Here is a 111,077-nt window from a genome sequence, read left to right on the forward strand (position 1 = left end):
GCGCCCGTTCGTCGAGGCCAACCAGGAGATCGGCCGGTTGCACGCGCTCAGCCGCGACGGCGTCGAGCTGGATCCCGAAGGGCTCCCCGAGCTCGTCGAGCGCGCGCTCAACGGCGTCGAACTCTCCGACTACGCCGGGGTGCCGGACTCGGGAGCGTCGGTCAAGGGGTAGCCGACGTCCCGGGAACGTCCCATCGCACCGGCGTTTCCGCTGGTCCGCGGGGTGGAATCGTCCCGGCGTCCCAGATCCGGCGGCGGACGGCGACCGGCGGGACCGCCGCTGCCAGCCTTCACCGCATGCAGAGACTCGCTCTGGCCGTCGCGGTGCTGCTGGTGGTCCCCGCCGCCGCCGCTCCCGCGCTCGCGGCCGAACCCGTTGCGGTGTGCGGGCACACCAGTGCCCAGCCCACCCTGAAACAAGGCGCGTCCGGTGCCTCGGTCACCGAGGCGCAGTGCGAACTGAACCTGGCGACCAAGGCGAGCCGGTACTCGCCGATCGGCGCCGACGGCTCCTTCGGGCCGGCGACCGACGCCCGCGTGCGCGTGTTCCAGAACTGCGCCGCGCTGAGCGTGGACGGCGAGCTCGGGCCGAACACCTGGGCCGCGCTGAACTCGTGGGCCGCGCGGCCGCGCAAGTGCGCCACCCCGGGCACGGCGGGCACCGCGCAGAGCGTCGTGTGCGGCCACTCCACCGCGCGCCCCACCCTGCAGAGCGGGTCCACCGGCCCGGACGTCGAAGAACTCCAGTGCCGGCTGAACCTCGCCATGGAACCGGGCCACTACCCGCCGCTGACGATCGACGGCCGGTTCGGCGCCGGCACCCGCACCCGCGTGATCGAGTTCCAGCACTGCGTCAACGCCGGTGCCGACGGTGTGGCCGGGCCCACCACCTGGGCGAAGGTGACCGACTGGTCGAGCCGCAACACCTACTGCACACCGCCGAAACCCGCCGGGCACCCGATCGACGGCGTCGACACGGCGAAGTACCAGCACCCCGGCGGCGCGGCGATCAACTGGGGCGCGGTGAAGGCGTCCGGTGTCGAGTTCGCGACCGTCAAGGCGACCCGCGGCCTCAACGTCACCGACGAGTACCTGGCCACCGACCTGCCCGCGGCCCGTGCCGCCGGCCTGGCCGTGGGCCCGTACCACTTCTACACGGGCACGGCGGCGAACACCGGCGGGGCGCAGGCCGACCGGTTCGTCGCCGCGGTCAAGGCCACCGGGTACACCGGCAAGCGCGCCGGTGACCTGCCGCCCGTGTTCGACCTGGAGTGGAAGGACGACGGCTCCGGCGGCTGCCCGCCGTACGTCACCGTCGCCGACGCCAAGGCGTGGCTGGACAAGGTCCAGGCCGCGTTCGGCCGGACGCCGATCATCTACACCCAGAAGTCGTTCCTGGACGCCTGCCTCGGCGGCACCACGGCGCTGTCGGGCTATCCGATGCAGCTCGCCGACTACCGGCAGTCCGTCACGCAGCCGGCGCTGCCCGCCGGGTCGAAGACCTGGCTGATGTGGCAGTACACCGACGCGGCCATCCCCGACGGCATCCCCGCGCCGGCCACCGGCGACGTCTTCAACGGCACCCAGGCCGACCTCGACCAGCTCGCCAACCGGTGAACCCCCGCAACGAAAGGACGAGAATGACCCCCTCCATGAGCCGCCGCACGGTGCTGCGCGGCGCGGTCGTGCTCGGCGCGGCCGCGGCGGTCAGCCCGCTGCTGCTGACCGGCACCGCCGAGGCCTACCCCTGGTCCCGCACCCTCGTGCAGGGCAACACGGGCGCCGACGTCACCGAACTGCAGATCCGCGTCGCGGGCTGGGCGGCCGATCACGCCAGCCAGAGCCGGGTCTCGATCGACGGCGAGTTCGGCCCCGGCACGGCGGCGGCCGTCCGCCGGTTCCAGACGGCCTACGGGCTCGGCGCGGACGCCCAGGTCGGCCCGGCCACCCAAGCCGCCCTCAACGCGCTGGAGCAGAGCGACGGCTCGACCGTGCACTTCAACTTCAGCGAGTTCACCGACCGCGACAGCGGCACGTTCAACGGCGGCAAGGTCGGCGCGGCCACCGCGAAGGAGAACGCCCGCCGCTGCATGTACAAGCTGGAGGCGCTGCGCAAGAAGCTCGGGAACAAGCCGATCACGGTGAACTCCGGGTTCCGCAGCATCGCGCACAACGCCGAGATCGGCGGGGCCAGCGACAGCATGCACCTCTACGGCACCGCGGCCGACCTGAACGTGCCGGGCGTGGCCAACAAGACCGTCTACCAGAAGGCCGAGACCTGCGGGTTCTCCGGCCTGGAGACCTACAACACCGACCACCAGCACGTGGACAGCCGGGCCGACCTCGGCCGCTCGTGGTGGTGGGAGAACGGCACGGTCTGAAGCCACGGCCGGGGGCCGGGAAACCTGGGGGTTCCCGGCCCCCGGCCGTACTCAGTGCGGCTGCGGGTCCGCCAGCGCCGCCGCGCAGGCCGGCCAGTCGTGGAAGTCGTGGTGCGCGCGCCACAGGCGGTGGGCCGCGTCGATGTTCCAGACCGGGTCGAACGCCTGGCGGGGCGTCCCGCCCAGTTCGAGCAGGCGGCCGTCGGAGATCTGGAAGACGCCCCAGTTGCGGCTGCCGTTCGTGTTCGGCAGCACCCACAGCGGATCGAGGAACGACGCGCAGCGGGCGATCGCGACCGCGGTGTCCGGCGTCTCGGTGAACACGGCCCGGATCCGCTGCTCCACCATGGCCGGCGACCAGCCCGCCATGCTGGTCCGGTGGTCGTACAGGGCGTTCTTGGTGGCCTCGTCGACCACGCCCCGGGCGGGCAGGCCGGCCAGCACCTGGAACGCGGTGACCCGGCGCAGCGTCTCCGGGCCGAACGAGCCGTCGACCGCCAGCCGCCCGTGCGCGGCGGTCAGCAGGTTCTGCACCTCGGTGACGCACTCGTCGTGCTGGCCCATGCTCACCGGCGGCTGGCAGGCGGTGGAGAACAGCACCCGGTCGGCGTACCGGCCGGGTGGTGCCCCCGACCCGTCGGCGGTGACCCAGAACAGGCCGCCGGCCAGCAGGACGACGATCGCGACGGCCACCGGCACGAACCACCGCCGGTGCCGCGGCGGTGCGGCGTGCTCTTCGGGCGGCCCCTCGCCGTCGCGGCCGGCGTCAGCCAGGGCCCACAGCTGGTGCAGCTCACGCAGTTCCTCCGCGGACGCGCCGCAGACCTTCGCGAACGAGTGCACGACGCGGTAGTCGGCGGGCACGCTCTTGCCGGAGCAGTACCGGTGCAGGCTGGAGCCGCTGGCCCCGGCCTGCCGGCCGAGGCGTTCGTAGCCCTGCCCGCTGCGGTCCTTCAGCATGCGCAGGTGGGCGGCGAACTTGTCCATGTGCGGTGTCACGGTGACAGGAACACCTCGCTCGGGCCGCGGATGACGGACGGAAGTTAACACCGTCGCGCCGCAAGCCGGGCGGAAACCGACGGATTGCGCCACCCGGGCGATCACACCCGGCCATCCGGTGGCCCGCGGTCTCCCGGAGCTGACCAAGGTCCCCGGTTCGAGGTCCGAAGATCCCTGGGCGGCCCCACCGCGGCTGGGAAGGATCGGGGGAGCGGCCGGGCGAACCCCCGGCCCGCGTCCCCGACGAAGGAGAAAAACCGTTGCTGTCCCCAGCATCCGCCGCGGTGGTCGGCGCCACCCTGCCCGTCGTCCGCGCGCACGCCGCCGAGATCACCGGCGAGTTCTACTCGTCGATGTTCGCCGCGCACCCGGAGCTGCTCCGGGTGTTCAACCAGGGCAACCAGGCCGACGGCCGCCAGCAGCTCGCCCTGGCGGCGGCCGTCGTGGCCTTCGCCGGGCAATTGCTCGATCCCGCCGCCCCGCCGTTCGACCCGATCGCCGAGCGGATCGCGCACAAGCACGTCTCGCTGGGCATCCGGGCCGAGCAGTACCCGGTCGTCGGCCACCACCTGCTCACCGCGGTGGGCACCGTTCTCGGCGACGCGGTCACGCCCGCGGTCGCCGCCGCGTGGCAGGAGGTCTACTGGCTGCTCGCCTGCCGCCTGATCGCCGCCGAAGCGCGCCTCTACGAGCGCGGCGACGTCGACCCCGCCGACGTCTGGCGCCGCTGGCGGGTCGCCAAGCGCCTCGACGAGGCCGTGGACACGGTGTCGTTCACCCTGGTGCCCGACGACGGCGGCCTCGTGCCGGACTTCCGGCCGGGACAGTACGTTTCGGTCGCGGTCGACCTGCCCGACGGGCGCCACCAGCCCCGGCAGTACTCGCTGTCGCAGGGGCCCGGGCGCGGCTCGCTGCGGATCACCGTGCGCCGCGTCCCGGGTGGCGCGGTGTCGGGGTTCCTGCACGACCGCGTGACGGAGGACGAAACGCTCCTGCTGGGGCCGCCGGCCGGAGACACGGCGCTCGACCGCGGTACCGGGCCGGTGCTGCTGGCCAGCGCGGGCATCGGGATCACCCCGATGGCCGCGATGCTGGACGACCTCGCCCGCACCCGGCCGACCCGCCCGGTCGTCCTGGCGCACGCCGACCGGTCACCGGCCCACCACGCGCTCCGCCGCGAATGTGCCCACACCGCAACGGGTCTGGCGAACGTCCGGGAGCTGCGGTGGTACGAGCACGACCACGACGAGCGGTCGCGACCCGGGCGGATGAACGTCGGCGCCCTGCCGCTGACCCCGGACACGACCGCCTACCTGTGCGGCCCGCTGCCGTTCATGCACGAGCTCCGCGACGGGCTGATCCGCCGCGGGCTGCCCGTGGAGCGTATCCACTACGAGGTGTTCGGCCCCGGCATGCTCTGACCTTGCCCCACTCCTTACTTACTTGTAAGTTAGCTCGCATGACGACTCTCGCGGCCGACGAGGCCGAAGCGCTCTCCGCGCGGTGGGAAAAGGCGTGGAACGGGCACGACGCCGACGCGGTCGCCGCGATGTGCGCGGCCGGCCTGGTCTACGACGAACCCGCGCTGGGCCGGACCGCGCACGGGCCGGACGCGATCCGCGAGTTCGTGACCCGGATGGGGCGTGCCTACCCGGACTATTCGTTCACGCGCATGGGGTTGTACACCGAGGTGACGCGGCGCGCGGTGCTCGTCGCGTGGCGCTTCACCGGCACGTTCGCCAAGACCGGCCGGGTCGTCGAGTTCCACGGCGACGACCGGCTGGAACTGGGCGACGACGGGCTGATCCACGCGTACCGCTGCTTGTACGACAACCAGTTCGTGCTGAGCCAGCTCGGGCCGTCGTGAACGCCCGCCTGCCCGCCGCGGCCCGCCGGGCGGGGATCATCGAGGCCGCCGACGCCGAGTTCGCCGCCAACGGGCTGGCGGGCGCGCGGCTGGAGGCCATCGCCGCCCGTGCCGGGATTTCGCACCCGCGGATCGTGCAGATGTTCGGTTCCAAGCGGAACCTGTTCCTGGAGGTCGTCCACGCCGCGTTCGACCGCATCGAGGCGGCGTTCGCCGGCGCGGAGCCGACACTGCCCGAGCTGGGCGTCGCCTACGTGCGGCTCCTGCAGAAGGACCCGACGGTGGGGCTGGTGGTCCTCCAGGGCTACGCGGCGGCGGCGGACGAGCCGGTGCGGGAGGCGGTCCGCCGCCGGCACCTGGCGTTGATGGAGACGATCGCGCGGCTGACGGGCGCGGATGCGTTACGGGTGCGCACGTTCTTCGCCACGGGCCTGGTCCAGACGGTGTCGACGGCGCTCGAGCTGCCGGAGCAGCGCGCCGACACGGCTTGGAGCGCCTGGCTCCTGGACCTCGTCGATCCCGGGGGCGAGCAGGGGTAGAGGCATCACGGTTCGAGGGCCAGCCGGTCCTGGAGGGTCGCGTGCCGGAACTGGTAGTCGGAGCCGACCGTGCGGAGGAGCTGGCGGTCCCGGGCGTCGTCGAGGAAGCGGGCCAGGCGCAGGGGAGTTTTGCCGGTGAGGAAGAAGTAGAGCTGGGCGAGGGCGGTGGTGCAGCCGCTTGAGCAGACGGCGCCGAGCGCGATTCCGAGGTTCACGCCGAACGTGAGCACGAACAGCCCGAATTCCCAGGCGGTCGGAACGCTTTCCCACGGCTCGACGATGTTCGCGACGGCGACCAACCCGAAGATACCTGTCGTTATCGCCAAGCCTGCACCCAGCCCGACGGCTGCTCCGGCGAGCAGGCTCTGCCGGAGGAGATATCGTGGATCGATCGCTTTCGACGGTTCCTGAGTCACCATCTTGTCCCGCAGTGTGGAAGCGAGGATAAAAGCGACCGAAGTCAGCAGAACCTGAAGAAGAAAGGCTGTTACGCCGGCTGTAACAGTGCCTGCGGTATAAGCGAAGTAAAGGCCGCTGCTTGCCCCGAAACCCAGACCCAGCGAGAAGCCGGCGGTGGAATTCGCTTTCCACTGAACACGTCCCCCGCCGTAGAGATTCAGCTGATGCGGTTCCATGCGCAGGCGACCGTGTGTCGCTGCGCCGACGACGAGACCGATGACCGCGAAGCCGGCGGTCGCGATGAGCGAGCTGATCGCGGGGTGCGAGCCCAGGAACAGGCTGATTTCGAACACGCTGAGCATTCCGGCGACGGCGGTCGCGAACGCGCCGACAACGCCGCCGAGCAAAATCCGGGCGAAGACCGGTGTCCAATGGGAAACCGTCCACCACGTGAGGTCACGGGTGCTGGCCGCACTCAGTCTGGTCGCGAGGAACACCAGCGTCCGCCGGGCGGTCTCCTCGGTATATCTCGACCTGGCCCGGCCGGGCTGCGGTTCGTAGGCCGTGGCGACCGCCTGGTCCAGCAGGTGCTCGGCGATCGACTCGGAAGCCGGGAACCTGGTCCGGTCGAGCAGGTCGTCGACGCCGGGCGCGGCCGGGGCGTCGCTGGTCCGCTGGTACACATCGCGGACCAGCGAGATCGACAACGGGTTGTCGAGAGCCTTCGCGGCCACCGGGTCGGTGCCGGACGCGAGCGTCGCGAGGAACTTCTCCCACGCCGCCGGTGGCGGGTCGACCAGGCAGCGCCTCAGATAGCCGGTCACGTCACCCGGCTTCAACGGCGTGAGTTCGAGGGCCACCGCTCCCGTGAAGATCCCGCCTCGCGCCGCGACGACCAGTTCCGACGTCCGGGTCAGCAGGACGATCCGGAAGCTCGCCTGCCGGCTCAGCGCCCGGAGGACGACCGGCCGGTCGTCCTCCGGGATTTCGTCCAGGCCGTCCAGGAACACCGCGATGCGGCCCGCGTCGAGCAGTTCGGCCGCGGACCGGCGGCGGTGCCGGCCGCTGAAGGCGGGGACGTCGACGAGCTTGCCGGCCAGCCAGTCCCGCACCGACGTCTGGTCGGGATCCCAGCCCTGCAACGTCGTCAGGAACGGGACCGGCACCGCGCGCCGCTGTTGCGGGCCGACCTGGTTGCGGTGGTTCAGCGCGTCCAGCAGCAGCAGGATCGCCGCCGAGCTCTTCCCGGTTCCCGGGGTGCCCGCGATGATCAGCCGGCCCGACGCCAGGCCGCCGTACACGCGGTGGAGCGTCCGGTGCGTGCCCGACCGCAGCTGGGCGGGTGTCGTGCGGCTCAGGCCCGGTAGCGGCGCGAACGAGCCCCGGGCCGTGGCCGACGCCGGCGGGCCCGCCACCGGCTCGCTGCTGAGGTGCCAGCGGATCGGCAGCGGTTCGGGCTGCAGCAGGCCGCGTTCCAGCGCCGCCGCGGTCCACTGGCGCCGGACGACGGCGGCGAGGGTGTCGGTGAGGGCGTCGGCGTCCGCCGTGGCGCGGCCGGACCGGAGTTTGGCGCCGAAGATCTGCCAGACCGTCAGCACGACCCCGAAGGCCGCCAGCACGAACTGCCCGTACCCGCTCGCGGTGCTGCGGGCGCCGGGCTCGAGCAGCGTCACCTGCAGCGTCCACCAGCCCAGCCCGGCCACGAGCAGCACGATCCCGGTGGCCACGAGCAGCCCGTTGCGCGTCATGCCGGAAGAATCGGATTTCGGCGCCGGGTTGCAACGCCCGGCGGTTACGGGCCGGCCAGCGCCGGGTGGGCGCGGATCCGTTCGGCGAGTTCGCGGGCTTCGCGGGAGTTGCGGTAGGGCGCGGTGTCCAGCGTCGTGCAGATGTCGGACAGGCGGGTGGCCAGGTGGGCGACGCCGGCCGTGGCGGGCGTGCTGATCACCGGGTCGAGGGCGACGTCGGCGGCGTCGAGTTCGCGGACGGCCAGGTAGCCGTCGGTCATCTCCAGGCGGGTGGACGCCTCGCCGCCGTAGCGCCGGTTGCGCTCGGCGTCCGTCGCGTACAGGCGCAGGGCGCGCTCGGCCGCTTCGATCGCCAGCACCGGCTTGCCCACCTGCACCCACGCCCCGGCGTTGCAGAAGGACTGCCGTGCTTCGTCGAAGCCGAATTCGCCGCCGACGAGGTCGTGCAGCTCGTCGGGCTCGGTGACCTGCTCGCGGGCGTGGTGGCCCAGGCCGATCACCGTCCGGGTCTCGCGGACGTCGCCGAGGTAGGCCCAGGCCCGGCTTTCGATGTTGCACAGGCGCACGAAGCCGGTGCCGTGCCGCAGGTACTCGCGGCCGGCCTTGGCCAGGTGCGCCGCCTCCCGCGGGTTGCCCGACCAGAACGCGATGAGCGCCTGCGTGCCGCGCAGCCACGCCTTGAGCCCGTGGTGGCCGATGATCTCCGCGTAGACCCAGGCGGCGCGCGACTGTTCGGCGGCGGCGCCGTAGCAGCCCAGCTCCATGCTGGCGCTCGCCAGCAGCCCGCACGTCTGGCCGGCGAGCAGGTGGAGGTGCGACTGCTGGGCCGGGTGGGCGCGCCGCTGCAGCAGCCGGAAGACGCGGTCGCGCACGCGGACGAGCTCGCCGAAGATCTCCTCGGGCTGGGTCAGGATGGAGCTGCGGGCGAGCTGGACGACGTCGTGGTCCAGCTGTTCGAGGGTGATCGCGCCGACCTCGGTGACCTCGGCGAGTTCCGCGTGCGCCCCGGACGCGTGGGCGGCGGCGCGGACCGCGGCCGCGTCGAGCCGCCCGGACGCCGGGGGAGGGGCGGGCGGCTCGGCCGGCGGGAGCTGGTCGAGCATCAGCCGCTCCGGCTCGGGCAGGAGCGGCAGTTCGTCCTCGCCCAGCAGGGCGCGCGGCACGGTGCCGTAGACGCGGGCGAGCAGGGCGAGGACGTGGATCGTGGGCCGGATGCCGCGCTGCGGCCACGCCTCGTACTCGCTGATCCGTTTCCCGGTCATCGGGGCACGCGGGTCGCCGAGCAGGTCGTTGCAGCGGGCCGCGACCGCCGTCTGGGACAGGCCGTGGGTGTAGCGCCAGGCCTGGCGCGGGTTGAACTGCCAGCGCCCGGCCATTTCGACGGCGATCCGCGCCGGGCTCGACCCGGCGGCGAGCAGCTGGTGCCGGAGCCGTTCCCGCTCCGGTTTGCTCCCGGGTTTCGCTCCGCTGGTACCCATGGCGGATCACCGTAGCGCATCACGGCTTTCCCTGGCAGCACCGGAGATCACCCGGAAAATCCGGGGAAAACTCCCGTCCGCCGGGAATCCGCGCGCCCGCCCCGGTCCGGAAGGCTGGTCCGCCGCAGCGAACCGAGGAGGACCCGTGTCCCGTCATCGCGACACCGCAGGCGCATGACCGTGCGCTGGGCGGAAAACGCCCGCGGCGGCCGGACCCCGCCCGATCCCGCCCGCCCGGCCGAGACGGCCCCGGCCCGCCCGCCCGCCACCGGGAAGGCCCGCCGCGCCCCGGACGACCGGGACCGCGGATGACACCCGAGGAGGGCCTGCACGCCCTGATCGCCCGCGGCTTCCGCTTCCAGCACATCGCCGGCCCGGACGGGGAGCTGACGATCATCGTGGGCACCTACGGCTGGCCGGAGTTCTGCGACCGCATCGAGATCCACGGCGAGCTCGAGGCATCGGCGGCCCGGACGGGGAGCGAACCGGCCGGGAAGGCGGTGTGGCGCCGGCGCGGGGACACCGTGTCGGTGATCGCCGCGTTGCTCGCGCTGCCGGCGCCGGGAGTGTCTACTGTGGATGGACCTGCTGCTTGACACGGTCCGGGACCGCGTAATCCGATTGCCCGGGCAGGCGAGGACCGGCTGCGGCGGACCACCCGCCCTGGTCGGCGGCGACCGGGTGCGGTTCGTCGGCGACTGGATCGAAACCGGTGGGCATCAGGGAACTCTGACGGGGCTGGAATTCTCCGCACCACACCGTCACACTGGTTTGCGGTTCGCGGGAATCCGAGGAGGGCTGAGGAATGCCTACAGCCATCGAATACGCGGTCGTGGCGTACCGGCACGAACAGAACGGGAGCGCCGGCGGCCCACCGGCCCAGAGTTCGCTGCACACACTCGTGGACGTCGTCCCGGCAGCGCCCGTCGAAGGGTGGGTGGTCACCGGGCTGCCCGCCGTGCTGCTGGTGGCCGTCGCGGGTGTGGTCTGGCGCCGGCGGAAAAACCACCTGCGCTGACCGGGCCCCTCACCGCGCCGACCAGGGCCTCGCCCACTGGTGCAGGGCCGCGAGGAACGCCGGTGCCAGTGGCTGCCCTTCGGCGGGGCTGCCGGCCGGGTGCAGGAGGTGGTCGATCCCGTCCAGGGTGACGAGGTGCTCGCCGGGCAGGGCCTGCAGCAGCGGCGGCAGAGTGTCGCAGGGGACGTTGGGGTCGGCGGTCCCGCACGTCACCAGCACCCGCGTCCCGCGCGGCACCTTCCGGGCCACGTCCGGCGGGTAGATCGCGTCGTCGCTGCGGAGGAAGGCTCCCTGCGCCGCGAGCGTTTCGAACAGCCCGGCGATGGACGGCAGCATGCCCTCCGTGCCGGTGGGCCGGCCGGCGCGGAACTCGGCGATCCAGGTGGTGATCAGCTGGTTCTGGGCCAGCGCCTGCTCCGGCGGCAGGGCGGCGTCGAGCTGGGCGCCGACCTGGGCGGCGATCATGTCGAGGATCCGCTGGTCCTGCGGCGCGATCAGGGCCAACCCGGCCGGGCGCGGCCACACGGAGGTGCCGACGAGCAGTGCGTTCAGGCCGCCTTCGCTGTGGCCGGCGATCAGCATGGCGGCCGGGTTCGTCTCCGGCTGCGCCCGCAGCGTCGCGTAGGCGGCGGCCGCCTGGCGGACGAAAACGCCGTAGTCGGCGCCGGCCGGCGGTGGGGTGTGCGCCGGACCGCTGCCGTACTTGTCGAACCGGAACGTCATGATGCCGTCCCGGCCCAGCGCGTCCGCCAGCAGCGCCAGGGTGTCCGGCCGCAACGCGGGCAGCTGGTTGCCGTTGCGGTCGGTCGGCCCGCTGCCGGGCAGCAGCAGCGCGGCCGCGAGCCGGGCGCCGGGGCGGTGGGCGGGGACGTGCAGGGTGCCGTGGGCGGCGATGCCGTCCGCCCGGAAGGTCAGTTCCCGGTCGGTGGCCGGAAGGCCGCCGGCGGGCGCGACGGTCGCGGCGACCAGGGTCGCGACGATGAGGCTGTGCATGGGAAATCCCCCTTGTTCAGTGCAGGATGACGGGCAGCAGGAGGCCGAGCAGGACGATCGCGGCGGTCAGCCCGAGGCAGGTGACGAGCGCGACGCGGTTGCCGACGTTGACGGTCCAGCCGGCGCCGAACCGGCGGGCCACGAACCACGACGGGTCCTCGGCGTTGCGGTAGAGGACGCCGCCGATCCAGTTGCCGTCGTCGTCTCGGTGGACCAGGCCGGTGTGCTCGTCGGGTTCGGGACCGCGGTCGCGCCCGGCCACGACGGCCACGAGCAGCGCGACCCCGATCGCGACCGGCCCGATCGTCAGCGGCAGCAGGAGACCGGTGTCCGGCGAGGCGTCCCAGATCGTCCAGGCGGCGGCGAACAGGCCGAGGTCGATCAGCGTGGCCAGCCCGATGAGCGCGGTGCCCAGCCGGGACACGAACTTCCGGTGCGCCCGGGCGGACGCCGCCGGTCGCGCCGGGTCGACGTCGGCCGGCCCGCGGAACACCAGCACGCCGGAGACGCCGAGGACCACCGTCAGCACGGCCTGGACGAACACGATCCCGAAGGCGGAGCCCACGGACTTCGGCGCGAACCGGTCCGCGGTGCCGCCGGCGTAGTGCACCGGCAGCGTGGCCGGCAGGCCCGGGTACCGGAGCACGCCGACGACCACCGTCGCGGCCACCACCAGCACCGGGAGCAGCAGCCACGCCCACGGGAAGCGCGGCGGGTCGTTGCGCAGCGACGTGTCCACGGCGACGCCCTGGCGGACACCGGCGTACCAGTCCTGGTCGCGCTTGGCGGCCGTGATGACCCGGTTGGCCCGGAGGTAGAGCAGGTACCAGGCGGCCAGCATCGCCAGCTCGCCCGCGGCCAGCACCGCGATGCCCGCCACGAGGATCAGCCCGGTGCCGGCGAGCGCGATGATCCCGCCCGCGGCCAGCACCCTCGTGCGGAACCGGGTCGTTTCCCGCCGGACCACCGGGTCGTCGATCCGGTCGTCCGGCACCCGCACGCCGAACCGCACGCTGCGGGCGGACAGCACCGGCGTCAGCCACGCCAGGTAGCCCAGCAGCGCCACCAGCACCAGGTGCGCCACCACACCGGTCGTCGTCACGATGTCTCATCCCCTTGCTTGTCTTCGAATTCCGCGAGCAGGGCGCGGCACGTCGCCACCACCTCGTCCGCGGGGACCCCTTTGGCGACGGCCTCCGCGAGCAGCGTGCGTGCCCGCGCCGACCAGCCGGTCGTGAACGCCTCGTCGGCGCCGGTGGGGCCGATCACGGCCCCGGTCTTGCGGTTGAGGCGCACGAAACCCTGCTGCCGCAACAGGTCGTACGCCTTGTTGACCGTGTGGAAGTTGATGCCGAAGTCCGCGGCGAGCTGGCGCGTGGACGGCAGCGACTCGCCTTCGGCCAGCGTGCCCGCCGCGATGCCCTCGACGACGCGGTCCCGCAGCTGCTGGTAGATCGGCACGTCGCCGGACAGGTCGAGGCTGATGATCACGGGCGTCCCCCTGGTTGAGCTGTTATAGTAGTTATAGAACAAAGCTACTCAACGCGCAAGGACGCCCGGCCGGGTTCTGGTGGCGGGGGAGCGGGTGCGGTAGAACCGGAGGGTGGCCGAGCGCGTGCGGCGTCCCGACCCGCACGGTTCCGTCGAGCGTGACGTGCTGGTGCGGTACCTCGACGCGTGGACGGCGACGGTGCTGCGCTCGCAGCGCGGCGGGACGTACGTCGAGTGCGGGGACTTCGCCGCCGACGCGTTCCGGGTCTTCGGCGAGTTCGCCGACCGCCTGCCCGGCCACCACCTGACGGCGGTCGTCGTCGGCCGGGCGGCGCCGGGCGGGGCGCCGGAAGGGCTCGCGGTCCGGACCGCGGCCGGGCTGGAGGACGTCGAAGTGCCCGGGCCGATGCTGGCGCACCTGCCGGATGCGTGGCCGTCAGCTCTGCTGCGGGGCAAGGCGCACGAGGTCCTGCTCACGGCGGAGCCGGGCACGGACGCCCGGGAGCGGCTGCACGCGGCGGGCCTCGGCTGCGCGGCGGCGGTGGACTTGGTGGCCGAAGACGGCGAGGCGCGCACGCTGGTCTTCGCGACGGCCGACCAGCGGCACCTCGCGACGTTCAAGACCGAGCTGTGGGCGGTGGACGAGTTCGCGGGCATCCGCTACCGCGACCCGCGTGACACCGACGGCACCCTGGTCGACATTTCCCTTACGCCGCAGCTGCTCCCGCTGCGGCGGGCGCTGCTGGCGGAACTGGCGCGGCGCGGCCCCGCCACGGTCGCCGACCTGCAGCGGTTCACGCTGCTGGAGACGATCTACCGAGCCGAGGACGCCGTCGGCGCGGTGACGGCCGCGGTGGCGGCCGGTCAGGTCGTCCGGGAGCCGGAAAAGGGACGGCTGGGCTCCCGGACGGTGTTGTCGGTGCGCTAGACGAAGAGCCCTACTCGGTGGCCTGAACCGCCTGGACACCGCGCTCGGCCGGCTTCAGTGTCGGGCGCAGCGCCGTGACTGCCGCCGTCGTCACCACGAGGTGCATCAGCATCAGCCCGAAGATGTTGGCCGCCGTGGCGCCCGCGGTGAACAGCAGCAGGTCCGGCACCCAGGTCAGGACCAGGACCGCGGGGACGACCACGCGCAGCGCGTGCGGCGCCCGGCGGGCGATCACGAACCAGCCCACCGTGCCCAGCAGCAGGCCGACGGCCGTGGCGGGCAGGTAGGACGCCGGGTTCAGGCCCATGCCGATTCCGCCGTCGTCGAGCGACAGGGCCCCGAACGCGATGACCGTGTTCGCCGCGGCCGCCGCCAGGAATGCGAAGCCGAGGCGCAGGGCCGTGGCCGTGGTCGGTTTGGGGGTGGTCGTCATCGCTCCTCCTTGGGTTGCGTGTTCAACCCAAACGGTAGGTTGGGTTGCGTGTTAAAGTCAAGGCGTGAGCGAAGAGGAGCCCGTGCGCTGGCTCGGCGAAGACGAACGACGGGCGTGGATCACCCTGGCCAAGGTCCTGCTCACGCTGCCGGGCGCGCTGGAAAGCCAGCTGCTGCGCGACGCCGACCTGACGCTGCTGGGCTACATGATCCTGGCCCGGCTGTCGGCCACGCCGGAGGAAACCCTGCGGATGAGCGAGATCGCGGAGATGGCCAACGGATCGCTACCCCGGATTTCGCACGCGGTCGCGCGCCTGGAGGACCGGGGCTGGGTGACGCGCAGGGTCTGCACCGGCCAGGGCCGCCGGTTCACGACCGCAACGCTGACCGACGCCGGCCGCGCGCACCTCGCGGCGTCCGCGCCCGCCCACGTCGCGACGGTGCGCCGGCTGGTGGCCGACCCCCTGGGCGAGGACTTCGTCCGGCTCGGCGACGCCGTGGCGCGGATCGTCGAAAACCTCGGGCTGCCGACGGAGCTCCTCGACGCCCGCGAGTGACGGAACGACATCGGCGGTCGCTGGACGGACGGGGGCCGGCCTCGCCCACGACCTCGTCGAGCCGGTGTTCAAGCTGCACCCGGTGCCGATCGCCTGGCGGCGGCCGAACCGCCGGGGGACGACGCGCTGCCCGTGGTGCGCGACATCGCCGAAGCCGTGCGGGGAGCCTGCCGCGTCGGTGTCGTGACCGGTCCGGCGGGCCGGCTGCCCGAGACCGGCGCACCGGTCACGGCCCGGGCCGCCCGCCGAGCGCGTCCGCGAGGGCCGACGCGATGAGGGCGACCGCCCGGTCCTCGTCCTCGCCCAGCTGCCGCAGGAGGGGGTGCGCGAGGGTCCCCGGGAGTTCGGCGAGCGCCTGGGCCACCCGGATCCGCACCGCGGCGCCCGCGGCGAGTTCCCCGGCCAGCGCGTCCAGGATCCGCTGTCCCTGACCGGGATCCAGGGCCAGCGTGCCCAGCACTTCCGCCGCTTCGACGTCGTTGGTGCCCGCGGCCACCATGGCGACCAGCACCGGGACGGCCTCGGTCGTGCCGCGCCGGCCGGCGGCCAGTGCGGCGTGCCGCCGGACGTCGCCGTCCGGGTCGTCGAGGGCGCCGGCGAGGACCGCGGTGGCCTCGTCGCCCGGCAGTTCGGCGATCGCCAGCACCGCGCGCCGCCGGACGGCCGCGTCGGCCGAGCTCATCCCGGCCGCCACGCCCGCGACGCCGTCGGCGCCCGCGCGGGCCAGGGCCCAGCGCAAAGCGCCCGCGACGTTCGGGTTCGCCTCCGACAGCACCGCGCGGGCCAGCAGCGGCACGTCCTCGATCGGGGTGAGGGCGGCCTGCTGCCGGCGTGACGGGCTGGGCGAGTCGAGCCCGTGCAGGAGCTCGACGACGTGCAGGACACCGTCCCAGCCGGCCGGCTCCGAGGCGTCGATCGCCCGGAGCCGGTCGAGCAGTTCCTGTTCCCGCCGAAGGCGGTCCTCGGTCCGCCGGACGAGGTCGCCGACCAGCGTGGCCGGGGTGAACGCCGGATCCGCCAGCGCCCGGGCGACCTGCCGCAGCGACATCCCCAGCGAGCGCAGCCCTTCGACGTGGAAGATCCGCCGGATGTCGGCCTCGGAGTACTCGCGGTAGCCGCCGACGGTGCGGCCGGTCGGCCGCACCAGCCCGAGGGAGTCGTAGTGCCGCAGCATCCGCGAACTCACCCCGGACCGGCGGGCCACCTCGCCGATCAGCACGCCGTCTCCGCGGCTCGTTCCGGCCCGAGCGCGACGATCCGCCGCGCCTCGTCGACGGCCAGGTCGAACCCGGCGTCCGGGTCCTCCAGAAGCCGTTGCGTGGCGAGGGCGTGCGCGCGTACGCCCTCGTCCGGGCTCGCCAGCCCCGGCCGCAGGGCGTCCTCGGCCACCTCGCCGAGGGCGACGAGAGCCCGGCTCAGGCTCAGCTGCACCGTCCGGTCACCCCGGCCGAGCTGCTGCGCCAGGTCCGCGGCCAAGCCGTCCCGCGCGTCGGGGGGTGCGAGGACGACCGCGGCCCGCCAGGCGCTGCGGGCGACCTCGTCGTCGGGGTCGTGCAGCACCGAGCGGGTGATCGCCGGCCACACCGTCGGGTCGCCGATCTTGGACAGCGTGTGCAGCGCCTGGCTGCGGGCCTGCGCGCGGCCGGACCGGAGCTCCGCGACGAGCCGGGGCACGGTGACCTCCGCCGGCAGGCGGGTCAGGGCCCAGGTGAGCATGTCGCGCACGAAGAAGTCCGGTTCGACCGCGCACCGGGCCACGAGGGCGCCGGCGAGCCCGGGGTCGGGCCGGGTGCCGGCGGCCAGCGCGGCCCGGAGCCGGACCGACGAATTCCCGGCACCGAGCGCGTCGAGCAACTGCGTGATGATGGTGACCACCTCCTCCCCGCAGTGAAGACCTTGTCACAGTGTCAAGGTCAAGCGCGGGGTGGCGCCGGTCATCTCCCGGCTTGGGGCGCGATCATCGAGTTGACGTCGATCGGCGACGGAATGGCGCCGAGCTGCAGGAGCAGGTCCGGGACCCGCTGCAGGCGCCGGGAGTCCAGGATCGAGCCGTAGCCCGGCAGGGTGAGCAGCTTGGCGGTGTCTTCGTCGATCTTGGCGAACCGCACCAGCAGCGGCTCGACCTTGGCCCGGTCGATCAGCGCCTCGTGGGTGGCCTTCTGCATCGCCCGCTGGAACGCGGCGAGCGTCTTCGGGTGCTCCCGCACCCACGTCTTCGTCGCGCCGTAGCCGGTCAGCGGGAAGTCCTGGGTCGCGCCGGTGTTGATGTCGACCACCGGGATCGCGCCGGCCGTCTTCGCGGCCTGCGTGACGTACGGTTCGGGCAGGTAAGCGGCGTCGGCGTCACCCTGCTCCAGCGCCGCGGCGATGTTCGGCAGCGGGATCAGCACCCATTTCACCTTGCCGTAATCGACGTTGTGGTCCTGCATCACCGAGCGCGTGAGAAGATCGGAAGCGGTGTTCTTGGCGGTGATCGCGATCTTCCGGCCCGCCAGGTCGAAGATTGTTTTCACCGGCGATTTCGGAACCGTGACGATCGCATTCGACTTCGGGTTGACCGAGGTCGCGTCGGCGACCAGTTCCATGTCGGCGGCGCCGGTGCTCCGCGCCGTGAAGAACGGCGGGTAGGTCGAGAACGCGATGTCGGCCTCGCCCGAGATCGCCTTCGCCAGCGAGGCTTGGCCGCTGGCGGCGACGACGGACTCGACGGTGAGGCCCTCGGCCTGGAAGTAACCGCTGTCCTGGGCCAGCCAGAACGGTCCCAGGTCCGTGGTGGGCAGGATGGAGACCTTCAGGGTCGCCTTCTCCAGGCTGCCGGCGGCCGGCGAGGTCTTCGAGTTCTCCGAACCGAGCGCGGCGCAGCCGGCCAGGGCCGTGACGGCCGCGAGGGCGAGGACGGCGTGGCGGGCCCGAGCACGGCCACGGCTCCTGGCGATTCCAAACACAAGGCATGCTCCTCGAAGGAGATGAGAGTCGGGTGTACCCAACAGTCCGGAAGTGCGTGATTCACTTCCCGGCATCAAGCTGGCCACTGTAGGCACCCGTTCCGCACTTGACAATGCGTGATGTGGACCGGAGGCAGGGTTTCACCAGAATGGCGGCACGGGTGCGAGAACGACGATCTTGCGCTTTACCGCCGGGTATCGGAGAGTGCTACGAATCGCGGTGGCGGAATGATCGCGGGCCACCGATTCCGGACGCGGGAACGCTTCGGCCGGGGATTCGGGCCGGGGCCGTCGCGGGGCGCCCGGCGGGGATCGCTGGTCTGGACCAGCCTGCCAGCGGCCTGTCACACAGCGTGAACTTGCCCGAACGGGTGCGGAAAACGTGCCCGAAGCCGTCGGGCGGCGCGGAAAACAACGGGACGGCGGCAAATTCGGGGAGGACGATCTGGCCCGGCCGAATCCGGCCGTCGTCACCGCCCGTATTCGCGCCGAGGTCGTTTGCGGGGCGGCGAGAGGGTGGCCAGTCGCCGTCGAAAACGTCGAACACCGGGTCGTGCCGACGCCGGGCGGGTGCGGCCGGAACGGTTTCCGGGCCGCGGATGCGTGGCCGACATCCTTGACTGTCCTGGACTTCACCGGGCGGAACCGGGCCGTCCACGCCTTTGTCCGGGCCGTCGTGACCGGGCGAAGATCTGCTGCCGCCCGGCCGGAGAATCACGCCGGGATCACGAATCGGCGCATTTATCGAATGGGATGTTTCCCCGAGCCTAAGTCTCGACTAACGGTAGAAGTTCTGCCCTGACCGGGTCCGCCCCTTGTTGGGGAACAGGTTTTACTTCTAAAATCGCCGTGTGCGACCGCTCACGGAGGGTGCAGAGCTGCTGGTCGGCCGGGACGGCGAGCTGTCCCGGCTGGTCACCTGGATCGGTGACGTCGCCGACGGCCGGGGCCGCGCCGTGCTGGTGGACGGCGAACCCGGGATCGGCAAGTCCGCGCTGGTCCGGTCCGCCTGCGTGGCCGCCGCCGAGGCGGGCTGCCAGGTGTACTGGGGCGCCGGCGACGAACTCGGCCAGGCGCTGCCGCTGCTGCCCCTGCTGGACGCCCTCGACATCACGCCGGTCACGCGGGATCCCCGCCGTGACGCCATCTCCGAGCTGCTGGGCGGCGGCGCCGTCGCGGGCAAGGGCGCCGACCTCGCCGCCGCGGCCGCCGAACAGCTGATCGCGCTGGTGGACGAACTCTGCCAGGACGAGCCGGCCGTGCTGGTCGTCGACGAACTCCAATGGGCCGACCGCACCACGGTCGCGGTGTGGAGCCGGCTCGCCCGCTCGGTCCGGCAGCTCCCGCTGCTCCTGGTCGGCGTGCTGCGCCCGGTGCCGCGCCGCGACGACCTGCGGTCGCTGTTCCGGATCGTCGGCGCGGGCGAGCGGCTGCGGCTGGGCCGGCTGGCGGAACCGGCGGTGCTCGAGCTGGTGGCCGCACTGGCCGGCGGGAAACCGGGCGCCGAACTGGCGCGGCTGGCCGACGGCGCGGCCGGGAACCCGTTGTACCTCACCGAACTGGTCGACGCGCTGGCGCGGAGCTCACGCCTGGAGGTCGACACCTCGGGCGTCGTCGAGCTCACCGGCGCGGCCACACCGGATTCCCTGCCGGAGGCGATCGCGGACCGGCTCGGCTTCCTTTCCGAGTCGACGCTGGGCGTGCTGCGGGCCGCGGCGCTGCTCGGCGTCGGCTTCTCGGTCGAGGACCTGGTGACGGTGACGAAGTCCCCGCTCGCTGCGCTGCTGCCGGCCCTCGACGAGGCCCGCGCCGCCGGGGTGCTGGTGGCGGCGGGCGACGACCTGGAGTTCCGGCACCCGCTGATCCGCGGGGCGCTGTACGACGAAATGCCGACGGCGGTGCGGATCGCCTGGCACCAGGACGCCGCGTGGGCGCTGGCCGAAGCGAAGGCCCCGGTCGAACGGGTCGCGCGGCAGCTGCTGCCGATGGTGTCCACAACGGACAGCCGGGTGCCGGTACCGGCCTGGGCCGTGCAGTGGCTGCTCGAAGTGGCCATGCCGCTGATCGGCCAGGCGCCCGTCGTCGCCGTCGCGCTGCTGCGCCGGGCGGTGCGGGACACCCCGCTCGACGACGCCGTCACCGGCGCGCTGGCCTGCCGGCTGGCCGACGCCTACTACCAGCTGGACAACATCGCCCAGGCCGAACGGATCGCCTGCCGCGCACTGGACCGCGTCCGCGACCCCGACGTGCGCGTCGACCTGCACACGACGGTCGTGCAGTGCCGCGGGCGAACCGGCCGGGCCGCCGAGTACCTGGCCGCGCTGAAGCACGCACTGGCCCACCCCGGCCTGCTGGCGCGGCACCGCGCGAGGTTGCTCGTGCTCATCGCGCGCACGCACCGCTACGTGGGGGAGATGGACACCGCGCGCCGGGTCGCGACCGCGGCCCTCGACGAACTCGGCCCGGCCGAAGACCGCTGGGCGACCGGGTGGGCGCTGCACGTGCTGAGCCTGGTCGCGATGTCGCGGGGCGAGTGGGTCGAAGCGCTGCCGTTGTTCGAGCGCGCGATGGCGATCGTGCGGGGCGATCCGGCGCTGATCGACCTCACACTGCAGCTGCGCATCAACCAGTCGGTCACCTTCGGCGCGCTCGACCGCTACCCCGACGCGCTCGCCGCCGCCGGTCAGGCGCGGGAACTGGCCGACCGCACCGGCAGCATCGCGCGGCTGGCCCAGGCGCAGAGCGCGCTCGGGCAGCTGCTGCTGGCCGCCGGCCGGTGGGACGACGCGCTGGCCGAGGTGGAGGTCGTGGCGGACGACCGCAAGGAGCCGAGCGTGGTGTGCTGCGACCACGGGGTCGCCGCGATCATCCACTTCCACCGCGGCGAGACGGCCGCGGCCCGGCGGCACCTCGACGTCGCGGCGCTGTACTCCCAGCACATCGGCGACGAAGTCGTGGAACCCCTGGTGCGGGCCCGGAGTTTCGCGTTCGAGCACGCCGGCGCCCCGGAACGGGCGCTCGCGGTGCTGACCGCCGTGCCGGCCGGCGAAGACACGGGGGAGGACCTGCTCGGGGACGCCGCCCGGCTGGCCGCGGCGATCGGCGACGTGCGGGCCGCGGCGAAGATCGAGGCCCGGGTGGGCGCGATCGGCGCCGAATCCGCAGTGCCGCACCGCCGCGCGCTCGTCCTGTACTGCCGCGGGCTGCTCGAACGGGACGGCACGATGCTGCTGCGGGCCGCCGACGGCTACCGCGACGCCGGCCGCCCGCTCTCGCGCGCCAAGGCGCTGGAAGCCGCCGCGGTCGCGTTCGCCGAAGCGCGAACGGAAGACCGCGGCTCGGCGCGGGCCGCCTTCACCCACGCCATCGACCTCTACTCGGGGCTCGACGCGCAGTGGGACGTGGCGCGGCTGCGTGCCCTGTTCCGCTCGTTCGGCATCCGCCGCGGCCCGACGGTGAAGCACCGCAAGGCCACGCGCGGCTGGGACAGCCTGACTCCCACCGAGAGCAGGATCGCCGCGCTCGTCGTCGAAGGGCTGTCGAACCCGCAGATCGCGGCCCGCCTCTACCTGTCCCCGCGCACGGTCGGCACGCACGTCTCGCACATCCTCACCAAGCTCGAGGTGCACTCGCGCATCGACATCGCCCGGGAGGCGGCCCGGCACCAGTCCGCCTCCGGCTGAGGTCACACCCCGACCTCGGGCGCGCCTCCCTGGCGGGGCAGGGAAAGCGGGGGCGCCACCAGCGACGTCGGCCGGCGCGAAACGGCGAAGTGCCCGCTGAGGACCTGGCCGAGCAGGACCGCGAGGACCAGCAGCAACGGCGTCCGCCAGGTGCCGGTGCCGGTGTGCAGCCAGCCGCAGGCCAGCACGCCGAAGCCGGCGATGAGGTACCCGAAGCCCTGGACCACCGCGGACAACGAGAGGGAACTGTCCTTGCTGCGCAGGGAAACCGTCGTCAGGGCGAAGGCGAGCGCGCCCATGCCGGTACCGGTGGCCGCGGCCCACAGCCACGGCGCGGCCGCGGGCGCGACGATCAGGCCGGTCACCCCGATGACGTTCGGCGTGGCCAGTGCGACGACGAGGAGTGTCTGGTTGCGCCAGCGGCGGGTCCAGCCCGGTACCAGCCACATCATCGGCAACCCCATGGCCATCGAGAGCGCGAGGCACGCGCCCGCGGTGGTCGGCGGGACCCCGGCGTCACGCAGGATGCCGGGCAGCCAGCCCATGACCAGGAACGTCACCGTCGAGATGAGTCCGAAGTGGATGGTCAGCGCGGCGGCGGGCGCCGCCCCGGACGCGGCCCGCGGCGACCCGAACTCGCCGGGGGTGCGCTGCCACACCTGCTGGGCCACCAGCGCCGCGGTCGCCCACACCCCGAGCGCCACGCGCCACGAGGACGACATCACGGCCGTGGGCGTGACCAGCGCACCGGCCGTGCTCCCGAACCCGAGCCCGAAGGTGAAGGCGGCGGAACCCTGTGCGAGCAGCGGCAACATGGTCCCGAGCACGGCAATGGAGAGGCAGGCGAGCGCGGTCCCGACCAGCAGTTCGACCGACCCGCCGAGCACCCGCCCGGCCAGCGAGAGCACGAGCCCGATCAGGGCGACGGTGACGGTCCGGTGCGGCCCGAACCGGCTGCACAGCCACGGAGTCGCCCACCCTCCGAGCCCGATGGCCCACAGCGGCAGGGCCACGAGCACGGCGCCGACCAGGTTCCCGGCGACCGAGATGTCCGGCAGGGCGGCACCCAGGCTGGTCACGGCGGGCCGCAGGTTGACGGCGAGAACGAAGATCACCAGGGTGGAGACGGTGGTGGTGGCACGAGACATCGCTCCTCCTCGTCGTCGAGGCCGGAGCGGTGTTAACTCCGTGAAGCAATGTTTCTCGGATGCGTGGTTTCCAGACATCCGTCAGGTGACCGATGTCCGAGGTTTTGTTGGTTTTGAACGGATCCGCGGTGTTCCGATGGCCCTGCGAATGGGCGTGCATCGGCACGCGAGGAAGCCGCCCGGCTAACCGGCCGTGGTGTAGGCGATGTCCCGGCCCGTGCGTTCCCACACGGCATCGGCGCAGTTCAGGCCCTCCGCGGACAGCTGCCGCTTGACCACCTTGAACGTCGACGTCCGGGGCAGTTCCTGGACCGTTCGCACGTACCTCGGCACCTGTTTGGGCCCCAGGTCGGGCTGGCCGGCGAGGAAGCGGCCGAACGCCGCCGGGTCCAGGGGTGCGCCGGCGGTGACGATGGCGGCCATCACCTGGTCTCCCGTCACCGGGTCCGGGACCGCGTAGACCGCCGCGTCGGTGATCGACGGGTGGCGCAGCAGGATGCGCTCGATCGGGGCCGTGCCGAGGTTCTCGCCGTCGACGCGGAGCCAGTCGCCGAGCCGGCCGGCGAAGTAGCAGTAGCCCTCGGCGTCGGCGTACGCGAGGTCGCCCGTGTGGAACCGGCCGTCGCGCAGGCGCTGCGCATCGGCTTCGGGGTCGCGGTAGTACCCGGCGAACCAGCCCGCGCCCGCCGTGTTGACCAGTTCGCCGACCGCCTCCGCGGCGTTGGCCAGCCGGCCGTCGGGGGTGAACTCGGCCGGTGGGCACGGCCGGCCGGTCTCCGGGTGCAGGATGGCCACGTCGGCGGCCGGCCGGCCCAGAGACCCGGGCGGGGTGTCGTCGGTCCGGGCGAACCCCACGCCGCCCTCGGTGGAGCCGAACGCGTCGATGACCTTGCAGCCGAAGCGCCTCTCGAACGCGATCAGGTCCGCGGCCGCGCCTTCGTTCCCGTAGACGAGACGCAGCGGGTTGTCCGCGTCGTCCGGGCAAGCCGGCGTCGCGACCACATAGGACAGTGGCTTGCCGACGTAGTTGGCGTAGGTCGCGCCGAACTTCCGCACGTCGGGCAGGAAGCCGGACGCGGAGAAGCGGCGGCGCAGGGCGATGCCCGCGCCCGCTGCCAGCCCGACGGCCCAGCCGGCCATGATGGCGTTGGAGTGGAACATCGGCATCGTGACGTACACCGTGTCCGATGAGGACAGACCGAAGCGTTGCGCGAGCATCGCGCCGGGAAACGCTATCTTGCCGTGGGTGCAGCGCACGGCCTTCGGGTCGCCGCTGGTGCCGGAGGTGAAGATCAGCATGAGCAGGTCGTCCGGCGACGCCGGGACCGGGTCGATCGGATCCTGCGGCGCCGGCCACGAACCGAGGTCCCGCACGTCGGCCCCGCCGAGGTCCAGACCGGCCAGCAGCGGCCGGTACTTCGGCTCGGCGAGCACGACCTGGCAGTCGGCGAGCCGGATGTCCCGGGCCAGGGCGTCCCCGCGGCGGGTCGGGTTGAGCCCGGCCAGCACCGCGCCGGCGAACGCGCACGCGCCCAGGAGCACCGAGAACGCCGGGACGTTGTCGGCCAGGACGCCGACGTGCGGCGGCCGGTTCGGGTCCAGTGACTCCCGGAGGCCGGCCGCCAGCCCCGCCGACGCGCGGACGTGCTCGGCCCACGACCACGTCTCGTCCTCGAACCGCAGGCCCGGCCGGTCGTCCCCGACGCGGGCCAGCAGCAGGTCGGTCACCGTCGGGACGCTCATCCACGGACCTCCCGGCAGCGACCGAAGTGGAACACGTTCTACTTCTAGCACGGTGCGGGGGCGTGGTCCACCGCGGCGGTCAGCGGCGGCCGGTGACCAGGACGACCAGGAACTGCCCGCCGCCCGCCTGGACGTCGGCGGTGACCGGCAGCCCGGGCACCAGCCGCGAGAACCGGTCCACCAGCCAGTCCGCCGCCTCCCGGGCGTCCGGCTCGGTCGGGCAGCGGGCCACCGTCTCCCGCCCGCCCTTGCGCTCCAGCCGCCCGGCCACCGTGATCAGCGGCGCCGGGTCGCCCACGTGCAGCCGGTCCGGCCAGGGGATGACCACCTTGACCGCGCCCTTGCGGGTGTTGCACCCGCGGTGCGCGAGCCGCTCGGTGAGCTTGGCCTTCCGGTCCGCGGTCCGGCTGTCGACGCTGGGCCCCCGCGGGTCGTTCACCGACATCCCGGGGTCGACCGGTTCGTCGCACACCCAGCACCGCCAGCCGTCGCGCTCGGCCACGTCATCGAGAAGGCTCATGCGCGCAACCTAGCCTGCCCGGTGGCTCTCGAGGAGGGCGGCCGGCTCCCCGGGCCGGCTGAGCGCGACGCAGTGCCCGGCGGCGATTTCGTCCGCGACGAGGCCGAGCCGCCCGGCGGCCAGTGCGCGCAGGAACTCCGGCGGGAAGCAGCGGTCCTCGCGGCCGAGCACGAACCGGGTGGGGACGTCCGGCCACGCCGCCAGTGGCCACGGTTGCGCCATCGCGGCAGGTGACGGGTGCGCCCGTTCCCGGCCCATCGCCTCGTCCGCGAGCGCGCGCGGCACGTCGTGGTAAACGGTGACGTAGGGGTCGTCGTGGGTCCGCACGGCCTCGCGGTACCCGGTGGTGCGTCCCCGGTCGCCGGGCCGTTCGCCGGGCGCCGGGATCATGGCGGCCACCAGGACCAGTAGCCGGGCGCCGAGCCGGCCGGCGACCAGCGGGGCGGTGAACCCGCCGAACGAGTGGCCGACGACGACCCGGTCCGGCCGGTCGCCGACGGCTTCGACCACCGCGTCGGCGTAGCCGGTGAGGGTGGCCGACGGGGCGTCGGGGAGGCCGGGCGCGACCACCTCGTGTCCGCGGCCGCGGAGCTGCGCGGCGACCGGGTGCCAGGACCAGCCGCCGTCGCCGGCGCCGTGGATCAGGACGTACGTGCTCACGGGATCGGCCTTTCCGTGGTTCGGCGGCGCACGGCCGGTCCGAGCGCGCGCTGGGCGGCGAAGAGCGCTAGTCCAGCGGCTGCGCAGACCGGGCCGAGCACGGTCGGGCCGGCGAGGGCGAGCAGCGCGGTCCCGCCGAGCGGGCCGAGCACCGCGCCGGCGCTCCAGGTGGCCGAAGCGAGGCCCAGGTACCCGCCGCGCAGCTCGGCCGGGGCGAGGCCGGCGAAGGTGTCGCCGAACCGGACGGCGATCCCGACCTGGCCGAGGGTCCAGACCACGACCGAGACCGCGAAACCGGCGAGGCCGTGGCTCACGGCGCCGAGTCCGGCCCCCAGCCCCACCAGCAGCATCGAGACCGCCGACACCGTGCTGCCGTCGCGGCCGGCGAGCAGCCGGACCGCCCCCGGCTGCAGGACCACCACGACGATCCCGTTCAGGGCGAGCACCGCGCCGTACGTCGCCGGGTCGAGGCCGCTGGCCGTCATCAGCAGCGGCAAGGTTGTGAACGTCTGCAGGAACACCGTGAAGTAGCCGGTGTGGACGGCCAGCAGCGCGAGCATCAGCCGGTCGCGTCGCACGACGGGCAGCAGCGCCTGCCGCGTCCGCACCGGCCCCGCCGGGCGGGTTTCCGGCACCCGGAACCAGACGATCAGCGCCGCGGCCAGCGACGTCAGCACGTTGAGCCAGAACAGCAGCCCGTACCCGTGCCGGGCCAGCACCCCGGCCGTCACCGCGGCGACCGAGAAACCGGCGTTGGCCGCCCAGTAGAGCAGCCCGAACGCGCGGATCCGCTGCGGCGCCGGAAGATCCGCCACCGCGGCCGACCCGGCCGGGCGGAACAGCTCCAGCGTCAGCCCCGCCCCGGCGGCGGCCACCCAGATGCCGGGCAGCGAATCCGCCGAGCCGAGGGCGGTGAGCGCCGCGGCGGCGCCGACGAACCCGGCCAGCATCGTGTTCCGCCGGCCGATCCGGTCGCCCAGCCAGCCGCCGAGCAGCTGGGAACCGATGTCACCGACGCCGACCGCGGCGACCACCGCGCCCGCGGTCGCGGGCGAAAGGTGCTGTGCCTGCGTCAGGTACAGCACCAGGAACGACCGCACCACCCCGCCGGCGCGGCCGACGAAGTGCGTGGCCGCGAGGGCCCGGACGAAGGGGGGCAATCCGAGGTGCGGCCGGGCGGCCGGGGCGGTCGAAGTCGTCATGGCTTCGACGCTAGGTCGGCTCGGACATCACCAAAAGCGATGATTTCCGATCGAACTGATCGCCGTGGCTTATGCTCGGACGTCATGGCCGACTACGAGCTGCGTCACCTGCGGACGATGGCCGCGATCGCCGAGGAAGGCACCTTCGGGCAGGCGGCCGCGCGGCTCGGGTACACCCAGTCGTCGGTCAGCCAGCAGGTCGCCGCACTCGAGAAGGCCGTCGGCGGGGCGCTGTTCGACCGGCCCGGCGGCCCGAAACCGGTCCGGATCACGCCGCTCGGCGAGGTGGTCCTGGCGCACGGCCGCGAACTGCTGGCGAAGGCGGCGGCGCTGACCGACGCCGTCGACCGGTTCCGCGCCGGCCACGGCCGCATCGACATCGGCACCTTCCAGAGCGTGTCGAACCTGATCCTGCCGCCCGTCATCCGCCGGCTGCTCGACGAACACCCCGGCTGCGACATCCGGCTGGCCGACGTGCCGCCGGAGGACCCCCGGATCGGCGAGCTCGACCTGCTGTTCCACGACGGCCCGGTCGGCGGGGACGTCGAGCGCACCGAACTGTTCGACGAGCCGTACCTCCTGGTGACGGCGGCCGGCGCGGTCCCGGCCGGCCCCGTCCGGGTGCGGCGGCTCGACGACGTGCCGATGGTCGCCTGGCCGCCCACCCACCACCAGCGGTGGCTGGAGCGCACGCTCGCCCGCGCCGGGGCGCAGCCGCGGTTCGTGTTCCGGACCACGGGCCACGAAACCATCCTGTCGATGGTGCGGGCGGGCATCGGCTGGGCGGTGCTGCCGTGGCTCGCCCTGCACGCGCTCGACGCGTGGTCCGACGACCAGCTCGCGATCCACGCGCTCACCCCGTCGCCGAGCCGCGAGCTGTCCCTGTACCGCCCGGCCGGGCGCACCGAGTCGCCACTGGCGCTCCGGACCCGGGAGATCGCGATCGACGTCGCCCACGATCTCGCCCGGCGAATGTGATCCGCCGCAAAAGGAGTTCGCATTCTCCGGAACAAAGATCGCGTCGATGGGCTGTCGACGAATTGTCGACGGCATATGCCAGTGTGGTGTTACGATCGTCGATCGGCTGGGGTCACGGCGAACTGCGGGAAACCGTTATGGGCGGTTCGTGCTTTTTGCTGCCCGCGAAACCGGCGGCGATCTTCGAGGAAATGGGGCGCTCGATCCGGCTTGGGGGGAGGGGCATCGATGCTGGGGAAGGCGAACGTGCCCACGGCGGAGACCGCTTGGGCGCTCAAGCGGGCCGGCTGTCCCGATCTCGCCGCGCGGCTGCACGCCGCGGTCGACGACGTGCTGGGGCGGTACGACCCCGAAGCCGGCGCTGAACACGCTGACCGGGAAATCCTCGGCCGCCTGCACGAGGTGGAGGAGTCGTGGTTGCGGGAATCCCCGCAGACCGGGCAGCTGCTGCAGATCGAACGGCCGCCCGCCGCGGATCTCCCGGGCGTCGAAGTGCGGATGTTGCCGGGCCTGACCACCTGGCTGGCGATGGTCGATTCGATTGCCGTGGTGTTCCCCCAGCGGCAGGACCGGACGGTCCTGCGCGCGCCGGCGGTGCTCGCGGTGGTCGCGTGGGCTTTCCAGCAGGCCCGCCCGGCGCCGCCGCCCGGCGTGGTGCCGCCGCAGCTGACGCAGCTGGAGGTGCGGATCCTGCGGTGCCTTTCGGCCGGTCTCAAGGACGAACAGGCGGCCCGCCGGCTGGAGATCTCGGTGCGCACGTACCGGCGGCGCGTGACGGCCCTGTGCGACCGGCTGCACGCATCGAGCCGCTTCGAGGCCGGGGTGGCGGCGGCCAGGCGCGGCCTCGTCTGAGACGCGGCGATCGCGGCCCCACCACCGGTCAAAGGCGCCGGAGGCTCCGGCTGGCGAGGCCACAAGCCGCCACGATCGCGAACCCGGCCCCGGTGAGGTGGAACATCGCCGCCGGGGACCAGCGGGCCAGGACCAGGCCGGCCAGGGAGACCGACAGCGGGAACATCGCGAAGGTCACCAGGCTGATCAACCCCTGTGCGCGGGCCAGCAACCCCGGGGGTGGCATGCGCTGGGTCGCCGTCATCACCAGGACGGCCAGCACCCCGTCGAGCGCGCCGATCAGGGCCATCGTGGCCGCCGTCGGGAGCAGGCCGCCGACGTGGGGGACCGCGGCCAGCAGGCCGCCGTTGATCGCCAGCGTGGTGACGACCAGGCGGCCCTGGCGGCGGCCGTGGGTCAGGGTGCCGGCGGAGGCGCCGCCGCCCAGCATTCCCGCTCCCAGTGCGGCCATCAGCCAGCCGTAGCCCGCCGGGCCGAGGTCGGGGCGGGTGCCGGTGAGGACCGGCAGGGCCACCTCCAGCGTCCCGCCGACCGAGGCGCCGAGCACCGCCGTCATGAGCAGGACCGTGCGGTACAGGGGCGACGAACGGACGAACCCGGACAGGGAACCGGCGGCCGGGAGGCGGCGGGCCGGCGCCGGGGTCCGGTGGATGGCCAGCAGGGCGAGCGCGGACACGGCGAACGAAACGGCGTCGACCCCGATCGCCGGCCACGGCGCCACCAGGGCGACCAGGGCGCCCCCGATCGGCGGCCCGATCACGTTGGCGAACAGGTTCGACGCGATGCCGAGGGAGTTCGCCGCCGGCAGTTCCGCGTCCGGCACGAGCGCCGGGGTGATCGAGCGGTACGCGGGGATGTGGGCGCCTTCGCAGGCGCCCAGGACGATTCCCACGACGACCAGGTGGCCGAGCGCCGGCGCCCCGCGGGCGGCGGCGACGGTCAGCGTGGTCAGCGCCGCGCACCGCGCCAGGTCGGCGCCCAGCATCACCGGCCGGGCCCCGAACCGGTCGGCCAGCGCGCCGCCGGGCAGCGCGGTGACGATGCGGGCCACCCCGAACCCGGTGAGGGTGAGGCTCAGGCCGGACGTCGCGTAACCGGCCCCGAGGATCACGAACGGGAGCGCGACCAGGTAGACCATGTCGCCGAGCGTCGACAGCGACTGCCCGGCCACCAGGATCCGGAAGCCGCGCCGCCGGAGCGGGGCGAACGGCGACGGCCGGGGCTCGACGTCCTTCGCGGGGCTGGTTTCGTGATCGGCACTCATAAACGGCCTCCTCGGAGCACGCGGGAGAACGGCGGCGGCGCGCATCGGCACGCGCCGCCGCCGGACCTCAGCCCAGATCGCCCGGCACGGCGAACCCGAGCTGCTCGCGGCAGAACCGTTGCCACTCCGCCGTTTCGTCGCGGTACGCCGGCTCGTCGGCGAACGCGTCGGCCGTGAGGCTCAGGTCGTCCCACAGGAACAGCGGTCCTTCCGCCGCGTGCGTGGCGGCCCACGCCGACGCCGGCTCGAACGCCCGGAGCGCTTCGGGCGGGTAAGCCCGGCTGTAGCGCAGCATCAGCCCGCTCCCGGGCCCTGGGCGGCGGCCATCGCCGTGCGCAGGCTCAGCGGCCGCATGTCGGTCCACACGCGCTCGATGTGGTCCAGGCACTCGCGCTTCGGGCCGCGCACGCCGACCTCCGTCCAGCCGCTGGGCAGTTCGCGCCCGGCCGGCCAGATCGAGTACTGCTCCTCGTGGTTGACGACGACCGTGTGTTCGCGGGTGTCCTCGTCCTCAGGCATCGGTGCGCGCCTCCTCCGGCTCGATGGGGTTGCGCCGCCCTTCGCGGGCCGCGCGGATCACCTGCCGCGCCGCCGCGGCCACCCAGGCCCCGGCGGCACACAGCAGGACGGCGTACGACAGCGTCAGGACGTAACCCAGCCACGCCGCGTCGTCGCCGACGCCGGCCAGGCCGACGGTGACGCGGGAGACCCGCGTGGTGTCCACCGACGTCCACAGCCGGAACAACTCGCCGCCCCAGCTCAGCAGCGGTACGGCCAGCGTGAACACCGCCAGCGCGCGGCCGCGCAGCAGCAGGGCGGCCGCGACGCCGGTCAGGACGGTCACCCACCACCAGCCGAGCTGGTTGCCGCCCCAGTCCAGGACGATTCCGGCGACGACGACGGCCAGGACGCGGACCCACGTCCGGCTGCGCGTCGCGGTGTCGGCCTCGGGTGCCGTGGTGCTCCGGCCGGGCAGCTGCCCGGTCAGGGATTGAGTGTCCATGTCCGCCCCTTCGTCGCGGCCAGGGCGGGTTCGCCCTCGAGGATCGGTCGGTTGCGTCCGGCGAACCAGTCGGCGAGCCGGTCCGAATACCAGGGGGACGCCGGGTTTTCGCTCTGCCCGCCGGGGTAGATCCCGACGGACTGCCCGGTGCCCCAGTCGACGACCATGCGCCAGCTGGCGCCGCCGACGGCCACCCCGGTGAGCGGTTTGCCGTGCCGCACCGGCGCGGCACTGACCACCGAGTTGATCGTGCGGCCGCTGCCGCCGGAGGCGAACGGCCCCAGGTCCAGCACCGGCGACTGCAGCAGGGACGCGATCATCACCTTGTGGCCGTCGCCGAGCTTCCAGGTGCGCACGTCGGTTCCGCGCTTGCCCTTCAGGTCCGCGACCGCGGCCGTGAACGCCTGCCGGATCACCTCCGGCGCGGTGTGCGTGGTCGAACCCGGCGGGGCGAACAGCGGGTTGGCGACGTCGCCGATGCTCAGGTTGATCAGCAGGCCGTTGAGACCGTCGACGGCGTAGGTGCTGTCGTTGGTCCGCGGCGTGAACACGTCCCGCGGCGGCGCCGGGATCTTGTACTGCTGCCAGACCGGGTGCCACACCGCGTACCCGTAGAGCACCATGAACCGGCCCCAGACGGTGGCCGCGGTGGAGTCGGCGGTCAGCTGGTAGTCCCAGTTCTTCAGCGCGTCCAGCGCCTGCGTCTGCACCGGGTCCCACGACCCGGCCTGCAGGTCCTTCAGCACCGTCGGCAGCAGCGCGCGGGCCACGTCGTCGACCATGGACATCTGCAGGTCCTGCATCTGCTGCGAGGTCACGCCGGTGGCGCCGGTGAGCGCCTTGGTGATCTCCGTGGACCGCCAGCCCTGGTCGAAGAAGTCGTACCCGCGGCCGTAGTAGTACGGGTAGTCGGTGCCGACCTCGCGCTGGTTCGCGGTCTGCGCGAACCCGGACGGCGGGTTGTACGTGCTCGGCAGCGCTTCGAACGGGACGCTCCCGGTGACGTCGCACTCCCCGGTGCCGGACATCGGCAGGAACGGCAGGCAGCGGTCCGGGGTCTGCGCCTGCAGGCCGGCGTTGACGATGCCGATGTTGCCGGCGTCGTCGGCGTAGGCGAAGTTCTGCGCCGGGGTGTTCCAGCCGCGCAGCGCCTGGTGGAACTGGTCGAAGCTGGTGGCTTTCTCGAGCGCCAGCATGCTGTCGAAGTTGTCGCTCGGCAGCGTCCCGGTGAACCACACGGCCGCGGTGACGCCCTGGACGGTCATGACCGGGCCGTGCACGGTCATCCGGGTCGTGTACTCGACGGTCGAGCCGTCGTGCTGCTTGATCTTGGTGACGATCTTCGTCATCGGCCGCCACTGCCCGTTCCAGAAGTACTGGTCGGGGTGCGCCGCGTCGGTCTTCTCCAGGTAGTAGAACGTGCCCGGCCGCTGGGAGTTGGTCAGGCCCCAGCTGATGTGCCGGTTCTTGCCGCCGAGCACGGCCGGGATCCCCGGCACGGTCACCCCGGCCAGCTGGTAGCCCGGCGAGCGCAGCTCCACCTGGTACCAGATCGACGGGACGGTCAGGTTCAGGTGCGGGTCGGACGCCAGGATCGGCTTGCCGGACGCGGTGAGCTTGCCGGAGACCACCCACGCGTTGCTGTTGCCGATGGTGTGGACGGCGTTCGCGGGCAGCTGGGCGATCCGGTCCTGGAACTGCGCCGACGCCTCGATCGCCTGCGGCGAGGTGCCGACCGCGAATCCGTCCGGCGGGGCCGTGTTCCCGGCCGGCGCCTGCGGCGTGCCGCCGCCACCGGTCGTGCCCGCGGGCGGCGCCGGGGTGCCGTCGTTGCGCGCCGGGATCGGCGTCAACGGCAGTTTCCGGTACGGGCCCGGGTCGTACGGGTACTGCGGGTTCTGCCCGACGGCGTGGTAGAGCTGCTCGAACTTCTGCTCGCCGAAGGCACCGGCGATGTAGCTGAACGCGGTCGGCAGCGGGTCGAAGGACAGCGTCTGGGTCTCCAGCCGCTGCACGGCCAGGCTGTCGACCGGGGTCCACGGCTCGACCGGGAAGTCCATCAGCTTGTAGTAGAGCGGCAGGGCGTTGTCCTGCTTCAGCTGCGCGATGGCGGCGTTGACGCCCTCGGCGTACTCGGTGAGCACCGCGCGGGCCGGGGACCCGGCCGCCATCGCGGTCCAGTCGCGCTGGGCCGCGCGCTGCAGGCCGAGGTCGAGCTCGTACTTGTCGGAGTTCAGCGCGGCCGGGTCGCCGGTGGTCTCGGCCAGCCGGCCTTCGGCCTGGCGCCGGGCCAGGTCCATTTCGAACAGCCGGAAGCGGGCGTGCGTGTAGCCCAGCGCCCGGTACATGTCCGCGTCGGTGCCCGCGGCGATGTGCGCGGTGCCGTCCGCTTCGAACGCCACGGTGGCGCTGCCGGACAGGCCGGGCAGGGACAGGGTCTGGTCGTGCGGCGGGTTTCCCTGGCCGGCGGTGACCCACACCCCGGTGCCGGGGTTGACGGCCGCGCCGAGGGGCGGGAGCGTGCCGGCGCCCGCGACCGACACCTGCAGGACCACGACGGCCAGCGCGAGTGCGCCGGCCAGCGAGGCCGAGTGCAGGCCGAGCCGGCCCCGCGGCGTCGATTTCCTTCTCGAGGGACTCAACGTGCTGCCTCCTTCAGGTGCGCACTGGTCGCGTGCGCGGCCAGGGTGGTCCGGACGGTGCGGAGCACGTTGTGCTCCTGGTCGAACAGGGCGAAGTGGCCGCCGGGCAGGGTGATGCGGGTGAACCGGCCGGTCGTGTGCCGCCCCCAGGCGATCAGCGCGCCCGGTGGTGCCGCGGGGTCGTGCAGCCCGCCGAGCGCGGTGATCGGGGCGCGCACGGTCGCGGCGGGGTCCGGGGTGTGCGCCTCGGCGGCCTCGTGGTCGGCGCGCAGGGCCGGGGTGACGAGGTCGACGAGATCGGGGTGGGCCAGGACGTCGGGGTCGAGGCCACCGAGGCGGCGGACGTGGGCGACGAAGGCTTCGTCGCCGAGGGCGGCGACCGAGGGCTCGGCGGTGCGCGCGGGCGCGGCCCCGGAGACGAACACGTGCCGCGGCCCGGCGCCGCCGGCTTCCAGGCGACGGGCGAGCTCGAACGCGAGGAGACCGCCGAAACTGTGGCCCAGCACGGCGAACGGCCGGTCGAGGTGCGGCCCGAGGGCGTCGGCCAGCGCGTCGACGAGGTCCGGGACGCGGCGCAGCGGCGGCTCGGCGACGCGGCGCTCGTGGCCGGGCAGGCAGACGCCGACCAGGTCGACGCCGGGCAGCCGGCCGGCCCAGCGCAGGTACCGGGCCGGCCCGGAACCGGCGTGGGGCAGGCAGAACAGGCGGACGTCGCCGGCGGCGGCCTCCGCGGCGCGGCGCAGCCAGGGTTCGGGGGTCATCGATGCCCTCCGCTCGCGCTCAGCTCGGGCACCATGCCCTGCCGGACCAGGAAGGCGACCGTCTTGGCCACGTAGTCGACGTCCATGTCCGGGAACCCGGCGTCGCCGCCGAGGCCGGACAGCGTGTTGCCGATCTCGACGACGTCCGGGTCGCCGGTCATCGGGCCGTCGATGGACAACAGGGCCGCCAGGCCGTCGAGGCGACCGGCCGTACGGCGGGCCAGCTGCACCCGCCACTGCGCGTAGGGCACGGTGTCGAACCGGTACCCGGTCCGGGTGAGGTGTTCGTGGATCGACTCCATGGGCGCCACCTGCGGGTTGTAGAACTGGTGCACCGGGTTGGGCCGGGGCGCCAGGCGCGACAGCCGGACGATCGCCGCGGACACCAGGTCGACCGGCAGCACGTGCAGCGGGATCGGGGTGTCCTCGGGCATCAGGCCCGCGATCAGGCTGCCGGCCAGGCACAGCGCCAGCTGGTCGCGCACGCCGACCGCGCCGGTGCCGGTGGCGCCGGTGATCAGCCACGGCCGGTACACCCCGACCGGCAGCCCGCGCCGGCCGGCTTCCAGGACGAGGTGTTCGCCGGTCTTCTTGCTGAGCACGTAACCGTCGGAGGTCCCGGCTTTCAGCGGCCCGGGCTGCTCGGGCAGGACGTCGCCGACGCGCATGTCGATGGTGGAGACGTAGTGCACCGGCGTCGGCCGCCCGGTGCAGGCCAGCCGCAGGATCTCCGTGGTGCCGACGACGTTCGGCGCACGCAGCACGCGGTAGGGGAGGATGAAGTTCATGTGCGCCGCACAGTGGTAGATGACGTCGAGGCGGTCGGCGAGCCGCGCGAACCCGGCCTCGTCCAGCCCGAAGCGGGGCAGGGTGAGGTCGCCGGGCAGGACGGTCAGCTTCGCGGGGTCGACGTCGTCCTGGTCGTACCCGGCGAGGTTCGCGGCCAGGCGCTCGGCGGGCTCTTCGCCGCGGACCAGGCACACGACTTCGGTGGCGCCGTGGCGCAGCAGCTCGGCGATCATGTGGCCGCCGAGGAAGCCGGTGCCGCCGGTGAGCAGGACCCGGCCGAGACCGCCGTCCGGCGGGGCGGGCCGCGGCGGCCCGGCCGGGGCGATGCCGGCCGGCAGCTGTTCGTCGCGCAGGGCGGAGGCCATCGCGCTGTCCGGAGCGCCCGGGCCTTCCGGGTCTTCGAGGGCGGCGGCGAGCGCGGCGACGGTGGAGCTGGTGAACAACGTCTTCAACGGCACCGGCATCCCGACGGCCTCGGGCAGGGCGACGATCAGGCGTGCCGCGGTGAGCGAAGTGCCGCCGGCGTCGAAGAAATCGTCGTGGATGCCGATGTCGCGGCGGTCCAGCGCGGTGCCGAAGCAGTCGAGGATCGCCCGCTCCAGGTGGGTGCGCGGCCGGGCGGCTCCTTCGAAGCCGCTGGTGCGCTGCGCGGTGGCGGCGAGCAGCCCTTCGGGGGTGTCCGGTAGCTCGGACACGCCGAGGCAGCGGCCGGGGCGGAGCCGGGCGGGCAGCTCGGCGGCGAGGTAGGTGTCCCAATCGGACACTGTGGCGGGAGCGTGCACGGCGACGGTCTCGCCGGCCGCGGTGGTGACGGCGGCCGCGGCGGTGACGTCCGGATGCGCGCGCAGGACGGCTTCGAGCTCGGTCAGGTCCGGCGGGCCGAGGAGTTCGACGCGGCCGTCGACCAGCCGTGCGGCGCGCCCGGTCCGCAGGCGGCGGGTGCCGCCGGGCGCGGGGCGCAGGAGCTCGGCGGTCCGGGCGGCGCCGTCGACGTGGTGCAGCGGTTCGGCGGAGCCGCCCAGCCAGAGTTCGCCGCGCGCGCCGGGCAGGACCGGGCGGCCGGTGAAGTCGGTGAGGCCGGCGGCCGGTGCGGTGCCGGTGAGGGCGCGCAGCGCGAAGACCAGTCCCCGGCTCAGCTGGGCGGGGAGCAGCGACCGGTCGCCGGCCGGTTCCGGGCGGCCGGCGGGAACCGCGGCGACCACCGGGACCGGCAGGTCCGCGAGGTCGTCGCGGTCGGTGACGAGCACCGTCGCCGGCCCGAGGTGACGAGCCAGGTAGGCGGGCGGCGCGGTGGGATCCAGCTCGAGGAACAGCGCACCCCGCTCGCACGCGGCCCGGCGGGCCTCGGCGCGGCGAGCGTCGTCCCGGACGCAGATCGCGACCGGCGCACCCGCCGGGCCCGTCGCCTCGACCGGTTCGAGGGACGCGATCCCCAGTACCTCGGCGGCGATCCGCCGGGCTTCTCCGGCCGGGACCTCGCTGTCGCCGGTCAGGCCGGCGCCGATCGGCAGGTCCGAAAGCCGGACGCCGAGGTCGTTGCCCATCGCGGTGAGCACCGCGACGACGTCGTCGAGGATCCCTTCGGCGGTCGCGGCCTCGAACAACGCCGTCGCGTAGACCAGGTTCAGCCGGAAGCCTTCGGGGGCCAGCTGGGCGTCCAGCGTCAGGTCGTAGCCGGCCACGCCACCGGACACCGGCGCCGGGACGAGCGTCGCACCCTCGACGTCGACCTCGCCCGACAGGCCGTCCTGCACCGCCAGCAGCACCTGCGCCAGCGGGGCGCGGCCGAGGTCGCGCGGCGGGTCGAGCTCGGTCACCAGGTGCTCGAACGGCAGGTCCTGGTGCGCGTAGCCGGCCAGGCAGGTGCGGCGCACCCGAGCCAGCAGCTCCCGCATCGAGGGGTCGCCCGCCACATCGGCGGGCAGCGCGAGCAGGTTGATGAAGCAGCCGAGCAGATCGGCGGTCTCCGGGCGGGTGCGGCCCGAGACGGGCGTCCCGACCAGGAACGCCGGCTGCCCGGACCGGCGGGCCAGCACGGCCTGGTAGGCGGCCAGCAGCAGCATGAACGGCGTCGCACCCGCCGCCCGCGCCGCGTCGACCAGCGCCGTGGCCAGGGCCGGCCCGACCACCCGGGACACCATCGCGCCGCCGAAGTCCTGCTCCGCCGGACGCGGGTGGTCGCCCGGCAGGTCCAGCACCCGCGGGACGCCGGCCAGCGCCCGTTTCCAGTACGCGAGCTGCTCGTCCAAGCCGCTTTCGGCCAGCGTTTCCCGTTGCCAGACGGCGAAGTCGGCGTACTGGATCGGCAGCTCGGGCAGCTCCGGCGCCGACCCGCGCAGCTCGGCCCGGTACAGCTCGGCCAGGTCGCGGACCAGCAGGTCGGCCGACCAGCCGTCGCAGGCCGTGTGGTGCAGCACGAGCAGCAGCAGCCCTTCGCCGTCGGTGATCCGCACCAGCCCGGACCGCAGCAGCGGGCCCTCGCGCAGGTCGAACGACGAGCGCGCCTGCCGTTGCGCGAGCGCGCCGGCCGCGGCCCGGGCCCGCTCGACGGGCAGGCCGCCGAGGTCGACCAGCCGCAGCACCGGCGGTTTCTCCGGCGCGACGAGCTGCACGGGCGCGGTTCCGTCGTGGTCGAAGCGGGTCCGCAGCACCTCGTGCCGCTCGGTGAGGGCGGTCAGGGCACGGTCGAGCGCGGCGGCGTCGAGGTGGCCGCGGACGCGCAGGGCGGCGGTGATGGTGAACGCGGCGCTGCCGGGGTCGAGCTGGTCCAGGAACCAGATCCGTTCCTGGGCGAAGGACAGCGGGAACACGTCCTCGGCGGTGACGTCGGTTTGCGGTGTCGTCATGACGGCGTTCCCCCGGGGTGAGCGGGACGGGCCCGGCGGTGCTGCCGGGTGATGGCGGTGGTCCGGCCGGCGGCGCGCAGCAGCCGCGCGATCCCGGCGACCGTCGGTTCCACGAACACGTCCCGCAGCCGCAGTTCGCAGGCGAACCGCTCGCGCAGCCGGGCGGCGATCCGCGCGGCCTGCAGCGAATTGCCGCCGAGGACGAAGAAGTCGTCGTCCACGCCGACCGCGCCGGTACCGAGGAATTCGGCCCAGACCTCGGCGACGGCCGCCTCGAAGGCGTCGCGCGGGGCGGCGGCCGGGCCGGTCCGCCCCCGCGGCGCGGGGTCGGGCAGCGCCGCCCGGTCGACCTTGGCGTTGTCCCCGAGCGGCATCGCCGTCAGGACCACGACGTCCGCCGGCACCATGTAGTCCGGCAGCCGGGTACGCAACCGGCGGCGCAGGTCCGCGGGATCGAGGTCCGTTCCCGGCGCGGGCACGGCGTAGCCGATCAGGCGGGCGTCGGCGCCGCGTCCGCGCAGCACGGCGGCGGCCTGGCGCACGTCCGGTTCGGCGGCCAGCGCGGCCTCGATTTCGCCGAGCTCGACCCGGAAGCCGCGGATCTTGATCTGGTCGTCGGCCCGGCCCCGGAACTCCAGCAGGCCGTCGGGACCGTGCCGGACGACGTCGCCGGTGCGGTAGAGCCGGGCGCCTTCGCGGCCCGAGAACGGATCCGGCACGAAGGCCGCGGCCGTTTCCGCGGGCCGCCCGAGGTAACCGCGCCCGAGCGAGCAGCCGCCGACGTGCAGCTCGCCCCAGACACCGGGCGGGACGGGCCGGCCGTGCCGGTCCAGGACGTAGAGCTCCACCAGCGGCATCGGCCCGCCGAGCGGCACCCGGCCGCGGGACTGGGCCCGCTTGCAGGTCCAGCCGGTGACGGCGATCGCGGTCTCCGTGGGGCCGTACATGTGCAGCAGGTCGGCGGAACCGTGGGCGAAGAACGCCTCCTGTGTGGCGACCGGCAGCGTCTCGGCGCCGCACATGACATACCGCAGCGAGTCGGGGAAGCGCCGGCCGGCCGCGTCGAGCGCCTCCACGGCGAGCTCCAGCATGGACGGCACGAAGTGGGTGACGGTGATCCCGGCGCCGGCAATGAGCTCGACGAGGTAGTCGGGGTCGCGCTGGCTGCCGGGCTTGGCCAGTACCAGCTCGGCGCCGGCCAGCAGCGGCCAGAACACCTCCTTGACAGCGACGTCGAAGGTGGTCGTGGTCTTGTGCAGCATCCGGTCCGCGGCCGTCAGCGGCCAGTCCTGCTGCATCCACAGCAGGTTGTTGGCGATGGCGCGGTGGTCGATCTGCACGCCCTTGGGCTTGCCGGTGGACCCGGAGGTGTAGACCACGTAGGCGAGGTGCCCCGGACCCACGGCCACGGACGGCGGCGAGGCGTCCTCGGCCCGCCACTCGGCGCGGTCGAGGCGGACCCGGCCGGGTTCCGGCGGCAGAACGCCGTCGCCGTCGGCGTCGGTGACGACCAGGCGGGCCCCGGCGTCGGCGAGGATGCCGGCCAGCCGCGCGGCCGGCTGGGCCGGGTCGAGCGGCAGGAACCCGGCGCCGGCCTTGAGGATCGCGTACTGCGCGACGACGGCCTCCAGGCTGCGCGGCAGGGCGACGCCGACGACGTCGTCGGGCCGCACGCCCCGGCGGACGAGGTGCCGGGCGAGCCGGTTCGCGCGGTCCTCGAGTTCGGCGTAGGTCAGCCGGGGACGGGGTCGTCCCGGTTCGGTGGCCAGGGAAACCGCCACCGCCTCCGGGGTCGCAGCGGCTCGGGCCTCGACCAGGGTGTGCAGGCACACCTGCGGGTCGTAGCGGGCGGGCACGCGGTTGAACTCGCGCAGCCAGGTCTGTTCTTCGGCCGGGCTCAGGGCGCCGATGGCCGACAGCGGCCGGTCGGGACCGGCGGTGAACTCGTGCAGGGTCCGCAGGTAGTGCTCGGTGAACCGGGCCATCAGGGGTTCCTGGTAGACGTCGGTGTCGAACTCGCACCCGCCTTCGATGCCGCCGGGGGTGTCGAGCAGGTTGAGGACGACGTCGAACTTGGCGGTGCGGTTCGGCACGGGTACCGGTTCGACGAGGAGGCCGGGCAGCTCCGGGAGCGCGCCCGCGGTGTCGTTCAGCGCGATCATCACCTGGAACAGCGGGCTGCGGGTCGGGTCGCGCTGCGGGGCCATCGCGTCCACCAGGGTTTCGAACGCGACGTCGGGGGCGGCGTAGGCGTCCAGGCAGGCACGGCGGACGCGGGCCAGCAGCTCGCGCACGGCCGGGTCGCCGCCGGTTCTCGCGCGGACCACGAGGGTCTCGGCGAACAGGCCGACGACGTCGGCGGTGCCCGGCGCGGTGCGCTGGGCGGCCGGGGTGCCGATCAGCAGGTCTTCCTGGCCGTTGAACCGGGTCAGGGTGGCGGCGAACGCGGCCAGCAGCACCATGAACTCGGTGACGCCGGTGTCCCGCGCGAGCGCGCGGACGCGTTCGGTGAGGCCGGGGCCGGCGGCCAGCGGCAGGGTGCGGCCGTGGTGGCGGCGCTCGGGCGGCCGGGGCCAGTCGGCGGGCAGTTCCAGGGTGTGCGGGGCACCGGCGAGCTCCTCGCACCGGCGGGTCAGCTGCCCCGCGGCGCGGGCGGCGCGGCCGCGCTGCCAGGCGGCGTAGTCGCTGTGCCGCAGGACGGGTGCCGGCAAGGCGACCCCGGCGTACGCGGCGGCGAGGTCACGGGCGAGGACGGACACCGACCAGCCGTCGGCGACGATGTGGTGCAGGACCAGGACGAGCACGTGGTCCTGGCCGGAGATCCGGACGAGGGTGGCGCGGAAGGGCGGTTCGCCCGCGGCCAGCCGGAACGGCCGGGTGGCCGCCGCGGCGGCGAGGACGGCCGCGCGCTCGGCGGGGTCGGGGTCGGTGGTGGGGGCGGCGGTCTGCTGGGCGGCTTCGGAGGCCGGGCGGGACCGCTGGGTGCCGGGGTCGTCGGTGTCCGCGGCGCCCGTGAGGTCGGCGGGGGTCAGGTCGACGATCTGCAGCGCCGCTTCCGCCGTCGGCAGGTGGCGTTGGACGCCGCGGCCGCCGTCGTCCGCGAACACCGTTCGCAGGGCCGGGTGCCGGGCGACCACCGTCTCGAGCGCCCGGTGCAGCGCGGGCACGTCGAGGGGGCCGGTGAGGCGGGCCGCGACCGGGACGTTGTACGCCGGGGACTCGGGCGCGTACTCGGCGAGGAACCACAGGCGTTCCTGCGCCGAGGACAGCGGGAACGGGCCGTCGCCGGGCAGGACCGGGACCGGGTCGGCGGGGCCGGCGGTCCGGGCCCGCGCCCACCCGGCCAGCGCCGCCGGGCCGGGGTGTTCGAACACGGCCAGGACCGGGATTTCGACACCGAGCGCGGCCGAGAGGCGGGTCGCGGCCCGGGCGGCGTCGAGGGAATGGCCGCCGGCCGCGAAGAAGTCGTCGCCCGCGGCCAGGGGCCGGCCCAGGACGTCCGAGCAGATCTCGGCCACGACCGCTTCCAGCCCGTCGCGCGGGCCGAGGTCCGCGGCCGAGGGCCGGATCGGGGCGGCGGACAGTGCCGTGCGGTCCAGTTTTCCGTGTGGGGTCACCGGGAACTCCGCCGAGGGCAGCAGCAGGTCGGGGATCAGGTACCCGGGCAGCAGGGTGCTCAGGTGGGTCTTCAGCACCGCAGGATCGACGTGCGAACCGGAGACCGGATCGGCGAGGTAGTAGCCGACGAGCCGGCCTTCGCGGGCGACGACGGCCGCGGCCGGCACGCCGGGGTGCGCGGTGAGGGCGGCTTCGGCCTCGGCGGGTTCGACGCGGTGGCCCCGGATCTTCAGCTGCGCGTCCGCGCGGCCGAGGTGGTGCAACCGTCCACTGTGGTCGAACCGGGCGAGGTCGCCGGTGCGGTACCGGCGTTTCCCGCCCTCGCCGGGGACGAACCGCTCGGCGGTGGCGCCCGGGCGGGCGGCGTAGCCGAGGGCCAGGCCCGCGCCGGACAGCCGGATCTCGCCGACCGCGCCGACCGGGACCGGGGCCCCGGTGGCGGTCGTCAGTTCCAGGGTGGTGCCGGGGATCGGCCGGCCGATGCCGATGCGGCCGGAGTCGTCGACGCGCCCGGCGGTCGACCACACGGTGGTTTCGGTGGGGCCGTACAGGTTCCACAGTTCGGCGCCGTGCTCGCGGAGCTCGGCCGCCAGGCCGGCGGGGAGGGCCTCGCCGCCGCACAGCGCGCGGAAGCCCGGCCAGGGCCGCCACCCGGCGTCCAGGAGCAGCCGCCAGGTGGCCGGGGTGCCCTGGAGCACGTCGCAGTCGGCCGCCTCCAGCAACCGCGCGAGCGCGACGCCGTCGTGCGTGGTGGCCGGTTCGGCCAGGGTGACGCAGGCGCCGCAGGTCAGCGGGCCGAAGATTTCGAGCGCGGCGATGTCGAAGGTGAACGGCGTGACGGCGACCAGGCGGCTGCGCGCGGACAGGCCGGGCTCGTGGCCGGTCATCGCGGCCAGGAACGCGGTCAGCGCGGGGTGGGGGACGGTGACGCCCTTGGGTTCACCGGTGCTGCCGGAGGTGAACAGGACGTAGGCCGGACCGTCCACTTCGGACACATATGGCGCGACGGGGCCGCCGTCCGGCTCGGCGTCGAGGGGCAGCACCGGTGCGAAGCGGACGCGCCCGGCCGATTCCGCGTCCGCCAGCACGACGGCGAGGCCGGCGAGCTCCGCCATCCGCGCCAGCCGGGCCGCGGGGGCCGCCGGGTCCAGCGGCACGTACGCGGCACCGGCCAGCCCGCAGCCGAGCAGGGCCGCGACCGTCGATGCGGACCGCCCGGCGCAGATCCCGACCGCGGCCCCCGGCGCGACGCCCGCCGACCGCAGCCGCGCGGCGACGCCCGTGGCGGCCCGCCACAGCTGCCCGTAGGTCCGCACCGAGCCGTCTTCGGCGGCGATCGCGGGCCGGTCCGGGTCGGCCGCGGCGATCCGCGCGACCGCGGCCGCCACCGGCTCGCCCGCCAGGGCCGCGGATCCGTCGCCCCAGGTGCGCAGGCGCCGGGCGTCGGCGTCGGTCAGCACCGTCTCGAGCACGACGTCCGGGTCCGCGGTCATCGCCGTCAGGAGCTCGGCGAAGTGCGCGAGCATCCCGGACACGGTCTCCCGGTCGAACAACGCCGTGTCGTATTCGGCGAACCCGCCGATGCCGCCGTCGTCGCCGTCGGCGAGCCACAGCGCCAGGTCGAACCGCGCGACCGGCAGCTCGGCGGCCAGCGGCCGCACCGCCGTCCCGGCCAGGTCCAGCCGTGGCGGGGTGTTCGTGTTGAGCGCGAGCATGGTCTGGACGACGGGATTGCGGGACAGGTCCCGCTCCGGCGTCAGCGCTTCCACGAGCTTTTCGAACGGCAGGTCCTGGTGCGCGAACGCGGCGAGGCACGTCCGCCGCAGCCGCGCCAGCAGCTCCCGGGCGGTCGGCTCGCCGGACAGGTCGGCTCGCAGCACCACGGTGTTGGCGAAGCTGCCCACCGTGCGTTCGACGTCCGGGTGCGGGCGGCCGGCGACCGGCGTCCCGAACAGGACGTCCCGCTGCCCGCTGTAGGCCGACAGCGTGGCGGCGAACGCCGCCGACAGCACCATGAACTCGGTGCAGCCGGCGGAGGCGGCCAGCGTCCGGATCCGGGCGGCCGTCCCGGCCGGGATCGTGACCGGCGCCGAAGCGCCGTCGAACGACTGGCGCGGCGGCCGCGGGCGGTCGGCCGGCAGCTCCAGCACGAGCGGCGCACCGTCCGTTGTGGAGCGCCAGAAGGCGGTGAGGGACTCCAGAGCCGCTCCGGTCAGCCGGTTCCGCTGCCAGTGCGCGAAATCCCCGTACTGGACGACGGGGCCGAGCTCCCGGCCGGCGTAGGCCGCACCCAGCTCTTCGGCCAGGATCGCCACCGACCAGCCGTCCGCGGCGATGTGGTGGACGACGACCGACAGCACGTGCTCGTGCTCGCCGGTGCGGGCCAGCAGCGCCCGGATCGGGACCTCGCGGGCCAGGTCGAACGGCCGCCGCGCCAGGTCCCCGGCGTCGTCGGCGTACTGCAGCGCGGCCGGTGCGGCGGGCACGGCGAACAGCCCCCCGTCCCGTTCTTCGACCACCGAGCGCAGGGTTTCGTGGCGGGCCATGACGGTGTCCCACGCGGCCGCCAGCCGGGCGGTGTCCAGCGGCCCGCCGATCCGCACGGAAAGGGGCAGGTGGTAGGCGGGCGAGTCCGGTTCGAGGCGGGCCAGGAACCACAGCCGCTCCTGGGCGTGGGACAGCGGCGCCGGCCGCGGTCCCGGCTCGATCGCCCCGGCCGCCGGCGCCGGCCGGGCCGCCGCGACGACGTCCGCCAGCGCCGCGAGCGTGGTGTGGGTGAACACCTCGGCCAGGCCGACGTCGGCGCCGAGCCGCGCGGCCAGCCGGGAGACCAGGCGCGAGGCGAGCAGCGAGTGGCCGCCGAGGTCGAAGAAGTCGTCGCCGGGACCGAGCGTGGCGGGGTCGAGCTCCAGCAGGTCCGCCCAGATCCGGGCGACGGCGTCTTCGGTCCCGGTCCGTGCCCGGCCCGGCCCGGCGTGCCCGGCCCACCGCGGTGCGGGCAGCCGGGCCGGGTCGAGCTTGCCGTTGCGCGTCAGCGGAAGGGCGTCGACGACCGTCAGCGACGCCGGGACCAGGTAGGAGGGCAGGACCTCGGCCAGCCAGGGACGCAGGTCCCCGCCGCCGTCGGTGACCACGTACGCGGCCAGCCGGGTGTCGGTGGGGGACAGCCGGTGCGAAACCACCGCGGCCGCGGCGACCGCGGGATGGCGCGTCAGCACGGCCTCGATCTCGCCCGGTTCGACGCGGTGGCCCCGGATCTTGACCTGCGCGTCGACGCGGCCCCGGAAGAGCAGCGTGCCGTCGCCGAGGCGGCGGGCCAGGTCGCCGGTCCGGTACCGGCGGCCGCCGTCCGGGCCGGGCGCGAACCGCTCGGCCGTCAGGGCCGGGTGGCCGGTGTAGCCGCGGGCCAGGCCGGGGCCGCCGAGCCACACCTCGCCGACCGCGCCCGGCGGCACCGGGTAGCCGTCGGCGTCGCACAGCTCCACCCGGCTGCCGTTGACCGCGCGCCCGATCGGGACGCTCGGCAGCTCGCGCAGCCCGGCGTCCACTTCGGACACGGCGTGCGCGGTGACGCAGGTGGTGGCCTCCGCCGGCCCGTACCCGTTGATCACGGTCAGGCCGGGCGCGGCCGCCAGGGCCCGCTGCACGTGAGGCACCGACAGCGCCTCGCCGCCGATCAGCACGGTCCGCAGCCCGCGCAGGGCGGCCGGGTCCTCGTCCACGATCGCGTGGAACAGCGCGGTGGCCAGCACGGCCGTGGTGACGCCGTGCGCCCGGACGGCGGCGCCGATCGCCTCGGCGGTGAAGGCCAGCTCGGGGTGCACCACGCCCCGGGCGCCGTGCAGCAGCGTCCCCCAGATCTCCCAGGTGGCGGCGTCGAAGGACACCGACGACAGCCAGAGCAGCGTCCGGTCCGGGCCCAGCCCGCTGGCGGAACCCGGCCGGACCAGGTCGACGACGCCGCGGTGGGTGAGGGCGACGGCCTTGGGGCGGCCGGTGGAGCCGGACGTGAAGAGCTGGGCGGCCAGGGTGTCCGGGTGCACGGGGGTTCCGGGTGCGGTGCCGGGCTGTCCGGCCCAGTCCGCGGGCCGGTCGACGGCCAGCGTGCTGGTCGCGGCGAGGAACTCCGGTACCGGCGAAGCGCTGATGGCGTGGGCGATCCCGGCGTCGGCGAGCATGTGGTCCAGGCGCTCGCGCGGCTGGCCGGCGTCGAGCGGGACGTAGTGGCCGCCGGCCTTCAGCACGGCCAGGCAGGCCACGGCGAAGTCCGCGGAGCGCGGCAGGCACACCCCGACCGGGGTTTCCGGGCCGACCCCGCGGTCGCGCAACGCGCGGGCGATCCGATTGGTGAGCCGGTCCAGGTCGCGGTAGGCGAGGGTGCGGTCGCCGTCGACGATCGCCGGTTCGCCCGGCTTCGCGGCGACTGCGTCGGCGAACAGGCCGACGACCGTCCCGGTGACCGGCGTGCCGGGCTCGGCGGCGGCCGGACCCAGTGGCAGCGCACCGAGGGGTCGTTCCGGCTCGGCCGTCCCTGCGGCCAGCAGCGCGGCGAAGCAGGCGGCGATCGAGCCGACGGTGGCGGCGTCGAGCAGGTCGGCGCGGTACTCCCACGCGATGCGCAGGGTGTCGCCGTCCTCCTCGATCAGGCAGCCGAGGTCGAACTTGGCGTCGGCGGCATCGAGCGGAACCACCTCGGCACGCAGCCCGGCGAACAGCCCGGACACGTCGAGCGGGGGGTTCAGCGTGATGCCGACGTCGAACAGCGGCGCGCGCCCGGGCACCCGCGGTGCGCCCGCTTCGGCGATGATGCGCTCCAGCGGCGCGGCCTGGTGGGTGAGGGCCTCGCGGGTGCGGTCGCGGACCTGGTCCAGCAACGCCCCGAAGCCGGTGCCGGCGGTACAGCGGGTGCGCAGCGGGAGCGTGTTGACGAAGCAGCCGGCCAGCGCGGCGGTCTCGGCCCGGGTGCGGCCGGAGACCGGGACGCCGATGATCTGGTCACGGGCGCCCGTGAAGCGGTGCAGGACGGCGGCCAGCCCGGCGTGCAGCACGGTGAACACCGTGGTCCGGGCGGCGCGGGCGTGGGCGCGCAGCTGCCGGGTGAGCTCGGGCGGGAGTTCGGTGCGGACCGTCGCGGCCGGCCCCGCCTCGGTCAGCGGCCGCGGGCGGTCGGCCGGGAGGTCCGCCGGCTCGGGCGGATCCGCGAGGGCGCGCCGCCAGTACCCGGCCGCGGCGTCGGCCTGCGCGCGGGCGTCGGCGCCGGCCTCCCAGACCGCGTAGTCGCCGCACTGGACCGGAAGGGGCGCCCGGCCGTCCTCGCCGCGGTAGGCCGCGGCCAGGTCGGTGAGCAGGATCGGCAGCGACCAGGCGTCGGCGGCGATGTGGTGCACGGCGATCAGGAGCAGGTGCTCGCCGGGCGCGACCGGCCACAGGACCGCCCGCACCGGCGGGGCCGCGGCCAGGTCGAAGGGGTCCGCCACGGCCGACCGGAGGGCGTCCACCGGGGCCACGCCGTTCGGCTCCCGGACCTCCAGCCGGAGGTCGGCTCGGGCGTGCACCCGCTGCACCGGAATCCCGTCCACGGCGGGAAAAACGGTGCGGAGCGCCTCGTGCCGGGTGGCGACCGCGGTGAGGGCGCGCCGGAGCGCGGGCACGTCCAGCTCGCCGTACAGGCGCAGCGCGGCCGGCATCGTGTAGCGCGAACTGTGCGGCGCCAGCTGGTGCAGCAGCCAGATACGGCGCTGGGCGGCGGTCGCCGGGAACGTCGTGACGCCGCGGCCGGCGTCGGCCTGCAGGCGCTCGGCCAGCCGGCGCCGGGGAACGGACAGGTCGGTCATGCTCCACTCACCTCGTCGGTCAGCAGGCGGACGACGTCGTCGGGCAGCGCGGCGAGGCGCGCGGCCAGTGCGGCGGGGTCCTCGTGGGCCCGGGGCAGGGCGGTGATCGGCGCGGCCGGCGCGGCCACCGCGGGCAGGGCGGCGACGAGCCCGGCGACGGTGGGGTGGCTGAACAGCGCGACGACGGGCACGTCGAGCCCGAGCGCGCCGCCGATCTGCGCCGCGGCCTGCGCGGCCAGCAGCGAGTGCGCGCCGAGGTCGAAGAAGTCGTCGTGCCGTCCGACGCGGCGGCCGCCGAGCAGCCGGCCGACGATGCCGGCGACGGTGCGTTCGCGGTCGCCGTCCGGGGGTTCGAAGTCGTGCCCGCGGACGGACTCCGGCAGCGGCAGGGCGCGGCGGTCGAGCTTCCCGTTGACGGTGACCGGCCAGCGGTCGAGGACGACGACGGCCGAGGGCACCATCGCGGCCGGCAGGAAGGTCCGGAGGCGGGCCCGCAGGTCCGCCGGGACGCCGGAGCCGGCCGGGACGACGTAGCCGACGAGCACCGGCTGCCCGCCGATCCGCCGCAGCAGCACCAGCGCCGAGGCCACTTCCGGCTGCGCGGCCAGTGCGGCCTGCACCTCGCCGAGCTCGATCCGCACGCCCCGCAGCTTCACCTGCTGGTCGCGGCGGCCCAGGAACCGGAGGAACCCGTCCGGCCGGTACCGCACGACGTCCCCGGTGCGGTACAGCCGGGCGCCCGGCCGGCCGGCGAACGGATCCGGCACGAACGCCTCGGCGGTGGCCGCGGGCCGCCCGAGGTAGCCGCGGGCCAGGCCGGCCCCGCCGACGTACAGCTCGCCCGGCACGCCGGGCGGGACCGTCCGGCCCGCCGCGTCCAGCACCCGGACCGGGCAGTTCGGCACGGCGCGCCCGATCGGCACCAGGCCGGCCCCGGAACCGGCCGGGTCGAGCTCGTGCACGGTCGCGAAGATCGTGGCTTCGGTCGGGCCGTAGCCGTTGACGACCGACAGTCCCGGCGACGCGGCGGCGATGCGGCGCAGCAGCGGTTCGGGTGTCGGCTCGACGCTCACCACGAGCTTCCGCAGCGCCAGCCGCGAGACGCGCGCCTCCAGCGCGTTCAGCGCGAAGGGCGGGACGTAGGCGTGCGTGATCCCGCGCTCGGCGAGCCAGTCGACGTACCGCTCGGCGTGCGGCCGGACCGCGGCGGGCACGACGTCGACGGTGGCCCCGGCCCGCAGCGCCCCGAAGATCTCGAACACGGAAACGTCGAAGCCGCCGCTGGTCCACCACGCGCAGACGTCCGCCGCCTCGCACGCCAGCGCGTCGAGGAGGTTGACGACCCCGGTGTGGGTGACGCAGACACCCTTCGGTTCGCCGGTGGAACCCGACGTGTACATGACGTACGCGGCGTTGTCCGGACGCGCGATCCTGCGCGGTGCCTCGAGTTCGAAGACCGGCTCCTTGCCGTCCACTGTGGACACGGTGCCGATGGCACCGGCCAGGTCGGCCGCCGGCGACTGCGGGCCGACGAGCAGGCTGATCTCCGCGTCGCGGGCGAGCGCCACGAGCCGCGCGGTGGGGTGGTCGGTGTCCAGGGGCACGTAAGCCGCGCCCGCCTTGAGCACCGCGAGCGTCGCCGCGACGAACTCGGCGGAGCGGTCGGCCAGCACGCCCACCCGGTCCTCCGGGCCGGCGCCGAGTTCGCGCAGGCGGGCGGCCAGGGTGTCGCTCCAGCGCTTCAGCCGGCCGTAGGAGACGGCGCGGTAGCCGTCGCGGACCGCGATGGCGTGCGGATCCTGACGGTCGACGGCTTCGTGGACGAGCTCCCCGGAAATCGGCGTGCGCGGCGCGTTCCAGGTCGTCTCGACGGCGGTGCGTTCGGCGGGCAGCAGGAGGTCGATCTCCGCGGCCGTGGTCGCCGGGTTCGCGACGGCCTGGCCGAGCAGCGCGGCGAAGTGCCCGGTGAACCGGACGGCGGTGTCGGCGTCCCAGAGCGCGGTGTCGTAGGTGAGCCCGCACCGCAGCGTTTCGGCCGTGCGCACGAGTTCCAGGGACACGTCGAGCTGCGCGCCGGTGACCGCGACCGGCCGCGGGGTGAGCCGGAGGCCGCCGACGTCGGCGGATCCGGCGTCGAGCAGCAGCGCGGACAGGGGGTCGCCGGCCGGGGCCTGCTGCAGCGCGAACAGCGTCTGGAACAGCGGGCTGCGCCCGGGGTCGCGGTCCGGCTGGGCGAGCTCGACCAGGCGCGGCAGCGGGATCCGCTGCCCGGACAGCGCTTCCCGTACGCGGGTGGCGACGTGCCGGACCGTGTCGAGGAACGTGCTGCCGCCGGTGAGCTCGCACCGCACCGGGACCACGGTGACGGCGAGCCCGAGGACGCCGGCGGTTTCCCCGGTCAGCCGGCCGGGTGCCGGCGCGCCGATGACGAGGTCGGTGGCGCCGGTGTAGGCGTGCAGCAGCCAGGCGTAGGCGGCGAGCAGCACGGCGTAGGGGGAGACGTGCTCGGCCGCGGCGAGCGCGTCGGCCGCGCGGGCCGTTTCCGGCGGCAGGTCCTGCAGGTGCCGGGCACCGGTGAACCGCTGGACCGCGGGCCGGGGCCGGTCGGTGGGCAGGTCGAGCGGTTCCGGGGCGCCGGCCAGGCGGTGGCGCCAGCGTTCGTGCGCCCGGCCGGCCTCGGCGGTGGCGAGGTGGGTGCGCTCGGCCCGGACGGCGGCGGTCATGGCCGGCGCCCGGCCGGCGTCCCGCGGGCCTTCGAGGAGCTCGCGGACCAGCGCGGTCAGCGACCAGAGGTCCGCGGCGACGTGGTGGACGGCCAGGGCCAGCACGTGCCGCCCGGCGGCCAGCCGCCAGTGGCGGATCCGCCACAGCGGCCCGGTTTCCAGGTCGAAGGGCGCGTCGGCCATCGCCTGGACCGCACTGTCCACCCGGGACGGGGGCCAGCCGGTGGCGTCGATCGACGCCCAGTCCACAGAGGACTCGCCGACGATCCGGTACGGCTCGCCGTCGCGGACGCCGAAACGCGTGCGCAGAGCGGCGTGCCGCGTGATCGCCGATGCCAGCGCGGCGGCGAAGCGCTCTTCGTCGAACGAGCCGGTGACGTCGACGGCGTGCCCGATGTGGTACGCCGTGGACTCCGGGGCCAGGCGGTGCAGGAACCACATCGCGCGCTCGCCCTCGGTCAGCGCGTCGGTGCCGTCGTCGGACGGCGTCGCTTCGGCCGCCGTCGCCGACCGGGCCAGCGTGCGCAGGTCGGCGCCCGCCATCAGGTCCGGCAGGTGCAGCCGGAGGCCGGCGGCTTCGGCCCGCACCGCGAGTTCCGCGGCCTTGACCGAGTCGAGCCCCAGCGCCGCCAGCGGCACGTCGGGGTCCACGTCCGCGAGCCCCAGCACCGTCGCCGCGAACACCCGCAGGCCGTCGACGCCGGCCGGGCCGTCGTCGGACAGCACCGGCAGCTCGCCGGCCGCCAGCGCCCGCCGGCACTCGGAACGCCGCACCTTCCCGCTCGACGTCTTCGGCAGGCCGCCCTTGCCCAGCAGCACGATCCGGCTCACCGCCACGCCGTGCCCGGCCAGCACCGCCGTGCGCACGGCGGCCGCGATTTCGTCCAGCGGCCAGGGTTTCGGGCCCTGCACCTCGTGCACGACCGCCAGCCGCTCCTCGCCACCCACCTCGACGGCGATCGCGGCGCCGCACCCCGGCCGCAGCGCCGCGTGCGCGCCCGAGGCCGTCAGTTCGACGTCGTCCGGGGCGATGTTGCGGCCGCGGACGATGATCAGGTCCTGGTGCCGCCCGGTGACGTACAGCGCACCGCCGTGCCGGAACCCCAGGTCGCCGGTGCGGACCCGGCCGTCGCCGAACACACCGGCGTCGCGCCCGCCCCAGTACCCGGCGGCGACCGACGGGCCGGAGACGGCGATCTCGCCGATCGTCCCGTCGCCGACCGGTGCGCCGCTGTCCGGGTCGACGATCGCGACCCCGCCGTCGGCCGGGGGTGTCCCGCAGGACACCAGCTGCCGCGCGGGATCGCCGCCGGTGGCCGGCCGCGCGCGGCCGGTGGCGAGCGCGGCCGCCGAGAACGCCGTGACGTCGGGATCGGCGTCGAAGCGCACCCCGGTCACCATCAGCGTGGCTTCGGCCAGCCCGTAGCACGGGAAGTACGCCCGCCGCCGGAAACCCGCGACCGCGAACGCGTCGGCGAAGGCGTCCAAAGTGGCCGGACGCACCTGCTCGGCCCCGGTGAACGCCACCGACCACCGGCTCAGGTCCAGGGCTTCGCGCTGCTCCGGCGTCGTCTTGCGGACCGCGAGGTCGTAGGCGAAGTTCGGGCCGCCGCTGGTGGTCGCGCCGTAGCCGGAGACCGCCCGCAGCCACCGCGCCGGCTCGCGCAGGAAGGCCAGCGGCGACATCAGGGTCACCGGGAAGCCGGCGAACACCGGCTGCAGGATCCCGCCGATCAGCCCCATGTCGTGGTACGGCGGCAGCCAGATCACCCCGCGGCTGTCGGCGGAGTGGCCGAACCGGTCGCGGATGAACGCGGAATTGTGCACCAGGTTGGCGTGCGTGATCACGACACCCTTGGGCTGCCCGGTGGAACCCGAGGTGTACTGCAGGAACGCGATCCGGTCCGGGTTGTGCCGCACGCGGCTCCCGCCGTCCACCGCCGCGGCGGTGTCGGTGGCGAGCCAGGCCGCCGTCACGCCGGCTTCGCGCAGCACCGGTTCGAGCAGGGCCCGCGCCGGGGCCAGGAACGCCGCCCCGGTCAGCACGGCGGCCGGGGTGGCGTCGGCGGCGATCCCGGTCAGGCGCGCGGCCTGCCGGGAGTCGAGCGGGGGATAGGCGGGCACCGCGATGATCCCGGCGTACAGGCAGCCGAAGAACCCGGCGACGTAGTCGAACCCCGGCGGGTACAGCAGCAGCGCCCGCTCGCCGGGGCGGCAGGTGCCGGCGAGCAGCGCGGCAACGGCCCGCGCCCGCGCGTCCAGCTCGGCGTAGGTGAGGGTGGCCGCGGTCTCGTCGTCCCCCAGGAACGTCAGGGCTTCGCGGCCCGGCTGCTCGGCGCCGCGGCGGGCGAGCAGCTCGGCGAGGGTTTCCGGAGTCGTCACAGGGACCTCAAGGTGGTGAGGCGGGACCGTTCCAGCTGTTCGAGCACCCCGACGGCCTTGGCCGAGCTCGACGCGCTCATCCGCAGGCTGACCACGTGGTCGCCGTCGAACCGGGCGCAGACCTGCTTGTGGGCGTCGTAGGTGGCTTCGACGGCGGTGATGAACCCTTCGCGCCGCGCGACCAGCGGCCCGGTCAGGGTCGGGAAGACCTCGCGCAGCTCGCGGAAGCGCCGGATGAGCAGGTCGTGGTCCTCCGACATCACGCCGGACAGCCCGACCGGCAGGTGCGGCGGTGCCATCGCCGGGCGGACCGCGCCGCGGTAGTCGCCGGACGGGAAGTCGGCGGCGAACCGCATGGCGTCGCGGGAGGCGGACATGGCGGCCGTCGCGAAGGCCAGCGCCTCGCCCGCGTCCTCGGCCCGGCCGGCGTTCAGGGCCGACTGGAAGCAGCCCAGCCCGAGCACGATGCCCTGGATCAGCGGGAAGAACACGTGGTGGCCGCTGCGCCAGCGCCGGTGCGGGTCCAGCGGTGCCGTCCCGGCCGGCGCCGCGGCGGGCCGCGGTTCGCCGAGGGGCAGGCCGAGCGCGTAGGCGATGACGGCCTCGATGCCGTGCCGCAGCCGGCCCCACTGTTCGTCGTCGAGCGTTGTGCCGCAGCGGGTGGCCTCCCGCAGGATCGTGCGGTAGCCGACGAGCGCGCAGTGCGCGAGCAGCTCGGTCGCGGCGTCCGTGGCGCGGAAGACGCCGAAGAACCCGTCGTGCACGGCGAAGTGCTGTTCCTTGCGGTTCAGGACGCCGGTGAACGCCGACCGGTCCAGCTTGGTCCCGGCCGGGCGCACCGGGACGGCCGCCAGGCGGGCCAGCAGGTCGGCGTCGGCCAGCGCCCGGGTGGCGACGAGCGGGCCGAGCTCGGCGACCGCGCCGGTGACCGGCCCGGACCGCAGGGATCCGACGTCGGCGGGCAGGAAGGCCGGGCGCAGCATCACGAGCTTCATGACCCGGCCTCCGCGACGGCCGGCAGGGCGGCCCGGTCGAGCTTGCCGTTCGCGTGCCGCGGCAGGGCTGCCAGCCGCACGATCCGCGAGGGCAGGAACGAGGGCGGCAGCCGGGGGGCGAGGTGGGCGCGGACGGCGGCGTCGGACAGCCGGGCGCCGGGGACCAGGCTCAGGTAGGCGACCAGGACCGGCTCGCCCGCCGTGGTGCGCAGCGCGGCGGCGGCCTCGGCGACGTCCGGGTGGGCGCGCAGCGCGGCCTCGACCTCGCCCAGTTCCACGCGGTGGCCGCGGACCTTGACCTGGGAGTCCGCCCGGCCGTGGAACTCCAGCTCCCCGCGCTCGTTGCGGCGGACCAGGTCGCCGGTGCGGTACATCCGGGCCCCGGGCGCGGCCGGGTCGGGCAGGAAGCGGCCGGCGGTCAGGCCGGGCCGCAGCTGGTAGCCGCGGGCGACGTTGCCGCCGCCGAGGAACAGTTCCCCGACCTCGCCGTCGGCGACCGGGGCGAGGTCGTCGTCCAGCACGTGGGCGTGCGCGCCGGCGATGGCGTGCCCGATCGGCACGCGGCCGTCCGGGACGTCGTCGCGGATCAGGTGCGTCATGGCCCAGACGGCGACTTCGGTCGGCCCGTAGTTGTTCTCCAGCAGGCACTCCGGCAGCAGGGCGCGGTGCCGGGCGGCCAGCGACGGCGGCAGCACCTCACCGCCGACGATCGCGCAGCGCAGGCCGGCCAGCGGCGCCGGGTCGGTGCCGAGGACCAGGTCGTAGAGCGCGGGCGTGCAGTCGAGGTGCGTGGCCCCGTACAGCCGGCTCAGCTCGCGGAGCCGTCCCGGGTCGCGGTGGTCGCCGTCGGCCGGGATGATCAGGGCACCGCCGCTGGTCAGCGTCCACCACAGGCCGACGCCGGACGCGTCGAAGGAGAACGAGATCGGCAGCAGGAACGCCTCGGGCCGCGGCCGCTCGGGCACGTGCTGGGCGAGGGTGGCCAGGGCGAGCTGCCGGTGGGTGACCATGACGCCCTTGGGCGTCCCGGTCGAGCCGGAGGTGTAGAGCACGTAGGCGAGGTTGTCCGGCGTCGCTTCGAGCACCGGTGGCTCGCCGGCCACCCGGCCCGCCCCGTCGGCCGCGACCAGCCGGCGCGGGCCCACCGGGATCCGGCCGAGCAGCCGGCCCGGGGCGACGACCACGTCGACCCCCGACTCGTCCAGCATCAGGGCGGTCCGCTCTTCGGGCAGCGCGGGATCGACGGGCACGTACGCGGCCCCGGCCTTGAGCACGCCGAGCAATGCGACGACGGTGTCGGCGCTCCGGTCGGCCACGACGCCGACCCGGTGCTCGGGCCGGACGCCCTCGGCGTGCAGGGTGTGGGCCAGCCGGTTGGCGCGCCGGTCCAGCGTGCCGTAGTCGAGGACGTCTTCGCCGGCGATGACGGCGACCGCGGTGGGCGTTTCCGCGGCCTGCTGTTCGAACTGCCGGTGGACGAAACCGCGGGTGTCGGCCTCCTCCGGGAAGGCGTGGGTGAACGGGCAGCGCTCGTACATCGCCCCGCCGTCGGCGTCGCTGATGTAGTACTGCTTCCACTCGAAGTTCGACGGGTCGCCGTAGTTGCCCATGAACGGGTGCGGTTCGATCGTGTCCCACGCCGCGAGGCGTTCGCGGATCCGGCGCCGCGCGACCATCCCGGCCGGGCTGCCGCCTTCGATGCCCGCGAAGACGTTGCGCGGCTGGAACAGCAGCACCAGGCCGTCCCCGAGGCGGCGGCTGCGGCGGGCGACGTGCGTCGGGGCCGCGGCGAAGACGAACATCGGGACGCCGTGGAACGAGAACTCCCAGCGGCTGTGTTCCGGCGCCGTCGGGATTTCGTCGGGCCAGGGCCGGTCGTCGGTGCCGGCGAGCCGGCGCAGTACGGTCCAGAACCGCCGGCCGTGCCCGGCGTGCGTGGCGCCGGGTTCGGGGGCGAAGAAGGCGGCCAGCGCCATCCGGCGGTGGGCGAACGGCCGGGTGGCGTCCAGGAAGGCGACGAGGTCGTCGCGCATCGCGGACAGGTCGCCGTCCTCGCCGACCCAGGTGCCGAACAGCTCGCCCAGGTGCAGCGCGTTGCGGCCGAAGTGACAGGGGTACTCGGCGTGCCCGACGTCGGCGCGGAACACCTCCGCCGCCCGGACCAGCCACGCCGGGGCGTCCTGCGGCAGCTCGGCCCGGTCGGCGCGGAACAGCCGCTTGCCGGGGATCTCGGGCAGCAGGACGCCGGCGGCCGGCTCAGCCATGGCGCTGGTCCAGCTCGGCGGTGATCACGGGCTGGTGGTAGACGCACTCGCCGGAGAGCACGACCGAGCCGTGCAGGCGGTGCTTGGGGATGAAGAGCTTGTCGCCGGCGCGGAACTTGTGCATGCCGGAGAAGCAGTTCCAGAACTCCATCTCGCCGCTTTCGATGACCAGCAGCCGGTCGTCGTCGTGCACGTGGGTGGTCGAGCACTCCTCCCACGACTCGACGAACGTGTCGAGGGCGACCGGGATGTGGTGTTCGTCGATGGCGGCCTGCAGCCGTTCGGCCTTCGCGCGGTAGGCCTCGGCGCTGTCGATCCAGCGCAGCTGCACGGTCAGGTCGTCGTGGTGGACGTCGAGCAGCAGCGCGTATTCGCGCGCGCCGCGGTCGAAGGCGGCCAGTGCCACCGGGCCGAACCGGTGGGCCAGCGGGTCGAGGACGGTGCGGGTGATCGCTTCGACGGTCGCGGCGGTCTCCGCCTCGGGCGCGGTGCGCGCCAGGGCGGCGTCGGCCGAAGAGGACGCGGCCAGTTCGGCCAGCCGGGCGCCGTGCCCGCCGATCAGCGCCAGCGAGTCCAGGGTGCGCACGCACATGGCGCCGAGGAACTCGAAGACCCGGCCGGGATCGCGCGCGGTGCCGCTCAGGTAGTTCATCGCGGCGAGCGTGGACGGCAGGTAGTACTGGTAGTAGCGGTGCGGCTCGAGGCCGAACCCGCACGCGTCCAGGACCGCGCCCAGGACGTCGTCGATCGGGTGCGCCTCGCGGCGCGTGCCGGTCATGGCCGCGAGCGCGTTGCCGCCCGGGGCCGGGATCATCAGCGGGCTGACCCGCAGCGGGGCGTTGAGGGTGCCGGCCAGCAACTGGACCGCCGTCATCTTCGCGGCTTCGTCGGCGGCCTTCGCCCCGGCCACCAGGCCGACGACCTCTTCGGCGGCGACGCCCCGCCGCTCGGCGACGTCGGTCAGCAGGCTCCGCAGGCTCGCGACGTCCGGCTCGGGCCGCTCCTGCTCGGCGACGGTCTCCCGGACGAAGCCGAACAGGTGCTCTTCCAGCAGCGGCCGGACGAGCTCGCCGAGGACGCGGTTGCGCTCGCCGTAGAACAGCCGGTGTTCCGCCCACCGCTCCGGCGTCATGTTCGCCGCGTACATCGGTTTGGCGGTGTCGTGGATGTTCAGCAGCATGCGGTGCCCGATCAACGCGGACAGCTGCGAGGCGTCGGCGCGCCCGAAGGGGCGGTCGAACCGCAGGAAGCTGAGGTCCTCGGGCCGCACCGGCCGGCGGTAGGGGTCGTCGTCGATCTCGAGTTCTTCGAACCGCGCGCTGCGGAAGAGCGGATTGGCGCAGTAGGCGCTCAGGTAGTCGGAGAGTTCGCCCGCGGAGAATTCGCCGGGCAGCTCCGCGGAGTAGTCGCCGGGCTTCGTCTTGAGAATCAGGGTCACGGTGTCCCCCTTGCGATGGCTGCGAAAAGGTTGGCCCGATCGCGCCCCGGTGGCGGTTCGCCCCCGGCACGACAGGTATGTTCACCAGCGCTTACGTTAGACAGCAAGGGTTTGCCCACTAGTGGACAACTTCGGCGGGTGGGCCGGTGGTGTCCACTAGTGGGCAGCGCGGGACGCCTTTTTGCGGCTAATATCCGGGGCGGCGGAGAATTGTCCGGCCATCCGGGAAACCCGGTCCGGGCCGGTTGTTGCGCCGCCGGAAAACGTCACTCCTCGTCGGCAGTCGCCGACAGGTACGACGCGAAGTCGTCGGTGAACCGCAGCAGGAGGTCGTAGAAGGTCCGGCGGTCGGCCGGCGACCAGCCGGACAGCGTTTCGCCGAACCAGCCGAGCAGTGTCGTGAAGTACCGGTCGGCGATCTCGGCGCCCTCGGGGGTCAGCTCGACCAGCCGGGCCCGGCGGTCGTCGGGGTCGGCCAGGCCGCGCACGAGCCGCCGTCGTTCGAGCACGTGCAGGTGCCGCGTGACGTGCGGCCCGGCGACCTGCATGCGCTCCGCGATCTCGCCGACGCGCAGCGCCTTGCCGGTCATGTGCAGCGAAACCAGGATCGACAGCCCGGGCCGGTCGAGGTCGGCCCCGATCCGCTTCATCGCCCGTTCACCGATGCCGCTGCGGTTCATCAGGGTGCCCAGCTGCAGGATCCGGGGCAGCACGGACCGCAGCTCGCTGGCTTCTGTGTCGCCCATCACACCTCTTAGATAGCTAACTTAGGTATATAGTTGGTCGGGTCCGGGGTGATCAAGGGGCATTGTCGCACCTTCATTTTAGATACCTAACTTAGCTATAGGAGACACCATGAGCAGCACGTCCGCACGTTCGGTCCTGATCTCGGGAGCGAGCATCGCCGGTCCCGCGCTGGCCTTCTGGCTGCGGCAGGCCGGCTTCTCGGTCACCGTCGTCGAGAAGGCGCCGCAGCTGCGGGCCGGGGGATACCCGATCGACATCCGCGGCACGGCCATCGACGCCGTCCGGCGGATGGGGATCCTGCCCCGCCTGCGGGACCTGCACATTTCCACCCGGCGGCTGACTTTCCTCGACGTCGACGGCAGCGAGGTGGCGTCCCTGGACCCGAACGTCGTGATCCGCGGCGCCGACGGCGAAGACCTCGAAATCCGCCGGGGTGACCTGATCCACGCGCTGTACGACCTGGTGCGCGACGACGCGGACGTCCGGTTCGGCGACACCGTCGAGACGCTCATGCAGCACGAAGACGGCGTCGACGTCACCTTCCGCAGCGGCCGCCGGGAGACCTACGACCTGGTGTTCGGCGCCGACGGCCTGCATTCGAACACCCGAGGGCTGGTCCTCGGCGACGAGGCGCAGTTCCACCACTACCTCGGCTACAGCTTCGCCGGGTTCACCCTGCCCAACGACTTCGGCCTGGTCCGCGAGGGCGTCACCTGGACCACGCCCGGCAAGGGCGCGGCGCTGTACGCGGTGCTCGGCAGCGAGGTGGTCCACGGTTTCCTGGTGTTCACGCGGCCGGAGCCGCCGATCGAGGCGTTCCGGAACCCGGAGGCCCAGCGCGACCTGGTCGCCCGCACCTTCGCCGGTGACGGCTGGGAGATCCCGGGCATGGTCGAGGCGATGCGCGAAGCCGACGACCTGTTCTTCGACGTGGTCAGCCAGATCCACCTGCCGCGCTGGTCGTCGGGCCGCGTCGCGCTGGTGGGCGACGCGGCGTACGCGCCGTCGTTCCTGACTGGCCAGGGCACCAGCCTCGCCCTCGTGGGCGCGTACGCGCTCGGCCACGCCCTGGCGACCATCCCCGACCACGAAGCGGCCTTCGCGGCATACGAGAACCGGGTGCGGGACTTCGTCGAGCGCAACCAGGCCATGGTCGGCGAAGGCCAGGCGACGCTCTTCCCGGCCACCGCGGAGGCACTCGAAGCGCGCAACGCGGCGCTCCGGCAGCTGTCCTTGGCGCCGGCGAGCGCGCCGCGGCCCGAGCATTCGGCGCTGACGCTGCCGGACTTCCCGGTGCGGGTGGGCTGACGCGGTCAGGGGCGCAGGGCGTCGACGAGCAGGTCGAGCATCCGGCCGGTCCGCTCGGGGTCCGGCGCGGCCGAGGTGGACAGGAACACGCCGAGCAGCAGCAGCGTGACGTCCTCCGGGTCGGCGACGGCGCGCAGGGTGCCCGCCGCCGCTCCCGCGTCGAGGATCGCGGCGATCGCGGCGGTGATGCGCTGCCGCGTCGCCGGTGTCGCGATGCGGCCCGACGCCACGCCGGCGCGCAGGACGTCCGCCATCCCGCGTTTCGTCGCCACGAACGCGGCGTAGCGGTCCATCCAGGCGCGCAGGGCCTTCTCGGGCGGGAGCTGTTCGAGCAAGGCCGGTGCGCCCGCGGTGACGTCGTCGAGTTCGGCGGCGTAAACGGCTTCGACCAGGGCTTCGCGGGTCGGGAAGTGCCGGTAGAGCGTGCCGATCCCCACCCCGGCCTCGCGGGCGACGGCTTCGAGCGCGACGGTTCCGTCCGCGACGGCGAACGCGGCCCGCGCGACCGCGACGAGCTTGTCCCGGTTGCGGCGCGCGTCGGAGCGCACGGGCCGGCCGGATTCGGGTGACGGCAAAGCGGAGGCACCTCCGGTTGTGCTACGGTCGAGCTGAACGGAGGTTCCTCCGCTTCACCATCATCGCACGAGGACGGGGACACCCCATGCCTTCCACCGCACGCGCCGCGCTCGCCGGCCGCACCGTCTTCCGCGTCGGCTTCGGGGCGATGCAGCTCGAGCGCCTGCGCGACGACCGTGCCGCGGCCGTCGCGTTGCTGCGCCGAGCCGTCGAGCTCGGCGTCGACCACGTCGACACGGCCCAGTTCTACGGCAACGGCTTCGTCAACGGCGTCCTGCGCGACGCCCTGCGGGCCGGCGACGACTTCCTGGTCGCCAGCAAGGTCGGGGCCGACCCGGACCCCGGCGCCGCCCCGCCGATCCGGCTCGCCCAGCGCCCCGAAAACCTGCGCGCGAGCGTGGAGGACAACCTGCGCGCGCTCGGGCTCGACCGCATCCCGCTGGTGAACCTGCGCCGCGCCGACCGGGGCCCCGGCTTGATCGCCGAAGGCGACCAGGTCGTCGACCTCGACGACCAGCTCGCGGTGATGACGGCCCTGCGCGACGAAGGCAAGATCGGCGCGATCGGGCTCAGCAGCGTCACCCTCGACGTCCTGCGCCGGGCCCTGCCGGCCGGCATCGCGTGCGTTCAGAACGCCTACAGCCTGGTCAGCCGCGACGACGAGGAAATGCTGGAGCTGTGCGCCGCGGAGGACATCGCCTGGGTCCCGTTCTTCCCGCTGGGCGGCGCGTTCCCCGGCTTGCCGAAGGTGACCGGCGAGCCCGCGGTGCAGGCCGCCGCGCGGGCCTTCGGCCACACCCCGGAACAGATCGGGCTGGCCTGGCTGCTGCAGCACGCCCCGAACGTCCACCTCATCCCGGGCACTGCGAGCCTGCCGCACCTCGAGGCGAACATCGCCGCCGCCGGGATCACGTTCGACGGCGAGACCCTGGCCGCACTGGACGCGATCCCGACGCGGTCGATGGACGCCGCACTGGGCTAGCGCGTCAGGAAGCCGGGATCAGGAGGACGGGGTAGGTGCGCGGGACGACGCAGAGGGCGTTGGTGGCGAACATTTCGAGCGAACTGCCCACGCACCGCAGCGGCCCGGGTTCCGCTTGGGCCGAAGCGAGGCCTTCCGCTCCGAAGAGGACTCCGGTCGTCAACACCAGGGCACTGATCGTGGCAATGCTGCGTCGCATGGCGATTCTCCTGTTCCGGAGCCGGTTTTCCCGTCGGGCGGGGACTGCCCCGGAACCCGCGCGACGGAACGGAACCGCGGCCCACGGCACCGGGTCGGGTGACACCCACGGGAACACCACCGGCCACGGCGGCGTTTTCCTCCCGTGGCAACGAACGGGGAGCTCGGGCGCGGCATCAACTTCGGCAACGCGCTCGACGCGCTGGGCGGCGGCCCCGGGCTGCCGCTGCGCGAGCGGTACTTCGACGAGGTGGCCGAGGCCGGTTTCGACACGGTCCGCCTGCCCGTCCGGTGGTCGGCCCACGCGGCGTCCGAGCCGCCGTACGCCATCGACCCGGCGTTCTTCCGGCGCGTCGACGCGGGCGTGCGCGCGGCGCTCGACCGCGGACTGCGGGTGGTGGTCGACGTCCACCACTACGACGGGCTCTGCGCCGCACCGGACGAGCAGCGGCCCCGGTTTCTGGCGCTCTGGCGGCAGATCGCGGCCCGCTACGCCGGCCACCCCGGGCGGCTGTGGTTCGAACTGCTCAACGAGCCGCGCGGGCAGCTGACCGCCCAGCGGTGGAACGCCGTGCTGGCGGAGGCGCTCGCGGTCGTCCGTGCGGCGGACCCCGAGCGCACGGTGATCATCGGGCCGGCCGAGATGAACAGCCCGGCGGCGCTGCCGTCGCTCGCCGTGCCCGACGACCGCAACGTGCTCGCCACGGTCCACTACTACGCACCGTTCGAGTTCACCCACCAGGGCGCCGGCTGGGTCGACGGAGCGCAGCGCTGGCTCGGCCGCCCCTGGGGCGGCGCGGCCGACGAAGCCGCCGTTCGTGACGACCTGGCCCAGGTCGCGGCGTGGGGCCGGGACCACGGGCGGCCGGTGTTCATCGGCGAGTTCGGGGCGTTCTCGGCCGCGGACATGGACTCCCGCGCACGATGGACGGCGTGCGTCCGGGCGGAGGCCGAGCGTCTTGGCATGAGCTGGGCGTATTGGGAGTTCGGGACGGACTTCGGCGCGTACGACGTGGACCGGGGGGAGTGGCGGGAGCCGTTGCGCCGGGCGCTGCTGGGCGGGTCAGACCTCTGACGCCGACGAGTGTTCGGCCGCGAAGGTGGCCAGCTCGGCCCGGTCGCGGACCGACGTCTGCTGGTTCTTCGTCCTGCGCGGGGGACCGACGCGCGGGCAGTCGCGCTGGCGACAGCTCGGCGGGCGGGATTCGGCCGCGGGGTCAGAGTTCTGACGTGGATGAGTGTTCGGCCGCAAAGGTGGCCAGCTCGGTGGTCGCGGGCCGAGTCCGCCGCTCGTTCTGCGCGGAAGACCGGGCAGGTGGGTGGTCGCGCCGGCGAAGGGACCTTGCGGCGGGCGTTGCTCGGGGAACGGAATCCGGTCGTGGGTCAGACCTCTGACGCCGACGAGTGTTCGGCCGCGAAGGTGGCCAGCTCGGCCCGGTCGCGGACCGACGTCTTCATCAGCAGCGCCGCCACGTGCTTCTCCACCGTACGCGGTGAAATGTGCAGGCGTGCCGCCAGTGCCTTGTTGCTCAGCCGGAACGCCAGCAGCTCGAAGACCTCGTACTCGCGCAGTGTCACGCCGATCGAGCGCAGGCTCTCCGGCACCCGTTCCGTCCCCGTGCGGCGCTGCTGCACCGATGCCCCGGCCCGGCGCAGCAACGCCCGGCACGCGCTGGCCACCGGGATCACGTCCGCGCCGTGGAAGCGGCTTTCGGCTTCGCGGAGCCAGTCCGCCGGTTCGCCCCAGCCGTGGTCGACCGCCGGTTCCGCGGCCAGGCGCAGGCCCAGGGGGCGGGCGATGCCGAACGGGGTGGCCGCCTGCGCCGCCCGGTGCATCGCCGTCGCGGCCGCGTCGGGGGCGTGGTCGTGGCCGTGCAGGACCGCCTCGGCCAGCAGGACGAACTGGCGGTTCCAGCGCATTCCGCCGGCCGCTCCGGCGGCGACGCGGCGGTGGTCGTCCCAGCCGGCGTCGCCCGCGATGACGTCGAGCAGGAGCTTCAGGCCGTGCGTGCCCGCCAGGTGGAACGTGCTCTGCTGGCGGGCCTGGTCGGCCGCGAGCGTCTCCAGCTCGGCGCGCGCGGTGTCGCGGTCCTCCTCCAGCAGCGAGCAGAACACCTGGGCGAGACCGCGGGCGAGCGGTGCCTCGGGGCCGGTGTCGCCGCCGTCGCGCCGGAACGCGGCGAGGGCGGACTCCATCGTGCGCCGGTCGCCGCGGTGGCCCGCCAGGACCGCCTGTGCCATCTGGACGTACCGGCTGACCGCGAACAGCTTGATCCGCGACGCCTCCGCGTAACACGCGTCCAGCCGTTGTTCGGCCTCGCCGAACCGGCCGCACAGCACGGAATTGAGGCCCAGCACCGCTTCCGCGTTGTAGGCCAGGCTGATCCCGCCCGTGCGCAACGCCTCGGCGCGCGCGGTCTCCAAGCCGGACGGGTCCGCTTCGGACAGCCAGGCGTTGCCGCCCAGGCCGACCAGGGCGTAGTTGCGCCAGTTCGTCAGCCGGTGCTCGGCGGCGCTGTCGAGCATCCGCCGGAAGCACTCGTCCGACTCGGTCATGTCCCGCTCGCGCACGACGAACCCGACCGCGTAGAGCGCCTGGCACGCCGTCGACGGCGAGCCGATCCGCTCGGCCCCGGCGACCGCGCGGCGGGCCAGCTCTTCGCTGCGGCGCACCCGGTCGGGGGCCGGGCCGGACATCGACAGGTATGCGTCCACCGCGTCGACCGCGACGGCCTCCTCGTCCGCCCCTTCCCCGGGCAGCAGCGCCCGGGCCGCGGCGACCTGCTCGAAGCCCTCCGCCCAGCGGCCGGCGACCTGCGCCGCCCACGCCAGCCGCACGTGGACGCGGATCTGGCGGGCGCGGTCGCGGCCGTCGGCCGGCCGCAGCGAGCCGGCGACCTTCACCGCGCGGTCGAACTGGCCCGCCTCCGCCAGCGCGAACAGCAGCAGCTCCAGCAGGTCCCGGTACCGCCCGGCCTGTTCGCCGCCGCGGCCGGCGTCGTCGCCGAGCAGGTTCACCGCGTGCTCCAGCACGGCGATCGCCGACCCCGGCGCGCCTTCGGCCAGCGCCCGGCGGGCGGCTTCGCGGTACAGGTCGGCGGCCGCCCAGCGGTCCCCGGCGCCCAGCCGCAGCGACGCGGCGAGGCTGCACAGCTCGCCCGGCAGGTCGGGGTGCAGCTCCACCACGGCGTCGGCCGCCTTCGCCGACAGCGCCACGCGTTCGGCCGGGTTGAGCAGGGTGAGCAGCGCTTCGGCGGTGAGCGGGTGGCGGAAGGCGTACCAGTCTTCGCCGCGCTCGTCGGCGATCAGCAGCTGCGCGGCGACGGCGGACTGCAGGTGCCCGAACAGGCTGTGGTCGTCCAGCTCGCTGACCCGCTGCACCACCGAAAGCGGGAACCGGCGGCCGAGCACCGCGGCGATGGCCAGCAGCTGCTTGCCGCGCTCGCCGAGGCGGTCGGCGCGGCGGGTGATGATCGTGACGAGCGTCGAGGGCACCGCGCCGCGGCTGTGGCCGGTGAACCGCCAGCCCGCCGCGCCGTTCACCAGCTCGCCCGCGGCCACCATGCTGTGCAGCAGTTCCTCGACGACCAGCGGGTTGCCCGCGCTGTCGGCGAAGAGGCGCTCGGCCACGTCGGCGGACACCTGGCCCGGTTCGGCGCCGAGCGACGAGGCCACCACCTCCCGCACCTCGGCGGGGCCGAGGCTGTCCAACGGCATGAGGAACCCCTCGCCGCGCCGGGCGACGGCGTGGGCCGACTCCAGCGCGGGCGAGGGCTCGGCGCGCAGCGTGGCCAGGACGACCACGGGCTGCGTGCGGACGTTGGCGGCCAGGTACTCCACCACGGCCAGGGTTTCGACGTCGGAGTCCTGCAGGTCGTCGACGACGAAGAGGCAGCCTCGGCCCGCCCCGGCCAGCCCGGTGAGCCGCAGCGTCGCCTCGGCCAGCACGACCAGCGAGGAGTCGCCCGCGGTGTCGGCGCCGGCGGCCCAGTCGGGGATGAGCCTGCCCAGCACCGACCGGTACGGCCCGAGCTGTTCGACCAGCTCGTGGCCGCCGGTGCGGGCCAGCGACAGCAGCGCTTCGGTGAGCGCCCGGAACGGTACGGCGGGCCCGGTGGTGCTGCCGCGGCCCCGCAGCACCACCAGCCCCGCATCCAGGGCGCGGCCCACCGCTTCGGCGGCGAGCCGGGTTTTGCCTATCCCGGGTTCCCCGGTGACGAACACCGCCGATCCGGACGAGCGGCGAGCGTCGGCCAACACCCGCTCGATCTCGTCGATCTCCGTTCCTCGGCCGACGAGAGCGGGGGCACGGGTGCGCATGCGCCAACCTTAGAGACCGGACCTACGGATTCGGTGTTCTTCCGGTGAAGATTCCACTGTTCGGACGGCAGGATTCGGGTTGTTGTCACGCTTTGTACCGCGACGGACACGTCACGCGTGCGTGTGGTTGCTCACCACCGTGCTGATGTCCATCGTGACCACCGCGGCGGTGGCCACGCCGAGGGTCAGGCCGGCGAGAATCCCCGCCCGGACACCGATCTTCGTTCTGCCGGCGGGCTCCGCGCCCGGCGTGGCGTCGCCGAGCGGGTTGTCCACCTCGGAGCCGGCGGTGGTCGCGTCGAATTCGCCGGCGTTGTCGTTGCGCATCTGCACTCCCAGGATGAGGTGTGTTCCGAGGCAATTACTGAGGACGTCCCGACGGCTCGAGCAGGAGAACCGACGGAACCTGTTCGGCAAAACCGGCCCGCAGCAACCCGAAACCGATACCCCCGGTTCCGGTTAGCAGGCCAGGGCTCGCTACCCCGTGCGGCGTGCCGCACTGGAGCCCGTGTCCTTCGACTGCGCCCACGAGGCGCGAAGTCGCCCTCCGCAACGCGGAGACCGACGGTTCGTGTCCCTGCCCGGCCAGCACCACGAGCGCTTCCAGGGTGCCGAGCTCGCCGTGGCAGAGGGATTGGTCGGACGACGGCGGCCGGGCGGCCACCGCGGCCGAGAAGCTGTCCGCGGCCTGCGTGGCGGCGCCGGGCGGCGGCCCGGCGGGCCCGCGCGCGGCGGCCGCGGCGAGGATCCGGCCGGCGACGCCCGAGCACCAGCCCAGGTCGCCGGACACCGGGTCCACCGCGGTCCGGCCGCCCCGGCCGAGCGCCCAGTCGACGCCCGCCGCGCCCCACAGGAAGCCGGGGGCGGCGGGCCGCGGGGCACCGGCGAGGCGCCGGGAGAGCGTGGCGGCCAGCTCGGCCGCTTCGGGCAGCCCGCTTTCCGCGTGCACGGCGTGCATCGCGGCGAGCGCGCCCGCGGTGCCTTCGCCGACGCCCGCGGGTGCGGCCGTGTCGGCGGCGGCCGTCGCGGCGATCGCGGCGGGCAGGCAGGCGGCCAGGGCGCGGTCGCCGAGCAGTGAGGCCAGGCGGGCGACGGCGTAACAGATGCCGCCCAGGCCGAAGAAGCCGCCGGAGCCGACTTCGCGGGCCAGCTCGGGGTGTTCGGCGAGGACCTCGACGAGCATCGGCAGCGTGCGCACGGCCTTGGCGGCCAGCTCGGAGTACCGGGCGGTGCCGGTGAGCCGGCCGAGCTGGGCCAGGAACAGCGCGGTGCCGCAGTAGCCCTCGGCGAGCCCGGCGCCCATCGGCAGCACCAGCCAGTGCCGGCCGTCGAGCAGTTCCAGGCCGACCCAGTTGGCCCGGCCGTCGTCGTGGGCGGCGCGGGCGACGAGGTCGTCGCCGATCGCCGAGGCCAGCGCGAGCAGGTGCTGGCTGTCGGGGACGACGGCGGCGACCGCGCCGGGCAGCGGCGCGCCCGCGCGGTGGCGGACCTCCGGGCGGCGGGTGGCGAGCGTGGCCTCGACGAACCACTCCTGCTCGCGCAGGTCCTCCGCGCACAGCTGGGCGATCTTGGCGCGGGCCTGGTCGAGGCCGCTGGCGGCGAGCAGGCCGGGCAGCACCGTGCCGGTGCCGGTGGTGACGTCGACCGACCCCGCGGCGGCGGTGAACACCGGCACGTCCCCGGCGCACAGCTCGGTGACCTCGTGGGGCACGAGCGCGGGCAGGTGGGCCTTCCCGTGGTCGTCGGCGAGCGAGGCGAACGCCTCGGGCCGGGCGGCGCCCGCGGTGAGGTGCGCCGGGTGCGTCGCGGCGGTCAGCAGCGTCACGTACACCTGGGTCGGCCGCATGACCAGGCGGATCTCCTCGGCGGCGAACGCGTCCAGCACGCCGCCGAGCAGCTCTTCGCGGCGGTCCACCAGTGACTCGTAGGCGGCGCGGAACCCGCTCAGCAGGCTCTGCCGGTACATCCCGGCGTCGACCTCGGCGCCGGCGAGCACCGGGCGGTTCGCGCCGCCGGCGTAGGGCAGCGGCCCGCGGGCCAGGCGCATCTCGTCGGTTCCGGCGCCGACCCAGTGCGGCACCTCGACCGGGCTCGGTTCGCCGTTGCCGCCGCCGAAGGCCGACACGTCGAGCGCGCCGTGCTCGCCGAGCATCAGCGTCGGCAGCAGGGCGGTGCGGGCGACCGAGCGGCGCAGCGCAGCCGCGGCCGGGTCGGGGCCGTTGCGGGTGAGCGCGGTGAACGCGGGGTGGAACAGGGTTTCGACGTCGACGAGCATCGGCTGGTCGCCGGAGGCGATGAGGTTCTCGCAGTGCATGTCGGTGGCGTCGAGGGCGTAGAGCAGGGCGAGCAGGGCGCCTTGGCGGCGGTAGAACAGCTCGACCCCGGCCTGGTCGGCGCACGGCCGCGCGGGCACGTACTCCGCCCAGCCGTAGCCGTCGCGGGCCAGCACGCCCAGCGGGCGCGGAGCGAGCCCCGGGCGCGCCTGTGCGAACCAGCGCAGCAGGTCGCCCCACCGGGCGAGCAGGCCGAGCGGCCGCGGCTTGTAGACCAGCCGCCGCCCGTCGGCGAAGCCGAGCACGGCCACCGCCCGGCCACCGGAGTGCACGTCACCCGCGCCCAGCGTGACCTCGGCCAGCTCGGCGGCGCTGCCGGCCAGGAGGCCGGCGCGCAGCTCGGCGCGGTCGGCGGCGAACCGCGTGAGCAGCTCGGCCACGGCGTCGGCGGTGCGCAGGCAGGTCTCGGCGAGCAGCCGGGCCAGCAGCGGGTGGCGGGTCAGCACCCCGGTGAGGTGCCCGCGGCTGCCGAGCAGGCGCAGGAAGTCGACGAAGCGGTCGCGCCCGGTGGCGCCGCGCAGCAGACCGGCCTTCTTCGCCGTGTGCAGTTCCAGCACGAAGGTGCGGGCGGCGAGCGAGGTGAGCTGCCCGCCGAGCCAGGTTTCGACACCCGGCCAGACCCGACCCGCGGCGGGCACGCGCTCCACCAGCAGTTCGCGGGTGGCGGCCAGGAAGGGCAGCACGGCGTGGCGGAAGACGCGGTCGCCGTCGGAGTCGGCGGGGGCGGGCCAGTCACCTTCGGCGGGCAGGGCAGCCAGGACGTCCTCGGCGAGCAGCGCCCAGCCGGGCCTGCTCTCGCCGGCCTCACCGGGGAGGCGGGCGGCGGTCCACCACGCCGGTGCCTCGCGGGGGGCCTGCTCGGGACGTTCCACTGTCTGGCTCACGCCGATGAGACTCGCATCCTGGGAGATGCGGGCGCATGGGTAACTCCTACCCAGATTGGGTACCCCGGTCTGGGGTCTGTCTCCGATCCTGGGGGCTCACCGCCGTCCCGCGAACTCCGGTGCGGTGAGTTCGGCCAGGTCACGGCGGTGTACGGCCCGCACGGGCACGGTCGTCGCCAGCGCCGCCACGTGCCCTCCGGGCACCGGCAGCGAACGGAGGCAGACGGGTTCCTGCGGCCATCCGGGTACCCCCGAACGGGCGAGGGACCCCCGCACGTCCACCCGCGCCGGGGCCGCCGCCAGGCCCAGCCCGGCGAGTTTCATCGCCGCCTCCTTGCGCGTCCACGCCGTCAGCAGGCGCCCGGGCCGTTCCGCCGGCGGCGCCGCCGCGAACTCCCGGTGCTCGGCCGCCGACAGGACCACCCCCGCCAGCCCGGCCGGGTCGGCCGCCGCGGCCGGGTCCTCGATGTCCGCGCCGATCAGGCCCGCCTCCGCCGTCGCGAGCAGCAGCCACCGGCTCGTGTGCGACACCGAAAACGACGGGGCCCCGGCCAGCCGCGGCCGGCCGTGCGCGGGGTCGCCGCAGTGCTCGCACGACCGGTCGATCACCACCGCCGACGGCGCCACGCCGAGCACCGAGGCGCCCCAAAGGCGTTGCAGCGCGCGGGAAGCCGTGAACACGTCCGCGGCCGCCAGGCGGGCGGCGCGGGCGCGTTCGGGCTCGGACAGGAGCCCGAGCCACGCCGGCCGGGGGCGGACCGGCACCAGCCAGACGTCGACGCTCATGGCGCCTGCGGCAGCAGCAGGGCCGCCCGCGGCGCGGGCAGCTCGTCCGACGGCGTGCCCAGCTCCGCCAGCAGGTGCGCGACGGCCGCCGCGAGCTGGTCGTCCTCGCCCGGCAGCAGCCGGTCCGGGGCCGGCACCACCGCCAGGTCGGGTTCCACGCCGTGGTTCTCCAGCGAACCACCCGCGTCGCCGAACCGGTAGCGGAACTCCGGCTGGGTCGTGACCGTGCCGTCCACCAGCCGGTGCCGCGGCCAGGTCGCGATCACCCCGCCCCAGCTGCGCCGCCCGATCAGCGGGCCCAGCCCGAGCGCGCGGAAGACGTGCGCGAAGATCTCGCCGTCGGACCCGGTGTGCTCGTTGAGCAGCGTCGCCATCGGGCCGCGCGGCGACTCGGTGGGGTAGGGCGCCATCCCGCTCCAGCGGCCGTGCTCGGTGCCGGTGCGGCGCCGGGCGAGCCGGTCGAGCAGCAGCGGCGACACGTGCCCGCCGGTGTTGAACCGGACGTCGACGATCAGGCCGTCGCGGTCGAGCTCGGTCAGGAACCCGCGGACGAAGTCGGCGTACCCGCTGCGCGTCATGTCGGGCACGTGCAGGTACCCCAGCCGTTCGCCGGACACCGCCCGCACGTAGGCGCGGTTGCCCTCGGCCCAGTCCAGGTACCGTGCGCGCGCCTCGCTCGCGCACGCCCGCACGACCACGCGGTGCTCGGCCCCGGCGCGCCGGACGGTCAGCTCCACCTCGCGGTCGGCCTGCCCGACCAGGAGCTCGCCCGGCCCCGCGGGGCCGACCCGCCGCCCGTTGACCGCGATCACCGCGTCGCCCGCGCGGATGTCCGCGCCGAGCCGGGCGCACGGCGAGCCGGCTTTCGGGTTCCACGGGTCGCCGCGCAGGATCCGGGCGATCCGCCACTGCGAGCCGTCCGGGGTGGTGTCCCAGTCGACGCCGAGGAAGCCCTGGGCCTCGTCCGGCCCGGCGCGGTACTCGCCGCCGCGCTCGAACGCGTGCGAGGTGCCGAGTTCGCCGTGCAGCTCCCAGATCAGGTCCGACAGCTCGGCGCGGCACGACACCAGCTCCGCGAGCGGTGCGTACCGGTCGTACACCGCGTCCCAGTCGAGGCCGGACATCCGCGCGTCCCAGTAGCCTTCGCGCTGCAGCCGCCACGCCTCGCGGAACATCTGCCGCCATTCCGCGGACGGGTCGAACGGGACCTTGACGCGCCCGAGGTCGACCCAGCCGGTGGCCGGGCCCGGTTCCTCGCCGTCGGGTGGGTCGCCGGCGGCGTCGGCGCGCAGTACCCGCAGCCGGCTGTCGGTGCGGTGCAGCACGACGTCACCCCGGACGTCCAGCTCGTCGACCGGGCCGAGGCAGCCCGCGGTGACCTGGCCGGAGGTCAGCTCCACCAGGGACACCGTGCCCTCGGCGCCGGAGCCCGGGTGCGCCGGGTCGGGTGCCGCGAGCGGTACCGAGAGCAGCAGCACGCGGCCGGGGAGGGCGCCGATGTCGCTGTAGCGGCCTTCGGGTACCGGGAACGCCGCGACGCGCCGGGAAATGCCGTCGAGGTCGATCTCGACCCGGCCGTCGCCGCGCGGGGCGGGCAGTGCCTGGCCGGGTACGGCGGCCCGGGCCTCGAACGGCGACGGGTCGTCCGCCCGCAGCGTGACCAGGTACGGCCGGGACCCGAACGGGAACCCGACGTCGAACTGCACCTGGTCGAGCTCCGGTGTGAGATCGCGCTGGCCGAGGAAGTACAGGTACCGCCCGGAGGGGTCGAACGCCGGGCGGGCGTCGCGTACCACCGGCTCGGTGACCCGGTGGGTGCGCCCGGTGGTGGTGTCGGCGAGCTTGATCGACGACGTGCGCGGCGACTCGGGGAACGTGTAGGCCAGCCAGCGGCCGTCGGGCGACCAGGCGAGGTCCTCGATGCGCTCGTGCCGGCTCGCGTCGAGCAGCCGGGGCCGGGGGAGGACGTCGGCGGTGTCCACGATCCACACGCGCTGGCGGCTGGTGGCGAAGGCGACGAGCCCGGACGCGGGGGAGGCGGTCAGCTCGGTGATGTGCCCGACGCCGCCGGCCACGAGCACCGGGGCGTCCTCGCCGCCCTCGGCGTCCATCAGCACGATCCGCTCGTCCGGGCTCTCGTCGGCGGCCACGGCGACCAGCTGCCGCCCGCCGGCCAGCCACCGCAGCAGCCGGTAGCGGACGCCGTCGGCGCTGCCGTGCCCGCGGACCGGACCCGACCAGTGCGCGAAGGTGAACGCCTTGCCGCGGGCGGTCACCGCGAGCCGGGTGCCGTCGGGGGACAGCCGCGCGCCGTCGAGGTACTCGCCCGCGGGGGCGAAGCGGCGGCCGCGCTGGGGTGCCGCGCCGCCCAGGTCCACCTCGACCGGCCGGGCGCCGAGCTCGTCCAGCAGGTGCAGCCGGGCGCCCGCGGTGTAGACCAGCCGGGTGCCGTCGGTGGTGAGCCCGCGCGCGAAGTGGTCGTGGTGGTCGGTGTGGCGGCGCAGGTCGGTGCCGTCGGGCCGGCACGAGTAGACGTTGCCGATGCCCTCGTGGTCGCTGATGAAGTGGACGCGGCCACCGGCCCAGCAGGGGTCGGCGACGTTCCCGGGCAGCGCGACGAGCCGGGTGAAGGGCCCGGATTCCTCCTCGGCGTACCACAGCTCGCCGGTGCCGCCGCCGCGGTAGCGCTTCCACCGCGCGGGATCCGCGGTGTTGCGGCCGACGACGACGCCGCCGTCGCCGAAAGCGATCGTGTCGGCCGGGCCGAGCCGCAGCGGCCGCGCGGGACCGCCCGCGGACGGCACCGAGAACAGGCGCGCGCCGAAGCCGGACGGCTGTTCGGCGTCGGTGGCGTAGAGCACCTCGCCGGTGTGCGGGTGCCAGCCGACGGTGAGGCAGCGGCCCGCCTGGTGGGTCAGCCGGCGCGGCCGGCCGCCCTCGGCGGGCATGACGTACACCTCGGCCGGGCCGTCGTCGGTGCCGACGAACGCGATTTCGGTGCCGTCCGGGGAAATCCGCGGCCGGCGGGCCTCGCCGGGGCCCGCGGTCAGGCGGTGCGCCCGGCCGCCCTCGGCCGGCACCGACCACAGGTCGTCCTCGCACGCGAAGTAGAGGGTGCCGCCGGAGACCGCGGGCGTGCGCAGGTACCCGGCCCGCCCGGTCACGACCGGGCCTCGATGCGCTCGCGGATCCGCTCGGCCAGCTCGCGGCGGCGTTCTTCGGCGGAGTCCTGGTGTGCCCGGATGTCCTCGTCGGACAGCGTCCAGTAGCACGCCGTGCGCCATTCGCCGACGGTGTGGGAGTCCCGTTCGCACCGCACCTGGTGCTGGGCTTCGAGGGCCTCGGCGGACAGGAACATGGTGTTGTGCGTGTAGACCTGGTTGACGATCACGCGCATGTTGAGCTCGTCGCGCAGGTGCTTGTGCACGGCGTAGACGGCGAACGCGCCGAGCCCGCGGTCGCGCGGCAGCACGCCGAAGGACAGCTCGCAGCACTGCGCGCGCCAGTCGATCGAGGTGATCCAGGCGAACCCCAGCACGCGGTCGTGCGGGCCGCACACGGTGAAGATCCGCTTGGTGCGGTGCTCTTCGGTGATGGTGCGGAGCTGGCGGGCCTGCAGGCCGTCGTCGTCCGAGCCGACGGCGAAGTCGGTGAGGTTGGCCGCGAACCGCGCTTCGCGCAGCAGTTCGGTGCGCAGCGGGACGTCCTCCTCGGTGAAGTGCCGGACGGTCACGATCGGCATGGTTCCTCCTTCACCAGGACCAGCACGTCGTGGAAGGCGTGGCCGGCGTAGCGGTAGCCGGGCAGCACGCCGGTGCGCGCGAACCCGGCGCCGGCGAAGGCGGCGGCGCCGGCCTCCGGGACCAGCGCGACGAACGACGTCCGCCGCTGGTAGGTGGTCAGGTGCCCGAGCAGCGCGCGCACCGGCTCGGGCCCGGCGGACGTGCTCGAGACGTACGCCTGCCGCGGCTGCGCCCGGTTCGGCACGCAGCCGACCAGCGCGCCGCCGGCGGCGTACACCTGGGCTTCGCGGCGGACGAGCTCCCGCACGAGCAGGGCGTCGTTCTGGGTCACCGGGTCGGTGCCGAGGAACCCGCGCGCGGCCTCGCCCGCGCGGCGCAGGCCCTGCGCCGCTTCGGCGGGTGAAAGCGGTCTCAGCTCAGTCATGGCGGATCGTCCCCCAGATCTCCCGTGCGGCGGGTGCGCCGTCGAACCAGGTGGCGGCCGGGACGACCGCCTCGCGCCGGAACCCGGCCGCGGTCAGCGCGCCGGTGGCGGGCCGGGTGACCGGGGTGACCCAGCCGTACAGGCGCCGCAGGTTCAGGCCGGTGAAGCCGTGCTCGACCGCCTCCCGCAGGATATCGTCCACTTCGGACAGTGGAGTGTGGACGCCGAGTTCGAGGCGGGCCCGCCGGTGCACCCAGTCGATTTCGGTGTAGCGGACGAAGGCGCTGTCGGTGACGCACAGCTCTTCGTCGTGGCCGGCGGGCGGGGGCACCTCGGCCGGGTCGGCGAGGGCGGGCCAGTCCGGGAGCGGCAGGCCGAGCAGTTCGCCGGCGAGCCAGGGCCCGGTCAGCAGGTCGCGGTCGGTGCCGCGGTATCCGCGCAGGGTCATGACTCCGCCCAGACCTGGGAGAAGAAGACCGTGCCGCGGCGACGGCCTTCGTGGGTGGTCACGCCGGCGAGCGTGCCCTCTTCGGTGAGCCCGGCGGACCGCGCGAAGGCGAGGCCGGCCGGGTCGAACTCGGGGAACCGGACCGAAAGCCGCACCACCTCGTGCCGCCACCGCAGGGCCCGCACGATCTCGCGGTAGGCCGCCCGCCACCAGTGCGGCGGGGCGCCGGACCGCAGGCGCAGGTGCAGAACGTAGTGGCAGCCGTGCTCGCTGCCCTCGTGTTCGAGGGCGTAGAGGCCGACGGGCACGCCGTCGGCGAGGAGCACGCGCGTGTCGTCGCCGAGCAGCCGGTCGATCTCCCACTCCGGGCGCGTGTCCGGCCGGTCGGTGCGGAAGAAGAAGCCGGGGTCGGCGAACAGCGCGAGCACTTCCGCCCGGTCGGCGCCGGCGTACGCGCGGGCCGACCAGCGCGGCAGCACTCGCGCCACCGGAACGGCGGCGGGCGGCGCGGCGGGCGCGATCGAGGTCATGGCCCCTCCCGGGCTGGTGAACTGGTGCGGGTACGTGGTCTGCCGCAGCCGGTCGTGAGTGGGAAACAGGGTTAGAACACTGTTTCCCACTCACGACCGGTGGGTCAGCGGTAGACCTCGAACTCGTAGATCCGGGCCGCGCCGTTGCCGTCGTTGGCCGGGGTCGTCAGGTTGAGCTTCACGTACCGCGCCGACCGCGTGGTGATCGGGTGGTAGGTGCGGCTCGCCCGGGCCCCGGACACCGACGCGACCGTGGTCCACGTCGAGCCGTCGGTCGACGTCTGGATGGTGAAGGCGCCGGTGTTCCAGCTCGTGGTTTCGCCGCCGAGCCCGGCGTGCTTGACCACGAACGAGGACACGTTCTGCGCCGACCCGAGGTCGACCTGCAGGTACTTCGTCGCCGCCGTGCTGCAGAACTTGCTGTTGTTCGCCAGGCTCCCGTCGACGGCGTTGGCCGGGACCTCGGCCGAGTTGCACGGCGCCGAGCCCGTGGCCGCCTTGCCCTGCGCCAGGTTGGTGCCGAGCTCCGGCGCGGCGGCCGGCGGCGTGAACCCGTCGTTGTACGACGGCGGGACGTCAGCGGTGCCCGTGCCCCACGCGCTCGGCGACGAGCCCATCGAGTAACTCAGCGTCGACGCGCCCGCGATGTCGCCGTAGCGGATCCACGACCTGGTCGTCGAAACGCCGTCGACGCTCACGCTCTGCACGTACTGTGCGCCCTGACCGGCGCCGGTCCCGGTGATCTGGATCGTCCCGCTCGGCCGGATGATGGAGGCCGAGGGGAACAGCGGGCCGTGCAGGGCCAGTACGTCCGCGCCCGGCGTCGCCGGGTACATGCCCAGCGCGGCGAAGACGTACCACGCCGAGGTGGCGCCGAGGTCGTCGTTGCCGGGCAGGCCGCCCGCGCCGGTGGTGAACGACTCGTTCATCACGCGCCGGACCGCCGAGCTGGTGCCCTGCGGGTGCGCCGCGTAGTTGTACGCCCACGGCACGCCGTGCTCGGGCTCGTTGCCGATGTAGAAGTACGGCTGGGTCAGGCCGCCGTTCAGCTGGGTGAAGTGGTGGTCCAGCCGCTGGACGGCGGTCTGGCGGCCCCCCATCAGGTTGATCACGCCCTGGTAGTTGTAGGGCACCATCCAGGTGTACTGCGAGGGGTTGCCCTCGGTGTAGCCGCTGTTGCTCGACGGCACGACCGGCCACGCCCAGGTGCCGTCGCTCCCCCGCGGCTGGACGTAGCCCGAGTCGGTGCCGAACACGTTCTGCCACCACTGGGCGCGCTGCATGTAGGTGGTGTACTTCGTGGTGTCACCGACCGCCTTCGCGAACTGCGCGATCGCGAAGTCCGACGCCGAGTACTCGAGCGAGTCCGACGGGTCCTCGTAGACGTAGTGCCGGCTGAGGTAGCCGCTTTCCCGGCCGCGGATGGCCTGGCCCTGCGCGGTGCCGCCGTTGGAGCTCTTGTCCATCAGCGTCAGGGCGGCCGAGGTGTCGAAGCCGCGGACGCCGAAGGCGTACATGCTGCCGACGATGATCGGCCCGGGGTCGCCGGTCATCACGAAGTGCTCGTTGCTGTTGTGCGACCACTTGGGCAGCAGCCCGCCCTGCTGGCCGTCCAGCACCATCGACTTCGCGATGTCGCTCGCTTCGTTCGGGGCGACGAGCCCGATCAGCGCGGCCCACGAGCGGTAGATGTCCCAGCCGGAGTAGTTCTGGTAGACGGTGTGGGACGCCGTGTGCACCGCCTGGTCGAACCCGCGGTACTGGCCGTTCGTGTCGCTGGCGATGTTCGGGTTCTGGAACACGTGGTACAGCGCCGTGTAGAACTTCTGGAGGTCGGCGGCGGCCCCGCCGGTCACCTGGACGCGGTTGAGGACGTTGTTCCAGCTCGTGTCGGCCGCGCCGCGGATCCCGGCGAAGTCGAAGCCGGGGTTCTCGGCGGCGAGGTTCGCCTGGGCGTTGGCCAGGCTGACGAACGAAATGCCGACCTTCGCCTGCACGGTGGCGTTGCTCGAGGTGTCGAAGGTGACGTACCCGCCGGAGTTCGTGCCGCTGGTGCTCGAGCTTCCGGCGCTGACCGTGCTGCCGAGCCAGGTGCCGAACCCGCTCGGGGCGCGGTCGAACTGGATCACGTAGAAGATCTGGTACGTCTTCGACGAGCCGCAGAAACCGCCGCCGGTCACCGCGCCGGTGATCTGGCTGCCGCTGATGCTGATGCTGCCGTTGCGGCTGCCGGTCGCGCTGCGGCTGGTGTTGACGAGCAGCCGCGCGGACGTCGTGTTCGGGTAGGTGAGCTTCATGGCGCCGGACCGCTGGGTGGCCGACAGCTCGACGGTCGTGTTGTAGGTGTCGAGCTTGTTCTTGTAGTAGCCGGGCGCGGCCGACTCGTTCGCCTTGGTGTAGCGGCCCGCGTACCCGGTCCAGCCGGTGCCCGGCGAGGTGCCGATCGCGCCGGTGATCGGGAGCAGGCCGAGGTCTTCGTTGTTGGCGCAGCCGGCGCCGTTGAAGTGGGTGAGGCTGAACTCCTCGATGCCGGTGTCGCTGTAGCGGTAGCCGGACGGCGACGCGGTCGGGGTGTCCGGGCTGAACTGCACCATGCCGAACGGCACGACCGCGCCGGGGTACGTGCTGCCGCCGGCCCCGCCGGGCACCGGGTTCGGCGAGTTGCTGTTGTCGGTGCCGATGAAGGGATTCACGTACTGCGTGAGGGCGAGCGCCGCGGCGCCGGCGGGTGTCGCCGGCAGCGCGGCGAGCCCCGCGCCCGCGAGGACCGCGGCGAGCAACGCCCCGCGCAGCCGTCTGTGCAGCGTCGAGAGTGGTCCGGACATGAGCCCTTCCTCTCCTTGTCGCACGCTTTCCGCCGGGCGACAACGTTGTCGAACGAGCAGAGCAGTGATGACAACGTTGTCAACGCGGCGGAAGCCGGGATGACAACGTCAGGGCAATCGAGGTGGTACCGGAACTCGGTGGCAGGACATGGTGCCACGAAAGGGTCCTCCCGCGGAAGCGCCGAAAGTTCGTTGCGCGCCAACCGAATCCGGACCGGACCACTCAGGGGCGGTGGACCACCCAGTGGTCGCCGAGCTCGGTCGTCGCCGCTTCGCCGTTCGTCAGGTCGGCCAGCCACCCTTCGAACGCCGTCGCCTCGCCCGGGGCCAATCCGATCTCGAAGCGGGCCAGCTCGTCGAAGCGGGTCGCGTGGAGCAGGTACGGCGAGGCGCGCAAGTCGTTCTCCAGCCGGCCCGCGCGGTCGTAGCTCACCGCCACCTCGACCAGACTGAGACGCCGGTGTTCTAGTACACCAACAACTTCCAGAGCGTCCGAAACGGACTGACCGTACGCGCGGATGAGCCCGCCCGCCCCCAGCAGCACGCCGCCGAAGTAGCGCGTCACCACCGCGACCGTGTCGGTGAGCTCGCGGCGGCGCAGCACTTCCAGCATCGGCGTGCCCGCGGTGCCGGCCGGTTCGCCGTCGTCGCTGGACCGCCGAGTTCGGCCGTCCGGCCCCAGGACGAAGGCGTGACAGTGATGCCTGGCGCCCGGATCGGCGCGCCGGCGGGCCGCGATGAACTCGCGCGCGGCCGCTTCCGACGTCACCGGAGCGAGCGCGCAGAGGAACTTCGAGTGCTTGATCTCGATCTCGTGGACGCCCTCGCGAGCCACGGAGAGATAACGATCAGTCATCGGGCCAGTCCGCCATGCACCCAGCATCCCACCCCCGAGCAGGCGTCCGACCGCCGCCCCAGGCCACTTCGGACGGACGTTTCCGCAGGTCAGCGACGTCTCGGCCCGCACTTCGGGAGATCCAGCCCGACATATGGGACTACCCCCGGCCGCGTCAACGCAAGCGTGGCATTTCCCACCCGGGCGCAACGACGTATGTCGATAACAGCGAATTCACACTATCGTCATAAGACCCGGCGAACCCGGGAGTAACACCGCGCGCTCCGGACGGGCCCCCACCACAGTGGCCGGTTCGTGCGCGCCCGCAGCACCCGACATGTTCGGCTGCCCAGTGTTGTGCGGCCTCCCAGATGATCGCGTCCGGTTCCGGGCATCGACGCCCGGCCGGTTCCTCGCGTCATCCAGCACTTGTTGACATCGACAACGCCGACAACAGCCACTGTTCTCGACTGACCATCGCGGTACCGGACCACTTCGTTAACCGGTTCAGCTCGAACCACTCGATGAGGTGAGTACCGGTCGCGCCAACGCCTTGGGAGGCGGCCAGCCGTGACCCACCGTGCCAGTTCCCTGCCCCCGTCCGGGGAGCAGCTCAGCAACGCCGAGGCCGAGGGCCTCTACCGGAGCGACTACGAACACGACGCCTGCGGTGTCGCCTTCGTCGCGGACCTCACCGGGCGCCGAGATCATGCGATCGTCGCCAAGGCCCTGGTCGCGTTGCGCAACCTGGAACATCGCGGGGCTCGCGGCGCCGAACCGGACACCGGCGACGGCGCCGGCCTGCTGATCCAGGTCCCGGACGAGTTCTACCGCGAGGTCGTGGACTTCGAGCTCCCCGAGCCGGGCACCTACGCCGTCGGCACGGCTTTCCTGCCGCAGGACGAAAAGCGCCGCGGCCGGGCCATGACGACCATCGAGCGCATCGCCGCCGAGGAGGACATGCGCGTCCTCGGCTGGCGCGAGCTGCCGGTGCACACCGAGCACTGCGGGCCGACCGCGGCCGAGACCATGCCGCACTTCACGCAGCTGTTCCTCGCCGCGCGCCGCCCGAAGCCGGAGCATTCGGACCCGCTGCACATCGAGCGCAGCGCGTTCTGCGTCCGCAAGCGCGCCGAGCACGAGCTCGTCGACGACGACGTCTACTTCCCGTCGCTGTCCTCGCGCACGATCGTCTACAAAGGAATGCTCACCGAGCCGCAGGTCGAGCGCTTCTTCGCCGACCTCACCGACGAGCGCGTCACGAGCGCCATCGGCCTGGTGCACTCCCGCTTCTCCACCAACACGTTCCCGTCGTGGCCGCTGGCCCACCCGTACCGGTACGTGGCGCACAACGGCGAGATCAACACCCTGCGCGGCAACCGCAACTGGATGGACGCCCGCGAGGCGCTGCTGGAGACCGACCTGGTCCCCGGCGACCTCAAGCGGATCTACCCGGTGATCACCCGCGGCGCCAGCGACTCGGCGTCCTTCGACGAGGTGCTGGAGCTGCTGCACCTCGGCGGCCGCTCGCTGCCCCACGCCGTCCTGATGATGATCCCGGAGGCCTGGGAGAACCACCAGGAGATGGACCCCGCGCGGCGCGCGTTCTACGAGTTCCACTCGACGCTGATGGAGCCGTGGGACGGCCCGGCGCTGGTCGCCTTCACCGACGGCAGCCAGATCGGCGCGGTCCTGGACCGCAACGGCCTGCGCCCCGGCCGCTACTGGGTGACCGACGACGGCCTCGTCGTGCTCGCCTCCGAGGTCGGCGTGCTCGACATCGACCCGGCGACGATCGTCCGGAAGGGACGCCTCGAGCCCGGCCGGATGTTCCTCGTGGACACCGTCGAAGGCCGGATCGTCGAGGACGAAGAGGTCAAGACGGACCTGGCCACCGCCCACCCGTACGACGAGTGGGTCGAGGCCGGCCTCGTGCACCTGGAGGAGCTGCCCGAGCGCGACCGCGAGGTCCCGCTGCACGCCGCGCTCGTGCGCCGCCAGCAGGCGTTCGGCTACACCGAGGAGGAGCTCGAGGCCATCCTCGAGCCGATGGCCCGCACCGGCGCGGAGCCGATCGGCTCGATGGGCAACGACTCGCCGATCGCCACCCTGTCGAGCCGCCCGCGGCTGATCTTCGACTACTTCATCCAGCTGTTCGCCCAGGTCACGAACCCGCCGCTGGACGCCATCCGCGAGGAGCTCGTCACCGCGCTCGGCACCCAGATCGGCGCCGAGCCGAACCTCCTGGACGGCAACGCGGCCAGCTGCCGCCGGATCGTGCTGCCGTTCCCGGTGCTCGACAACGACCAGTTCGCCAAGCTGGTGCACGTCAACGACGACGGCGACCTGCCGGAGTTCCAGGCGGTCACCGTGCTCGGCCGCTACAACGTGCACGGCGGCGGCGACGCGCTGGTCAAGCGGCTCGACGAGATCCGCGCCGAGGTGTCCGAGGCGATCGAGGACGGCGCCCGGCTGATCGTGCTGTCCGACCGCGGTGTCGACGAGCACCACGCGCCGATCCCGTCGCTGCTGCTGACCGGCGCGGTGCACCACCACCTCGTCCGCGAGAAGACGCGCACGCAGGTCGGCCTCATCGTCGAGGCCGGCGACGCGCGCGAGGTGCACCACATCGCGCTGCTGATCGGCTACGGCGTCGCCGCGGTCAACCCGTACCTGGCGATGGCGACCGTCGAGGAGATGGCCCACCAGGGCCTGATCCCCGGGGTGACGCCGAAGCAGGCGACGCAGAACCTGATCAAGGCGCTCGGCAAGGGCGTCCGCAAGACGATGTCGAAGATGGGCGTTTCGACCGTCGCGTCCTACACCGGCGCGCAGATCTTCGAGGCGATCGGGCTCGGCGAAGAGGTCATCGAAAACTGCTTCACCGGCACGACGTCCCGCCTCGGCGGCGTCGGCTTCGAGACCCTCGCCGACGAGGTCGCGAAGCGGCACAAGTACGCCTTCCCGGCCGACGGCGTCCGGGCCGCGCACCGCGAGCTGGAGACCGGCGCGGACTACCAGTGGCGGCGTGAAGGCGAGCCGCACCTGTTCAACCCGCAGACGGTGTTCAAGCTCCAGCACTCCACGCGGGCCGGGAAGTACGAGGTCTTCAAGGAGTACACGAAGGCCGTCGACGACCAGGCCGAGAAGCTCCTGACGCTGCGCGGGCTGTTCGACTTCAAGTACGGCAAGCGCGCCCCGGTGCCGATCGAGGAGGTCGAGCCGGTCTCGGAGATCGTCAAGCGGTTCGCCACCGGCGCCATCTCCTACGGCTCGATTTCGATGGAGATGCACCAGACCCTCGCCATCGCGATGAACCGCCTCGGCGGGAAGTCCAACACCGGCGAGGGCGGCGAAGACCCGGAGCGGCTGTACGACCCGGAGCGGCGTAGCGCCGTGAAGCAGGTCGCGTCCGGCCGGTTCGGCGTCACGAGCGAGTACCTCGTCAACGCCGACGACATCCAGATCAAGATGGCGCAGGGCGCGAAGCCCGGCGAAGGCGGGCAGCTGCCCGGCGCGAAGGTGTACCCGTGGATCGCGAAGACGCGGTTCTCGACGCCGGGCGTGGGGCTCATTTCCCCGCCGCCGCACCACGACATCTACTCGATCGAAGACCTCGCCCAGCTGATCCACGACCTGAAGAACGCCAACCCGAACGCGCGCATCCACGTGAAGCTCGTGTCCGAGGTCGGCGTGGGCACGGTCGCGGCGGGCGTGTCCAAGGCGCACGCCGACGTCGTGCTCATCTCCGGTCACGACGGCGGGACGGGCGCGTCGCCGCTGTCGTCCATCAAGCACGCCGGCGGCCCGTGGGAGCTCGGCCTGGCCGAAACGCAGCAGACGCTGCTGGCCAACCGGCTGCGCGACCGGATCGTGGTGCAGACCGACGGCCAGCTCAAGACCGGCCGTGACGTCATCATCGCGGCGCTGCTCGGCGCCGAGGAGTTCGGTTTCGCGACCGCGCCGCTGGTGGTGTCGGGCTGCATCATGATGCGCGTCTGCCACCTCGACACGTGCCCGGTGGGGGTGGCGACGCAGAACCCGAAGCTGCGCGAGAAGTTCAGCGGCAAGGCCGAGTACGTCGTCAACTTCTTCGAGTTCATCGCCCAGGAAGTGCGCGAGTACCTGGCGGAGCTCGGGTTCCGGTCGATCGCCGAGGCGGTCGGGCACGCCGAGTTCCTCGACAAGCGCAAGGCGATCGAGCACTGGAAGGCGTCCGGGCTCGACCTGTCGCCGATCTTCCACGTGCCGGACATGGCCCCGGCCGGGTTGCGCCTGCAGCAGACCCTGCAGGACCACGGCCTGGAGAAGGCGCTGGACAACACGCTGATCCAGCTGGCCGAAGGCGCGTTGAACTCCGGCGACAAGGTGCGGCTGGAACTGCCGGTCCGCAACGTCAACCGGACCGTCGGCACCATGCTCGGCTCGGAGCTGACCCGGCGGTGGGGCGGCGAGGGCCTGCCCGACGACACCATCGACGTCACCTTCACCGGGACCGCCGGCCAGTCGTTCGGCGCGTTCGTGCCGAAGGGCATCACGCTGCGGCTCTACGGCGACGGCAACGACTACGTCGGCAAGGGCCTCTCCGGCGGCCGGCTGATCGTGCGGCCGTCGAAGGACGCCCGGATCGCCGCCGAGGACCACATCATCGCCGGCAACGTCATCGCCTACGGCGCCACGAGCGGCGAGATCTTCATCCGCGGCAAGGTCGGCGAGCGGTTCTGCGTGCGCAACTCGGGCGCGCTGGCCGTCGTCGAAGGCGTCGGCGACCACGGCGGCGAGTACATGACCGGCGGCCGGATGGTCGTGCTCGGCCCGATCGGGCGCAACTTCGCGGCCGGCATGTCCGGCGGCATCGCCTACGTGCTGGACCTGCCCGCGCACCGCGTCAACCCGGAGATGGTCGACCTCGACCCGCTCGACTCCGAAGACGCGGACTTCCTGCGCGAGACGCTGGAAAAGCACTACGACGAAACGGAATCCGCCGTCGCGCGGGAACTGCTGGCCGACTGGGACGCGGGTGTCGACCGCTTCGGGAAGGTCATGCCGAAGGACTACAAGCGCGTGCTCGCCGCCCAGGTGCAGGCCGAGCGCGACGGGCGCGACGTGAACGAGGCGATCATGGAGGCCGCACATGGCTGACCCCAAGGGCTTTCTGACCACCACCCGCGAAGAGCCGAAGCGGCGTCCGGTCGACCTGCGGCTGATGGACTGGCGAGAGGTCTACGAAGACTTCGCCACGACGAAGCTGCAGAAGCAGGCCGGCCGGTGCATGGACTGCGGGATCCCGTTCTGCCACCAGGGCTGCCCGCTCGGGAACCTCATCCCCGAGTGGAACACCCTGACCTGGCGCGAGGACTGGCAGCAGGCCATCGAACGGCTGCACGCGACCAACAACTTCCCGGAGTTCACCGGCACGCTGTGCCCGGCGCCGTGCGAAACCGCGTGCGTGCTGGGGATCAACGACGATCCCGTGACGATCAAGCGCGTCGAGATCTCGATCGTCGACCGCGCCTTCGACGAAGGCTGGGTGACGCCGCAGGTGCCGGTGGCCCTCACCGGCAAGAAGGTCGCGGTCGTCGGGTCCGGCCCGTCGGGTCTCGCCGCGGCGCAGCAGCTCACGCGCGCGGGCCACAGCGTCGTGGTCCTCGAGCGGGCCGACAAGATCGGCGGGCTGCTGCGCTACGGCATCCCCGAGTTCAAGATGGAGAAGGCCCGGCTCGACCGGCGCCTCGACCAGATGCGCGCCGAAGGCACGGAGTTCCGGACGTCGGTGAACGTCGGCGTGGACGTTTCGGCCGCCGAGCTGACTGCGTCCTACGACGCCGTGGTGCTGGCCGGGGGCGCGACCGACTGGCGCGACCTGCCGATCCCCGGCCGCGAGTTCGACGGCATCCACCAGGCCATGGAGTTCCTGCCGCCGGCCAACCGGGTCGCCTCGGGTGACCTCGACGTCTCCCCCTTCGACGCTTCGGGCCTGGACGTCGTGGTCATCGGCGGCGGCGACACGGGCGCGGACTGCGTCGGCACGTCGCACCGCCAGGGCGCGCGTTCGGTGACGCAGCTGGAGATCATGCCGAAGCCGCCGGAGGCGCGTTCGGACGCGCACCCGTGGCCGACGTACCCGATGATCTACCGCGTGTCCTCGGCGCACGAAGAGGGCGGCGAGCGGCTGTACGCGGTGAACACGCAGGAGTTCCTGGGTGACTCCGACGGCCGGGTGCGGGCGCTGAAGCTGGTCGAGGTGCGCAACGAGGGCGGCAAGTTCGTCCCGGTGCCCGGCACGGAGAAGGAGCTGCCCGCGCAGCTCGTCCTGCTGGCGATGGGTTTCCTCGGGCCGCAGAAGGCGGGCCTGATCGAGGATCTCGGCGTCGAGCTGGACCCGCGCGGCAACGTCGCCCGCGACAAGGCGTTCAAGACGAGCCTGGACAACGTGTTCGTGGCCGGCGACATGGGCCGCGGCCAGTCCCTGATCGTCTGGGCGATCGCGGAGGGCCGGTCGGCGGCCGCGGGCGTCGACGCGTACCTGACCGGCCGCGACGTCCTGCCCCGCCCGATCGCGCCGACGGACCGGCCGATCGCGTAGGACCCCAGCGCCGGCGGCGGTGTCACCGTCGCCACCTCCGCCGGCGCTGTACCACTTCTCAGTCGTAGTAACCGTTTTCGAGGTCGTCGAGCAGGCCGGGCCGGGTGGGCCGCCAGCCGAGCGTTTCCCGCGTCGTCTTCGCCGACGCCGGCTGGTCGAGCGCCAGGAGCCCGCCGAGGAAGCCGAGTTCCTCGGCGGCCACGGAGGTGACCGGCAGGCCGAGGCGCCGCCCGGCCACCTCGGCGACGTCCCGGATCCGCACGCCTTCGTCGCCGACGGCGTGCAGCACCGCACCCGACGGCGCCTGCTCCAGCGCCAGGCGGAACAGGTGGGCGGCGTCCAGGACGTGCACCGCGGGCCAGCGCTGCGTCCCGTCGCCGACGTACGCGGCGATGCCCTTCTCACGCCCGAGGGCGATCAGGCGGGCGATGAGCCCGTGGGCGTCGCCTTCGCCGTGGACCGAACGCGGCAACCGGACGACGGACGCGTGCACGCCGTCCTCCGCCGTCCTGAGGACGGCGTTCGCGATGTCCGCCCGGCCGGCCACCGGGCCCGCGAAGACGGCGGGGTCCTCCTCGGTGGCCGCGCGCCCGGGCACCATCGGCGTCCCCGAGGCGGCGACGAACCGCTTTCCGGCCAGCACCGCGGTCATCGCGCCGACGGCGGCCGCGTCCGTCCGGATCGCCGCGTCCAGCTCGGCGAAATCGTGCCCGAAGGCGAGGTGGACGACGCCGTCGGCGGCTTTCGCACCCTGTTCCAGGACGTCGAGGTCGGTGAGATCGCCGCGAAGGACGCCGGCGCCCATCGCGGCCACCGTCTCGGCCGACGCGTCCGACCTCGCCAGCCCCGTGACCTGGTGACCGGCATCGAGCAGCCCGGGCACGAGGGCCCGGCCGATCCAGCCGGACGCGCCGGTGACGAACACACGCATGAGAGCCTCCTATGACACTTGGTGTCATCACCATAGCACCGTGATGACACCTGGTGTCATCGCTTAGGCTGGGGGCATGAGCCGTTGGGAGCCGAACACGCGCGAGCGCCTGCTGGACGCCGCGCTGGAGCTGTTCGGCGAGCGGGGCTACGACAGCGTGACGGTCGCCGAGATCGCCGAGCGGGCCGGGCTGACGAAGCGGACCTTCTTCCGCCACTTCACGGACAAGCGCGAAGTGCTCTTCGCGGGCCAGGAGTTCCTGAGCCGCGTCTTCGCCGACGCGATCGCGGCGGCCCCCGGGTCGGCGAGCCCGGCCGCGGCGGTGGGCCGGGCTCTGGCGGCGGCCGCGGCCGCGGCCGGGTTCGGACCGGAGCGGCAGGCACGGGGACGCCGGATCCGGGCGGTGGTCGCGGACCACCCCGACCTGCACGAGCGCGAACTCCTCAAGCGGGCGACGCTTAACGCGGCGATGGCCGGGGCACTGCGCGAGCGCGGGGTCCCGGACCCGGCGGCGGGGCTGGCCGCGGAGATCGGCGGCCTGGCGTTTTCGACGGCGTTCCGGCGGTGGACCGAGCCGGGGAACGAGCGGGAGTTCGCGACGCTGGCGGCGGAAGCACTGGAGGAGCTGCTGGCGGCGACGGCCGCGCTCGGCTGACTGTCCTCAACGGACACTCAACCGTCCAGGAGAGCGCTTCCCAGCGGCGTCAACGAATGCAGCACGGTGTTGCGCTCCCGGTGCGTGATGATCAGCCCGGCCCGTCGCAGCACCGCGGTGTGCTTGCTGACCGCCGACGGCGTCACCCCCAGCCGGGCCGCCAGCTCCGACGTCGAACACCCCACCGCCAGGATCGTCAGCGCCGCCGCGCGGGTCGGGCCGAGCAGGTCCGCCAGCGCGTTTCCCGGCCCCCTCCGGGCGCCCGGGCCCGTCAGGCCCGCCGGGTGCGCGACCTGGCGGACGCACGGGTAGTGCAGCCGGTGCGGGCCGCCGGGCGAGGCCGGGACCAGCACCGGGCCGACCGAAAAGTACGTCGGGACCAGCAGCAGCCCGGCGCCTTCCGCGGGGAGCGCCCCGGCGATCCGGTCGTCGGTCTCCAGGACCGGCGCCACCCAGCGCACCCGCGGCCGCAGGCCGGTCAGCAGCGCGTCGACCCCGCCGTGAAGCAGCACCTGCGTGCGCATCCCCAGGTCGGCGTCCACCTGGGCGCACACGACGTCCCAGCACGAGGTGAGCGCGTGGTCGTGGTAGTCCTGCAGGGCCTGCGCCAGCCGCGGCAGGCCCGCCGGGTCGCCGTCGGCGAGGGCGGCCGCCCAGGCCGGCAGTTCGCGGTCGGCCGGTGCGGTGCGCAACGCCGTCTTGAGGGCCACCGGTTCGGTGTCGAGCACCGCGGCGAGCCCGGACTCCAGGTCGTAGCGCCCCGCGGCGGGCAGCAGGAACGCCGGGACCGGCGCGTCCGGGCGGCAGAGCCACCTCAGCACCGACGCCGAGTCCGGCAGGCCCGGCCAGACCCGGTGACGCCACCGGTTGAACGCCGCCGACGCCGCGTTGCGGCCGCCGTCACGCCGCTGCAGGACCTGCAGGCTCGCGGTCAGCTCACCCATCGGATCGGCCGCCGCCGCCAGGCCGACGCGGATCAGGTCCGGCACCGTCAGTTCGATCCGCACGCTCCCCCCGGGGTGTCTGCCCGTCCATCGGCTGTCGATCTCGTTCCGTTACACCGCTGACCTGCGTTCTGTCCCCTCCGGGAAATGTCCTCGACGACGGCGGGGGCGCCCTGAATGATGGGCGAAGAGACCGCTTTCGGGGGTTTGACGGTCTCGGCGAGGGGGATTCGCCGGCACGGCCACGCGCCGGGTCCACTGTGGCCCGGGGCCGGTTGCCGCCCGCGTTCTCCCGTCGTCGTCACGGGTGAAGCGACGAGAAGGGGAACCATGACGAAGATGAAGCGCCTGATGGTGACGGTCGCCGCGGCGGCGGGCCTGTTCGGCCTGGTCGCCGTTCCGCAGGCCGGCGCGGCGCAGAGCGACGGCAAGGGCAACGTGAGCGTTCAGACGCTCGCCGGGGGGATCAAGCTGCGGCCGGCGAAGGTCGGTGCCGCGCACCGGTCCACGCCGGGCGTCGCCGGCGCCGCCGTCGCCGAGGCCGACGCGTACCTGATCGAGTCGGCCGGCTTCAACCGCTGCTGGGACGCCGACCTGAACACGATCAACGCCAACGGCACCGTCATGGCGCTGTGGGACTGCAACGTGTACGCCGCGAACCAGGCGTTCTACATCACCCGGAACCCGGAGGGCTACCTCCGCTTCCAGAACGTGCAGAGCGGCCGGTACCTCGACGCCGACCTGAACTCGATCGGCAAGAACGGCACGAAGGTCCAGCTGTGGGACTTCATCGCCGGCCAGAAGAACCAGTGGTGGACCGACACCGTCAACCCCGAGGGCTACCTGCGGCTGCAGAGCCCGTCGAGCAACCGGTACCTGACCGGCGAGGGCTCGGTCGGCGGCAACGGCACGCGGATGCAGCTGTGGGACTTCATCGCGGGCGGCAAGTCGCAGTGGTGGTTCTGAGCCACCGGGCAGGGTGAAACGCGGGTCCCGGCCGGGGCCCGCGTTTTCTTTTCCGGCTGAAAATGTTTCGCGCTCAACTTAATCTTTCGTGTGAACCCGGCGGACGGGTGGCATTCACCACCCCCGGCACGGCATTCTGGGTTCAGGGGACCCGGTCGGTCCAGGGGGGATTCCGGTCGGCCGGGTGCCCGCCGAGAGGCGGGCTTTTTTTCACACGGGAGGGGACCCGGAATGACTGTCGATCTGTCCACCACGCTGTCCTGGACCACGGCGACCGGCGACGCCGCCACGATGCTCGGCGAGTTGCAGCCGAACATCCTCAAGGCGCACGTCCGCGACCACCTGTCCGCACTGTTCCTCGCGTTCGGCGACGCCGGGGAGGGGCGGGCCTTCCTGGTCGCGGTCACCGGGAAGATGAAGTCCGCCATGGACCACCTCGACGAAGTCGGCGCGTTCAAGCGCGAAGGCGCGGCGGGGACACCGTACGTCGGCGTGGGGCTCACCGCGGCCGGCTACCGCGCGCTGGGCGCCGACGGGACCATGCCGCAGGACGAGGCGTTCCTGCGCGGGATGGCGGCCCCGGCGACGCGGCGGAAGCTGAACGACCCGCCGCGGTCGACGTTCGATCCGGGCTACCGCGCGGAAATCCACGCCGTCGTGCTCGTCGGCGACGCCACGGACAAGGCGATGACCGCCCGCCGCAACGAGATCCTCGGCCTGCTGCCGGACTCGGCGGCGGTGCTCGCGGAGGAAACCGGTCTCGGCCGGGTCAACGCGCGCGGCGAAGGCATCGAGCACTTCGGGTACGTCGACGGCCGGAGCCAGCCGTTGTTCCTGACCGAAGACGTCGACGTGGAAAAGAACAACACCGACGGCATCAACGTCTGGAACCCGGCGGCCCCGCTCGAGCAGGTGCTGGTGCCCGACACCGCGGCACCGGATCCCGGGGTGCATTTCGGCAGCTATTTCGTTTTCCGCAAGCTGGAGCAGAACGTCCGGCGGTTCAAGCAGGCCGAAGCGGATCTGGCCGACGCGCTCGGCCTGACCGGCGACGACCGGGAGCGGGCCGGGGCGATGATCATCGGCCGGTTCGAGGACGGCACCCCGCTGACCACCCAGCGGGAAGACGGCGCGGAAAGCCCGGTGTCCAACAACTTCACCTACGACAGCGACCGCGCCGCGCTGAAGTGCCCGTTCCAGGCGCACATCCGCAAGACGAACCCGCGCGGCTCCGGCGGCGCCGAGGAGCCCGACGGCGAGCGGCGGCACCTGATGGCCCGCCGCGGCGTCACCTACGGCGAGCGCCCGGACGACCCGAACGCCGACGTGCCGCCCGCGGCCCGCCCGAGCGGCGGGGTCGGGCTGCTGTTCATGGCCTTCAACTCGGTGCTGGACAACCAGTTCGAGTTCACCCAGTCGCTGTGGGCCGACAACCCGGGCTTCCCGATCGTCGACGGCGTCACGCCGGGCCTGGACCCGGTGATCGGCCAGGGCGAGCGCGCGCCGTCGGACTACACGGTGGACTGGGGCGGCTCGGCGCAGCGGACGGCCGATCCGGTGCCGCAGTCGGTGACGCTGCGCGGCGGCGAGTACTTCTTCATGCCGTCACTGGCGTTCCTGCGTTCACTCTGAGCCGGGGGAGGCGAAGGCCACCACCGGGTTTCGCCCGGTGGTGGCCTTCGGCACGCTCAGGCGTCGAGCAGGTCGAACGCGAGCAGCCCGGCGCCGAGCCGGCCGGCTTCGTCGCCCAGCTCGGCGATGCGCAGCTCCGGCATCCTCTGGAACGTGAGGTGCGCGGCCAGCCACTCCCGCACCGGCTCCAGCACGTAGTCGGCCGCGGTGAACAGGCCGCCGCCCAGCACGATCACCTCCGGGCCGAGCAGCGTCAGCAGCGTCCGGATGCCGTGGCCGAGGCCGTCGAGCGCGTCCTGGACCACCGCGACCGCGACCTCGTCCCCGCGGCGGGCCAGCTCGACGACCTCGCGGGCGCCGTCGGCCGGGCGGCCGGTGCGCTCGGTGTAGCGGCGGGCGATCGCGGCCGCGGACGAGATGGCCTCCAGGCAGCCCGTCGCGCCGCAGCCGCACTTGCCGGCGTGGCCGACGTCGATGTGCCCGACCTCACCGGCCTGCCCGTGCGCGCGGTGGATCCGGCCGTCGAGCAGCAGCGCGGCGGCGATCCCGGTGCCGACCGGGATGAACGCGGCGTTCGTCGCGCCGCGGCCCGCGCCGACGCGGAACTCGGCGATGCCGCCCGCGGTGACGTCGTGACCGAACGCCACCGGCAGCCCGAGCCGGTCTTCGAGGAGCTCGCCGAAGGGGACTTCGCGCCAGTCGAGGTTGGCCGAGAAGTGGCAGACGCGGGTTTCCTCGTCGACGATCCCCGGCACCACCACGCCGACCGCGCCCGGCTGCCCGGTCCCCGCCTGCTCGGCCAGCGCGGCCACGATGTCCGCGGTCTGCGCGGCCAGCGCCGTCCCGTCCGCGCTGCGGGCCGTCTCCGCGCGCAAGGCCGCCTTGGGCTGCAGCTGCTCGTCGAGCAACGCGGCCTTGATCGTCGTCCCGCCCACGTCGAGGGCGGCCACCATTCGAGTCACCGCGGCATTGTCACATTGACGGGCCCCGAAAGGGGGACCTACGCTCAACCGGCCAGACGAGGATTCCGGAACGCGGTGCAAGTCCGCGCGGTCGCGCCACTGTGACCCCCGCCAGGGGGAAGCCAGACCCGGACCCTCGTGACCGACCCCGATGAGGCCGCGAAAGCCCGAGGAGGCCACCGATGACCCAGACGGCAGCTCCCGCCGTTCCGCTCCCGATCCGCATCCCGATCCGTGAGATCGTGCCGTGGGCGGTGTTCGTGGTGCTCCTCGCGCTGATCGCGCTGTACTTCGTGAGCGCCGAGCAGGGCGCGACGGCGGTGTTCGCGAACTCCTACGTCCACGAGTTCGTGCACGACGGCCGGCACTTGCTGGCCTTCCCCTGCCACTGATCGGCGGGCACGCACTCCCATGATGAAGACCCTGCTGGTCCGCGGCATGCTCGCGGGCCTGATCGCCGGTGTGCTCGCGTTCGGGTTCGCCTACGCCTTCGGTGAGCCGTCGGTCACCACGGCCATCGGGCTCGAAGAGTCCGCCGGCCACTCCCACTCGCACGAGGGGGCCGATCCCGCCCCGGCCGAGGAGCACGAAGAAGAGCTCGTCCCCCGCGATATCCAGAGCACGGCCGGCCTGCTGACCGGCGTGCTCGTCTACGGCGTGGCGATCGGCGGCCTGCTGTCGCTGGCGTTCGCGTTCGCCCAGGGCCGGCTCGGTTCCCTGCGCCCCCGGGTGACGGCGCTGCTGCTCACGGCGGGCGCGTTCACGGTGGTGTTCCTGGTGCCGTTCCTGAAGTACCCGGCCAACCCGCCGGCGGTGGGCCAGCCGGGCACGATCGGCTCCCGGACCGAGCTGTACTTCGGGTTCGTCGCGGTGTCACTGCTGGCGGGCATCCTGGCCACGGTGTTCGGCCGCAAGCTGGCCGACCGCCTGGGCGCCTGGAACGGCTTCCTCCTGGCCGCGGCGGGCTACCTGCTGGTGATCGGCGTGGTGGCGTGGCTGATGCCGGTGGTCGACGAGGTCCCGCCGACGTTCCCGGCGTCGACGCTGTGGAGCTTCCGGACGGCTTCGGTCGGCACGCAGGTCACGCTGTGGCTGGCGCTGGGCCTGGCGTTCGGCGCGTTCGCGGAGAAGGCGCTGAAGCAGCGGACGGCTGTCTCCGCCTGAGCTGTTCGGTCACGCCCGGGGCTCCCGCGAAGGCGCCCCGGGCGGGTCCCGAACCGGCTGGCAGACCACATGGTCTTGCGGAGCCGTCCCTCCTGGCACTCCGCGTTAAGGCGCCCCGGGCGGGACGAAGGGCAACCCTTGGGGCGCCCCCCGCTCCAGCAGCGTCTCCAGCATCGCCGTGTCCAGGTGCTCGCCGACCGCGTCCGCGAGCTTGTCCAGCATCTCCTCGCGCAGCTCACCGAAGCCGGGCGCGTCCGGGGCCGGGGTCCAGGCCGCCCCGGCCTGCGTCGCCGCTTCGGTGAGCCAGGCGCGGCGGAACTCGTCGTTCTCGAACGCGCCGTGCCACATCGTGCCCCAGACCGCGCCGGCCCGGACACCGTCCAGAAACGACTCGGCCGGCGCCGTCGTGGTCACCGAGCCGTGGTGGATCTCGTAGGCCTCCACCGGGTGGCCCCGCCACGCCCCCGACGGCCGGGCCAGCACCTTCTCCGCCGCGAACGTCACCCGCCCCGGCAGCAGCCCGAGGCCGGGCACCACACCCGCCCCGGACTCGACCTCGTCCACAATGGACTCCGTGAGCATCTGGTAGCCCCCGCAGATGCCCAGCACCGGCCGCCCGGCCGCCACGCGGGACGCCACCGCCGTGTCGAGGCCTCGGTCGCGCAGCCAGGCCAGGTCGCCCACCGTGGCGCGCGATCCCGGGAGGACCACGACGTCCGCGGCCGCGACCACGTCCGGGTCGGCCGTCAGCGTCACCGTGACCCCGGGTTCGGCGGCCAGCGCGTCGACGTCCGTGGCGTTGGACGCGCGCGGGAACCGGACGACCGCCACGCCGAGCCCGCCGCCGTGCGCCTCGCGGCGCCAGCCCGCCGCCGCGAGGGCGTCCTCCGAGTCGATCCACACGCGGTCGAGCCACGGCAGCACGCCCAGCACCGGCCGTCCGGTGACCTTTTCGAGGCTGTCCAGGCCCGGGCGCAGCAGCCCGACGTCACCGCGGAACTTGTTGACCACCCAGCCCGCGACCAGCGCCTGGTCTTCGGCCGACAGCAGCGCGAGGGTGCCGAACATCGCCGCCAGCACGCCGCCGCGGTCGATGTCGCCGACGACCAGCACCGGCAGCCCGAACCGCCGCGCCAGCCCCAGGTTGACGTAGTCGCCGCCGCGCAGGTTGATCTCCGCCGGGCTGCCCGCGCCTTCGCAGACGACGATGTCGTAGCGCGAGCTCAGGTCGGCGTAGGCGCCGAAGGCGATCTCGGCCAGCCCCGCTCGTCCCGTCGCGTACTCCCCCGCTTCGAGGGTGCCGAACGGCTTGCCGAGCGCGACGACGTGGCTGCGCCGGTCGCTGCCCGGCTTGAGCAGCACGGGGTTCATCGCCGCCTCGGGTTCGGCGCCCGCGGCCCGGGCCTGCAGCCACTGGGCGCGGCCGATCTCGGCGCCGTCGGCGCAGACCATCGAGTTGTTGGACATGTTCTGCGCCTTGAACGGCGCCACGCGCGCGCCCCGGCGCGCCAGCCAGCGGCAGATCCCGGCGGTGACCAGGCTCTTCCCCGCGTCGGACGTCGTCCCGGCGACGAGCAGGCCGCTCATCGGGCCGCCACCGCCGCCAGCGCGACCGCCGCCGCCCCCACCCAGCGCGACAACCGGACCGCGCGCCGCAGGTCGACCGGTTCCGGATCGCGCCCGTCGCCGAGCCGCGCCCGGCTCTCGACCTCGCCGCCGTAGCTGTTGGTCCCGCCGAGCCGGACGTCCAACGCGCCGGCGAAGGCGGCCTCGACCTGGCCCGCGTTCGGGCTCGGGTGCCGTCCGCCGTCGCGGCGCCACATCCGCCAGGCCGCCCGCGCCCGCCCACCGGCGCAGAGCACCGTGAGTGCGGCGCCGATCCGCGACGGCGCCAGGTTGACGACGTCATCGGCCCGCGCCGCGGCCCAGCCGAAGCGGCGGTAGCGCGGCGAGCGGTAGCCGACCATGGCGTCCAGGGTGTTGAGCGCGCGGTAGCCGAGCAGCCCCGGGATCCCGGCGACGGCACCCCAGAACAGCGGCGCGACCACGGCGTCCGAGGTGTTTTCGGCGATCGACTCGGTGGCCGCGCGCGTCAGTTCGGCGGAGTCGAGCGTCGTCGCGTCGCGGGCGCAGAGGTGCGAGAGCCGCTGACGCGCTCCGGGGACGTCACCCGCTTCGAGCAACCGGGCCATTTCGGAGCCTTCGGCGGCGAGGCCGCGACCGCCGAGCACTACCCACGTACAGATGGCTGTGGTCGCGAAGCGGGCGAAGGGACGTCGCCGTGTCGCCGTCTGAAGCGCGACGCCGAGGCCGACAGCGCCGAAGGTCAACAACGCGGCGTACGCGGCTCCGCGCGGCTTCGAGTCGGCCCACAGACGGTGTTCCAGCCGGCCCGCGGCAGTACCGAACAAGGCGACCGGATGCCCCGTTCGGGGGTCGCCGAACAGAGCGTCGGTGACGTATCCGGTCACGAGTCCGGCTGTGGTTGTCCCTAGACGGAGTGGCACGTGGCGCACGGTAGCGCGTGCACCAGAATGCCGGTATGACTGTGTCCGATGCCGCCTCCGCTGGAACACGTACGTCGGCGCGGCTGACCCACCGGCTCGCCGGGTATCTGGAAACCCTGGCCCGTGCCCTCCGCCGGTACGGGCGCGACGAAGGCAAGGTGCTGGTCCTCGGCGGCGTCCGCTCGGGGAAGTCACGGCACGCCGAGCGGCTCGTCGCCCGCCACGCGCGCCTCGTCTACGTGGCGCCCGGCCTGCCCGCGGGCGAGGACGACCCCGAGTGGGCCGCCCGGGTGGCCGCCCACCAGGCCCGGCGGCCGGCGAACTGGAAGACCGTCGAGACCACGGACCTCGCGGGCACCCTCCGCAGCGCGACCGAGCCGCTGCTGATCGACTGCCTCGGCACCTGGCTGTCCCGCGTCCTGGACGACGTCGGCGCGTGGCGGCAGAAGCCGGGCTGGGAGCACCGCCTGGACGACCGGCTCGAGGATTTCCTCGCCGCGTGGGCGGCGGCGCGGGTGCCGGTGGTCGCGGTCAGCAACGAGGTCGGCAGCGGTGTGGTGCCCGCAACGTCGTCCGGACGGCTGTTCCGTGATGTGCTGGGCGCACTCAACAACCGGGTGTCCGCCGACGCCGACCGGGTCGTGCTGGTCGTCGCGGGCCGGGCGCTCGACCTGTAGCCCCCGGAGGCGCCCGTGTTCGACGTACCCGTGCCCGACCCCGCCGCCCGCGCCGCAGCCTTGGAGCGCCTCGACGGCCTGGTCAAACCCCTCGGCGCGCTGGGCAGGCTCGAGGAGATCGCCGCCTGGCTGTCGGCGGCCCACGGGACGGTGCCGCCACGGCCCCTGGACGACGTCCGCGTGGTGGTCTTCGCGGGCGACCACGGCGTGTCGGCCCTCTCGGCATACCCGCGCGAAGTGACGGCGGCGATGGTCCGCGTGTTCCTGGCCGGCAAGAGCGGCGTCAACGTACTGGCCGCCCAGGTCGGCGCGCGGGTGCGGGTCGCCGACCTCGCCGTGGACTGGGACGGAACGGACATCCCCCCATCGGTGACGGCGCACAAGATCCGCCGCGGCTCGGGTTCGATCGACGTCGAGGACGCGCTGCAGCCGGGCGAGGCACAGGCGGCGTTCGAGGCGGGCCGCGCGATCGCCTTGGAGGAGCGCGACGCGGACGTCCTGATCCCGGGCGACATGGGCATCGGCAACACGGCGATGTGCGCGGCCCTGGTGGCGGCTTCGCTGGGCCTGCCGGCAGCGGAGGTGGTCGGCACGGGCACGGGCGTCGACGCGGCGGGCCTGGACCGCAAGACGGCCGCGGTGGCGGCGGCCCTGTCGAGGACGACGGGCCGCACGGAGGACCCGTTCGAGCGCCTGACGGCCCTGGGCAGCGCCTGCATGGCGGCAACGGCGGGCTTCCTGGTCCAGGCGGCGGTGCTGGGCATCCCGGTCCTGCTGGACGGAGTGTTTTCGGGCGCGGCGGCCCTGGTGGCGCGGGACATCGCCCCGGGCGCGGAGCAGTGGTGGCTGGCCGGCCACCGGTCGACGGAACCCTCGCAGGCGTTCGCGCTGAAGGCCCTCGGGCTGGAGCCGATTTTGGACTTCGGCCTCCGGCTCGGCGAAGGCAGCGGGGCGGTCCAGGCGGTCCCGACGCTGCGTGCGGCGCGCGCGATTCTGGCCGACATGGGCTTGCTGGCCGACCTGGCATGAGGGCAGCCCGCATCGCCACCCCGGACCCGACGCGGGTGCGGGGTGGTGGGCACCCGCCCCGGCTGGCCCGCCGCGAGGGCGGCATGGCCGCGCGGTGCCGCCGGCCGCGGGTCGGCTGCGGCCGGCATCGCGCGTATGCCGGCCGGCCGGGGTGGCGTGTGACCCGCCGGGTCATTCACCATGCCGCGAGTCGACGGCACGAGCACAGCTCGCTCATCGCCACCTCCGGCCCGATGCAGGTCCGTGGCGGGCACCCGCCCCGGCTGGCCCGCCGCGAGGGCGGCATGGCCGTGCGGTGCCGCCGGCCGCGGGGCGGCGGTGGGCGGCATCGCGCGTACCCCGGCCGGCCGGAGTGGCGTGTGACCTGCCGGGTCATTCACCAAGCCGGCGATGGCCAGGCTCGCGCTGACCTGCGCCAGTGCGCCGCCTGCCTGTCGAGCCGGGGGCCGCGGGTGCCTGCGGCTCAAGCGAGCCGACGGCACGAGCACCGCTCGCTCACCGCCGGCTGGACGCCGGCGTGCGTCGCTGGGCTGCCGTGCGCTCAATCTGTGGACAACTTCGCTCCCTTCGCCCGTTCCATGGACGAACCCGCATGAGCCGCTGGGGGGACTCCGTGCGGATGGCCGTCGGGACGTTGACCACCGTTCCCGTCCCGGCGCCGCGGGTTATCGACCGGCGGGTTGCCGGTGGGGCCATGCTGCTTGCGCCTCTCGCCGCCCTTCCGCTGGCCGTGGCCGCCGGGCTCGTTGTTGCCGCCGGGACAGCGCTGGGTGTCCCGGCCCTCGCCACTGCGGCGCTCGCCCTCGGGGCCGTCGCGCTCGGCAGCCGGGGGTTGCACCTCGATGGGCTCGCCGACACCGCCGACGGGCTCGGTGCCTCCTACGACCGCGCCAAAGCCCTCGACGTCATGCGCCGCGGCGACTCCGGGCCCACCGGGGTCGCGACCCTCGTCCTCGTCCTCCTCCTCCAGGTCGGTGCGCTCACCGTCGCCAACCCCTTCACGGCGGCCGCCGCCGTCCTCGTCGGGCGGTGCACCCTCTCGATGGCCTGCGCGCGCGGTGTTCCCTCCGCGCGGCCGGAAGGGCTCGGTGCCACCGTCGCCGGCTCGGTTCCGCGCGTCGCCGCGGGTGCCGTCGGGGTGGCTGCTGCCGGGCTCGCCGTTCTGCTTCCCGGCGTTCCGTGGTGGCGGGGGCCGCTCGCCGTGCTCCTCGCCTACGCGGTTGCCGGTGCCCTTCTCCTCCGGTGCACCAAGCGCCTCGGTGGTGTCACCGGCGACGTCCTCGGCGCCGGTGTCGAAGCCGCCGTCGCGGCCGCGCTACTCGCGCTCGCCTGAAACTGTCGTACCTCCCTCCTACAGTCGGCCGCGTGAACCGGACTGATCGTCTTTACGCCCTCGTCGAGGAACTCCGTGCCGTGTCGCCTCGCCCGCGCAGCGCGCGCTGGCTCGCGACCCGGTTCGAGGTGAGCGTCCGCACCGTCGAACGCGACATCGGCGCGCTCCAGCAGTCCGGCGTGCCCGTCTACGCCGAGACCGGGCGCACCGGCGGCTACTGCCTCGACAAGGCGCACACCATGCCGCCGGTCAACCTGACACCCGCCGAGGCCGTCGCCATGGCGCTTGCCCTCAGGCACCTCGACGGCACCCCCTTCCGGGCGGAAGGGCGCTCGGCGCTGCACAAGCTCGCCGCGGCGATGCGGCACGAGGACGCCGCCATGGCACGGGACCTCGCCACCTGCGTCCACCTGCTCGGCGACGGTCCGATCCCGCCGATGCCGCACGTGCTCGGCATCCGCCGTGTCCTGCGCATCCGGTACGCCGACCGTGGCGGCACCATCACCCGCCGGGAGATCGAGCCGCTGGGCTACGTGGGCAAGCCCGAGCACTGGTACCTCGTGGCGTGGTGCCGGTTGCGCGGGGCGATCCGGGCGTTCCGCACCGACCGGATCGCGTCGTTCACCGCGACCGCCGAGGTGCCTCCGCTGCGCCGGCTGCGGCCCGAGGACCTCGACATCCCGTCCGGTGACGCCGTGCCGCTCGACTTGGCGGGATGAACCGGGAAGTGGTTGCCCGCCGGGTCGGGGGTGCCGATCTCGAACCAGGCGATGTCGTCGAATCCGGGCATGGTGGTCCTTCCGCTGCCTCGCCGGGCGTTTCCCGGTCGACACCCACTCTCGGCCGTGGCAGCGACAACCCCCTGTCGGTGTTTACAAGATTTTCCGCAGCGCGGTCAGGAACCCGTCGGTGACGGCCCGGTCCCGGACGGCCAGGCGCAGGTGGTCCGGCCCGAGCCCGGGGAACGTGTCCCCGCGACGGACCGCATAACCCGCCTCGCGCAGCCGTACCCGGACCGAAGCACCGTCCGGCACCCGGATCAGCACGAACGGCCCGCGCGGGTCGCCCAGTACCGGAACGCCGAGGCGGCCGAGGCCGGACGCCAGGTACTCGCGGTCGGCCTCCGCCGCGACCGCCAGCTTTTCCGCCTCCTCCAAGGCGGACGGACGACAGCAGGCCACCGTCGCCACTCCGGCCAAAGTGGACACCGACCACGGCACCTGCACCGCGCGCAGCCGCTCGACGACGTCCGCCGGACCGAGCACGTACCCCGCTCGCAGCCCGGCCAGCCCCCACGTCTTCGTCAGGCTGCGCAGCACGACGACGCCCGGAAAACCCGAGGCCAGGCTCTCGACCTCGCCGGGTACGGCGTCCAGGAAGGCCTCGTCGACCACCAGCAGCCGTCCGGGCCGCGCCAGCGAGCGCAGCACCGAAGCCGGGTGCAGCACCGACGTCGGATTGGTCGGGTTGCCCACGAACACGAGGGCCGCGTCGGACGGCACCAGCGCCGGGTCGAGCACGAAACCGTCCTCTTCGGACAAAAGAACGCGCGAGACGTCACACCCGGCGGCTCGCAACGCGGCCTCCGGCTCGGTGAACTGCGGGTGCACGACCACTGCCCGCCGCGGCCGCAGCGCCGACGCCAGCAGCGTGAACGCCTCCGCCGCACCCGCCGTGACCAGCACTTCTTCCGGAGGACGGCCATGCCGGGCCGCCACCGCCAGCGTCGCCTCCGCAGCGGACGGATAGGCGGCCAGCGAGTCCACAGCGGACACCAGCTCCCGCCGCAGCCACGCCGGCGGCCGCGGCAGCCGGACGTTCACCGCGAGGTCCACCAGCCCCGGCCCGACCTCGCGGTCGCCGTGGTGGTGCAGGTCGTACTCAGCCATGCGCCCGGACCCGCGCAGCGAACCGGTGGGCCAGCTCGGGGTAACCGGCCCAGTGGACGTGCAGGTAGGACGCGTGCAGCGTCGGCGACGCGAAGCCGTCCAGCTGCCGATCCCAGCCCCAGGCGGCCGACGCGCCGTGCGACGGCGTCACCTCGGTGCGGTGGAATTCGTGCCCGGTGACGCGCTGTCCGGCCGCGGCCAGCAGGTTGTCCTCGACGGCGACCGCGCGCCGGTAGCCCAGCTTGCCGCGGGCGGTCATCTTCGCGTCCGCGGGCACCGCGCCGACCATCGGCACGCCGTCCAGGGACTGGCACAAGTACAGCAGCCCGGCGCATTCGGCGCTGACCGGCATCCCGCGCCCGATCGCCGAAGCCACCGCGGAACGCAACGCCGTGTTCGCCGACAGTTCCGCCGCGTGCACCTCGGGGAACCCGCCGCCGAAGTACAGCCCGGCACACCCCTCGGGCAGCGTTTCGTCCCGCAGCGGGTCGACGTCGACGACCTCGACTCCGCAGGCAGCCAGCAGCTCGAGGTTCTCGGTGTAGCGGAAGGTGAACGCCGGCCCACCGGCGGCCGCGACCGTCACCTGTGGACCATCCACACCGGACGGTTCCCAGGGTGGCGCCGAAAGCCCGGGGGCGGCCGAGGCGATCCGGACGACCGCTTCCAGGTCGACGCCTTCCCGCACCCAGGCGGCGAGCGCGGGCAGCACGTCCTGCGCCTCCGCGGCCCGTTCCGCGGCCGGGACGAGCCCGAGGTGCCGGCTCGGTGCGTGGATCTCTTCGTTGCGGTACAACGCACCCAGCAGCGGGACGCCGGTGGCTTCCAGCGCGGACGCGATCTCGTCGCGGTGCCGTTGCGAACCCAGCTTGTTGAGGATCACCCCGGCGAGCCGCACACGGTTGTCGTAGTGGGCGAAGCCGAGCACGGTCGCGGCAACGCTGCGCGAGGCGGCCGACGCGTCGACGACCAGCACCACCGGCGCGTCCAGCACCCGGGCGACGTGGGCCGTCGAAGCGTAACCCTCGGTGCCGAGCGCCCCGTCGAACAGGCCCATCACGCCTTCGATCACGGCGATGTCGGCGCCGCGGGAACCGTGTCGCAGCAACGGAACCAGCCGGTCCTCGCCCTGGAGGAAGGGGTCGAGGTTGCGCGCCGGACGTCCGGTGGCGAGCGCGTGGTAGCTCGGGTCGATGAAGTCCGGCCCGACCTTGTGCCCGGACACCCGGTGCCCGGCCGCGCGCAGCGCCGCCATCAGCCCGGCGGCGATCGTGGTCTTGCCGTGCCCGGAACCGGGCGCGGCGACGACCACGCGCGCTACCACTCGATCCCCCGCTGGCCCTTCTGGCCGGCGTCCATCGGGTGCTTGACCTTGGTCATCTCGGCGACCAGGTCGGCGGCCTCGACGAGCTCCGGCGGCGCGTACCGGCCGGTGATGACGACGTGCTGGTGCCCGGGCCGGGAGACCAATGTGGACACCACGTCGTCGACCTCCAGCCAGCCCCACTTGAGCAGGTAGGAAAACTCGTCGAGGACGTAGAAGCCGTGCGCCTCGGCGGCGAGGCGGCGCTTGATCTCCGCCCAGCCTTCACGGGCGTTCGAAGCGTGGTCCTCGTCGGTGCCGGACTTGCGCGCCCAGCTCCAGCCTTCGCCCATCTTGTGCCACTCGACCGGCCCGCCCTGGCCGGTCTCGTCGTGCAGCTTGCCGAGCGCCTTGAACGCGGCTTCCTCGCCGACGCGCCACTTCGCCGACTTCACGAACTGGAACACGCCGATCGACCAGCCCTGGTTCCAGGCGCGCAACGCCATCCCGAAGGCGGCCGTCGACTTGCCCTTCATCTCGCCGGTGTGCACGGCGAGCAGCGGCCGGTTGCGGCGCTGGCGCGTGGTCAGGCCGTCGTCCGGTACGACGTCGGGCTTTCCCTGCGGCATCAGGCGGCCTTTCCGGTCCGGGCGCGGACGGCGGCCGCCAGCGATTCGGCGGCGACGTCGGCGAGGGGCACGTGTTCCGCGCCCAGCCGGGCGGCGAGGTCGGCGGCCAGGCCGAGCCGCATCTTGCCGCTCTCGCAGTCCATGACGATCGTCGTGACGCCGGCCAGCAGCCCGGCCGCGGCCTGGGCGCGCGCGACGGCGTCCGGGCCGCTGGTGGCGCGCCCGTCGGTGACGACGACCAGCAGCGGACGGCGTCGCGGATCGCGGATTTCCTCGACCCGCAGCACGCGCGCGGCTTCCAGGAGCCCTTCGGCCAGCGGCGTCCGGCCGCCGGTCGGGAGGCCTTCGAGGCGGGACGCGGCCGCGTCGACGCTGATCGTCGGCGGCAGCGCGAGTTCGGCCGCGGCGCCGCGGAAGGTGACCAGCCCGACCTTGTCGCGGCGCTGGTAGGCGTCCAGCAGCAGCGACAGCACCGCGGACTTGACCTCGCGCATGCGCGCCTTGGCGCCCATCGAGCCGGACGCGTCCACGCAGAACAGCACGAGGTTGCCCTCGCGGCCTTCGCGCAGCGCGTAGCGGACGTCTTCGGGCCGGAGCTTCAGCCCGGCGCCGTCTCGGCCACGCGCTTTTTGGTGCGGCGCCGCGGCTTTGACGGTCGCGACCAGGTGCGGCCGTCCTTCGTGGACACTCGCGGGCTGCACGCCGATGGTCCGGCCGCTGTCGGTGATCGCCCGCGAACGGCGTCCGCGCTCGCCTTCACCCATGCCCTTGACGCGGAAGACGCGAGCTTTGAACGTCTCGCCGGCGCCGACGGTCTTCTGTTGCCCACCACTCTGGTTCGGCTCGGCTTGCGGCGCGTTTTCGCTGCTCTGCGGCGGTTCGGGCGCTTCCGGCGGCGTCGATCCCGAGCCGGGGCCGTCGTCCTCGGGCCCCGGGTCCGGTTGCGCGTCCTGAAGGGCTTGCTCCAGCTGCTCTTCCGAGATGCCGGGGGCGTCGAACGGGTTGCGGCGGCGGCGGTGCGGCAGCGCGAGGCGGGCGGCGACGCGGACGTCGTCGGTCGTCACCTCGTCGCGGCCGGCCCAGGCCGCGTGCGCGACCGCGGCACGGGCGGTGACGATGTCCGCGCGCATGCCGTCGACCTCGAAGGACGCGCAGATCTCGGCGATCTGACGCAGAGCTTCGTCGGGGAGCTTGACGGCGGGCAGGAGGCGTTGCGCGGCTTCGATGTCCGCCGCGAGCTGGGCGTCTTCGTCGGCGTACTGCGCGGCGAAGGCGTCCGGGTCGGCTTCGTAGGCCAAACGGCGCCGGACGACCTCGACGCGCTGCTCCGGGTCGCGGCTGGAGGCGACCTCGACGGTCAGCCCGAACCGGTCCAGCAGCTGCGGCCGCAGCTCGCCCTCTTCGGGGTTCATGGTGCCGATCAACACGAACCGCGCCGCGTGCGAGACCGAGACGCCCTCGCGTTCCACGGTCGCGCGGCCCATCGCGGCGGCATCCAGGAGCGTGTCGACGAGGTGGTCGTGCAGCAGGTTGACCTCGTCGACGTAGAGCAGCCCGCGGTGCGCGGCGGCGAGGAGGCCGGGCTGGAAGTCCGTGACGCCTTCGGCGAGCGCGCGTTCCAGGTGCAGCGAGCCGATGACGCGGTCTTCGGCCGCGCCGACGGGGAGTTCGACGAGCTTGGCCGGGCGCCGGTGGGCCTTCGCACCGTCGTGCGGGCCGTCCGGGCAGAGCGGGTCGGGAGCGGCGGGATCGCAGGAGAACCGGCAGCCGTCGACGACGTCGACCCCGGGCAGCAGGCCGGCGAGCGCGCGGACCATGGTCGACTTCGCGGTGCCCTTCTCGCCGCGCACCAGCACCCCGCCGACGGCGGGCGAGATCGAGGACAGGACCAGCGCCAGGCGCAGGTCCGGGAGCCCGACGACGGCGGTGAACGGGTACGGCTTCAACAGCGCTCCTCCAGCTCGGCGACCGGCCGATCATCGCACAGCGCCCGGCTCGCTTAGGGTGGGAAATCGTGCGCGAAAAATCACCCCTGACGGTCGTCGGGATCGGGGCCGACGGCTGGTCCGGGCTGTCGGAGCAGGCCAGGGCCGCGGTGCTCGCCGCCGACGTCGTGCTGGGCGCGCCGCGGCAGCTGGGGTACCTCCCGGAGGGGGTCCCGGCGCAGGCGTGGCCGACGCCGTTGCTGCCGGGTCTCGATGCGGTGATCGCCGAGCACGAAGGGGCCCGGATCTGCGTCCTGGCCAGCGGCGATCCGTTTTTGTCGGGGGTGGGTGCCACACTGGTGGCCCATGGATACGAGGTCGAGGCGCTGCCCGCGCTCTCGTCGGTGACACTGGCCCGGGCACGGCTGGGCTGGTCCGCCGAGGAGACCGAGGTGGTCACCATCGTCGGCCGGTCGTCGGCCCGCGTCGCCCGGGTACTGGCGCCGCGCCGGCGGGTGCTCGTCCTGGGTGCCGACGCGACGGCTCTGCGCTCCCTGCTCACCGTGCGGGGTTATGGCGAGAGTGAGCTGATCGCGCTGGAGAACCTGGGCGGGCCCGACGAGCGCGTTTCCGACGGCTGGGCCGGCGATCCCGGTCCGCTGACGGTGTTCGCGCTGGCGTGCGCGGGTCCGGCGTTGCCGCTGATCGGCATCCCGGACGACGTGTACGCCCACGACGGGCAGCTGACCAAACGCGACCTCCGCGTGTCGGCGCTGGCCCGCCTCGCGCCGAGTCCCGGCGAGCTGTTGTGGGACGTCGGCGCGGGCGCGGGCAGCGTCGGCATCGAATGGTCGCGGCTGAACGGCCTGAACCGCGCGGTCGCGATCGAGCGCTCGGCGGAGCGCGCCGAGCGGATCGGCCGGAACGCACTGGACCTGGGAGTACCGGAACTGGAGGTGGTGACGGGGGAAGCACCGGAGGCGCTGAGCGCGCTGCCGGCACCGGACGCGGTCTTCATCGGAGGCGGCGTGACGGCGCCCGGCGTACTGGACGCGTGCCTGGCGACGGGCGCGCGGGTGGTGGCTCACGGGGTGACGCTGGAGGCCGAGCAGGTCCTGGCGCGCGCGTACGAGGAACACGGAGGGGAGCTGCTGCGGATCGGCGTGGAGAAGGCGGCGCCGCTGGGCGGGTTCACGGGCTGGACGCCGGCCCGGGTGGTGACCCAGTGGAGCAACCGGTGACGGGCAGCCGAGCGGTGCCCGGGGAAGGCGTGGGGCACGCGGCGACGGCGGCCTCACGCCTGGCCGGCGACCGCGCCGCGGCCCGCCGAGGCCGGGCACCTCGCCGAGGGCCGCGGGCCACGGCTGGGACCGCGGAGCGGCTGGCGACCGCGCGCCCGACGCCTCGCCGACGCGCCGGTGCGAGCTCGTGGTCGCCGCCGGTGATGAGCGTGACATCGACGGCCGGTCGGCGGTTGTGGCAGCCTGCCTGCGCGGGTCCCACCACCGTCACCTGGAGCAGCCGATGACCGTGCACTTCATCGGTGCCGGGCCCGGGGCCGCCGACCTCATCACCGTGCGCGGGCGGGACCTGCTCGCGCGCTGCGGGGTCTGCCTCTACCCCGGCAGCATGACCCCGCCCGATCTGCTCGCCTACTGCGCGCCCGGTACCGAGCTCGTCGACACGGCGAACCTCAGCCTCGAGCAGATCGTCGAGAAGCTCGTCGACGCCCACCGGGCCGGACACGAGGTTGCGCGGCTGTGCTCCGGGGATCCGTCGCTCTACAGCGCCGTCGCCGAGCAGGTGCGGCGGCTCGACGCGGCCGGCGTTCCCTACGACGTCGTTCCCGGGGTGCCCGCCTTCGCCGCTTCGGCCGCCGTGCTGAAGCGGGAACTCACCGTGCCCGAAATCGGGCAGAGCCTCGTCGTCACCCGGGTTCAGGCGCGCTCCACCAAGATGCCGCCCGGTGAGACCCTCGCCGCCTTCGCCGCGAGCGGGGCCACCCTGGCGCTGCACCTCGCGATCAACCACGTCGAGCGGGTGACCGCGGAACTGACGCCGCACTACGGCGAGGACTGCCCGGTCGCCGTCGTCGCGCTCGCGAGCCAGCCCGGGGAAACCGTCGTGCGCGGGGTGCTCGGCGAGCTCCCGGCCCTGGTCCGCGGAGCCGGGATGACGCGCGCCGCCACCATCTTCGTCGGGCGGGTGCTCGCCGCGACGAACTTTCCCGACAGCTTCCTCTACTCGAGTGCCCGTGACCGGGCGAACCAACCGGAGTCGTTGTGACGGAACTGCGCTGGGGCCTGCTGGCCGCCGGGACCATCGCCGCCCACTTCGCCGCGGGCGTCGACGAAAGCAAGCACGGCGTGCTCGGCGCCGTCGCCGCGCGGGACGGTGAGCGGGCCCGGGAGTTCGCCACGCGCTTCGACATCCCGAAGGCCTACGGCAGCTACGAAGACCTCCTCGCCGACCCGGACGTCGACGCCGTCTACGTCTCGACGCCGCACGCGCTGCACAAAGAATGGGCCATCGCCGCCGTCGAGGCCGGCAAGCACGTGCTCTGCGAGAAGCCGTTGACGCTCACCGCCGCCGACGCCGAGGAGGTGATCGACGCCGCCCGCGCGCACGACGTCTTCCTGATGGAGGCGTTCATGTACCGGCTGCACCCGCAGACACGGCGGCTGGCGGAGCTGATCTCCTCCGGCGCGATCGGCGAGGTCCGCGCGGTCGACACGACCTTCTCCTTCGACAGCAACCCCGAAGAGACCGCCCGCCTCAGCGACCCCGCGCTCGGCGGCGGCGGGATCCTCGACGTCGGCTGCTACTGCACGTCGCTGGCGCGGCTGGTCGCGCAGGCGGCCACCGGGCAGGACGTCGTCGAACCGGCCGAGGTCAGCGGAATGGCGCACCTGTCCGCCACCGGCGTCGACGAGTGGGCGACCGGCCTGCTGCGCCTGCCCGGCGACATCCTCGCCACGATCTCGTGCGGGATCCGGCTGACCCGGGAGGACGGCATCCGCGTGTTCGGCTCACGTGGGCAGATCCACATCCCGCGGCCCGCGTGGATCCACCCGCTGCGGCACCCCGGCGTCTCGCAGATCATCCTGACCCCGGCCGACGGCGAGCCGGAGGTCATCGAGGTCGAAGCGACCCAGGGCGTCTTCGCGCGCGAAGCGGACCACGTCGCCGCGCACGTCGAAGACCGGCAGGCGCCCGAGCTGACCTGGGCCGAGACCCTCGCCAACATGCGGACGCTGGACCGCTGGCGGGAAGCCGTCGGCTACGGACGTCGTTCGTGATCCTCATCCTCGGCGGGACCGGCGAAGCCCGGCAGCTCGCCGAAGCGCTCGCCGAGCGCGAAGTACGCGTTGTCTCTTCGCTGGCGGGACGCGTCGCACGGCCGCGACTCCCCGTCGGCGAAGTACGCGTAGGCGGCTTCGGTGGCCCGGAAGGTCTCGCGCGGTACCTGCTCGAGAACCGGGTCGAAGCCGTAGTCGACGCCACGCACCCCTTCGCCGAGCGCATCGGCACGAACGCGGCGACGGCGGCCGAACGAACACGAACACCCCTGCTCAGGCTCGCGCGGCCGGGTTGGCAGGCGGGTCCGCAGGACGACTGGCACTGGGCCGACGACCTCGCCGACGCCGCACGAAAGCTTCCTGAACTGGGCAAACGCGTGTTCCTGACCAGCGGCCGCCAGGGCCTGCCCGCCTTCGCGCACCTCGACGACCTGTGGTTCCTGATCCGCTGCGTCGACCCGCCCGAGCCACCGCTGCCGCGTCACCACGAGCTGATCCTGGCCCGCGGGCCGTACGAGGTCGCCGCGGAACGGGAGCTGCTCGGCCGGGTGGACGTCCTGGTCACCAAGGACTCCGGCGGCGCGCAGACCAGCGCCAAGCTGACCGCCGCCCGCGAGCTCGGCAAGCCCGTCCTGCTCGTCAGGCGGCCGGCACGCCCCGGGACCGAGACCGCCGAAACCGTCCCCGAAGCCGTCGAATGGGTTCTGCACCGATGATCGAAGAGTTCTACGAAGTCCTGCGCAAGCGGCGGGACGTCCGCGGCGAGTTCACCGGCGCGCCCGTCCCCGAGGCCACGCTGCTGCGGGTGCTCGGGGCCGCGCACGCCGCCCCGAGCGTCGGGCTCACCCAGCCGTGGGACTTCGTGCTGGTCGACGACGTCGTGACGCGCGAAAAGTTCGCCAAGCACGTCCACGAGGAGCGCGAGGTGTTCGCCGGGCAGCTGGGCGAAGACCGTGTGAGCACCTTCGCGAACATCAAGATCGAGGGCATCCTCGAGGCGAGCCTCGGCATCGTCGTCACCTACGACCCCGCGCGCGGCGCGCCCGACGTGCTCGGCCGGCACGCCATCGCCGACGCCGGCCTGTACTCGGTGTGCCTGGCGATCCAGAACCTCTGGCTCGCCGCGACCGCGGAGGGCCTGGGCGTCGGCTGGGTGAGCTTCTACCGCGAACCGTTCCTCGGCGAGCTGCTCGGCATCCCCGACGGCGTCCGGCCGGTCGCGTGGCTCTGCGTCGGCCCGGTCAGCAGGCTGGAGACCGTGCCCGACCTGGAACGCCACGGTTGGCGGAGCCGCCGTCCCCTGACCGCGGCGATACACCACGGCAGGTTCACCCCGCGTGACCCGGGGGCTGCGTCAACCGCCGGCGTCTGACCCGTTAGCGTTGCGCCGATGCGTCTGATTGCCGTAGCGCTGGGGTTGCTCTCGGCCTTGTGCGCGCTGGCTTTCCCCTTCCTGCCGGTGGTGCAGGACACGGCGGAGGTCGTCTGGCCGACCGGCAGCGACACCCGCTCCGTCAACGCGCCCTTGACCGGGTACTGGGCCCAGGACCTCCGGGCCGAGCTGCCGTGCGCGGCCATCCGCTCGGTCGACGCCCGCACGAACGGCCCCGGCCTGCTGTTCGCCACCGTGCCGGACGGCCGGACCGACCCGAAGGCCGGCAACGGCGTCGGCATGCAGCTGCGCGTCGACAACGGCGTGCTGCTCGCCTCCAGCCAGGGCCAGCAGATCGCCCAGCAGCCGCTGCCGGCCGAAAAGTGCGACGTCGAGCTGGACGTCGACGCGACGCAGATGACCCTCGCCGTGGCCGGGACGCCGATCTTCCACGCCGGCGGCGACGTCCGGCCCCGCGTGGTCGGCATCTACTCCTCGATCAACTCGAGCAAGGACCCGATCGCCGGCCTGCACGTCTCGGTCGTGCCGGACACGCGGTACCAGACGTCGCCGACCGCGCTGAAGATCGTCGTCGGCGTGCTCGCGATCCTGTCGCTGGTCGGCTGCATGATCGCGGTCTGGCGCCGCGACTCCGGCTCGGCGAGACGCGCGCCGCGCTGGGCGCCGGTCGGCTGGTGGCGGCTGACGCTGCGGGACGCGACGGTGATCGTCGCACTCGGCGCGTGGGTCTTCATCGGGCCGGTGACCTCGGACGACGGCTACATCCTGACGATGGCCCGGGTCACCGAGCAGACCGGGTTCCTCACCAACTACCACCGCTGGTTCGGGGTCGCCGAGGCGCCGTTCGGCTGGTTCTACCACGTGTTCGAGCTGATGGCGCACGTCAGCGTGGTGCCGCCGTGGATCCGGCTGCCCTCGTTCCTGCTCGGCGTGCTCAGCTGGCTGCTCATCAGCCGCGAGGTGATGCCGCGCCTGGGCAGCCAGATCCGCACCAGCCGCCCGGCCAGCTGGGCCGCCGCGACGGTGTTCCTGATCTGGTGGATGCCCTACAACAACGGCGTCCGCCCGGAACCGGTGGCCGCCCTGGGCTCGCTGCTGGCGATCTGCGCGGTCGAGCGCACGCTGGTGACGCGGCGGCTGCTGCCCCTGTGCCTGGGCCTGACCGCGGCCGGGTTCACCCTGGCCGCGACGCCGACCGGGCTGATCGCGGTGGCGCCGTTCCTGGTCGCCGCGCGCCCGCTGTTCAAGCTGGTGCGCCAGCGCGCGAACGAGAGCGGCTGGCTGCCGGTGCTCGCGCCGGTCGCCGCCGCCGGGCTGCTCGTGCTGGTCGTCGTGTTCGCCGACCAGACGTTCGCGACCGTCCAGGAGGCGACGCGGATCCGGACCCAGGTCGGCCCGAACCTGTCGTGGTTCCAGGAGCTCGCGCGCTACCAGCTGTTGTTCGCCGACCTGCCGGACGGCTCGGCACCGCGCCGGTTCCCGGTGCTGCTGGTCGTCCTGTGCACCGCGACCTGCCTGGTGGTGCTGCTGCGCCGCAGCCGGATCCCCGGCGCGGCGCTGGGCCCGGCGCGCCGCCTGATCGGCACGACGGCACTGTTCTTCCTGCTCCTGGCCCTGACACCGACGAAGTGGACGCACCACTTCGGCGCGTTCGCCGCGGTCGGCGCGTCGATGGCGGCGCTGGCCGCGCTCGCGACCAGCTCGACGGTGCTGCGGTCCCAGCGCAACCGCGCGGCCTTCCTCGCGGCGCTGCTGGTGGTCGCCGCGCTCGCCGCGACCGGGCCGAACACCTACTGGTTCGTCTCGCGCCTCGGCGTCCAGTGGACGAACGTGGCGCCGTCGATCGGCGGCATCCCGCTGTCGACGATCCTGCTGGTCGCGGCGGCCGTCGCGGGGATCTACGCGTTCGTCGAGAACGTCCGCGCGCACCGGCCCGGCCTGCCGGACCAGCCGCAGGAAGGCCGGCTGCGCGCGCTGCGGCTCGGATCGCTGTCGCTGGTGGTCGTCTGCGGCCTGGTGGCGGCGGGCGAGTTCGTCACGATGGCGTGGGCGATCCACAACCAGTCCGGCAGCTACAGCCTGGGCGCGGCGAACGTCGGGCACCTGTTCGGCAAGAGCTGCAACCTCTCCGACCACGTGATGGTCGAACGCGACGCGGCGACGAGCATCCTGCACGCGCAGGCCGAGCAGCGGACCGTGGCGGAGAAACCCAAGGAGACCGACTCGCCGCTGCCGAACCCGGACCAGGACAACGGCCGCGTCCAGACCGGCTTCCACACCCGTCCGATCGACGACAAGGACCCCCTGGCCGAGCCGCCGCACGGGTTCACGCCGGACAAGGTGCCGATGTGGTCGAGCTACCTCGACCCGGAGACGCGCGCCGGCCGGCTGCGCAGCGACTGGTACGCGCTGACGGAGAAGCCGGCGGACGGCCAGGTCGTGGTGGCGACCGCGGGCGCCGCGCGCCGGCCGACGTCGGTCAGCCTCGACTACGGCGTCAACACGCCGGAGGGCGTGAAGGTCCTGCGCAGCCAGTTCATGCTGCCGCCGGGCTCGGGCACGGGCGGCTGGAACGACACCCGCATCAACCTGCGCGACCTGCCGCCGGAGACGAACGCGGTCCGCATCAACATCGTCGACAACGACCTGACCGAGGACGGCTGGATCGCGGCGTCGGCCCCGCGCGTCCCGACGTTCACGACGCTGACCGACCGCATCGGCTCGAAGCCGGTGTACGTGGACTGGCCGGCTTCGTTCGTGTACCCGTGCGTCCAGCCGGTGACGTCTCACGACGGGATTTCGCAGGTCCCGGACTACCGCATCACGGCGGGCGGCCTGGCGGACGAGGCCCAGTGGGCGTCCTCGACGAACGGCGGGCCGATCGGCTGGCTGGAGGAGCTGGCGGAGGAGCCGGAGGTGCCGAGTTACCTGATCGGCCAGCCGAGCCAGTCGTGGGGACAGCTGCTGCAGATCGAGCCGTTCACCGAGGGTATCGCCCCGACGGTGATCCACGGCGAGAAGACCGTGCCGGGCTGGTGGTCACCGGGTCCGGGCCCGAGCCAGCCCAACGGCAAGGACCCGACGCGCTGACCCGTGGGGGGGGGGGAAAAACTTATTGGAACAGTGTGTGAAAAAAAACCAACACGGGGAGGACAAAATAGATCGCGGGGGGGTGACCGAGGCCGAGTAGGCGC

General features: G+C 73.8%; 84 protein-coding genes (1 of these 84 only partly in view). 34 read left to right on the forward strand and 50 right to left on the reverse strand.

Annotation, left to right across the window (positions count from 1 at the left end; genetic code table 11):
• From ABZW17_RS07630 to ABZW17_RS07640, 3 genes are all read left to right on the forward strand, one after another.
• Positions 1-172, forward strand: partial view of an FAD-dependent monooxygenase gene (locus tag ABZW17_RS07630; RefSeq protein WP_354810743.1) — the 3' end only. Its footprint begins 1,004 nt before the window's first position; the window shows 172 of its 1,176 coding nt (coding positions 1,005-1,176); its start codon lies beyond the left edge, outside the window; its stop codon occupies positions 170-172.
• Positions 173-297: 125 nt separating this feature from the next.
• On the forward strand, positions 298-1,617 hold the full coding sequence (locus ABZW17_RS07635; RefSeq protein WP_354810745.1) for a GH25 family lysozyme: 1,320 nt from the start codon (positions 298-300) through the stop codon (positions 1,615-1,617).
• Between the two features lie 35 nt (positions 1,618-1,652).
• A complete protein-coding gene (locus ABZW17_RS07640) occupies positions 1,653-2,381 on the forward strand; it encodes a D-Ala-D-Ala carboxypeptidase family metallohydrolase (RefSeq protein ID WP_354811008.1) in 729 nt (242 codons plus the stop codon).
• A gap of 51 nt (positions 2,382-2,432) precedes the next feature.
• On the opposite strand, the gene ABZW17_RS07645 is transcribed toward ABZW17_RS07640, so the two are convergent.
• Entirely contained in the window at positions 2,433-3,380 is a 948-nt protein-coding gene (locus tag ABZW17_RS07645) for a helix-turn-helix domain-containing protein (protein WP_354810747.1), read from the reverse strand.
• 260 nt (positions 3,381-3,640) lie between these two features.
• Between ABZW17_RS07645 and ABZW17_RS07650 the strand changes: the two genes are divergently transcribed.
• Genes ABZW17_RS07650 through ABZW17_RS07660 form a run of 3 tightly spaced genes read left to right on the forward strand, consistent with a single transcriptional unit; the run spans position 3,641 to position 5,786 of the window.
• On the forward strand, positions 3,641-4,801 hold the full coding sequence (locus tag ABZW17_RS07650; RefSeq protein WP_354810749.1) for a globin domain-containing protein: 1,161 nt from the start codon (positions 3,641-3,643) through the stop codon (positions 4,799-4,801).
• A gap of 38 nt (positions 4,802-4,839) precedes the next feature.
• On the forward strand, positions 4,840-5,247 hold the full coding sequence (locus tag ABZW17_RS07655) for a nuclear transport factor 2 family protein (protein WP_354810751.1): 408 nt from the start codon (positions 4,840-4,842) through the stop codon (positions 5,245-5,247).
• Positions 5,244-5,786: a helix-turn-helix domain-containing protein gene (locus ABZW17_RS07660; protein ID WP_354810753.1), complete on the forward strand. Its 543-nt coding sequence runs from the start codon at positions 5,244-5,246 to the stop codon at positions 5,784-5,786. Before ABZW17_RS07655 ends, ABZW17_RS07660 begins: the two co-directional genes overlap by 4 nt.
• A 5-nt stretch (positions 5,787-5,791) precedes the next feature.
• On the opposite strand, the gene ABZW17_RS07665 is transcribed toward ABZW17_RS07660, so the two are convergent.
• Both ABZW17_RS07665 and ABZW17_RS07670 read right to left on the reverse strand, forming a co-directional pair.
• Positions 5,792-7,933, reverse strand: coding sequence for a hypothetical protein (locus ABZW17_RS07665; protein ID WP_354810755.1), 2,142 nt, complete (start codon positions 7,931-7,933; stop codon positions 5,792-5,794).
• 44 nt (positions 7,934-7,977) lie between these two features.
• On the reverse strand, positions 7,978-9,411 hold the full coding sequence (locus ABZW17_RS07670; protein ID WP_354810757.1) for a hypothetical protein: 1,434 nt from the start codon (positions 9,409-9,411) through the stop codon (positions 7,978-7,980).
• A gap of 174 nt (positions 9,412-9,585) precedes the next feature.
• Here ABZW17_RS07670 and ABZW17_RS07675 point away from each other — a divergent pair, with 174 nt between their 5' ends.
• The 3 genes from ABZW17_RS07675 to ABZW17_RS07685 all read left to right on the forward strand — a co-directional run bounded on the left by ABZW17_RS07675 (position 9,586) and on the right by ABZW17_RS07685 (position 10,429).
• Positions 9,586-9,723, forward strand: a complete 138-nt coding sequence (locus ABZW17_RS07675) for a hypothetical protein (protein WP_354810759.1) — start codon at positions 9,586-9,588, stop codon at positions 9,721-9,723.
• A complete protein-coding gene (locus ABZW17_RS07680) occupies positions 9,720-10,007 on the forward strand; it encodes a hypothetical protein (RefSeq protein WP_354810761.1) in 288 nt (95 codons plus the stop codon). The genes ABZW17_RS07675 and ABZW17_RS07680 overlap by 4 nt, the downstream gene beginning before the upstream one ends.
• Positions 10,008-10,216: 209 nt before the next feature.
• Positions 10,217-10,429: a hypothetical protein gene (locus ABZW17_RS07685; protein WP_354810763.1), complete on the forward strand. Its 213-nt coding sequence runs from the start codon at positions 10,217-10,219 to the stop codon at positions 10,427-10,429.
• Positions 10,430-10,438: 9 nt separating this feature from the next.
• On the opposite strand, the gene ABZW17_RS07690 is transcribed toward ABZW17_RS07685, so the two are convergent.
• From ABZW17_RS07690 to ABZW17_RS07700, 3 genes are read right to left on the reverse strand one after another with little or no spacing between them, the layout of a single operon-like run.
• Positions 10,439-11,422 carry an alpha/beta hydrolase gene (locus ABZW17_RS07690; protein ID WP_354810765.1) on the reverse strand — a complete coding sequence of 328 codons (984 nt, stop codon included), beginning with the start codon at positions 11,420-11,422 and terminating at the stop codon, positions 10,439-10,441.
• A gap of 16 nt (positions 11,423-11,438) precedes the next feature.
• Entirely contained in the window at positions 11,439-12,524 is a 1,086-nt protein-coding gene (locus ABZW17_RS07695; RefSeq protein WP_354810766.1) for a DUF1648 domain-containing protein, read from the reverse strand.
• Positions 12,521-12,913, reverse strand: coding sequence for a GntR family transcriptional regulator (locus tag ABZW17_RS07700; RefSeq protein ID WP_354810768.1), 393 nt, complete (start codon positions 12,911-12,913; stop codon positions 12,521-12,523). The genes ABZW17_RS07695 and ABZW17_RS07700 overlap by 4 nt, the downstream gene beginning before the upstream one ends.
• A gap of 112 nt (positions 12,914-13,025) precedes the next feature.
• Between ABZW17_RS07700 and ABZW17_RS07705 the strand changes: the two genes are divergently transcribed.
• Positions 13,026-13,841, forward strand: coding sequence for a hypothetical protein (locus ABZW17_RS07705; protein WP_354810770.1), 816 nt, complete (start codon positions 13,026-13,028; stop codon positions 13,839-13,841).
• 10 nt (positions 13,842-13,851) lie between these two features.
• Here ABZW17_RS07705 and ABZW17_RS07710 read toward each other — a convergent pair whose 3' ends face one another.
• Positions 13,852-14,274, reverse strand: a complete 423-nt coding sequence (locus tag ABZW17_RS07710) for a hypothetical protein (protein WP_354810772.1) — start codon at positions 14,272-14,274, stop codon at positions 13,852-13,854.
• A 64-nt stretch (positions 14,275-14,338) separates the two neighbouring features.
• On the opposite strand from ABZW17_RS07710, the gene ABZW17_RS07715 reads away from it, so the two are divergent.
• The gene (locus ABZW17_RS07715; RefSeq protein WP_354810774.1) at positions 14,339-14,830 is read left to right on the forward strand and encodes a MarR family transcriptional regulator; all 492 of its coding nucleotides are present in this window, start codon (positions 14,339-14,341) and stop codon (positions 14,828-14,830) included.
• Positions 14,831-15,056: 226 nt separating this feature from the next.
• Here the strand turns inward: ABZW17_RS07715 and ABZW17_RS07720 are convergent, their stop codons facing one another.
• From ABZW17_RS07720 to ABZW17_RS07730, 3 genes are read right to left on the reverse strand one after another with little or no spacing between them, the layout of a single operon-like run.
• Positions 15,057-16,049, reverse strand: coding sequence for a MerR family transcriptional regulator (locus tag ABZW17_RS07720; RefSeq protein WP_354810776.1), 993 nt, complete (start codon positions 16,047-16,049; stop codon positions 15,057-15,059).
• Positions 16,043-16,705, reverse strand: coding sequence for a HEAT repeat domain-containing protein (locus ABZW17_RS07725; RefSeq protein WP_354810778.1), 663 nt, complete (start codon positions 16,703-16,705; stop codon positions 16,043-16,045). The genes ABZW17_RS07720 and ABZW17_RS07725 overlap by 7 nt, the downstream gene beginning before the upstream one ends.
• 59 nt (positions 16,706-16,764) lie before the next feature.
• Positions 16,765-17,775 (reverse strand): ABC transporter substrate-binding protein, encoded by a 1,011-nt coding sequence (locus ABZW17_RS07730; RefSeq protein WP_354810780.1) that lies wholly within the window; start codon positions 17,773-17,775, stop codon positions 16,765-16,767.
• An 851-nt stretch (positions 17,776-18,626) separates the two neighbouring features.
• On the opposite strand from ABZW17_RS07730, the gene ABZW17_RS07735 reads away from it, so the two are divergent.
• Positions 18,627-21,458 carry an AAA family ATPase gene (locus ABZW17_RS07735; protein WP_354810782.1) on the forward strand — a complete coding sequence of 944 codons (2,832 nt, stop codon included), beginning with the start codon at positions 18,627-18,629 and terminating at the stop codon, positions 21,456-21,458.
• A gap of 2 nt (positions 21,459-21,460) precedes the next feature.
• Here ABZW17_RS07735 and ABZW17_RS07740 read toward each other — a convergent pair whose 3' ends face one another.
• The 5 genes from ABZW17_RS07740 to ABZW17_RS07760 form a co-directional block, all read right to left on the reverse strand.
• Entirely contained in the window at positions 21,461-22,606 is a 1,146-nt protein-coding gene (locus ABZW17_RS07740) for an MFS transporter (protein ID WP_354810784.1), read from the reverse strand.
• Positions 22,607-22,789: 183 nt separating this feature from the next.
• Entirely contained in the window at positions 22,790-24,349 is a 1,560-nt protein-coding gene (locus tag ABZW17_RS07745) for a long-chain-fatty-acid--CoA ligase (RefSeq protein ID WP_354810786.1), read from the reverse strand.
• Between the two features lie 79 nt (positions 24,350-24,428).
• A complete protein-coding gene (locus ABZW17_RS07750; RefSeq protein WP_354810788.1) occupies positions 24,429-24,869 on the reverse strand; it encodes a hypothetical protein in 441 nt (146 codons plus the stop codon).
• A 9-nt stretch (positions 24,870-24,878) separates the two neighbouring features.
• Positions 24,879-25,529 carry an alpha/beta hydrolase gene (locus ABZW17_RS07755; RefSeq protein ID WP_354810790.1) on the reverse strand — a complete coding sequence of 217 codons (651 nt, stop codon included), beginning with the start codon at positions 25,527-25,529 and terminating at the stop codon, positions 24,879-24,881.
• Positions 25,526-26,731 (reverse strand): MFS transporter, encoded by a 1,206-nt coding sequence (locus tag ABZW17_RS07760; RefSeq protein ID WP_354810792.1) that lies wholly within the window; start codon positions 26,729-26,731, stop codon positions 25,526-25,528. Before ABZW17_RS07760 ends, ABZW17_RS07755 begins: the two co-directional genes overlap by 4 nt.
• An 84-nt stretch (positions 26,732-26,815) precedes the next feature.
• Between ABZW17_RS07760 and ABZW17_RS07765 the strand changes: the two genes are divergently transcribed.
• Complete coding sequence (locus ABZW17_RS07765; RefSeq protein ID WP_354810794.1) at positions 26,816-27,709, forward strand: LysR family transcriptional regulator; 894 nt, start codon at positions 26,816-26,818, stop codon at positions 27,707-27,709.
• Between the two features lie 228 nt (positions 27,710-27,937).
• Positions 27,938-28,561 carry a helix-turn-helix transcriptional regulator gene (locus tag ABZW17_RS07770; protein WP_354810796.1) on the forward strand — a complete coding sequence of 208 codons (624 nt, stop codon included), beginning with the start codon at positions 27,938-27,940 and terminating at the stop codon, positions 28,559-28,561.
• Positions 28,562-28,589: 28 nt separating this feature from the next.
• Here the strand turns inward: ABZW17_RS07770 and ABZW17_RS07775 are convergent, their stop codons facing one another.
• The 13 genes from ABZW17_RS07775 to ABZW17_RS07835 form a co-directional block, all read right to left on the reverse strand.
• Entirely contained in the window at positions 28,590-29,825 is a 1,236-nt protein-coding gene (locus tag ABZW17_RS07775; protein ID WP_354810798.1) for an MFS transporter, read from the reverse strand.
• A gap of 67 nt (positions 29,826-29,892) precedes the next feature.
• On the reverse strand, positions 29,893-30,120 hold the full coding sequence (locus tag ABZW17_RS07780; protein WP_354810800.1) for a hypothetical protein: 228 nt from the start codon (positions 30,118-30,120) through the stop codon (positions 29,893-29,895).
• Entirely contained in the window at positions 30,120-30,344 is a 225-nt protein-coding gene (locus ABZW17_RS07785; protein ID WP_354810802.1) for an MbtH family NRPS accessory protein, read from the reverse strand. The genes ABZW17_RS07780 and ABZW17_RS07785 overlap by 1 nt, the downstream gene beginning before the upstream one ends.
• The gene (locus ABZW17_RS07790) at positions 30,337-30,828 is read right to left on the reverse strand and encodes a hypothetical protein (RefSeq protein ID WP_354810804.1); all 492 of its coding nucleotides are present in this window, start codon (positions 30,826-30,828) and stop codon (positions 30,337-30,339) included. Before ABZW17_RS07790 ends, ABZW17_RS07785 begins: the two co-directional genes overlap by 8 nt.
• Positions 30,810-33,470 carry a penicillin acylase family protein gene (locus ABZW17_RS07795; protein ID WP_354810806.1) on the reverse strand — a complete coding sequence of 887 codons (2,661 nt, stop codon included), beginning with the start codon at positions 33,468-33,470 and terminating at the stop codon, positions 30,810-30,812. The genes ABZW17_RS07790 and ABZW17_RS07795 overlap by 19 nt, the downstream gene beginning before the upstream one ends.
• Positions 33,467-34,231 carry a thioesterase domain-containing protein gene (locus ABZW17_RS07800; protein WP_354810808.1) on the reverse strand — a complete coding sequence of 255 codons (765 nt, stop codon included), beginning with the start codon at positions 34,229-34,231 and terminating at the stop codon, positions 33,467-33,469. The genes ABZW17_RS07795 and ABZW17_RS07800 overlap by 4 nt, the downstream gene beginning before the upstream one ends.
• Positions 34,228-37,866: a thioester reductase domain-containing protein gene (locus ABZW17_RS07805; protein ID WP_354810810.1), complete on the reverse strand. Its 3,639-nt coding sequence runs from the start codon at positions 37,864-37,866 to the stop codon at positions 34,228-34,230. Before ABZW17_RS07805 ends, ABZW17_RS07800 begins: the two co-directional genes overlap by 4 nt.
• On the reverse strand, positions 37,863-47,318 hold the full coding sequence (locus ABZW17_RS07810) for an amino acid adenylation domain-containing protein (protein WP_354810812.1): 9,456 nt from the start codon (positions 47,316-47,318) through the stop codon (positions 37,863-37,865). The genes ABZW17_RS07805 and ABZW17_RS07810 overlap by 4 nt, the downstream gene beginning before the upstream one ends.
• Positions 47,315-52,423 (reverse strand): amino acid adenylation domain-containing protein, encoded by a 5,109-nt coding sequence (locus ABZW17_RS07815; RefSeq protein WP_354810814.1) that lies wholly within the window; start codon positions 52,421-52,423, stop codon positions 47,315-47,317. Before ABZW17_RS07815 ends, ABZW17_RS07810 begins: the two co-directional genes overlap by 4 nt.
• Complete coding sequence (locus ABZW17_RS07820) at positions 52,420-53,418, reverse strand: hypothetical protein (RefSeq protein ID WP_354810816.1); 999 nt, start codon at positions 53,416-53,418, stop codon at positions 52,420-52,422. The genes ABZW17_RS07815 and ABZW17_RS07820 overlap by 4 nt, the downstream gene beginning before the upstream one ends.
• Positions 53,415-55,682 carry an amino acid adenylation domain-containing protein gene (locus ABZW17_RS07825; RefSeq protein ID WP_354810818.1) on the reverse strand — a complete coding sequence of 756 codons (2,268 nt, stop codon included), beginning with the start codon at positions 55,680-55,682 and terminating at the stop codon, positions 53,415-53,417. Before ABZW17_RS07825 ends, ABZW17_RS07820 begins: the two co-directional genes overlap by 4 nt.
• Positions 55,675-57,120 carry a hypothetical protein gene (locus tag ABZW17_RS07830; RefSeq protein ID WP_354810820.1) on the reverse strand — a complete coding sequence of 482 codons (1,446 nt, stop codon included), beginning with the start codon at positions 57,118-57,120 and terminating at the stop codon, positions 55,675-55,677. Before ABZW17_RS07830 ends, ABZW17_RS07825 begins: the two co-directional genes overlap by 8 nt.
• A 266-nt stretch (positions 57,121-57,386) precedes the next feature.
• The gene (locus tag ABZW17_RS07835) at positions 57,387-57,866 is read right to left on the reverse strand and encodes a MarR family transcriptional regulator (protein ID WP_354810822.1); all 480 of its coding nucleotides are present in this window, start codon (positions 57,864-57,866) and stop codon (positions 57,387-57,389) included.
• 109 nt (positions 57,867-57,975) lie between these two features.
• Between ABZW17_RS07835 and ABZW17_RS07840 the strand changes: the two genes are divergently transcribed.
• Complete coding sequence (locus ABZW17_RS07840; RefSeq protein WP_354810824.1) at positions 57,976-59,175, forward strand: FAD-dependent monooxygenase; 1,200 nt, start codon at positions 57,976-57,978, stop codon at positions 59,173-59,175.
• 5 nt (positions 59,176-59,180) lie between these two features.
• Here the strand turns inward: ABZW17_RS07840 and ABZW17_RS07845 are convergent, their stop codons facing one another.
• Positions 59,181-59,750: a helix-turn-helix domain-containing protein gene (locus ABZW17_RS07845; protein WP_354810826.1), complete on the reverse strand. Its 570-nt coding sequence runs from the start codon at positions 59,748-59,750 to the stop codon at positions 59,181-59,183.
• An 86-nt stretch (positions 59,751-59,836) separates the two neighbouring features.
• Here ABZW17_RS07845 and ABZW17_RS07850 point away from each other — a divergent pair, with 86 nt between their 5' ends.
• Entirely contained in the window at positions 59,837-60,733 is an 897-nt protein-coding gene (locus ABZW17_RS07850) for an aldo/keto reductase (RefSeq protein ID WP_354810828.1), read from the forward strand.
• Between the two features lie 4 nt (positions 60,734-60,737).
• On the opposite strand, the gene ABZW17_RS07855 is transcribed toward ABZW17_RS07850, so the two are convergent.
• Positions 60,738-60,932, reverse strand: a complete 195-nt coding sequence (locus ABZW17_RS07855; protein ID WP_354810830.1) for a hypothetical protein — start codon at positions 60,930-60,932, stop codon at positions 60,738-60,740.
• A gap of 144 nt (positions 60,933-61,076) precedes the next feature.
• On the opposite strand from ABZW17_RS07855, the gene ABZW17_RS07860 reads away from it, so the two are divergent.
• Positions 61,077-62,006: a glycoside hydrolase family 5 protein gene (locus ABZW17_RS07860; RefSeq protein WP_354810832.1), complete on the forward strand. Its 930-nt coding sequence runs from the start codon at positions 61,077-61,079 to the stop codon at positions 62,004-62,006.
• Positions 62,007-62,314: 308 nt separating this feature from the next.
• Here ABZW17_RS07860 and ABZW17_RS07865 read toward each other — a convergent pair whose 3' ends face one another.
• The 11 genes from ABZW17_RS07865 to ABZW17_RS07915 all read right to left on the reverse strand — a co-directional run bounded on the left by ABZW17_RS07865 (position 62,315) and on the right by ABZW17_RS07915 (position 78,080).
• Positions 62,315-65,251 (reverse strand): AAA family ATPase, encoded by a 2,937-nt coding sequence (locus ABZW17_RS07865; RefSeq protein ID WP_354810834.1) that lies wholly within the window; start codon positions 65,249-65,251, stop codon positions 62,315-62,317.
• A gap of 111 nt (positions 65,252-65,362) precedes the next feature.
• Positions 65,363-65,578, reverse strand: a complete 216-nt coding sequence (locus tag ABZW17_RS07870) for a hypothetical protein (RefSeq protein WP_354810836.1) — start codon at positions 65,576-65,578, stop codon at positions 65,363-65,365.
• Between the two features lie 34 nt (positions 65,579-65,612).
• Positions 65,613-68,468, reverse strand: a complete 2,856-nt coding sequence (locus tag ABZW17_RS07875; RefSeq protein ID WP_354810838.1) for a type 2 lanthipeptide synthetase LanM family protein — start codon at positions 68,466-68,468, stop codon at positions 65,613-65,615.
• Between the two features lie 96 nt (positions 68,469-68,564).
• Positions 68,565-69,254: a 4'-phosphopantetheinyl transferase superfamily protein gene (locus ABZW17_RS07880; protein WP_354810840.1), complete on the reverse strand. Its 690-nt coding sequence runs from the start codon at positions 69,252-69,254 to the stop codon at positions 68,565-68,567.
• Positions 69,251-72,418 (reverse strand): S41 family peptidase, encoded by a 3,168-nt coding sequence (locus ABZW17_RS07885; RefSeq protein WP_354810842.1) that lies wholly within the window; start codon positions 72,416-72,418, stop codon positions 69,251-69,253. Before ABZW17_RS07885 ends, ABZW17_RS07880 begins: the two co-directional genes overlap by 4 nt.
• Positions 72,415-72,996 (reverse strand): GNAT family N-acetyltransferase, encoded by a 582-nt coding sequence (locus tag ABZW17_RS07890; RefSeq protein ID WP_354810844.1) that lies wholly within the window; start codon positions 72,994-72,996, stop codon positions 72,415-72,417. Before ABZW17_RS07890 ends, ABZW17_RS07885 begins: the two co-directional genes overlap by 4 nt.
• Entirely contained in the window at positions 72,984-73,421 is a 438-nt protein-coding gene (locus ABZW17_RS07895; protein ID WP_354810846.1) for a hypothetical protein, read from the reverse strand. Before ABZW17_RS07895 ends, ABZW17_RS07890 begins: the two co-directional genes overlap by 13 nt.
• A complete protein-coding gene (locus ABZW17_RS07900; protein WP_354810848.1) occupies positions 73,414-73,869 on the reverse strand; it encodes a hypothetical protein in 456 nt (151 codons plus the stop codon). Before ABZW17_RS07900 ends, ABZW17_RS07895 begins: the two co-directional genes overlap by 8 nt.
• The gene (locus ABZW17_RS07905; protein ID WP_354810850.1) at positions 73,866-74,399 is read right to left on the reverse strand and encodes a hypothetical protein; all 534 of its coding nucleotides are present in this window, start codon (positions 74,397-74,399) and stop codon (positions 73,866-73,868) included. Before ABZW17_RS07905 ends, ABZW17_RS07900 begins: the two co-directional genes overlap by 4 nt.
• A gap of 104 nt (positions 74,400-74,503) precedes the next feature.
• Positions 74,504-77,224, reverse strand: a complete 2,721-nt coding sequence (locus tag ABZW17_RS07910; RefSeq protein ID WP_354810852.1) for a GH92 family glycosyl hydrolase — start codon at positions 77,222-77,224, stop codon at positions 74,504-74,506.
• Between the two features lie 223 nt (positions 77,225-77,447).
• The gene (locus tag ABZW17_RS07915; RefSeq protein ID WP_354810854.1) at positions 77,448-78,080 is read right to left on the reverse strand and encodes a YigZ family protein; all 633 of its coding nucleotides are present in this window, start codon (positions 78,078-78,080) and stop codon (positions 77,448-77,450) included.
• Positions 78,081-78,629: 549 nt separating this feature from the next.
• On the opposite strand from ABZW17_RS07915, the gene gltB reads away from it, so the two are divergent.
• Together gltB and ABZW17_RS07925 are read left to right on the forward strand one after the other, a co-directional pair.
• Entirely contained in the window at positions 78,630-83,201 is a 4,572-nt protein-coding gene (gene gltB, locus ABZW17_RS07920) for a glutamate synthase large subunit (protein WP_354810856.1), read from the forward strand.
• Complete coding sequence (locus tag ABZW17_RS07925; protein WP_354810858.1) at positions 83,194-84,645, forward strand: glutamate synthase subunit beta; 1,452 nt, start codon at positions 83,194-83,196, stop codon at positions 84,643-84,645. The genes gltB and ABZW17_RS07925 overlap by 8 nt, the downstream gene beginning before the upstream one ends.
• A 58-nt stretch (positions 84,646-84,703) precedes the next feature.
• Here ABZW17_RS07925 and ABZW17_RS07930 read toward each other — a convergent pair whose 3' ends face one another.
• A complete protein-coding gene (locus ABZW17_RS07930; RefSeq protein WP_354810860.1) occupies positions 84,704-85,576 on the reverse strand; it encodes an SDR family oxidoreductase in 873 nt (290 codons plus the stop codon).
• A gap of 76 nt (positions 85,577-85,652) precedes the next feature.
• Between ABZW17_RS07930 and ABZW17_RS07935 the strand changes: the two genes are divergently transcribed.
• Positions 85,653-86,231, forward strand: a complete 579-nt coding sequence (locus ABZW17_RS07935) for a helix-turn-helix domain-containing protein (protein ID WP_354810862.1) — start codon at positions 85,653-85,655, stop codon at positions 86,229-86,231.
• A gap of 17 nt (positions 86,232-86,248) precedes the next feature.
• Here ABZW17_RS07935 and ABZW17_RS07940 read toward each other — a convergent pair whose 3' ends face one another.
• Complete coding sequence (locus ABZW17_RS07940) at positions 86,249-87,238, reverse strand: winged helix-turn-helix domain-containing protein (protein ID WP_354810864.1); 990 nt, start codon at positions 87,236-87,238, stop codon at positions 86,249-86,251.
• Between the two features lie 267 nt (positions 87,239-87,505).
• On the opposite strand from ABZW17_RS07940, the gene ABZW17_RS07945 reads away from it, so the two are divergent.
• The gene (locus ABZW17_RS07945) at positions 87,506-88,141 is read left to right on the forward strand and encodes an RICIN domain-containing protein (protein ID WP_354810866.1); all 636 of its coding nucleotides are present in this window, start codon (positions 87,506-87,508) and stop codon (positions 88,139-88,141) included.
• A 231-nt stretch (positions 88,142-88,372) separates the two neighbouring features.
• Complete coding sequence (locus ABZW17_RS07950; RefSeq protein ID WP_354810868.1) at positions 88,373-89,773, forward strand: Dyp-type peroxidase; 1,401 nt, start codon at positions 88,373-88,375, stop codon at positions 89,771-89,773.
• Between the two features lie 56 nt (positions 89,774-89,829).
• Here the strand turns inward: ABZW17_RS07950 and ABZW17_RS07955 are convergent, their stop codons facing one another.
• Complete coding sequence (locus tag ABZW17_RS07955) at positions 89,830-90,726, reverse strand: ROK family protein (protein WP_354811010.1); 897 nt, start codon at positions 90,724-90,726, stop codon at positions 89,830-89,832.
• Positions 90,727-90,917: 191 nt separating this feature from the next.
• On the opposite strand from ABZW17_RS07955, the gene ABZW17_RS07960 reads away from it, so the two are divergent.
• Complete coding sequence (locus tag ABZW17_RS07960; protein ID WP_013228805.1) at positions 90,918-91,127, forward strand: CbtB-domain containing protein; 210 nt, start codon at positions 90,918-90,920, stop codon at positions 91,125-91,127.
• Positions 91,128-91,146: 19 nt separating this feature from the next.
• Positions 91,147-91,899: a CbtA family protein gene (locus ABZW17_RS07965; RefSeq protein ID WP_354810871.1), complete on the forward strand. Its 753-nt coding sequence runs from the start codon at positions 91,147-91,149 to the stop codon at positions 91,897-91,899.
• Positions 91,900-92,004: 105 nt separating this feature from the next.
• Here ABZW17_RS07965 and ABZW17_RS07970 read toward each other — a convergent pair whose 3' ends face one another.
• Both ABZW17_RS07970 and ABZW17_RS07975 read right to left on the reverse strand, forming a co-directional pair.
• Complete coding sequence (locus ABZW17_RS07970) at positions 92,005-93,486, reverse strand: cobyric acid synthase (protein ID WP_354810873.1); 1,482 nt, start codon at positions 93,484-93,486, stop codon at positions 92,005-92,007.
• A complete protein-coding gene (locus tag ABZW17_RS07975; RefSeq protein ID WP_354810875.1) occupies positions 93,483-94,406 on the reverse strand; it encodes a cobalamin biosynthesis protein in 924 nt (307 codons plus the stop codon). Before ABZW17_RS07975 ends, ABZW17_RS07970 begins: the two co-directional genes overlap by 4 nt.
• Positions 94,407-94,441: 35 nt before the next feature.
• Here ABZW17_RS07975 and ABZW17_RS07980 point away from each other — a divergent pair, with 35 nt between their 5' ends.
• From ABZW17_RS07980 to ABZW17_RS07995, 4 genes are all read left to right on the forward strand, one after another.
• Entirely contained in the window at positions 94,442-95,083 is a 642-nt protein-coding gene (locus ABZW17_RS07980; RefSeq protein WP_354810877.1) for a bifunctional adenosylcobinamide kinase/adenosylcobinamide-phosphate guanylyltransferase, read from the forward strand.
• 15 nt (positions 95,084-95,098) lie between these two features.
• On the forward strand, positions 95,099-96,112 hold the full coding sequence (cobT, locus tag ABZW17_RS07985; RefSeq protein WP_354810879.1) for a nicotinate-nucleotide--dimethylbenzimidazole phosphoribosyltransferase: 1,014 nt from the start codon (positions 95,099-95,101) through the stop codon (positions 96,110-96,112).
• Between the two features lie 619 nt (positions 96,113-96,731).
• Positions 96,732-97,445, forward strand: coding sequence for an adenosylcobinamide-GDP ribazoletransferase (locus ABZW17_RS07990; protein ID WP_354811012.1), 714 nt, complete (start codon positions 96,732-96,734; stop codon positions 97,443-97,445).
• A gap of 32 nt (positions 97,446-97,477) precedes the next feature.
• Positions 97,478-98,164, forward strand: coding sequence for a YafY family protein (locus tag ABZW17_RS07995; RefSeq protein WP_354810881.1), 687 nt, complete (start codon positions 97,478-97,480; stop codon positions 98,162-98,164).
• Between the two features lie 153 nt (positions 98,165-98,317).
• Here ABZW17_RS07995 and cobC read toward each other — a convergent pair whose 3' ends face one another.
• Genes cobC through ABZW17_RS08015 form a run of 4 tightly spaced genes read right to left on the reverse strand, consistent with a single transcriptional unit; the run spans position 98,318 to position 103,212 of the window.
• Entirely contained in the window at positions 98,318-99,334 is a 1,017-nt protein-coding gene (gene cobC, locus ABZW17_RS08000) for an Rv2231c family pyridoxal phosphate-dependent protein CobC (RefSeq protein WP_354810882.1), read from the reverse strand.
• Positions 99,327-100,658: a cobyrinate a,c-diamide synthase gene (locus ABZW17_RS08005; protein ID WP_354810884.1), complete on the reverse strand. Its 1,332-nt coding sequence runs from the start codon at positions 100,656-100,658 to the stop codon at positions 99,327-99,329. The genes cobC and ABZW17_RS08005 overlap by 8 nt, the downstream gene beginning before the upstream one ends.
• Positions 100,652-101,266, reverse strand: a complete 615-nt coding sequence (cobO, locus tag ABZW17_RS08010) for a cob(I)yrinic acid a,c-diamide adenosyltransferase (protein ID WP_354810886.1) — start codon at positions 101,264-101,266, stop codon at positions 100,652-100,654. The genes ABZW17_RS08005 and cobO overlap by 7 nt, the downstream gene beginning before the upstream one ends.
• Entirely contained in the window at positions 101,266-103,212 is a 1,947-nt protein-coding gene (locus tag ABZW17_RS08015; protein WP_354810888.1) for a putative cobaltochelatase, read from the reverse strand. The genes cobO and ABZW17_RS08015 overlap by 1 nt, the downstream gene beginning before the upstream one ends.
• Before the next feature lie 68 nt (positions 103,213-103,280).
• Here ABZW17_RS08015 and cbiE point away from each other — a divergent pair, with 68 nt between their 5' ends.
• The 6 genes from cbiE (at position 103,281) to ABZW17_RS08045 (ending at position 110,973) form a co-directional block, all read left to right on the forward strand.
• Positions 103,281-104,432 (forward strand): precorrin-6y C5,15-methyltransferase (decarboxylating) subunit CbiE, encoded by a 1,152-nt coding sequence (cbiE, locus tag ABZW17_RS08020; RefSeq protein WP_354810890.1) that lies wholly within the window; start codon positions 103,281-103,283, stop codon positions 104,430-104,432.
• A 283-nt stretch (positions 104,433-104,715) separates the two neighbouring features.
• Entirely contained in the window at positions 104,716-105,477 is a 762-nt protein-coding gene (gene cobM / locus ABZW17_RS08025; RefSeq protein WP_354810892.1) for a precorrin-4 C(11)-methyltransferase, read from the forward strand.
• Complete coding sequence (locus ABZW17_RS08030) at positions 105,474-106,490, forward strand: Gfo/Idh/MocA family oxidoreductase (RefSeq protein WP_354810894.1); 1,017 nt, start codon at positions 105,474-105,476, stop codon at positions 106,488-106,490. The genes cobM and ABZW17_RS08030 overlap by 4 nt, the downstream gene beginning before the upstream one ends.
• Positions 106,487-107,206 carry a cobalt-precorrin-6A reductase gene (locus ABZW17_RS08035; protein WP_354810896.1) on the forward strand — a complete coding sequence of 240 codons (720 nt, stop codon included), beginning with the start codon at positions 106,487-106,489 and terminating at the stop codon, positions 107,204-107,206. Before ABZW17_RS08030 ends, ABZW17_RS08035 begins: the two co-directional genes overlap by 4 nt.
• Positions 107,203-107,862, forward strand: coding sequence for a 5,6-dimethylbenzimidazole synthase (gene bluB / locus ABZW17_RS08040; protein ID WP_354810898.1), 660 nt, complete (start codon positions 107,203-107,205; stop codon positions 107,860-107,862). The genes ABZW17_RS08035 and bluB overlap by 4 nt, the downstream gene beginning before the upstream one ends.
• Before the next feature lie 18 nt (positions 107,863-107,880).
• Complete coding sequence (locus tag ABZW17_RS08045) at positions 107,881-110,973, forward strand: arabinosyltransferase domain-containing protein (protein ID WP_354810900.1); 3,093 nt, start codon at positions 107,881-107,883, stop codon at positions 110,971-110,973.
• The last annotated feature ends 104 nt before the right edge of the window (positions 110,974-111,077 follow it).

This window comes from Amycolatopsis sp. NPDC004625 (assembly GCF_040609695.1).
GTDB lineage: Bacteria > Actinomycetota > Actinomycetes > Mycobacteriales > Pseudonocardiaceae > Amycolatopsis.

Excerpts from the sequence above, each read along its gene's own strand:
- ABZW17_RS07790 (WP_354810804.1), bottom strand. The coding sequence starts at position 30,828 with ATGGACACTCAATCCCTGACCGGGCAGCTGCCCGGCCGGAGCACCACG.
- ABZW17_RS07770 (WP_354810796.1), top strand. The coding sequence starts at position 27,938 with ATGCTGGGGAAGGCGAACGTGCCCACGGCGGAGACCGCTTGGGCGCTC.
- cobC (WP_354810882.1), bottom strand. The coding sequence starts at position 99,334 with ATGGCTGAGTACGACCTGCACCACCACGGCGACCGCGAGGTCGGGCCG.
- cobO (WP_354810886.1), bottom strand. The coding sequence starts at position 101,266 with ATGCCGCAGGGAAAGCCCGACGTCGTACCGGACGACGGCCTGACCACG.
- ABZW17_RS07955 (WP_354811010.1), bottom strand. The coding sequence starts at position 90,726 with ATGGTGGCCGCCCTCGACGTGGGCGGGACGACGATCAAGGCCGCGTTG.
- ABZW17_RS07870 (WP_354810836.1), bottom strand. The coding sequence starts at position 65,578 with ATGCGCAACGACAACGCCGGCGAATTCGACGCGACCACCGCCGGCTCC.
- ABZW17_RS07760 (WP_354810792.1), bottom strand. The coding sequence starts at position 26,731 with ATGACGACTTCGACCGCCCCGGCCGCCCGGCCGCACCTCGGATTGCCC.
- ABZW17_RS07665 (WP_354810755.1), bottom strand. The coding sequence starts at position 7,933 with ATGACGCGCAACGGGCTGCTCGTGGCCACCGGGATCGTGCTGCTCGTG.
- ABZW17_RS07780 (WP_354810800.1), bottom strand. The coding sequence starts at position 30,120 with ATGCTGCGCTACAGCCGGGCTTACCCGCCCGAAGCGCTCCGGGCGTTC.
- ABZW17_RS07835 (WP_354810822.1), bottom strand. The coding sequence starts at position 57,866 with ATGGGCGACACAGAAGCCAGCGAGCTGCGGTCCGTGCTGCCCCGGATC.
- ABZW17_RS07960 (WP_013228805.1), top strand. The coding sequence starts at position 90,918 with ATGACCCAGACGGCAGCTCCCGCCGTTCCGCTCCCGATCCGCATCCCG.
- ABZW17_RS07890 (WP_354810844.1), bottom strand. The coding sequence starts at position 72,996 with ATGCCGATCGTGACCGTCCGGCACTTCACCGAGGAGGACGTCCCGCTG.
- ABZW17_RS07895 (WP_354810846.1), bottom strand. The coding sequence starts at position 73,421 with ATGACTGAGCTGAGACCGCTTTCACCCGCCGAAGCGGCGCAGGGCCTG.
- ABZW17_RS07785 (WP_354810802.1), bottom strand. The coding sequence starts at position 30,344 with ATGCCTGAGGACGAGGACACCCGCGAACACACGGTCGTCGTCAACCAC.
- ABZW17_RS07635 (WP_354810745.1), top strand. The coding sequence starts at position 298 with ATGCAGAGACTCGCTCTGGCCGTCGCGGTGCTGCTGGTGGTCCCCGCC.
- ABZW17_RS07640 (WP_354811008.1), top strand. The coding sequence starts at position 1,653 with ATGAGCCGCCGCACGGTGCTGCGCGGCGCGGTCGTGCTCGGCGCGGCC.
- ABZW17_RS07935 (WP_354810862.1), top strand. The coding sequence starts at position 85,653 with ATGAGCCGTTGGGAGCCGAACACGCGCGAGCGCCTGCTGGACGCCGCG.
- ABZW17_RS07800 (WP_354810808.1), bottom strand. The coding sequence starts at position 34,231 with ATGACCCCCGAACCCTGGCTGCGCCGCGCCGCGGAGGCCGCCGCCGGC.
- ABZW17_RS07925 (WP_354810858.1), top strand. The coding sequence starts at position 83,194 with ATGGCTGACCCCAAGGGCTTTCTGACCACCACCCGCGAAGAGCCGAAG.
- ABZW17_RS07825 (WP_354810818.1), bottom strand. The coding sequence starts at position 55,682 with ATGGCTGAGCCGGCCGCCGGCGTCCTGCTGCCCGAGATCCCCGGCAAG.
- ABZW17_RS07765 (WP_354810794.1), top strand. The coding sequence starts at position 26,816 with ATGGCCGACTACGAGCTGCGTCACCTGCGGACGATGGCCGCGATCGCC.
- ABZW17_RS07820 (WP_354810816.1), bottom strand. The coding sequence starts at position 53,418 with ATGAAGCTCGTGATGCTGCGCCCGGCCTTCCTGCCCGCCGACGTCGGA.
- ABZW17_RS07855 (WP_354810830.1), bottom strand. The coding sequence starts at position 60,932 with ATGCGACGCAGCATTGCCACGATCAGTGCCCTGGTGTTGACGACCGGA.
- ABZW17_RS07850 (WP_354810828.1), top strand. The coding sequence starts at position 59,837 with ATGCCTTCCACCGCACGCGCCGCGCTCGCCGGCCGCACCGTCTTCCGC.
- ABZW17_RS07915 (WP_354810854.1), bottom strand. The coding sequence starts at position 78,080 with ATGACTGATCGTTATCTCTCCGTGGCTCGCGAGGGCGTCCACGAGATC.
- ABZW17_RS07900 (WP_354810848.1), bottom strand. The coding sequence starts at position 73,869 with ATGACCCTGCGCGGATACCGCGGCACCGACCGCGACCTGCTGACCGGG.
- ABZW17_RS07675 (WP_354810759.1), top strand. The coding sequence starts at position 9,586 with ATGACCGTGCGCTGGGCGGAAAACGCCCGCGGCGGCCGGACCCCGCCC.
- ABZW17_RS07970 (WP_354810873.1), bottom strand. The coding sequence starts at position 93,486 with ATGAGCGGCCTGCTCGTCGCCGGGACGACGTCCGACGCGGGGAAGAGC.
- ABZW17_RS07740 (WP_354810784.1), bottom strand. The coding sequence starts at position 22,606 with ATGTCTCGTGCCACCACCACCGTCTCCACCCTGGTGATCTTCGTTCTC.
- ABZW17_RS07655 (WP_354810751.1), top strand. The coding sequence starts at position 4,840 with ATGACGACTCTCGCGGCCGACGAGGCCGAAGCGCTCTCCGCGCGGTGG.
- ABZW17_RS07840 (WP_354810824.1), top strand. The coding sequence starts at position 57,976 with ATGAGCAGCACGTCCGCACGTTCGGTCCTGATCTCGGGAGCGAGCATC.
- ABZW17_RS07865 (WP_354810834.1), bottom strand. The coding sequence starts at position 65,251 with ATGCGCACCCGTGCCCCCGCTCTCGTCGGCCGAGGAACGGAGATCGAC.
- bluB (WP_354810898.1), top strand. The coding sequence starts at position 107,203 with ATGATCGAAGAGTTCTACGAAGTCCTGCGCAAGCGGCGGGACGTCCGC.
- ABZW17_RS07775 (WP_354810798.1), bottom strand. The coding sequence starts at position 29,825 with ATGAGTGCCGATCACGAAACCAGCCCCGCGAAGGACGTCGAGCCCCGG.
- ABZW17_RS07710 (WP_354810772.1), bottom strand. The coding sequence starts at position 14,274 with ATGACGACCACCCCCAAACCGACCACGGCCACGGCCCTGCGCCTCGGC.
- ABZW17_RS07945 (WP_354810866.1), top strand. The coding sequence starts at position 87,506 with ATGACGAAGATGAAGCGCCTGATGGTGACGGTCGCCGCGGCGGCGGGC.
- ABZW17_RS07910 (WP_354810852.1), bottom strand. The coding sequence starts at position 77,224 with ATGTCCGGACCACTCTCGACGCTGCACAGACGGCTGCGCGGGGCGTTG.
- ABZW17_RS07750 (WP_354810788.1), bottom strand. The coding sequence starts at position 24,869 with ATGAGCCTTCTCGATGACGTGGCCGAGCGCGACGGCTGGCGGTGCTGG.
- ABZW17_RS07980 (WP_354810877.1), top strand. The coding sequence starts at position 94,442 with ATGACTGTGTCCGATGCCGCCTCCGCTGGAACACGTACGTCGGCGCGG.
- ABZW17_RS07905 (WP_354810850.1), bottom strand. The coding sequence starts at position 74,399 with ATGACCTCGATCGCGCCCGCCGCGCCGCCCGCCGCCGTTCCGGTGGCG.
- ABZW17_RS08045 (WP_354810900.1), top strand. The coding sequence starts at position 107,881 with ATGCGTCTGATTGCCGTAGCGCTGGGGTTGCTCTCGGCCTTGTGCGCG.
- ABZW17_RS07965 (WP_354810871.1), top strand. The coding sequence starts at position 91,147 with ATGATGAAGACCCTGCTGGTCCGCGGCATGCTCGCGGGCCTGATCGCC.
- ABZW17_RS07690 (WP_354810765.1), bottom strand. The coding sequence starts at position 11,422 with ATGCACAGCCTCATCGTCGCGACCCTGGTCGCCGCGACCGTCGCGCCC.
- cobM (WP_354810892.1), top strand. The coding sequence starts at position 104,716 with ATGACCGTGCACTTCATCGGTGCCGGGCCCGGGGCCGCCGACCTCATC.
- ABZW17_RS07805 (WP_354810810.1), bottom strand. The coding sequence starts at position 37,866 with ATGACGACACCGCAAACCGACGTCACCGCCGAGGACGTGTTCCCGCTG.
- ABZW17_RS07670 (WP_354810757.1), bottom strand. The coding sequence starts at position 9,411 with ATGGGTACCAGCGGAGCGAAACCCGGGAGCAAACCGGAGCGGGAACGG.
- ABZW17_RS07930 (WP_354810860.1), bottom strand. The coding sequence starts at position 85,576 with ATGCGTGTGTTCGTCACCGGCGCGTCCGGCTGGATCGGCCGGGCCCTC.
- ABZW17_RS07950 (WP_354810868.1), top strand. The coding sequence starts at position 88,373 with ATGACTGTCGATCTGTCCACCACGCTGTCCTGGACCACGGCGACCGGC.
- ABZW17_RS07745 (WP_354810786.1), bottom strand. The coding sequence starts at position 24,349 with ATGAGCGTCCCGACGGTGACCGACCTGCTGCTGGCCCGCGTCGGGGAC.
- ABZW17_RS07990 (WP_354811012.1), top strand. The coding sequence starts at position 96,732 with ATGGCCGTCGGGACGTTGACCACCGTTCCCGTCCCGGCGCCGCGGGTT.
- ABZW17_RS07685 (WP_354810763.1), top strand. The coding sequence starts at position 10,217 with ATGCCTACAGCCATCGAATACGCGGTCGTGGCGTACCGGCACGAACAG.
- ABZW17_RS07680 (WP_354810761.1), top strand. The coding sequence starts at position 9,720 with ATGACACCCGAGGAGGGCCTGCACGCCCTGATCGCCCGCGGCTTCCGC.
- ABZW17_RS07810 (WP_354810812.1), bottom strand. The coding sequence starts at position 47,318 with ATGACCGACCTGTCCGTTCCCCGGCGCCGGCTGGCCGAGCGCCTGCAG.
- ABZW17_RS07880 (WP_354810840.1), bottom strand. The coding sequence starts at position 69,254 with ATGAGCGTCGACGTCTGGCTGGTGCCGGTCCGCCCCCGGCCGGCGTGG.